Origin of the sequence: Pseudorhodoferax sp. (genome assembly GCF_047601025.1) — a bacterium.
In the GTDB taxonomy this organism is placed as follows: Bacteria; Pseudomonadota; Gammaproteobacteria; order Burkholderiales; family Burkholderiaceae_C; genus Pseudorhodoferax.
Genome location: NZ_JASGJZ010000001.1, coordinates 3,917,781 through 4,031,865, shown reverse-complemented (window position 1 = coordinate 4,031,865; position 114,085 = coordinate 3,917,781). Strand labels below are relative to the sequence as shown.

Annotated in this window: 94 protein-coding genes, 2 pseudogenes and 1 riboswitch (2 of these 97 only partly in view); of the genes and pseudogenes, 45 read left to right on the top strand and 51 right to left on the bottom strand. The window is 72.0% G+C overall.

Going from position 1 to position 114,085, the window contains the following annotated elements:
• A protein-coding gene (gene nth / locus QM782_RS18810) for an endonuclease III (RefSeq protein ID WP_415204415.1) crosses the window boundary here: on the top strand, positions 1–103 show its final stretch. Its footprint begins 536 nt before the window's first position; 103 of the gene's 639 nt are visible here — the last part of the coding sequence; its start codon lies beyond the left edge, outside the window; it ends in the stop codon at positions 101–103.
• Positions 104–111: 8 nt separating this feature from the next.
• Here the strand turns inward: nth and QM782_RS18805 are convergent, their stop codons facing one another.
• Positions 112–2,280, bottom strand: coding sequence for an EAL domain-containing protein (locus tag QM782_RS18805; protein WP_415204414.1), 2,169 nt, complete (start codon positions 2,278–2,280; stop codon positions 112–114).
• Positions 2,277–3,365 carry a nicotinate-nucleotide--dimethylbenzimidazole phosphoribosyltransferase gene (gene cobT, locus QM782_RS18800; RefSeq protein WP_415204413.1) on the bottom strand — a complete coding sequence of 363 codons (1,089 nt, stop codon included), beginning with the start codon at positions 3,363–3,365 and terminating at the stop codon, positions 2,277–2,279. The genes QM782_RS18805 and cobT overlap by 4 nt, the downstream gene beginning before the upstream one ends.
• Positions 3,366–3,519: 154 nt before the next feature.
• Between cobT and QM782_RS18795 the strand changes: the two genes are divergently transcribed.
• A complete protein-coding gene (locus QM782_RS18795; protein WP_415204412.1) occupies positions 3,520–4,713 on the top strand; it encodes a DUF3182 family protein in 1,194 nt (397 codons plus the stop codon).
• Positions 4,694–5,551: an alpha/beta hydrolase family protein gene (locus QM782_RS18790; RefSeq protein WP_415204411.1), complete on the top strand. Its 858-nt coding sequence runs from the start codon at positions 4,694–4,696 to the stop codon at positions 5,549–5,551. The genes QM782_RS18795 and QM782_RS18790 overlap by 20 nt, the downstream gene beginning before the upstream one ends.
• Before the next feature lie 16 nt (positions 5,552–5,567).
• Here the strand turns inward: QM782_RS18790 and QM782_RS18785 are convergent, their stop codons facing one another.
• Positions 5,568–8,567 (bottom strand): response regulator, encoded by a 3,000-nt coding sequence (locus QM782_RS18785; RefSeq protein WP_415204410.1) that lies wholly within the window; start codon positions 8,565–8,567, stop codon positions 5,568–5,570.
• A 48-nt stretch (positions 8,568–8,615) separates the two neighbouring features.
• Positions 8,616–10,151: a cobyric acid synthase gene (locus tag QM782_RS18780; protein WP_415204409.1), complete on the bottom strand. Its 1,536-nt coding sequence runs from the start codon at positions 10,149–10,151 to the stop codon at positions 8,616–8,618.
• Between the two features lie 59 nt (positions 10,152–10,210).
• Between QM782_RS18780 and QM782_RS18775 the strand changes: the two genes are divergently transcribed.
• Positions 10,211–12,901 carry a GNAT family N-acetyltransferase gene (locus tag QM782_RS18775; protein ID WP_415204408.1) on the top strand — a complete coding sequence of 897 codons (2,691 nt, stop codon included), beginning with the start codon at positions 10,211–10,213 and terminating at the stop codon, positions 12,899–12,901.
• Between the two features lie 150 nt (positions 12,902–13,051).
• Entirely contained in the window at positions 13,052–14,839 is a 1,788-nt protein-coding gene (locus tag QM782_RS18770) for a DUF2235 domain-containing protein (protein ID WP_415204407.1), read from the top strand.
• Positions 14,840–14,874: 35 nt separating this feature from the next.
• Here QM782_RS18770 and QM782_RS18765 read toward each other — a convergent pair whose 3' ends face one another.
• Together QM782_RS18765 and QM782_RS18760 are read right to left on the bottom strand one after the other, a co-directional pair.
• Entirely contained in the window at positions 14,875–16,596 is a 1,722-nt protein-coding gene (locus tag QM782_RS18765) for a ShlB/FhaC/HecB family hemolysin secretion/activation protein (protein WP_415204406.1), read from the bottom strand.
• Between the two features lie 55 nt (positions 16,597–16,651).
• On the bottom strand, positions 16,652–22,729 hold the full coding sequence (locus tag QM782_RS18760; protein ID WP_415204405.1) for a YDG domain-containing protein: 6,078 nt from the start codon (positions 22,727–22,729) through the stop codon (positions 16,652–16,654).
• A gap of 131 nt (positions 22,730–22,860) precedes the next feature.
• Here QM782_RS18760 and QM782_RS18755 point away from each other — a divergent pair, with 131 nt between their 5' ends.
• Positions 22,861–23,769 (top strand): ketopantoate reductase family protein, encoded by a 909-nt coding sequence (locus QM782_RS18755; RefSeq protein ID WP_415204404.1) that lies wholly within the window; start codon positions 22,861–22,863, stop codon positions 23,767–23,769.
• A gap of 58 nt (positions 23,770–23,827) precedes the next feature.
• Here the strand turns inward: QM782_RS18755 and QM782_RS18750 are convergent, their stop codons facing one another.
• The gene (locus tag QM782_RS18750; protein WP_415204403.1) at positions 23,828–24,997 is read right to left on the bottom strand and encodes a patatin-like phospholipase family protein; all 1,170 of its coding nucleotides are present in this window, start codon (positions 24,995–24,997) and stop codon (positions 23,828–23,830) included.
• 93 nt (positions 24,998–25,090) lie between these two features.
• On the opposite strand from QM782_RS18750, the gene QM782_RS18745 reads away from it, so the two are divergent.
• Positions 25,091–25,645 carry a hypothetical protein gene (locus QM782_RS18745; RefSeq protein ID WP_415204402.1) on the top strand — a complete coding sequence of 185 codons (555 nt, stop codon included), beginning with the start codon at positions 25,091–25,093 and terminating at the stop codon, positions 25,643–25,645.
• A gap of 161 nt (positions 25,646–25,806) precedes the next feature.
• Here the strand turns inward: QM782_RS18745 and QM782_RS18740 are convergent, their stop codons facing one another.
• From QM782_RS18740 to QM782_RS18705, 8 genes are all read right to left on the bottom strand, one after another.
• On the bottom strand, positions 25,807–29,145 hold the full coding sequence (locus QM782_RS18740) for an AAA family ATPase (RefSeq protein ID WP_415204401.1): 3,339 nt from the start codon (positions 29,143–29,145) through the stop codon (positions 25,807–25,809).
• Between the two features lie 109 nt (positions 29,146–29,254).
• Positions 29,255–30,166, bottom strand: a complete 912-nt coding sequence (gene cbiB / locus QM782_RS18735) for an adenosylcobinamide-phosphate synthase CbiB (RefSeq protein WP_415204400.1) — start codon at positions 30,164–30,166, stop codon at positions 29,255–29,257.
• Positions 30,167–30,632: 466 nt separating this feature from the next.
• On the bottom strand, positions 30,633–31,202 hold the full coding sequence (gene cobO, locus QM782_RS18730) for a cob(I)yrinic acid a,c-diamide adenosyltransferase (RefSeq protein WP_415204399.1): 570 nt from the start codon (positions 31,200–31,202) through the stop codon (positions 30,633–30,635).
• Between the two features lie 211 nt (positions 31,203–31,413).
• On the bottom strand, positions 31,414–32,211 hold the full coding sequence (locus QM782_RS18725; protein ID WP_415204398.1) for an ABC transporter ATP-binding protein: 798 nt from the start codon (positions 32,209–32,211) through the stop codon (positions 31,414–31,416).
• Complete coding sequence (locus tag QM782_RS18720) at positions 32,208–33,206, bottom strand: FecCD family ABC transporter permease (RefSeq protein WP_415204397.1); 999 nt, start codon at positions 33,204–33,206, stop codon at positions 32,208–32,210. Before QM782_RS18720 ends, QM782_RS18725 begins: the two co-directional genes overlap by 4 nt.
• Complete coding sequence (locus tag QM782_RS18715) at positions 33,206–34,075, bottom strand: ABC transporter substrate-binding protein (RefSeq protein ID WP_415204396.1); 870 nt, start codon at positions 34,073–34,075, stop codon at positions 33,206–33,208. Before QM782_RS18715 ends, QM782_RS18720 begins: the two co-directional genes overlap by 1 nt.
• Positions 34,072–34,632: a bifunctional adenosylcobinamide kinase/adenosylcobinamide-phosphate guanylyltransferase gene (locus QM782_RS18710; RefSeq protein WP_415204395.1), complete on the bottom strand. Its 561-nt coding sequence runs from the start codon at positions 34,630–34,632 to the stop codon at positions 34,072–34,074. The genes QM782_RS18715 and QM782_RS18710 overlap by 4 nt, the downstream gene beginning before the upstream one ends.
• Before the next feature lie 17 nt (positions 34,633–34,649).
• On the bottom strand, positions 34,650–36,467 hold the full coding sequence (locus QM782_RS18705; RefSeq protein WP_415204394.1) for a TonB-dependent receptor domain-containing protein: 1,818 nt from the start codon (positions 36,465–36,467) through the stop codon (positions 34,650–34,652).
• Between the two features lie 75 nt (positions 36,468–36,542).
• Positions 36,543–36,774: riboswitch (cobalamin riboswitch) on the bottom strand.
• Between the two features lie 26 nt (positions 36,775–36,800).
• On the opposite strand from QM782_RS18705, the gene QM782_RS18700 reads away from it, so the two are divergent.
• The 7 genes from QM782_RS18700 to QM782_RS18670 all read left to right on the top strand — a co-directional run bounded on the left by QM782_RS18700 (position 36,801) and on the right by QM782_RS18670 (position 43,768).
• Positions 36,801–37,043, top strand: a complete 243-nt coding sequence (locus QM782_RS18700; RefSeq protein WP_415204393.1) for a DUF904 domain-containing protein — start codon at positions 36,801–36,803, stop codon at positions 37,041–37,043.
• Complete coding sequence (locus QM782_RS18695; RefSeq protein WP_415204392.1) at positions 37,040–37,327, top strand: cell division protein ZapA; 288 nt, start codon at positions 37,040–37,042, stop codon at positions 37,325–37,327. The genes QM782_RS18700 and QM782_RS18695 overlap by 4 nt, the downstream gene beginning before the upstream one ends.
• Positions 37,328–37,631: 304 nt before the next feature.
• A complete protein-coding gene (locus tag QM782_RS18690; protein ID WP_415204391.1) occupies positions 37,632–38,441 on the top strand; it encodes a sulfite exporter TauE/SafE family protein in 810 nt (269 codons plus the stop codon).
• A complete protein-coding gene (locus tag QM782_RS18685; protein ID WP_415204390.1) occupies positions 38,438–39,259 on the top strand; it encodes an SAM-dependent methyltransferase in 822 nt (273 codons plus the stop codon). The genes QM782_RS18690 and QM782_RS18685 overlap by 4 nt, the downstream gene beginning before the upstream one ends.
• A 205-nt stretch (positions 39,260–39,464) precedes the next feature.
• Positions 39,465–40,439 carry a choice-of-anchor A family protein gene (locus tag QM782_RS18680; protein WP_415204389.1) on the top strand — a complete coding sequence of 325 codons (975 nt, stop codon included), beginning with the start codon at positions 39,465–39,467 and terminating at the stop codon, positions 40,437–40,439.
• Positions 40,440–40,483: 44 nt separating this feature from the next.
• Positions 40,484–41,461: a glycerophosphodiester phosphodiesterase family protein gene (locus QM782_RS18675; RefSeq protein WP_415204388.1), complete on the top strand. Its 978-nt coding sequence runs from the start codon at positions 40,484–40,486 to the stop codon at positions 41,459–41,461.
• 168 nt (positions 41,462–41,629) lie between these two features.
• Positions 41,630–43,768 carry a TonB-dependent siderophore receptor gene (locus tag QM782_RS18670; RefSeq protein ID WP_415204387.1) on the top strand — a complete coding sequence of 713 codons (2,139 nt, stop codon included), beginning with the start codon at positions 41,630–41,632 and terminating at the stop codon, positions 43,766–43,768.
• Positions 43,769–43,790: 22 nt separating this feature from the next.
• Here the strand turns inward: QM782_RS18670 and QM782_RS18665 are convergent, their stop codons facing one another.
• The 5 genes from QM782_RS18665 to QM782_RS18645 form a co-directional block, all read right to left on the bottom strand.
• The gene (locus QM782_RS18665) at positions 43,791–45,911 is read right to left on the bottom strand and encodes an alpha/beta hydrolase domain-containing protein (RefSeq protein WP_415204386.1); all 2,121 of its coding nucleotides are present in this window, start codon (positions 45,909–45,911) and stop codon (positions 43,791–43,793) included.
• Between the two features lie 25 nt (positions 45,912–45,936).
• A complete protein-coding gene (locus QM782_RS18660; RefSeq protein WP_415204385.1) occupies positions 45,937–47,553 on the bottom strand; it encodes a tannase/feruloyl esterase family alpha/beta hydrolase in 1,617 nt (538 codons plus the stop codon).
• 124 nt (positions 47,554–47,677) lie between these two features.
• Positions 47,678–48,652, bottom strand: a complete 975-nt coding sequence (locus QM782_RS18655; protein WP_415204384.1) for a Bug family tripartite tricarboxylate transporter substrate binding protein — start codon at positions 48,650–48,652, stop codon at positions 47,678–47,680.
• 29 nt (positions 48,653–48,681) lie between these two features.
• Positions 48,682–49,071 carry a hypothetical protein gene (locus QM782_RS18650; RefSeq protein ID WP_415204383.1) on the bottom strand — a complete coding sequence of 130 codons (390 nt, stop codon included), beginning with the start codon at positions 49,069–49,071 and terminating at the stop codon, positions 48,682–48,684.
• A complete protein-coding gene (locus QM782_RS18645; RefSeq protein WP_415204382.1) occupies positions 49,068–50,426 on the bottom strand; it encodes an acyclic terpene utilization AtuA family protein in 1,359 nt (452 codons plus the stop codon). The genes QM782_RS18650 and QM782_RS18645 overlap by 4 nt, the downstream gene beginning before the upstream one ends.
• An 89-nt stretch (positions 50,427–50,515) precedes the next feature.
• Between QM782_RS18645 and QM782_RS18640 the strand changes: the two genes are divergently transcribed.
• Complete coding sequence (locus QM782_RS18640; protein WP_415204381.1) at positions 50,516–51,460, top strand: LysR family transcriptional regulator; 945 nt, start codon at positions 50,516–50,518, stop codon at positions 51,458–51,460.
• Between the two features lie 134 nt (positions 51,461–51,594).
• The gene (locus QM782_RS18635) at positions 51,595–53,685 is read left to right on the top strand and encodes a TonB-dependent receptor family protein (protein WP_415204380.1); all 2,091 of its coding nucleotides are present in this window, start codon (positions 51,595–51,597) and stop codon (positions 53,683–53,685) included.
• Positions 53,686–54,380: 695 nt separating this feature from the next.
• Here the strand turns inward: QM782_RS18635 and QM782_RS18630 are convergent.
• Positions 54,381–56,384 carry a hypothetical protein gene (locus QM782_RS18630; RefSeq protein ID WP_415204379.1) on the bottom strand — a complete coding sequence of 668 codons (2,004 nt, stop codon included), beginning with the start codon at positions 56,382–56,384 and terminating at the stop codon, positions 54,381–54,383.
• Between the two features lie 623 nt (positions 56,385–57,007).
• Here QM782_RS18630 and QM782_RS18625 point away from each other — a divergent pair.
• From QM782_RS18625 to QM782_RS18615, 3 genes are all read left to right on the top strand, one after another.
• Entirely contained in the window at positions 57,008–58,288 is a 1,281-nt protein-coding gene (locus QM782_RS18625; protein ID WP_415204378.1) for a putative DNA modification/repair radical SAM protein, read from the top strand.
• Positions 58,278–59,759 carry a UdgX family uracil-DNA binding protein gene (locus tag QM782_RS18620; protein ID WP_415204377.1) on the top strand — a complete coding sequence of 494 codons (1,482 nt, stop codon included), beginning with the start codon at positions 58,278–58,280 and terminating at the stop codon, positions 59,757–59,759. Before QM782_RS18625 ends, QM782_RS18620 begins: the two co-directional genes overlap by 11 nt.
• A 282-nt stretch (positions 59,760–60,041) precedes the next feature.
• A complete protein-coding gene (locus QM782_RS18615; protein ID WP_415204376.1) occupies positions 60,042–60,533 on the top strand; it encodes a flavodoxin family protein in 492 nt (163 codons plus the stop codon).
• Between the two features lie 49 nt (positions 60,534–60,582).
• On the opposite strand, the gene QM782_RS18610 is transcribed toward QM782_RS18615, so the two are convergent.
• Positions 60,583–61,278, bottom strand: a complete 696-nt coding sequence (locus tag QM782_RS18610) for a sulfite exporter TauE/SafE family protein (protein ID WP_415204375.1) — start codon at positions 61,276–61,278, stop codon at positions 60,583–60,585.
• A gap of 7 nt (positions 61,279–61,285) precedes the next feature.
• The gene (gene hemN, locus QM782_RS18605) at positions 61,286–62,701 is read right to left on the bottom strand and encodes an oxygen-independent coproporphyrinogen III oxidase (RefSeq protein WP_415204374.1); all 1,416 of its coding nucleotides are present in this window, start codon (positions 62,699–62,701) and stop codon (positions 61,286–61,288) included.
• Between the two features lie 113 nt (positions 62,702–62,814).
• Between hemN and fnr the strand changes: the two genes are divergently transcribed.
• Positions 62,815–63,534 carry a fumarate/nitrate reduction transcriptional regulator Fnr gene (gene fnr, locus QM782_RS18600; RefSeq protein WP_415204373.1) on the top strand — a complete coding sequence of 240 codons (720 nt, stop codon included), beginning with the start codon at positions 62,815–62,817 and terminating at the stop codon, positions 63,532–63,534.
• Here the strand turns inward: fnr and QM782_RS18595 are convergent.
• The 9 genes from QM782_RS18595 to QM782_RS18555 form a co-directional block, all read right to left on the bottom strand.
• Positions 63,512–63,781, bottom strand: a complete 270-nt coding sequence (locus QM782_RS18595) for a hypothetical protein (protein ID WP_415204372.1) — start codon at positions 63,779–63,781, stop codon at positions 63,512–63,514. The two genes, fnr and QM782_RS18595, sit on opposite strands and share 23 nt — an antisense overlap.
• An 18-nt stretch (positions 63,782–63,799) precedes the next feature.
• Entirely contained in the window at positions 63,800–64,060 is a 261-nt protein-coding gene (locus QM782_RS18590; protein ID WP_415204371.1) for a nitrogen fixation protein FixH, read from the bottom strand.
• 11 nt (positions 64,061–64,071) lie between these two features.
• Complete coding sequence (ccoG, locus tag QM782_RS18585) at positions 64,072–65,493, bottom strand: cytochrome c oxidase accessory protein CcoG (protein WP_415204370.1); 1,422 nt, start codon at positions 65,491–65,493, stop codon at positions 64,072–64,074.
• Positions 65,494–65,533: 40 nt separating this feature from the next.
• Positions 65,534–66,433: a cytochrome-c oxidase, cbb3-type subunit III gene (ccoP, locus tag QM782_RS18580; RefSeq protein WP_415204369.1), complete on the bottom strand. Its 900-nt coding sequence runs from the start codon at positions 66,431–66,433 to the stop codon at positions 65,534–65,536.
• A 24-nt stretch (positions 66,434–66,457) separates the two neighbouring features.
• On the bottom strand, positions 66,458–66,595 hold the full coding sequence (locus QM782_RS18575) for a cbb3-type cytochrome oxidase subunit 3 (RefSeq protein ID WP_415204368.1): 138 nt from the start codon (positions 66,593–66,595) through the stop codon (positions 66,458–66,460).
• 15 nt (positions 66,596–66,610) lie between these two features.
• A complete protein-coding gene (ccoO, locus tag QM782_RS18570) occupies positions 66,611–67,234 on the bottom strand; it encodes a cytochrome-c oxidase, cbb3-type subunit II (protein WP_415204367.1) in 624 nt (207 codons plus the stop codon).
• Positions 67,235–67,262: 28 nt separating this feature from the next.
• Positions 67,263–68,699 carry a cytochrome-c oxidase, cbb3-type subunit I gene (gene ccoN, locus QM782_RS18565; protein WP_415204366.1) on the bottom strand — a complete coding sequence of 479 codons (1,437 nt, stop codon included), beginning with the start codon at positions 68,697–68,699 and terminating at the stop codon, positions 67,263–67,265.
• 78 nt (positions 68,700–68,777) lie between these two features.
• On the bottom strand, positions 68,778–68,939 hold the full coding sequence (gene ccoS / locus QM782_RS18560) for a cbb3-type cytochrome oxidase assembly protein CcoS (RefSeq protein ID WP_415204365.1): 162 nt from the start codon (positions 68,937–68,939) through the stop codon (positions 68,778–68,780).
• Positions 68,939–71,299, bottom strand: coding sequence for a heavy metal translocating P-type ATPase (locus QM782_RS18555; RefSeq protein ID WP_415204364.1), 2,361 nt, complete (start codon positions 71,297–71,299; stop codon positions 68,939–68,941). The genes ccoS and QM782_RS18555 overlap by 1 nt, the downstream gene beginning before the upstream one ends.
• 106 nt (positions 71,300–71,405) lie before the next feature.
• Between QM782_RS18555 and QM782_RS18550 the strand changes: the two genes are divergently transcribed.
• Positions 71,406–71,849: a universal stress protein gene (locus QM782_RS18550; RefSeq protein WP_415204363.1), complete on the top strand. Its 444-nt coding sequence runs from the start codon at positions 71,406–71,408 to the stop codon at positions 71,847–71,849.
• Between the two features lie 43 nt (positions 71,850–71,892).
• Here the strand turns inward: QM782_RS18550 and QM782_RS18545 are convergent, their stop codons facing one another.
• Genes QM782_RS18545 through QM782_RS18535 form a run of 3 tightly spaced genes read right to left on the bottom strand, consistent with a single transcriptional unit; the run spans position 71,893 to position 75,919 of the window.
• Positions 71,893–73,443, bottom strand: a complete 1,551-nt coding sequence (locus QM782_RS18545) for a malonate--CoA ligase (RefSeq protein WP_415204362.1) — start codon at positions 73,441–73,443, stop codon at positions 71,893–71,895.
• A gap of 30 nt (positions 73,444–73,473) precedes the next feature.
• The gene (locus QM782_RS18540) at positions 73,474–74,469 is read right to left on the bottom strand and encodes a Bug family tripartite tricarboxylate transporter substrate binding protein (protein WP_415204361.1); all 996 of its coding nucleotides are present in this window, start codon (positions 74,467–74,469) and stop codon (positions 73,474–73,476) included.
• 43 nt (positions 74,470–74,512) lie between these two features.
• Positions 74,513–75,919: a malonyl-CoA decarboxylase gene (locus QM782_RS18535; RefSeq protein ID WP_415204360.1), complete on the bottom strand. Its 1,407-nt coding sequence runs from the start codon at positions 75,917–75,919 to the stop codon at positions 74,513–74,515.
• Between the two features lie 167 nt (positions 75,920–76,086).
• On the opposite strand from QM782_RS18535, the gene QM782_RS18530 reads away from it, so the two are divergent.
• Positions 76,087–76,323 carry an oxidoreductase-like domain-containing protein gene (locus QM782_RS18530; protein WP_415204359.1) on the top strand — a complete coding sequence of 79 codons (237 nt, stop codon included), beginning with the start codon at positions 76,087–76,089 and terminating at the stop codon, positions 76,321–76,323.
• On the opposite strand, the gene lgt is transcribed toward QM782_RS18530, so the two are convergent.
• Positions 76,320–77,126 carry a prolipoprotein diacylglyceryl transferase gene (gene lgt / locus QM782_RS18525; protein WP_415204358.1) on the bottom strand — a complete coding sequence of 269 codons (807 nt, stop codon included), beginning with the start codon at positions 77,124–77,126 and terminating at the stop codon, positions 76,320–76,322. The two genes, QM782_RS18530 and lgt, sit on opposite strands and share 4 nt — an antisense overlap.
• Before the next feature lie 174 nt (positions 77,127–77,300).
• On the opposite strand from lgt, the gene bfr reads away from it, so the two are divergent.
• Positions 77,301–77,768, top strand: a complete 468-nt coding sequence (gene bfr, locus QM782_RS18520) for a bacterioferritin (RefSeq protein WP_415204357.1) — start codon at positions 77,301–77,303, stop codon at positions 77,766–77,768.
• A 16-nt stretch (positions 77,769–77,784) separates the two neighbouring features.
• On the opposite strand, the gene QM782_RS18515 is transcribed toward bfr, so the two are convergent.
• Positions 77,785–78,717, bottom strand: a complete 933-nt coding sequence (locus tag QM782_RS18515) for a LysR family transcriptional regulator (protein ID WP_415204356.1) — start codon at positions 78,715–78,717, stop codon at positions 77,785–77,787.
• Between the two features lie 99 nt (positions 78,718–78,816).
• On the opposite strand from QM782_RS18515, the gene ilvD reads away from it, so the two are divergent.
• The gene (ilvD, locus tag QM782_RS18510) at positions 78,817–80,526 is read left to right on the top strand and encodes a dihydroxy-acid dehydratase (RefSeq protein WP_415204355.1); all 1,710 of its coding nucleotides are present in this window, start codon (positions 78,817–78,819) and stop codon (positions 80,524–80,526) included.
• Position 80,527: 1 nt separating this feature from the next.
• Here the strand turns inward: ilvD and QM782_RS18505 are convergent, their stop codons facing one another.
• Positions 80,528–80,770, bottom strand: coding sequence for a TIGR04438 family Trp-rich protein (locus tag QM782_RS18505; protein ID WP_415204354.1), 243 nt, complete (start codon positions 80,768–80,770; stop codon positions 80,528–80,530).
• 75 nt (positions 80,771–80,845) lie between these two features.
• Here QM782_RS18505 and QM782_RS18500 point away from each other — a divergent pair, with 75 nt between their 5' ends.
• Entirely contained in the window at positions 80,846–81,169 is a 324-nt protein-coding gene (locus QM782_RS18500) for a c-type cytochrome (RefSeq protein WP_415204353.1), read from the top strand.
• Between the two features lie 87 nt (positions 81,170–81,256).
• A complete protein-coding gene (locus QM782_RS18495; protein WP_415204352.1) occupies positions 81,257–81,859 on the top strand; it encodes a TIGR00645 family protein in 603 nt (200 codons plus the stop codon).
• Between the two features lies 1 nt (position 81,860).
• On the opposite strand, the gene QM782_RS18490 is transcribed toward QM782_RS18495, so the two are convergent.
• Positions 81,861–82,589 (bottom strand): TetR/AcrR family transcriptional regulator, encoded by a 729-nt coding sequence (locus QM782_RS18490; RefSeq protein WP_415204351.1) that lies wholly within the window; start codon positions 82,587–82,589, stop codon positions 81,861–81,863.
• 160 nt (positions 82,590–82,749) lie between these two features.
• Here QM782_RS18490 and QM782_RS18485 point away from each other — a divergent pair, with 160 nt between their 5' ends.
• The 7 genes from QM782_RS18485 (at position 82,750) to proX (ending at position 91,257) form a co-directional block, all read left to right on the top strand.
• Entirely contained in the window at positions 82,750–83,589 is an 840-nt protein-coding gene (locus QM782_RS18485; protein WP_415204350.1) for a fumarylacetoacetate hydrolase family protein, read from the top strand.
• A 90-nt stretch (positions 83,590–83,679) separates the two neighbouring features.
• Positions 83,680–84,627, top strand: a complete 948-nt coding sequence (locus tag QM782_RS18480; RefSeq protein ID WP_415204349.1) for a VOC family protein — start codon at positions 83,680–83,682, stop codon at positions 84,625–84,627.
• 16 nt (positions 84,628–84,643) lie between these two features.
• The gene (locus tag QM782_RS18475; RefSeq protein WP_415204348.1) at positions 84,644–86,266 is read left to right on the top strand and encodes a bifunctional 3-(3-hydroxy-phenyl)propionate/3-hydroxycinnamic acid hydroxylase; all 1,623 of its coding nucleotides are present in this window, start codon (positions 84,644–84,646) and stop codon (positions 86,264–86,266) included.
• The gene (locus QM782_RS18470; protein ID WP_415204347.1) at positions 86,263–87,420 is read left to right on the top strand and encodes an amidohydrolase family protein; all 1,158 of its coding nucleotides are present in this window, start codon (positions 86,263–86,265) and stop codon (positions 87,418–87,420) included. Before QM782_RS18475 ends, QM782_RS18470 begins: the two co-directional genes overlap by 4 nt.
• A gap of 357 nt (positions 87,421–87,777) precedes the next feature.
• Positions 87,778–88,977, top strand: a complete 1,200-nt coding sequence (gene proV / locus QM782_RS18465) for a glycine betaine/L-proline ABC transporter ATP-binding protein ProV (protein WP_415204346.1) — start codon at positions 87,778–87,780, stop codon at positions 88,975–88,977.
• A 25-nt stretch (positions 88,978–89,002) separates the two neighbouring features.
• On the top strand, positions 89,003–90,211 hold the full coding sequence (gene proW / locus QM782_RS18460; RefSeq protein WP_415204345.1) for a glycine betaine/L-proline ABC transporter permease ProW: 1,209 nt from the start codon (positions 89,003–89,005) through the stop codon (positions 90,209–90,211).
• Positions 90,212–90,237: 26 nt separating this feature from the next.
• Positions 90,238–91,257 carry a glycine betaine/L-proline ABC transporter substrate-binding protein ProX gene (gene proX / locus QM782_RS18455; RefSeq protein WP_415204344.1) on the top strand — a complete coding sequence of 340 codons (1,020 nt, stop codon included), beginning with the start codon at positions 90,238–90,240 and terminating at the stop codon, positions 91,255–91,257.
• 12 nt (positions 91,258–91,269) lie between these two features.
• On the opposite strand, the gene QM782_RS18450 is transcribed toward proX, so the two are convergent.
• The 5 genes from QM782_RS18450 to QM782_RS18430 all read right to left on the bottom strand — a co-directional run bounded on the left by QM782_RS18450 (position 91,270) and on the right by QM782_RS18430 (position 96,785).
• On the bottom strand, positions 91,270–92,133 hold the full coding sequence (locus tag QM782_RS18450; RefSeq protein ID WP_415204343.1) for an ABC transporter ATP-binding protein: 864 nt from the start codon (positions 92,131–92,133) through the stop codon (positions 91,270–91,272).
• A 30-nt stretch (positions 92,134–92,163) separates the two neighbouring features.
• Positions 92,164–92,931, bottom strand: a complete 768-nt coding sequence (locus QM782_RS18445) for an ABC transporter permease (protein ID WP_415205683.1) — start codon at positions 92,929–92,931, stop codon at positions 92,164–92,166.
• A 251-nt stretch (positions 92,932–93,182) separates the two neighbouring features.
• Positions 93,183–94,133 (bottom strand): ABC transporter permease, encoded by a 951-nt coding sequence (locus QM782_RS18440; protein WP_415204342.1) that lies wholly within the window; start codon positions 94,131–94,133, stop codon positions 93,183–93,185.
• A 3-nt stretch (positions 94,134–94,136) separates the two neighbouring features.
• A complete protein-coding gene (locus QM782_RS18435) occupies positions 94,137–95,237 on the bottom strand; it encodes an ABC transporter substrate-binding protein (RefSeq protein ID WP_415204341.1) in 1,101 nt (366 codons plus the stop codon).
• Positions 95,238–95,264: 27 nt separating this feature from the next.
• Entirely contained in the window at positions 95,265–96,785 is a 1,521-nt protein-coding gene (locus QM782_RS18430; RefSeq protein WP_415204340.1) for an amidohydrolase family protein, read from the bottom strand.
• 213 nt (positions 96,786–96,998) lie between these two features.
• Here QM782_RS18430 and QM782_RS18425 point away from each other — a divergent pair, with 213 nt between their 5' ends.
• The gene (locus QM782_RS18425; RefSeq protein ID WP_415204339.1) at positions 96,999–97,214 is read left to right on the top strand and encodes a TOBE domain-containing protein; all 216 of its coding nucleotides are present in this window, start codon (positions 96,999–97,001) and stop codon (positions 97,212–97,214) included.
• 34 nt (positions 97,215–97,248) lie between these two features.
• Here the strand turns inward: QM782_RS18425 and QM782_RS18420 are convergent, their stop codons facing one another.
• Together QM782_RS18420 and QM782_RS18415 are read right to left on the bottom strand one after the other, a co-directional pair.
• Positions 97,249–98,199, bottom strand: coding sequence for a CysB family HTH-type transcriptional regulator (locus QM782_RS18420; protein ID WP_415204338.1), 951 nt, complete (start codon positions 98,197–98,199; stop codon positions 97,249–97,251).
• A 96-nt stretch (positions 98,200–98,295) separates the two neighbouring features.
• A complete protein-coding gene (locus QM782_RS18415; RefSeq protein ID WP_415204337.1) occupies positions 98,296–99,303 on the bottom strand; it encodes a zinc-binding alcohol dehydrogenase family protein in 1,008 nt (335 codons plus the stop codon).
• 105 nt (positions 99,304–99,408) lie between these two features.
• Here QM782_RS18415 and QM782_RS18410 point away from each other — a divergent pair, with 105 nt between their 5' ends.
• Complete coding sequence (locus tag QM782_RS18410; protein ID WP_415205682.1) at positions 99,409–100,320, top strand: LysR substrate-binding domain-containing protein; 912 nt, start codon at positions 99,409–99,411, stop codon at positions 100,318–100,320.
• Positions 100,321–100,383: 63 nt separating this feature from the next.
• On the opposite strand, the gene QM782_RS18405 is transcribed toward QM782_RS18410, so the two are convergent.
• On the bottom strand, positions 100,384–101,280 hold the full coding sequence (locus QM782_RS18405) for a LysR family transcriptional regulator (RefSeq protein ID WP_415204336.1): 897 nt from the start codon (positions 101,278–101,280) through the stop codon (positions 100,384–100,386).
• Positions 101,281–101,356: 76 nt separating this feature from the next.
• Between QM782_RS18405 and QM782_RS18400 the strand changes: the two genes are divergently transcribed.
• The gene (locus QM782_RS18400; protein WP_415204335.1) at positions 101,357–101,794 is read left to right on the top strand and encodes a PACE efflux transporter; all 438 of its coding nucleotides are present in this window, start codon (positions 101,357–101,359) and stop codon (positions 101,792–101,794) included.
• Positions 101,795–101,886: 92 nt separating this feature from the next.
• On the opposite strand, the gene QM782_RS18395 is transcribed toward QM782_RS18400, so the two are convergent.
• Entirely contained in the window at positions 101,887–102,237 is a 351-nt protein-coding gene (locus QM782_RS18395) for a hypothetical protein (protein WP_415204334.1), read from the bottom strand.
• A gap of 128 nt (positions 102,238–102,365) precedes the next feature.
• Here QM782_RS18395 and QM782_RS18390 point away from each other — a divergent pair, with 128 nt between their 5' ends.
• The 8 genes and pseudogenes from QM782_RS18390 (at position 102,366) to QM782_RS18355 (ending at position 109,206) form a co-directional block, all read left to right on the top strand.
• Complete coding sequence (locus tag QM782_RS18390) at positions 102,366–103,436, top strand: SMP-30/gluconolactonase/LRE family protein (RefSeq protein ID WP_415204333.1); 1,071 nt, start codon at positions 102,366–102,368, stop codon at positions 103,434–103,436.
• Positions 103,437–103,497: 61 nt separating this feature from the next.
• Positions 103,498–104,157 (top strand): TetR family transcriptional regulator, encoded by a 660-nt coding sequence (locus tag QM782_RS18385; RefSeq protein ID WP_415204332.1) that lies wholly within the window; start codon positions 103,498–103,500, stop codon positions 104,155–104,157.
• Positions 104,158–104,229: 72 nt separating this feature from the next.
• Positions 104,230–105,234 (top strand): Bug family tripartite tricarboxylate transporter substrate binding protein, encoded by a 1,005-nt coding sequence (locus QM782_RS18380; RefSeq protein WP_415204331.1) that lies wholly within the window; start codon positions 104,230–104,232, stop codon positions 105,232–105,234.
• Positions 105,235–105,285: 51 nt separating this feature from the next.
• Positions 105,286–106,092, top strand: coding sequence for a cyclase family protein (locus tag QM782_RS18375; RefSeq protein ID WP_415202856.1), 807 nt, complete (start codon positions 105,286–105,288; stop codon positions 106,090–106,092).
• A gap of 65 nt (positions 106,093–106,157) precedes the next feature.
• Positions 106,158–107,084 (top strand): 3-keto-5-aminohexanoate cleavage protein, encoded by a 927-nt coding sequence (locus QM782_RS18370; RefSeq protein ID WP_415204330.1) that lies wholly within the window; start codon positions 106,158–106,160, stop codon positions 107,082–107,084.
• Between the two features lie 47 nt (positions 107,085–107,131).
• Entirely contained in the window at positions 107,132–107,500 is a 369-nt protein-coding gene (locus QM782_RS18365) for a hypothetical protein (protein ID WP_415204329.1), read from the top strand.
• Positions 107,501–107,511: 11 nt separating this feature from the next.
• Entirely contained in the window at positions 107,512–108,294 is a 783-nt protein-coding gene (locus QM782_RS18360) for an SDR family oxidoreductase (protein ID WP_415204328.1), read from the top strand.
• Between the two features lie 33 nt (positions 108,295–108,327).
• A pseudogene (locus QM782_RS18355) lies at positions 108,328–109,206 on the top strand (SDR family NAD(P)-dependent oxidoreductase).
• Positions 109,207–109,573: 367 nt separating this feature from the next.
• On the opposite strand, the pseudogene QM782_RS18350 reads toward QM782_RS18355, so the two are convergent.
• From QM782_RS18350 to fumC, 3 genes and pseudogenes are all read right to left on the bottom strand, one after another.
• Positions 109,574–109,840 (bottom strand): annotated as a pseudogene (locus QM782_RS18350) (IS4 family transposase); the annotation flags it as partial.
• A 334-nt stretch (positions 109,841–110,174) separates the two neighbouring features.
• Complete coding sequence (gene gltS / locus QM782_RS18345) at positions 110,175–111,404, bottom strand: sodium/glutamate symporter (protein WP_415204327.1); 1,230 nt, start codon at positions 111,402–111,404, stop codon at positions 110,175–110,177.
• Between the two features lie 106 nt (positions 111,405–111,510).
• Positions 111,511–112,896, bottom strand: coding sequence for a class II fumarate hydratase (fumC, locus tag QM782_RS18340; RefSeq protein ID WP_415204326.1), 1,386 nt, complete (start codon positions 112,894–112,896; stop codon positions 111,511–111,513).
• 136 nt (positions 112,897–113,032) lie between these two features.
• On the opposite strand from fumC, the gene QM782_RS18335 reads away from it, so the two are divergent.
• A protein-coding gene (locus QM782_RS18335; RefSeq protein ID WP_415204325.1) for a fumarate hydratase crosses the window boundary here: on the top strand, positions 113,033–114,085 show its 5' portion. The gene runs 501 nt beyond the window's last position; 1,053 of the gene's 1,554 nt are visible here — the first part of the coding sequence; the start codon lies at positions 113,033–113,035; its stop codon lies off the right edge, out of view.

Sequence of the window (114,085 nt, the reverse complement as noted above, 5' to 3'; positions counted from 1 at the left end):
GATCCTGCACGGCCGCTACGTGTGCCTGGCCCGCAAGCCGCAGTGCTGGCGCTGCGGCGTGGCGCGCTGGTGCGACTACCAGCCCAAGACGCTGGTGCCCTAGCCGCGGCGCTACTGCCCGCCCTGGGTCAGCCAGGCCGCCAGCGACTCGGGCGTCATCGGCCGGCCGAACAGGAAGCCCTGCACGATGGCGTTGCCGCGCTCGGCCAGCAGCTGGGCCTGCAGCGCGTTCTCCACGCCCTCGGCCACCACCGTCAGCTTCAGGCTGTCGCCGATGCGCAGGATGGTGCTGGTCAGCGCGCGGGCGGTGGCGCTGTCGCCCAGGTCGCGCACGAAGCTCTGGTCGAGCTTGAGCTCGTGGATCGGCAGCCGGTGCAGGTAGCTCAGGCTGGAGTAGCCGGTGCCGAAGTCGTCCAGCGACAGGTGCACGCCCATGGCGCGCAGCGCCTGCAGCACCGCCAGCACGTCGGGCGAGGCGTCCAGCAGCACCGACTCGGTCATCTCCAGCGTCAGGTCGCCGGGCTGCAGGCCGTGCGCGTCCAGCAGCGCGGCCACCAGCGCGACCAGCCCGTCGTCCTGGAAATTGCGCGCCGAGAGGTTGACCGCCACGCGCGGCACCGGCACGCCGCCGCGGCGCCACTGCGCCATCTGGCGGCAGGCCTCGGTCAGCGCCCAGCGGCCCAGCTCGACGACCATGCCGGCCTCCTCGGCCAGCGGGATGAAGCGCGAGGGCGGGATCTCGCCGAGCTCGGGATGGGTCCAGCGCGCCAGCGCCTCCACGCCGTACAGCCGGCCCGAGCGCCGGTCGACCTGCGGCTGGTACAGCAGCCGCAGGCCGCCGTCGCGCAGCCCCAGCCGCAGCGCCGCCTCCAGCGCCACGCGCTCGCGCGTGCGCTGCTGCATCTCCTCGTTGAAGAAGCGCGCGCCGCCGCGGCCGCTGGCCTTGGCCTGCACGCGCGCCATGTCGGCATGGTGCAGCAGCGTGTCGATGTCGCCGCCGTCGTCGGGGAACATGGCCACGCCGATGCTGGCCGCCGGCTGCAGCGTCGCGCCCGGCAGCGCCACCGGCTCCGCCACGGCCGCCAGCAGCCGCTCGGCCGCGGTGGCGGCCTGCTGCATCGCGCACGCGGGCAGGATCACCGCGAACTCGTCGCCGCCCAGCCGCCCGGTCAGGTCGATGCTGCGCACGCAGCGCATCAGCCGGCCGGCGATCTCGCGCAGCAGCGCGTCGCCGGCCGGATGGCCCTGGGTCTCGTTGACCAGCCGGAAGCGGTCCAGGTCGATGCACAGCACGGCCATCGGCGTGCCGGTGCCGGCCAGTTCCGGCAGCATCTGCGCGGCCCGCTCCTTCAGCGCGAAGCGGTTGGCCAGGCCGGTCAGCATGTCGAACGAGGCCAGCCGCTCCAGCCGCTGGCGCGCGCGCTCGCGCTCCAGCGCCAGCGCGCACAGGCGCACGGCGATCTCGGCCAGCCGGCGGTGCAGGCCGCTCGGGCCGCGGTGCTCGCGGAAGTACAGCGTGAACGCGCCGACCATGCCGCCGTCGCTGGCCAGGATCGGGCAGGACCAGCAGGCCCGCAGCCCGAGCGGCAGCACCAGCCCGCGCGCGCCCTCCCAGGCGCTGTCCGAGGCGATGTCGCGCACCTCCACCGGCTTGCCGCGCCAGGCCGCGGCACCGCCGCCGGCGGCGTCCGGCCCGACCGGGTAGCCGTCCAGCAGGTCGCCCAGCGCGGCGGGCAGGCCCGGCCCGGCCAGCGGATGCAGCAGGCCGTCCTCGTCGACGTCCAGCACCGAGCACAGCAGCTCGGGCGCGATGCGCTCGACCTCCTCGCAGACCAGGTTCATCAGGTCGGCCACCGGCAGCTCGCGCGCCATCGCGTCCAGCACGCGGTGCTGCAGCACTTCGTGCACCTTGGTCAGCGTGATGTCGGCCAGCAGCAGGCACATGTGCCGCACCCGCCCGCCGGCGTCGCGCACGGCGTTGCGGGTGACGGCCGCCCACAGCGGCCGGCCGCCGCGGGTGTACAGCAGCAGCTCGGTGCGCAGGTCCGGCGGCGTGGCCGGCGCCGCCACGCCGGCGAAGGGCGGCAGCTCCGTGGCCGGGCCGGCCAGCACCTCCAGCAGGCGCTTGCCGCGCATGTCGTCGGCGGTATAGCCGAACATGCGCGTGAAGCCGGGGTTGACGTCCTGCACCCGCCGGTCGGGGCCGCACAGCACGACGGCGTTGTCGCTGGCGTCGACCACCAGCGCAGCCAGGGCCGGCAGGGAGGCGTCGAGGTTCATCGCAGGGCCGTCGTCGGGGAAGGGGCCGGGCCGCCGCGGCTCACGCCGGCGCTGTCGAAGCTGGCCATCTCGCGCAGCAGCAGCACCGCCGATTGCAGCAACGGCCAGGCCAGTGCGGCGCCCGAGCCCTCGCCCAGCCGCAGCCCCAGGTCCAGCAGCGGCCGCGCGCCCAGGTGCGCCAGCGCCAGCGCGTGGCCGCGCTCGCCCGACAGGTGCGAGAACACGCAGTAGCCGCGCACGGCCGGCGCCAGCGCGTGGGCCACCAGCACCGCCGCGGTGGTGATGAAGCCGTCCACCACCACCACGCGGCGCTCGCACGCGGCCTGCAGCACCATGCCGGCCAGCGTGGCGATCTCCAGGCCGCCGAACGCGGCCAGCGCCTGCAGCGGCGCGCACGCGCCGGCATGGCGCGCGGACACGGCCTGCAGCACCCGCAGCTTGTGCGCCAGCGCCTCGCCGGCCAGGCCGGTGCCGGCGCCGGCGCAGGCGTCCACCGGGTGGCCGGTCAGCCGCGCCGTCAGCAGCGCGGCGGCCGAGGTGTTGCCAATGCCCATCTCGCCCAGCAGCAGCGCGTTGCCAGGCAGCTCGCGCACCAGCGCCATGCCGTGCTCCAGCGCGCACACGCACTGCACGGCCGTCATCGCCGGCCCCAGCGAGGCGTCGGCCGTTCCGGCCGCGGCCTTGCGCACCAGCAGGCCGGGGCGCGGCGCGAAGTCGTGCGCCACGCCGCAGTCGACCACGGTCAGCGCGAGGCCGTGCTGGCGCGCCAGCACGCTGACGGCGGCGCCGCCGGCCAGGAAGTTCTCGACCATCTGGCGCGTGACCTCCTGCCCGAAGGCCGAGACGCCCTGGGCCGCCAGCCCATGGTCGGCCGCGCAGACCACCAGCTGCGGCGCCTGCAGCCGCGGCGCCTCGCTGCGCAGCACCACGCCCAGCTGCACGGCCAGCGCCTCGAGCCGGCCGAGCGAGCCGGGCGGCTTGGTCTTGTGGTCCAGGAGGGATTGCAGGCGCTGCGCGAGCGCGGCGTCGGCCGCCTCGGCGACGGCCGGCGGGCGCCAGGAGATGGAAGGATCGGAAGGGCTCACAGCGCGCGATTGTCGCGCCGCGGGCATGGCCACATCGGCCACCGGCCGATCGGCCCTGTAGGCCGGCGCCGACTCCGCTTTCGTCCATTGGATGATGGGCGCGCCACCGCCGCCGCGGCGACAGTGGCGCCATCTTCCACGACGAGGTGCCGCCATGACACCACTGACGCCGTTCCCCGCCCCGCCCTCCTCGGCCCCGCCGCCGCTGCTGCCCTTGCCGGACACGCCGGCGACCGCCGCCGACAACGGCACCGTGATGGCCTGGACCCAGGGCCTGCGCGGCTACGCCAGCGCTCACGAGCAGATGACGCGCATGGAAGTGGTGCGCCGGCTGGCCCGGCTCAAGGGCTACGGCGTCAGCGAGGAGTTCGCGCAGCCGCCGGCCGGCCCGACGTACCTGGTCCCCAGCGACACGCTGGTCGGCCTGGAGCGCGCCCGGGCGCTGGGCATCCGCAGCCGCGACGACTTCTTCGGCGGCCTGGTGCCCTGGCCGTTCGTCGCCACCAAGGCGATCACGCATCCGCTGGTGGCGCCCGGCGCGTGGGCCCCGCAGGGCTGGAGCGCCGACTTCAGCCGCATGCTCGGCGACGCGGTGCTGCCCGGCTTCACCGCGTTCACGCGCGCCGATGCCGCCACCGCCGCCGACCGGCTGCTCGCCGCCGGTGCGGTGCGCATCAAGCGGGTGCGCGCGACCGGCGGCAGCGGCCAGACCGTGGTGCGCGACCGCGCCGCCTGCGCGCGGTGCCTGGCCGCGCTGTCCGACGAGGAACTGGAGCACGACGGCGTGGTGCTCGAACAGAACCTGCGCCAGGTCGAGACGCTCAGCGTCGGCCAGGTGCACGTGGCCGGCCTGGTCGCCACCTACCACGGCGTGCAGCGGCTGACGCGCAACCACCACGGCGAAGAGGTCTATGGCGGCTCGGACCTGACCGTGGTGCGCGGCGACTTCCAGGCGCTGCTGGCGCTGCCGCTGGCGCGCGAGGTGCGCGTCGCCGTCGAGCAGGCGCTGCTGTACGACAGCGCCGCCGCGGCCTGCTTCCCCGGCTTCCTGGCCTCGCGCATCAACTACGACGTGGCCCAGGGCCGGATGCCCGACGGCAGCTGGCGCTCCGGCGTGCTGGAGCAGTCCTGGCGCGCCGGCGGCGCCACCGGCGCGGAGATCGCCGCGCTGGAGGCCTTGCGGGCCGACCCGCGGCGCCACGTGGTGCGCGCCAGCGGCCACGAGATCTACGGCCCCTGCGGCGAGCCGCCGCCCGGCGCCGTGGTCTATTTCCGCGGCGTGGACGACCAGGTCGGCCCGCTGACCAAGTACACCGTCCTCGCCAACGATGACCACCACCCGGCATAACAGCATCCACATCCCCGTCGGCGACCGCAGCATCGCCGGCACCCTGGTCGGCCCCAACACGCTGATGCCCGGCGTGATGCTGGTGCACGGCTGGGACGGCAGCCAGGAGCAGTACATCGCCCGCGCCCACGAGATCGCCGCGCTCGGCTGCATCTGCCTGACCTTCGACCTGCGCGGCCACGCCAGCGACCGCGCCGCGCGCGACATGGTCACGCGCGAGGACAACCTCGCCGACATGCTGGCCGCCTACGACGTGCTGGTCGGCCACCCGTCGGTGGACGGCACGGCGGTGGCGGTCGTGGGCAGCAGCTACGGCGGCTACCTGGCGGCCATCCTGTCGTCGATGCGGCCGGTGCGCTGGCTCGGCCTGCGGGCGCCGGCGTTGTACAAGGACGAGGACTGGCTGGTGCCCAAGCGCTCGCTCAGCCGCGAGGAGCTGGTGACCTACCGCAACAGCGCGGTCGCGCCCACCGCCAACCGCGCGCTGGGCGCGGCCGCGCGCTTCGCGGGCGACGTGCTGCTGGTCGAGTCCGAGTTCGACGTGATGGTGCCGCACCCGGCCATCAAGAACTACCTGGACGCCTTCCAGCACGCCCATTCGATGACCTACCGCGTGATCAAGGGCGCCGACCACAGCCTGTCGCAGAAGGCCTGGAGCCAGTCCTACACGAACCTGCTGGTCAAGTGGGTCGGCGAGATGGTCGAAGGCGCCCGCGAGGAGGCCGAGGCGGCCCGCGCCCGCGCCGCGGCGAAGAAGGAGAAGGCCGGCGCCAGGGTGCTGCACTCGGCCAGCGGCAAGGTGCTGGCCTCGGGCTCGGACACGCCGGCGATCGCCTGACCCACCGCCCCGCGCGTCAGCGCTGCGCTTCCCAGCGCGACAGCGCCGCCAGCGCGTCGTCGAAGCGGTACTCGGCCACGGCGGCCAGCACCTCTTGCAGCGCCGGCGCCGCCGGGCTGCCGGCGGCGGCGTCCTGCAGCGCCGGGCGCAGCGCCAGCGCCTCGGGGTCCGAGTCCTCCAGCAGCGCGCGCAGCTCGCGCGTGAGCTGCGCGAGCGAGGCCGGACGCCCGGCCGGCGCCGCCGGGGGCGCCGGCACCGGGGCGACGGGCGGCAGCGCCGCCAGCCCGGCCAACACCGGCGAGAGCTGGCGCGCCACCTCCGCCAGCGCCGCCATCTGCTGCGCACGCGGCCGGCCCTGGCGGCAGGCCAGTTCCAGCGCGGCCGCGGCCTCCCAGACCTCACTGGCGCCGATGGTGCCGGCCGTGCCGCGCAGCGTGTGCGCCAGCCGCGCCGCCAGGGCGGTGTCGCCGGCATCCAGCGCGGCGCCGACGTCGCGCGAAAAGCGCGCGTGGGCCGCCGCGAACTGCTCCAGCAGGCTGCGGTACAGCCGCGCGTTGTGCTGGGTGCGGCGCAGGCCGCCGGCCACGTCGATGCCCGGCAGGCCCTCGGGCAGCAGCGGCGCCGGCGCGCTGGCGAGCGCCGGCGGCGCGGGCGCCGGGCGCCGCGGGCGGATCCAGCGCGCCATGGTGCGGAACATCTCGTCCACGTCGATGGGCTTGGAGATGTGGTCGTTCATGCCGGCCGCCAGCACGCGCTCGCGGTCGCCGGCCATGGCGTTGGCGGTCATCGCCAGGATCGGCAGCGCGCGCCAGCGCGCCTCGGCGCGGATCGCGCGCGTGGCCGCGAAGCCGTCCATCACCGGCATCTGGCAGTCCATCAGCACGCCGTCGAAGCCGCCGTCGCGCGCCAGGATGGCCAGCGCCTCGGCGCCGTCGCCGGCCAGCACCACGTCCAGGCCGGCCTGGGCCAGCAGGTCCAGCGCCAGCTCCTGGTTCAGCGCGTTGTCCTCCACCAGCAGCACGCGCGCGCCGGCCAGCGCGGCCGCGGCGTCGCCGGGCGCCGGCATGGCCACGCCGCTGGCGGCGGCCTGCGGCGCCAGCACCTCGCCGATGGTCTCCAGCAGCGTCGAGGGCGTGACCGGCTTGGTCAGCACGGCCTGCAGCGCCACGCCGGCCGAGCGCGCCGACTCCATGACCTCCTCGCGCGCATAGGCCGTGACCATGATGCTGGAGCGGGCATGGTCGATGCGCTGCGCCTGCAGCTGGCGCAGCGCCTCCACGCCGCTCATGCCGGGCATCTTCCAGTCCACCAGCAGCAGCTCGTAGGGCGCGCCGCCGCGCGCGGCCTGGTCGGCGGCCAGCACCGCCGCCTCGCCGCTGACGGCGGTGTCCACCGCCAGCCCGAGCTCGCGCACCAGCGCGGCCGTGATGTCGCGCGCGATCGCGTTGTCGTCCACCACCAGCGCGCGCAGGCCTTCGAGCTGCCGCGCCAGCGGCATGCGCGGCAGCAGCGGCCCGGGCTCGGCGGCGCCCGGCTGGCGCCCGTACGGCAGCACCACCCGGAAGCACGAGCCCTGGCCCGGCCGGCTCTCCACCGACAGGCGCCCCTGCATCAGCGCCACCAGCTCGCGGCAGATCGCCAACCCCAGGCCGGTGCCGCCGTAGCGGCGCGAGGTCGAGCTGTCGGCCTGCGTGAAGGACTGGAAGATCTGCGTGCACTGCTCGGCCGTCATGCCGATGCCGGTGTCGCGCACCAGGAACTCCAGCTCGACCCGCTGCGCGTCGGACGACAGCATGCGCACGCCGACCGTGACCTCGCCGCGCTCGGTGAACTTGACCGCGTTGTTGACCAGGTTCAGCAGCACCTGGCTGAGCCGCAGCGGATCGCCGACCAGCGCCATCGGCACCTCGCTGGGCAGGTCGAACACCAGCTCCAGCCCCTTCTCGTCGGCCCGGAAGCCGACCTGGTTGGCCAGGTCGTCCAGCAGTTGGTCGAGCCGGAACGGCACCTGCTCGATGGCCAGCTTGCCGGCCTCGATCTTCGAGAAGTCCAGGATGTCGTTGACGATGCCGAGCAGGCCCAGCGCCGCGCGGTGCGCCTTCTCCACGTAGTTGCGCTGGCGCGGCGTCAGGCCGGTCTGCAGCGCCAGCCGCGACATGCCGATGATGGCGTTCATCGGCGTGCGGATCTCGTGGCTCATGTTGGCCAGGAACTGGCTCTTGGCGCGGGCCGCCTGCTCGGCCTGCTCCTTGGCGGCCAGCAGGTCGCGCATCAGCTGCGAATTGCGCTCGCTCATGCGCGCGTCCATCACCGTCAGCAGGATCGTGAAGCCCAGCACCACGAAGGCCAGCACGCTGACCGCCGCCGCCAGCCCCTGCGCCGGCACGCCCCAGGCGCTGGGCATGCTGACGCAGCCGTCGGCGAGGCGCGTCGCCGCCATGCCGGTGTAGTGCATCGCGGCCACCGTGGCGCCCAGCACCAGCGCCGCCAGCGGGCGGGTGCCCCGGGCGCCGGCATGCCGCGCATGGTGGAAGGCCAGCGCCACGCCGACCGCCGACAGCGCCACCGCCACGCCGACCGACACCAGCACCATGCGCACGTCGAAGCCGACCGGCGGCGACAGCTCGATCGCCAGCATGCCGGCATAGTGCATCGTGCCGATGCCGCCGCCCAGCACCAGCGCGCCCAGCAGCACGTGGCCGGCGCGCGGCACCCGCACGCTGCCGAGCAGCCACAGCAGCAGCGCGGCGGCCAGCGTCGAGGGGATGATGGACAAGGCCGTCCACAAGGCGTGGTAGCTCAGCGCGATCGGCAGGTGCAGCGCCAGCATGCCGACGAAGTGCATGGCCCAGATGCCGAAGCCCAGCGCCGCCGCGCCGCCGGCCAGCCAGAAGCGCCAGGCCCGGCTCCTGCGGTCGGCCAGGCGGACGGCGATGCCCAGCGCCGCGTAGGAAGCCACCACGGCGATGGCGACCGACAGCGCCACGAGCCAGGGGTTATGGGTGGAGGGAAACACTCAGCTGTTCCGTTTTTGAACCGCCGAATTTACTAAATTGTTGCAAAACTAGCACATAAGGCGCTCCAGCACGCCCGCGTCCATGTGCCGGTCGACGAAATCGGCCAGCCCGTCGAACACCTGCTCCAGCGTCGGCGCGGCGGCGCCGAACAGCGCGCGCAGCACCGCGGCGTTCTCGAACAGCCCGTGCAGGTACACGCCCAGCACGTTGCCCTGGGCCCCGCCGTGGCCGGCCTGCCAGCCCAGCACCTCCGTCCCCGCCTGCAGCGCCGGTACCGCCGGCTGGCCGGCGCGCGCCAGGCCGGGGTGCGGCGCGGTCCGGCCGTGGCGGATCTCGTAGCCCTGCACCGCCAGGCCGGACAGCGCCTGCCACGGCCCCTGCAGCGCGCCGAAGCGCGCCTGCGTGGCGCGCACCGTCTTGTCCGGCGCGAACGCGGTGACCAGCGGCAGCAGGCCCAGGCCGGGCGCGTTGGCGTCAAAGCCCGCGCCGCCCTCGACGCCGTGGGGGTCGACCAGCGCCTCGCCCAGCATCTGCAGCCCGCCGCAGACGCCCAGCACCGTGCCGCCGGCCGCGGCGTGGGCGGCCACGGCCGCGTCCAGCCCCTGGGCGCGCAGCCAGGCGAGGTCGGAGCTGGTGTGCTTGGAGCCGGGCAGCACGATCCAGTCCGCCGGCGCCAGGCCGGCCAGCTGCGCCGGAGAGCGCACCCAGACCAGGCGCAGGCCGGGCACGTTCTTCAGCGGCTGGAACTCGTCGAGGTTGCTGATGCGCGGGTAGGCGACGACCGCCACCGTGCGCCGCACCGGGCCGGCGCCGGCGGCCGCGGCGTCGTCGAAGACCCCGTCCTCCTCCGGCAGGCCGTGCTGGCGCCACATCGGCAACACGCCCACGGTGGGCACGCCGGTCATCTGCCGCAGCAGCTCGGGCCCGGGCGCCAGCAGCGCCGCGTCGCCGCGGAACCGGTTCAGCACGAAGCCGTGGATCCACGCGCGCTGCGCCGGCGGCAGCAGCGCCCAGGTGCCGTACAGGTGCGCGAAGGCGCCGCCGCGGTCGATGTCGGCGACCAGCAGGCAGCGCGCCTGCGCATGCCCGGCCACGCGCATGTTCACGATGTCGCTGTGCGCCAGGTTGATCTCGGCCGGCGAGCCGGCGCCCTCGATCACCAGCACGTCGTGCTCGGCGCGCAGCGCGTCCAGCGCCTGCGCGACCTGCGGCCACACGTGGGCGCTGCGCGCGCGCCAGGGCATGGCGGTCAGCGCCGCGTCCACCTGGCCGAGCAGCACGACCTGGCTGTGGGTGTCGCGCTCGGGCTTGAGCAGCAGCGGGTTCATGCGCACCTGCGGCACGGCGCGCGCGGCCAGGGCCTGGAAGTACTGGGCGCTGCCGATCTCGCCGCCGCCGAGCCCGGGCGCCGCCACCACGCGCGCGTTGTTGCTCATGTTCTGCGCCTTGAACGGCGCGACCTTCAGGCCCTGCCGCGCGTACCAGCGGCACAGCGCGGTGGCCAGCCAGCTCTTGCCGGCGCCGCTGGTGGTGCCCAGTACCATCACGCAGCGGGCCGGGCCCGGGGTTTGCTTGCTCTGCATCAGGCGATTCTGCCGCCCGGCACGGGCCCGACACGGGCCGCATCCACAATCGGATCTCCATGGACAAGCACTACCTGACCCCCTTGCTGACGCCGCAGTCCATCGTCGTGCTGGCCGGCGACGCGGACGCGCCCGACACCCTGACGCCGCAGGCGGGACAGTTGCAGGCGAACCTGCGCGCCCAGCACTACAACGGCCGGCTCACCTTCCTGGACACGCACACCAGCGGCACGCTGGCCGACCTGGCCCAGGCCCAGGCCGACCTGGCCGTCATCGCGCTGCCGCCGGCGGAGGCGGTGCCGGCCATGGAGCTGGCCAGCCGCATCGGCTGCCGCGCCGCGCTGGTGCTGTGCCCCGGCCTGGACGGCGCGCAGATCGCCGAACTGCAGCGCATCGCGCGGCGCGACAACATGCACCTGATGGGCCCGAACGGCCTGGGGCTGCAGCGCCCGGCGCTGGGGCTGAACGCCTCGATGCTCGGCCCGCTGGCGGCCAGCGGCCCGCTGGGGCTGGTGTCGCAGTCCGGCGCGCTGACCTCCTCGATGCTGGACTGGGCGCGCAGCAACGCGGTCGGCTTCTCCACGGTGGCCTCGATGGGGCCGCACCCGTCGGTGGACATCGCCCAGGTACTGGACTTCATGGCCAACGACCCGGCCACGCACAGCATCATCGTGTACCTGGAAGGCATCCTGTCCGCGCGCCGCTTCATGAGCGCGCTGCGCTCGGCCGCCAACGTCAAGCCGGTGGTGGTGCTCAAGGCCGGCCGGCGCCCGGCCGGCAACGAGGCGGCGCAGACGCACAGCGGCGCCATCGTCGGCTCCGACGACGTGTTCGACGCCGCGCTGCGCCGCGCCGGCGCGGTGCGCGTGCGCTCCTTCGTCGAGCTGTTCTCCGCCGCCAAGTGCCTGGCCTCGCGCTACCGGCCGGTCGGCCGGCGGCTGGCGGTGGTCACCAACGGCGGCGGGCCCGGCGTGCTGGCGGCCGACTGGATCAACGAGATCGGCCTGGAGCTGGGCCGCGTGTCGACCGAGACCGCCTCGGCGCTGGCGCCGCAGCTGCCGCCCGGCGCCTCGCTGACCGACCTGATCGACCTGTCCGAGGAGGCCACGGCCGCGCAGTACCGGGCGGCGATCGAGGGCGCCTCGCGCGACCGGCAGATCGACGGCGTGCTGGCGATCTACTCGTCCAAGCCCGGCGGCCCGGCCGACGAGGTGGCGCAGGTGCTGGCCGATGCCCGCAACAAGGTGTCCAAGCCGCTGCTGGCCTGCTGGATGGGCGACGCCTCGGTCGGCCAGGCGCGCCGGGTGCTGGACGGCGCCGCGATCCCGAGCTTCCGCACGCCCGAGGCGGCCGTCGGCGCCTTCGGCAACATCGCCTCCTTCTACCAGAACCAGCAGCTGCTGCAGCAGACGCCGCCGCCGCTGTCGGCGCTGGCCAAGCCCGACGTCGAGGGCGCGCGGCTGGTCATCGAGAGCGTGCTGGCCGAGCGCCGCAAGGTGCTGACGGAGATGGAGTCCAAGACGCTGCTGTCGGCCTTCCACATCCCGGTGACCAACACCATCCTCGCGCGCAACGCCAACGAGGCCATGATGATCGCCACGCAGCTGGGCTTCCCGGTGGCGCTGAAGATCGACTCGCCCGACATCACCCACAAGAGCGACGTGCAGGGCGTGGCGCTGAACGTGATGAGCGGCCCCAGCGTGCGCGACACCTACCAGGACATGGTCGAGCGCGTGGCCCGGCTGCAGCCCGGCGCGCGCATCAATGGCGTGACGGTGCAGAAGATGGCGCGCGCGCAGCGCGGCCGCGAGATCTGCATCGGCATGGTCACGGACGAGCCGTTCGGCCCGGTCATCATGTTCGGCGCCGGCGGCACCATGATCGAACTGATCCGCGACCGCGCGATGGAACTGCCGCCGCTGAACCAGTTCCTGGCGCGCCGGCTGATCGAGCGCTCGCGCGTGGCCGAGACGCTGGGCGAGTGGCGCGGCGCCGCCGCGGCCGACCGCGAGGCGCTGGAGCGCGTGCTGCTGCGCGTGTCCGAGATGGTCTGCGAGCTGCCGCAGCTGCGCGAGATGGACATCAACCCGCTGATCCTGGACGAGAACGGCGTGGTCGCGGTGGACGCGCGCATCGTCATCGACCACGTGCCGCAGGCCGCCGGCATGGCCGGCGGCAGCTACGGCCACCTGGCGATCCTGCCCTACCCGGCGCGCTACGAGCAGCTGCTGCCGCTGCGCGGCGGCGGTGAGTACACGATCCGCCCGATCCACCCCGGCGACGCGCAGATGCTGCAGGACTTCGTGCAGGCGCTGTCGCCCGAGAGCCGCTACTTCCGCTACGTCTCCTCGATGACGGAGCTGCCGCCGGCCATGCTGGCGCGCTTCGCGCTGATCGACTACGACCGCGAGATGGCGCTGGTGGCCGTGCTGAAGCAGCGCACTGCCGCCGCCGACGGCACCATCGTCGAGACCGAGCGCGTGATCGGCGTCTCGCGCTACGTCACCAACCCGGACCAGGCCAGCTGCGAGTTCTCGCTGGTCGTGGCCGACGACATGGCCGGCAAGGGCCTGGGCACGCGGCTGATGGAGGCCATCATGCAGGCCGCACGCGACAAGGGCCTGACCGAGATCCAGGGCCTGGTGCTGGCCTCCAACCCCAACATGCTCAAGCTGATGCGCGCGCTGGGGTTCTCGGTCAAGGCCTACCCGGACGACCCGGACTTCCGGCTGGCGACGCACGCGCTGTAGCGGTCGGCCGGGCGGCCGTGGCGCCCCGGCACCGGGGCGCCCGGGCGGGAAAGGCGTTCTGCCGGCACCGCCCCGGATCGCCGCGCACACGCCACCGTCCGCAAGAGGGGGGGATGGCACCCGCGCGCGGGCGGCGCCACACTCGGGCCCATGGACCGCAGCCCGGACACCCCGCCCCCGCGCCAGCTCGTGCTGCTGTGCGACGGCACCAACAACACCCTCAGCGGCCGGCTGGCCGACACGCACGTGGTGCTGCTCGCGGAGCTGCTGCGCCGCTTTCCCGACGGCGACGGGGAGCGGCTGATCTACTACGACCCCGGCGTCGGCAACCCCGGCGTGCTGCCCGGCACCACCTGGATCGACAGCGCCCACCGCAAGCAGCAGCGCCTGTTCGGCCTGGCCTTCGGCCGCGGGCTGTACGACAACGTGGCCGAGGGCTACCGCTTCCTGATGGCCAACTGGCGGCCAGGCGACCAGGTCTTCCTGTTCGGCTTCTCGCGCGGGGCGTTCACCGCACGCTCCATCGGCGGCATGGTCAACGCCTTCGGCATCGTCGACGGCCACCAGGACACGCTGGTCGACAGCCTGGTGGCGACCTACTTCGCGCCGCAGACCAGGCCGCGCCGGGCCGTCCAGCAGCAGGCGGCGCGGCTGTTCGGCCAGGACCGGCCGGGCGAATCGTGGCCGATGCTGCACTTCGTCGGCGTCTGGGACACCGTGGCCTCGGTCGGCGTCTGGCCGTTCGCCTTGAAGATCACCGCCTCGCCCGACCTGGCCGGCAAGCACTTCCGCCACGTGCGCCAGGCGCTGGCGCTGGACGAGCAGCGCGCCTCCTACCAGCCGCGCGCCTACGCGCAGGACGACGGCCCGTTCGCGCTGGCCGACGGCAGCGGCGGCGACGTGCGGCAGCGCTGGTTCCGCGGCGCGCACTGCGACGTGGGCGGCGGCTACCTCTACGCCGACAGCGAGCTGTCGCGCACGCCGTTCGCCTGGCTGGCGGCCGAGGCCATGGCCTGCGGCCTGCGCCTGAGCGGCCTGCAGGTGCAGCCGGGCGAGGCCGGCGAGGACGCCGTGCGGCGCGTGCTGCCGCTGCTGGACCCGCCCTGCCCGCCGCGCCGGCCGGCCCGCGTTTCCAGCCAGACCAGCGCGATGCCGCTGTGGGCGCTGGCCGGCCTGCAGGTGCGCGACACGCGGCACGCCGCCATCGACGGTCGGCCCGGCCAGCCGGTGGCGATGCAGGCGCATCCGTCGGTGGCCGCATGGCAGGCGGTGTTCCCGGCCGGCACGGCCTGGTGCGGCGGCTGGATCTGGCGGCACTGGAAGCTGCTGGTGCTGGCGCTGGTGTTCCTGGCCGTGTTCGTGCTCCAGGCCGGCGAGGCGCTGCATGTGCCACCGCAGGGCGCGGCGTGGGGCGCCAGGTTCGCCGCGGCGCAGCAGGCCAATTGGGCGCTGGCGTGCTGGCAGGGCAGCCTCGCGACCATGCAGGCATGGCGTGCCACGGCCTTGGCTTTCGACCACCCGTTTCATGCGCTGGGCTGGGACCTGCCGCTGATCGTGGCCTATGCCTGCCTGCTGTCGATGCCCGCGAGCTGGGCCTTCGCGCGCTGCGCCGGGCTGGTCCGCTTCGGCCAACGGGTGCCGGGCTGGCTGCGCTCGGCCGGCTGGGCGCTGCCGCTGATGGTCGCCGCCGACCTGGCGGAGGACGGACTGACGGCCCTGGCCTTCGCGCTGCTGCTGCACTGGCCGCAACCCGGCGCCGTGGACGGCATCCTGCACGGCGTGCCGCTGCCGGCGCTGCAGGCACTGCTGCTGGCGCTGCGGGTGCTGGTCTGGCTGGCCAGCGCCGCCAAGTGGGCCGGGCTGGCGGGCGTGGCCGGGCTGTTCGTCGCCGGCGGCCTGAAGCGGCAGGAACGGCAGTTGGCCGGCGGCCGCGGCTGACGACTGCCGCATCGGCATTCCCCGCCGGCCGACGCCTAGAACACCCAACCGCCCTGCAGCATCCAGCGCGTGCGCGCGGCGCTCTCGCTGCGCGGCTCGCCGCCTACCGTGCGGCGGGCCACCTGCAGCTTGGCGAAGCCGCCCCGGACCATCGCCACGCCCAGCGACAGGCCGACGTCGCCCAGCGTGCGCCCCTGGCCGGCGTCGCCGACGGGCCGCGCCGCGCGGGCCCAGCCGTAGTCCACGAACGGCCCGGCCGTCCAGCGCAGCGCGTCGCTGCCCATGGCGCCCAGGTCCTTGGCCAGCTCCAGGTGGACCAGCGCCGCATGGTCGCCGCTGAGTTCGCCGATCGGATAGGCCAGCACGCCGCCGCCGCCGGACACGCCCATGCGCTCGCTGCCGTCCAGGTTGCGGTTGGACAGCGTCCACTGCGCGCGCGCATTGGTGTGCAGCGTCAGCCCCGCCGCCAGCAGCGTCGCGCGCGCCACGCCCAGGTTCAGCTTGGCATAGCCGCCCTGGGTGTCGTCGCCCACCGCATCCAGCGCCTTCGCGGCCGCGTCGCGGAAGGCCAGCCGCCCGACGGTCAGCGCGGCCTCGGCCACGGTCAGCCCGTCGTGGCCGGCGATGGCGTGCTCGAGGCGCCCCTTCACGCTGGCGGTGGCGCTGTACGCCCGCTTGGGCGTGACCGTGCCGGTGCTGCCGATCTCGTCGCGCAGGCGCCGCGCCGCCAGGGTGAGGCCCGCTTCCACGCTGGCCGCGCGCGTGCGCTTGAGCGGCGTGGTCACGCCCAGTTCCAGCGCGTCGGCGGTGCCGGTGGCGTCCAGCGCCGCGTAGCGGTCGCCCAGCTCGTAGCGGGTGCGCGACAGCGCCGCCTCCAGGCGCGTGCCGTTGCTCGCCAGCAGCGCGGAATACGCCACGCGGCCGTTGGCCAGGCCGGCCTGCTCGGTCAGCAGGCCGCTGGCCGACAGGCGGTCGCCGCGGCCGGTGGGCGAGTTCCAGTCCACGTTGCCCGACAGCCGGCCCTTGCCGGTGTAGCGCGAGCCGTGGTTGTCGGCCAGCACGTAGCCGGTCACCGCCGGCGTGGCCTGGGTGCCGATGGCGAAGTCGCTGGTGCCCACGCGCTCGCCGGGCATCACGTCGGCGCGCACCACCTGCACGCCGGGCGTGTCGTTGATGATCAGCATCGCCCGCTCCAGCGTGTCCAGCGAGACGATGTCGTACTGCTTCACGTCGTCCAGCAGGCCCTGCACCACCGGGTCGTTCACGCGCGACTGGTTGTCCAGCACGAAGCGGCCGTAGTTGCCCTCCACCACGCGCAGCGTCAGCACGCCGTCGTGCAGTTCCTGCGCCGGCACGTAGGCCCGCGCGACGAAGTAGCCCTGGGCACGGTAGTAGCGCGTGAGCTTGGCGGCCACCGCCTCCAGCTCGGGCAGCGTGTAGCGCTTGCCGGCCTCGCCCTGCAACTCGCCCGCCAACTGGGCCTGCAGCGTGGCGGTGTCGATCACGCGGTTGCCGGTGATGTCGAAGCGGCTGACCTGCACGGCCGGGCCGCCGCCGGGCAGCGCCTGCATCGGCGGCGCCGGCGGGGCGTTGCCGATGGCCGGCAGGGCGGGTTCCTGCTCGGCCTGCCTGGGCGGGGCCGGCACCTGGCGCAGCGCATCGCCGATGCCCGGGGGCGTTTGTGGCGGTGTCTGCGCCTGCGCGGCCAGGCTGGCCAGCGCCAGGGCGATCGACACGGAGAGGCGGGACGTTGTCATGGAAGCCCGAAGGGTGGTGACCATTGGAATGAGTGGGTTTGACGGGGACATCGGGTCACTGCTCGGACTGGACGACGAACAGCAGCTGGTCCACGCCCGTGGGCAGGCGCACGCCGCCGTTGACGATCTCGGCCAGCGAGTTGCGGCTGACGGGCACGCGCACGTCCCGGCCCGCGCCGCTGCCGGCGATGGCCATGGCGCGCGCCTGGCCCAGCGTCACGGTGGCGGTCGGCTCGTCCTGGGTCGGTGCCAGCGCCAGCGCCAGCGGCGCGCCGGGGCTGAAGGCCGAGACTATGGCCGGCGGCACGTTCACCAGCGTCGGCGCCTTCGATGCCGGCGCACCGCTGCCCGGCGGCACCGACGCCTGCGGCGTCGCGGGCTGCGTGCGCACCGCCTGGGCCACCACCTCGCGGATGGCGTTGTCCTGCACCGCGATGCGCAGCACCGTGTTGCCCGCGTCGGCGATCGCGTAGTGCGCGTCCTGCGCCGCGAACTGCGCGCGGATCTCGTACAGCCCCGCGTCGCGGATGGCGTCCACCTGCCGGCCGTCCTTCCAGATGGTGTAGGCCAGCGCGCCGGGCGCCGTGCCAGCCACGGTGTTGGCCCAGCTTTGCAGTACCAGCTGGTCCAGCTGCGCGGTGGTCACCAGGTCCGTGCCGTCGGCCATGTACAGCTTGTCCGGCGCGGTGCTGGCCAGGGTGTAGGTCAGCGGACGGGGCACCAGGTTGCCCGTCACGCCCTGGCCGGCGCCGCCGGCCAGCTGGTAGTTGCCGGCGTCCGGCCCGCTCAGGCCCAGGCCGGTGATGGCGACGGGCTTGCCGCGGCCGGCCGTGGTGTCGGCGAAGGCGGCGGTGTAGTCCACGCCGAACCGGTCGCCGGCGACGCGGTCGTCCGTGGCCTGCACGCTGGCGCCCAGCGTGCCGTCGAACACCTTGTCGGCCACCGTGAAGTGCACCAGCAGCACGCGCGGCGTGATCGTCACGCTACCGGACGGGCCGCCGGCCAGCACGTAGTTCGGGTTGCCCAGCGCCAGCGTGCCGGCAGACAGCGCCTGCGTGCCCACGCCCTTGCCCGACAGCGCCGCGCTGCCGGTCAGGCCCGCCTGCTCGCCGGGCAGCACGCCGCTCAACTGCAGCAGCTCCGCCCCGGCCAGCGCCGTGCCGTCGTAGGCCCGGCTGGCGCCCGGCGCCGCGCTGACGCTGACCGGCCGCGCCGTGATGGTCACGCTGCCCGTGGGTGTGCTGCCCACCAGCGTGTAGTTGCCCGCGTTCGCGCCCACCAGCGTCAGGCCGGCGAGGCCGGCGATGGCCTGCGTGCCGGCGTTGGCGCCGGCCAGCGTGGCGCTGCCGCCCACGGCCACGCTGTCGCCAGGCACGAGGTTGGTGATCTGCAGCAGCGTGCTGCCGGCGTCGGTGCTGCCGTCGTAGACCTTGCTGGCGCCGGCGATGCTGGCGATGCTGACCGGCCGCGCCGTGATCGTCACGCTGCCGCCGGGCGTGCTGCCCACCAGCGTGTAGTTGCCGGCATCCACGCCCACCAGCGTCAGGCCGGTGAGGCCGGCGATGGCCTGCGTGCCGACGTTGGCGCCGGCCAGGCTGGCCTGGCCCGACAGGCCCACGCTCTCGCCGGCCACGAGGTTGGTGATCTGCAGCAGCGTGCTGCCCGCATCGGTGCTGCCGTCGTAGACCTTGCTGGCGCCGGCGATGCTGGCAATGCTGACCGGCCGCGCCGTGATCGTCACGCTGCCGCCGGGCGTGCTGCCCACCAGCGTGTAGTTGCCGGCGGCCGCGCCCGTCAGCGCCAGGCCGGTGAGGCCGGTGAGGGCCTGCGTGCCGGCGTTGGCGCCGGCCAGGCTGGCGTTGCCGGCCAGTCCCACGCTGTCGTTGCCGGCGATGTTGGTGATCTGCAGCAGCGCGCTGCCCGCATCGGTGCTGCCGTCGTAGACCTTGCTGGCGCCGGCGATGCCGGCAATGCTGACCGGCCGGGCCGTGACCGTCACGCTGCCGCTGGGGGTGGCGCCCATCAGCGTGTAGTTGCCGGCATCCACGCCCGCCAGCGCCAGGCCCGTGAGGCCCGTGATGGCCTGCGTGCCAACGTTGGCACCGGCCAGGCTGGCCTGGCCGGACAGGCTCACGCTGTCGCTGCCGACGAGGTTGCCGAGCTGCAGCAGCGTGCTGCCGGCATCGGTGTTGCCGTCGTAGACCTTGCTCGCGCCGGCCACGGCGACGACGCTGACCGGCCGGGCCGTGACCGTCACGCTGCCGCTAGGCGTGGCGCCCACCAGGGTGTAGTTGCCGGCGTGCGCGCCGGTCAGCGTCAGGCCGGTGACGCCGACCAGCGCGCGGCTGCCCACGCCGGAGGCGGCCAGGCTGCCGCTGCCCGACAGGGACAGGGTGTCGCCGAAGGCGATGTTGGTGATCTGCAGCAGCGTGCTGCCCACGTCGGTGCCGCCGTCGTAGACCTTGCTGGCGCCGGCCAGCGTGGCCAGGCTCACCGGGCGCGGCAGCACCAGGTAGCTCGACCCGTTGAGGGTGTAGTTGCCGTTGTTCAGGCTCAGCGTGCCGGCCGAGGCCAGCGTCTGCGTGCCCGCGCCGGCACCGGACAGGGTGCCGCTGCCGGTGGCGGTGACGATGTCGCCGGCCACCAGGTTCTGCACCACCAGGTCGGTGCCCGCGAAGGTGCTGCTGCCGTCGTAGGTCTTGCCGGCCTGCACCACGCGCGGGGTGATGGCGGTGCCGTCGGCGGCGAGCGTGACGCTGTAGTTGCCGGCCTTGCCGCCGTTGCTGCCGTCGGCCAGCGTGGCGCCGACCTGCGCGGTGGCGCCGGCGTTGGCGGAGGTGAAGGTGACGGTGGGGGTGAACGCCAGGGTTTCGCTGCCGACCAGGCCGCTGAGCACGCCGCCGGTGGCGCTGCCGGTGGTGGTGCCGTCGTAGGCCTTGGCGCCGACCGTGAAGCCGGTGATCGTCAGCGCCTTGGGCGTGACGGTGGCGGCCACGGGCTGGGCGGTGAGGGGCGTGAAGTCGTAGTCGCTGGGCAGGCCCGAGCCGGTGACGGCCAGGCCCGCCACGTCCACGCTGGCGGTGCGGTTGCCGGCGTCGGCGCTGTCGAGCACGCCGGTGACGCCGGTGAAGCTGAGCGTGTCGCCCGCGACGCCGCCGACCGGGCTGGCCGTGACGCTGGCGCTGGTCGTGCCGTCGTAGGCGCGCGGCGCCACGCTCAGGTTGGCCGTCACCGCCGCCTTGCTGACCTCCACCGTGCCGGACGGCACGCTGTTGCCCAGCGTGTAGTTGCTGCTGTTGAGCGTCAGGCCGCCGATGCCGGCGACCGTGCGCGTGCCGGCGTGCAGGGAGTCCAGCGTGGCCGCACCGCCCAGGCTCACGCTGTCGCCGTTGACGGTGCCGGCGAGGTTGAACAGGCTGGCCGCGGCCAGGGCACTGCCGTCGTAGGCGCGCGTGGCGCCGCTGTTCACGGCCAGCGTCAGGGCGCGAGGGTCCACGGTGAAGAAGCCGGTGGGCAGCGTCACGTCGTAGTCGGACGGGTTGATGCCGCTGGCCCAGTTCAGCGAGAAGATGTTGGGCGTGCTGGCATAGGCGTAGCTGCCGGCAGGGGTGGTCGATGACAGCGCCGCGCCCCAGTTGACCGTCAGGCAGTTCCCGCAGCCGGTGAGGCTCAGGCCCGTGAGCACGGGCACCGTGTCGCCGTAGGTCATGCCCAGTGCGCCGGACAGGGTCAGGGTGAGTGATGTGGTGGTGGGCGTCCAGGGCGCCTTGAGCACCGGGTAGCCATCGTTGAGTGTGCTCTTGTGCGCCCAGAGGCCGGTGGGGCTGAAGTCCCATCCCGCAGCGGTGAACGTGGCCGGGTTCGTCATCTGGGTGGTGGTGCGCGAGCCGCTGCCGGTATCCACGATCGGCCACATGCCGTAACGGCTGACCGCCAGCACAGTGGCCGCACCGGTGACCGAGTTGTCCCAGAAACTGTCGGTGACAGTAAGAGTTCCGAAGGACTGTAGGTCGGTATCGCCGACAAAGGCTCCTGTGCCCGGCGTCACACTGCCCACTTGGTAGCTGCGCTCAATGGTGATGTCGGCATTCGCTCTGCCAACGAATCCGCCAATGACTGTTTGGCCGGGGTTCCCCGCCAACACGTTGACGCGCGCATAGGAATCGGCCACGTTCGTTGTGAACCCGGCGGCGACCAAGCCGCCTGCTATGTTTAATCCGGACACCGTACCCTGGACCGAAGTGCGAACGATGCTGGCAGTACCATTGGACTCCACCGAGCCGACTAGCCCACCGGACTCGAGAGAGCCCGAGACGCTCAGATTGGAGACGGAGACGCCTGAAATCCGCACCGGACCCGTCGCTACCGCAACCAGGGCCGCAGCAAAGTCCATGACGCCAGTGCCGTGGACATTCACGCTGTCCAGGCTCAGGTCGCGCACCGTCAGGTTGCCCCGATAGCCACCGAAGAAGCCGGCTTTCGCGGTCGAGCCGCCCACGATGTCGATGTTGCTGATCTTGTGTCCCAGCCCCGTGAACACCGTGGGCGTGTTGCTGCCAGCCACGGATGATGGGAAGCTGATGCCGCTGGCGTCCATGTTCGCGCCCAGTGCCAGGTACGGAACCGCAGTGCTGCCCCGCAGCGCGCCCAGCAGGTCGGTGGTCGAGGTACTGCTGAGCGTGCCCAGGGTGTTCACCACGGTGTAGGTGTTGGTGGTGCCGAGCCCGCCCGCCATCGTGGAGAAGTTCGGCCCGTCCTGCAGCGACACCGGCGCCCACACGTAGTAGTCCGAGGTCTGCCCGCCGACCACGCCGTTGGACGCCGCCTGCCCGTACTCCAGGGCCAGCTTGCCGCTGGCGCCCGTGGCCGTGATGGGCTTGTTGATGTAGATGTTGCGATCGGCCACCAGCGACAGCGTCGTGTTGGCCGACCAGTTCACCGCGTCGTTGACGAAGATGTCGCCGTTGCCGCTGGTGCCGCCGTTGACGCTCTGGATCGCGACGTGGTTGCTGTTCAACTGCGTCGACAGGGTGGCGCCGCTGATGTCGCCGCCGCTGGCGGCAATGGTGTAGTCCTGCGGGTCGATCAGCCAGGTGCCGGTGCGGCCCTGCGCGGCCGCCGTGGTGATGCGCGCGCCGTCGGCGACCTTCACCTTCGCGGCGCTGGTCTCGATGAAGCCGCCATTCACACCATTCGCGCCGTCCGGCGCGCTGGCGTCCAGCGTGCCGCTGACCGTGGTCGTGCCGCGCTCCATGTCGCCCAGCAGCACGATTTTTCCCTCGTGCTCGGCGATGCTGCGGGCGCGGATCTCGCCGCTGTGGTTGACCATGCCGTCCAGCAGCCCTTCGGCGGCCTTGGCGGTCAGCAGCACCTCACCGCCATCGGCCAGGATGGCACCGCCGTTGGCCACCAGGCTGTCCAGCGCGCCCTGCTCAATGGTCACGCCGACGAGCGCGCTGCCGTTGAAGTTGAGCGTGACCTGGTTGCCCGCGGCCAGCGCGACGTGGCCCAGCTTGGCCGTGATGACGCCATCGTTGCGCACCTGCTGGCCGATCAGCGCCACGTAGCCGCCATCGGCCGCGGTGAGCGTGCCTTGGTTGACGACTTGGCCCGTGCCGCTGCCGCTGAACGTGATCTTGCCGGCCATGAAGTCGGCATCGGACAGGCCGCGCGTGGAGGCCACGAGGCCGGCGGTGTCCACCCGCGCGCCCTTGCCGAACAGCACGCCGTTGGGGTTGAGCACGAACACCTGGCCGTTGGCCTGCAGCGCGCCGTCGATCACCGAGGCCTGCGCGCCCGTCACGCGGTTGAGCACCACGGCCTGCGCGTTGGGCTGCTGGAAGCGGACGCTGGCGTCCTTGCCGATCGAGAAGCCCTGCCAGTTGATCGCCGCGCGCTGGCTGCCCTGGGTCACCGTCATCGCGCTGCCCTGCTGCGCGATGGCGGCGCTGCCGGCCGTGACCTGCCCGCCGGTGGGCAGCGCCGTCGCCGCCGGGCCGGCCGCCAGCGCCGTCGTGCCGGCCAGCACCAGGCAGGCCGCGCCAGCGGACTTGCCACGGCTGCGGGCGGTTTCGGCGACGGCGACGAAGGCGCCCAGGCGCCGGCTCCAGACTTTGCGGTAGATACGATTCATGTGAGACCCATGCAGGAAGACCCGGGAGTATTCGGGCGAACCGCGGCCCCATCTACACGCTTTGCGCAGACTTCTAGGCGCTTTGCGCAAACCCGCAAGGCCATGGGCCGGGCGGCAGCACAATGCCCGCCATGACCATCCCTCCCTTGAAGATCGCCGTCGTCGGCGCCGGCGCCGTCGGCTGCTACTACGGCGGCATGCTGGCGCGCGCCGGCCATGCCGTCACGCTGATCGGCCGCCCGCAGCACGTCGAAGTCTGGAACACCCAGGGCCTGCGCATGCAGACGCTGCAGTTCGACGAACGGGTGCCGGTCGCCGCCAGCACGGAGGTGGCGGCCGCGGCCGGCGCGGACCTCGTGCTGTTCAGCGTGAAGTCGCCCGACACCGAGGCCGCGGGCCGCGCACTGCGGCCCCACCTCGCGCCCGACGCGCTGCTGCTGACGCTGCAGAACGGCGTCGACAACGCCGACCGCCTGCGCCGCGTGCTGCCGCAGCCGGTGGCCGCTGCCGTGGTCTACGTCGCCACCGAGATGGCCGGCCCCGGCCACATGCGCCACCACGGCCGCGGCGAGCTGGTGATCGAGCCCGGGCCGCGCAGCGAGGCCGCTGCCGCGGCCCTGCGCGCGGCCGGCGTGCCGACCGAGATCTCCGACAACGTGCGCGGCGCGCTGTGGGCCAAGCTGGTGCTGAACTGCGCCTACAACGCGCTGTCGGCCATCGCGCAGATGCCGTACGGCCGGCTGGTGCAGGCGCCGGGTGTGCCCGAGGTCATGGGCGACCTGGTGGCCGAATGCCTGGCCGTGGCCACGGCCGACGGCGTGCACATCCCGGGCGACGTCCACGCCGCCGTGCGCGGCATCGCCGAGACCATGGCCGGCCAGTTTTCCTCGACCGCGCAGGACCTCGCGCGCGGCAAGCCGACCGAGATAGACCACCTGAACGGCTACGTCATGCGCCGCGGCCAGGCGCTGGGCGTCGCCACGCCGGTGAACCGGGCGATGTGGACGCTGGTCAAGCTGGCGGAGCAGCGGCAGGGCTGAACACCGCCGGGTGCCGCCGGCCCGGGGCCGGCCATCCGCCCGCGCATCAGTCGGCGCATCAGTCCGCGCGGTAGGGTCGCGCCAGCTCCGGGTCCGCCTCCAGCATCTGCTCCACCGCCGACTTGCCTTCGTCGTAGCCTTGCCGCAGGTTCTTGTGGCTCCAGTGGAAGCTCACGTCGGTGTCGCTCAGGATCGGGATCTCGACCACGCGCGGCCGCATGCGCGTCTGGTTCAGCAGGTGCTGGCGGAACAGCTTGACGTCGTTCTCGCCGACTTCCGCGGCGAACTGCATCGGCAGGTTCGACAGGGAGCCGAGCAGCCCCTTGGCCGGGTGCACCTGCCGGTTGTCGACGATGCGGCTGACCCAGACCTCGTCCAGGTCGGGATGGTCGCGCAGCAGGTTCTTGAAGTTCACCGTGTCGACCAGCGCGCCTTCGGTGTACTCGTCGCCGTCGATCTCGATGCTTTCCTCGATGAACGGCAGGGCCGAGCAGGCGCACAGCGACTTGGCGGTGATCGGCATGTACCCGTCCGCCCGGCCCTCCAGGCGCGCCGGCGCGTTGTGGAAGATCTGCATCGCGCCCGGCTTCCCGTCCTTCGGCAGCCGCCAGGCATTGTGGTAGATGTCCGGCATGCCCGCGCCGTCCAGGCGGGGCCCGGCGCCTTCGAAGATGTCGCGCAGCGCGGGGCTGTCGTCGTAGTAGATCCGCGACAGCCCCTTCATGTCGGACTGGTAGGTCAGCGAGGTCCAGAAGCGCGCCAGCGGGTTCACCGCCAGCACGTCGTTCAGCACCCAGTAGTTGAACTCGCGCAGCGTCCACCGGCCGGGGTCCAGCGCCAGCGCCTGCGTGTGCAGCAGGCCCCGCCAGATCTGCGCGGGCAGCACCAGCTTGGCCGCGTCGAGCGGCGTCGTCGCGGCGAAGCGCGACCAGGCGTCGAACATGCCCTTGCAGTCGGGCGCGAAGCCGCGGTTGACCGGGAACCACTCGTAGCCGTCGTCGTCGCGGAAGCAGTGCGTCTCGAAGTACTCGTACGTCTGCTGCGCACGGTCGGGCCCCGGCCGCGTGTTGTAGACCAGCCCGACCCAGGCGCCCACGCACGACAGCGCGAACACGTCGAACGCCACGTCGCGCTCCTGCAGCGCGGCCAGCGCGCCGATGTGCAGGCCGGCCGCCGGGCCGCCGCCCGCCAGCGCAATGGCGCGCTTCTTCTTGGTTCGATCTGCCATGGATGCATCCTGCAAGTTGGGGAAACGACGCGACCGGGAGCACGGGCCCGGCCCCGGCGCGCATGTATTGTGTCGGCCGTGCCAGGAGGTGTCATGAGCCATATTGATGAATGGAACCGGCCGGTCTTCCGGCTCCGGCGGACGCAGCCGCCGACCGATCCACCGCTGACCGCCAAACGGCCGGACCCGGCGCCGGAGCCCCCGCTGGCCCAGCGGATCGCCGCGGGCCTGGCCGGCCTGCGGCCGGCGCCGGCCATCGTGCACTTCTACCTCGGCGAAGGGCTGCGCTGGATCCGGATCGGCTACGCGGAGGACGTGCTGCTCGGCCCGGCGACGGCCGTGCAGGCGGGGCAGGCCATCGCGCAGTGCATCGCGCCCGGCGAGCCGCCGCTGTACTTCCATGCCCTGCGCCCGCGCGACCTGCTGTTCTTCGTCGAGGGCGGCGACCCCGACGGCGAGGGCCTGCCGGCCTCGGCCTACGGCGCGCCGTTCGACACAGTCCGCGACGCCTGGTCCGCCGCGACGCCGCCGGCGCAGGCCGAGGCACGCCCGGCGACGGCCCGCAGGAAGGCGGCGGCGCGTCCGGGCTCGGAAGGTGTGAATGAATCGATCGCACCCACGACGGGGGGCGGCGGGCCGCAGGCGTAGGCGCAGGCCGCCGCCCTGGCGGGTGCCAGGGCAAGGACTGCAACGCCCGCATGCGGCCTGGCGCATCCCGGCCCACAGGGCGAGGCCCTGGGAACACACGTGATGCGAGAACAGGTGGCCATCGGGCCGCGCGTGGGTGTGAGCGGTTCGTTCACACCTTCTCAGGCGAGCCCCGACGCGCCTGACCGGCCCGGGGCCAGCACGGCGGCCGCGCCGTACTCGCAGCGCTCCAGCACGAAGCCGTGGCGCCGCGCACGCTGCAGCGCGTCCGCCGCCTGCCGCTGCGCGGCACGGCCGTGGCCGGCCTGCTGCAGCGCATGCGCCCAGACCAACGTCGAGAACGCCAGCTCGGCCTGCGCATCGCCGCGCGCATGCAGCTGCGCGGCACGGTCGAAGAAGGCCTGGCCCTGCGCCGGGTCCTGCCCCTGCGCCACGCTGGCGACCGCCTTGACGCGCCAGGCCATGGCCTCGGCGAAATGGCCGCCGACCGACCCGGCCAGCGCAATGGCCCGCTCGGCCGCGGCGCCGGCCTCGGCGTAGCGGCGCCTGCAGCACAGGATCTCCGCCTCGATGGCCGGCACGTAGTCGAGCAGCGACCAATGGCCTTGCGCGACGCGCTGCAGCAGTTCGCCGGCCTGCTGCAGCGCATGCTCGGCCTCGTCCAGCCGCCCGGCGCGGCACAGGCACAGCGCCAGGAACACCAGCGCGTGCCAGCCGAGGTAGGGCACGGCATGGTCGCGGCTGATGTCCACGCAGCGCCGCGCATCGGCCACGGCCTCGTCCAGCCGGCGCAGGGCCATCAGCGCGTGGCTGCGCCAGACCCTGGCGCCGCCCTCGTAGATCGGCGACTGCAGCTGCAGGGCTTCCTGCACCGAGCGGTCGCCGAAACGCAGCGCCGCTTCGCCCTGCCCGGTCTCGCAGGCGGCATAGCCGATCCAGCCCAGCCCGGCGATGTAGTCGATCAGGCTGCCGGCGCTCTTGTACGCGCCGACGTTGTCCGCATGCAGGAAGTCCAGCGACGCGCCGAACAGGCCCTGGCAGCACAGCGCCATGGCCAGTGCCGAACCGGGCTTGCGCTCGATCCGCGGCGAACCGGCGGCGCGGCCGAGCCGGCGGATCTCGGCGAACACCGTGCCGGCCTGCGCGTACTGGCTCGAATAGAGCAGCGCGCGCCCCTCCTGGAACAGGATGGTGGACAGCCGCTCGGCGTCGCAGTGCACGCCCTCGCTCTGCGACAGGGAGCGCGCCAGCTGGCCGAGCTCCACCAGCCGCTGCGGCAGGAACGCGAAGCGGCCCACGTCCATCAGGCCGAGGATCGCGTCGATGCGCCGGCTGGCGTTGCGCGGCGACGGCGGCAGCGCGGCCAGCAGCTGCTCGGCCTTGCCGAAGTACGCCAGCGCCTCGCGGATCGCCACCATGCGGGTGGAGGCGCAGCCGGCCGCATGGAGGTAGTCCACCTGCTTGTCGGTCAGCTGCGCCTCCTGGCAGTGGTGCGCCATCAGGCCCGGCTCGCGGCCGGCGGTCTCCGGGTGCCAGGTTTCGATGGCCTGCACGATGCGCGCGTGCAGCGCCTGGCGGTCGTGCCGCAGCTGGCTGTCGTAGGCTGCCTGCTGCACCAGCGCGTGCTTGAACACGTAGCTGGCGTGCGGCGGGGCGCCCTGCTCGAACAGCAGCTGCGCATCGACCAGGCGGCCCAGCGCGCGGCGCACTTCATCCTCCGGCAGGCCGCAGACGTGCACCAGCAGCGGCAGGCCGAAGCTGCGGCCGATCGCGCTGGCGATGCGCGCGACGGCCTTGGCCTCCTCGCCCAGCCGGTCCAGCCGCGCGGCCAGGCTGTCGTGCAGCGTCGCCGGGATCGCCAGGGCCGGCAGCGCGCCGTCCAGCACCAGCTCGCCCTCGGCCTCGCGCAGCGCGCCGGATTCGAGGATCGTGGCGGTCAGCTCCTCCACGAACAGCGGCACGCCGTCGGTCTTCTCGACGATCAGCCGCAGCACCTCGGGCGGCAGGCGCCGGCCGCGGCACACCTGCCGGACCAGGCCGATCGCGTGCTCCGGCTGCAGCGGCTCGAGCCGGATGCCGGTCTGCGACACGCCCTCGGGCCAGTCCTGCGGCCGGTGCGGCCGCGCGCTGACGATGAGCAGCAGCGGCCGATCGGCCATGCGCCGCAGCAGCGCGCGCACGAAGTCCTCGGTGACGCCGTCCAGCCAGTGCGCGTCCTCCAGCAGCAGCAGCACCGGGCCGGTGGCGCTGCGCCGCTCGACATGGCGCAGCAGCAGCTCGCGCGTCAGCGCGCCCCGGCGGTCCTGCGGCAGCTCGGCCGGCAGCGCGTAGCGGCCATGGGCCGGCGTGCCGACCAGCTCGGCCACCAGCCCCACCTCCAGGTCCGTGGCCTCGTCGCCGAGCCAGCGCGCCAGCGCCGCCAGGCTGCCCTCGGCATGGCCGTCGCTGACGCCGGCGGCGCGGCGGATCCAGTCGATGATCGGATACAGCGGCGCGCTCGCCTGCGTCGGCGCGCACTGCAGCAGCACGTGGTGGCCCGGCGTCTGCACGGCGGCGGCATGCAGCAGCCGCGACTTGCCGATGCCGGCCTCGCCCACCACCGTCACGACGTGGCACTGCCCGGCACGCACGCGCGCGGCGGCGCGGGCGATGGCGTCGAGCTCGGCGGCGCGGCCGAGGCATTCGTGGATCACCCCGCGCCGGGCCGAGAAGCGCTCCCGGGCGGGGCCCTCGCCCAGCACCTTCCACACGTGGATCTGCCGGGCCACGCCGCGCAGCTGGTGCAGGCCCAGGTCCTCGTAGCCGAACACGCCCCCGGCCAGGCGCCTGGTGTCGTCCGCCACCAGGATGCTGCCGGGCTCGGCCAGCGCGTGGATGCGCGCGGCGACGTTGGGCGTGAGGCCGGTGGCCGAATGGCGCTCGGCGAAGCTGCCGCCGACGATGTCGCCGATGGCCGACACGCCGCTGGCCAGGCCGATCCGGACCTTGGCGTGCGCGCGGCCCGGCGCCGGCGGCCTGGCCAGCGCCTGGCGGATGGCCAGCGCGGCGCGGATGCCGCATTCGGCCGCGTCCTCGCGCGCGACGGGGTAGCCGAAATAGGCGAGCACGCCGTCGCCGACGATGCGCGCGACGAAGCCGCCCGCGGCCTCGATGGTGCGGCTGCAGACCGCGTAGTAGTCGTGCAGCGCCTCGTACAGGTCGTCCAGGTCCAGCTGCGACGACAGCGCCGTGGAGCCGACCAGGTCCACGAACATCACGGTGACGTGGCGGCGCTCGGCGCGCACCGGGCCGGCCGCCCCGCCCGCCAGCGTGTGCATGCCGTTCAGCGCGGCCAGCAGGATGCGGCGGTGCCCCAGCGACAGGCCCAGCTCCCGCAGGTCGGCATCGGACAGGCTGCGCAGCACGTCCCAGGAGATGTCGTTGCTGGCAAAGGCCTGCAGGTACATGCCCAGGCCCAGCTGCTGAAGCCACTGCGCCAGTACCTCATCCTGTCGGGCCACGGCCGGATCTCCCGGACCCGAGGTGCCCACGGCCTCGGGCCAGCGTCGTTGGGTGGTTGGGGGCGTCGCAATGTACTACGGTGTCGCGGTGCGCGGCCGCCCCTGCTGCTCAGCCGCCCCCCGCCGGCAGCAGCGCCACGCCGCCCAGCGCGCCGGCGGCGGCCACTGCCCAGCCGGCCAGCCGGGCCGCCCGCGCCGTGTCGGCCGGCTGCGGCGCCCGCCCCTGCGCGTGCAGCGCGTAGACGCCCGGCTTGCGCAGCCGCACGCCCAGGCGCAGCGCCATGGCCGCCATCGGCCAGCCGCCGTTGGGCGACGGCGTGCGGCCGGCCTCGCCGGGCAGCCGCGCCCAGGCGCGCGGCGGGCACAGCAGCAGCGCCGTGATGCGCGCCGGCAGCCAGCCGAGCACGTCGTCGGCGCGGGCGGCCCATTTGCCGGCCCATTCCCAGTCGCGCCCGCCGCGCAGGCCGCGGTAGCCCCACATCGCGTCGGCCGTGTTGGCGAAGCGGTACACGGCCGCGCCGGGCAGGCCCAGCAGCACGAACCACAGCAGCGGCGCGACCACGGAGTCGTTCAGGTTCTCGGCCAGCGATTCGATGGCGCTCTCGCGCACCAGGCTCTCGTCCAGCGTGGCCACGTCGCGGCTGACCAGCCGGGCCAGTTGCGCGCGGCCGTCGTCCAGCGAGCGGGCCAGCGCCTGCTCGACGGCCAGCACCTCGCCGCGCAGCATGCGCCAGGCCAGCAGCGGCTTGAGCGCCAGGCCCAGCGCCGCCGCGGCGGCCCAGGCCGGCAGCCAGCGCAGCAGCGCCCACTGCAGCGCGGCGGCCAGCAGGCCGGCCGCCAGCGCGCCGGCGCACCAGGCCAGCGCGCCGGCCGCGAAGGCCGCGGCCGGCGCCTGCGGCAGGCGCCGGCCGGCCCAGCCGAGCCAGCGGCCCATGGCGACGACCGGGTGCAGCGCCGCCGGCGGCTCGCCCCACAGGCGGTCCACCAGCAGCGCGACCCACAGGGCAGCGGCGGCCGTCAACCCGGAACCCGGTTCTCCACGGCGCTGGCGCGCGACCCACGGCGCATGGGACCGGGCCGCCAGCAGCGGCCCGAACGTCCGCGGAGCAGGCCATGCCAGCGGACGCCGCGGGCCGGCCTCGCCGGACCGCAGGCGTGCCCTGCAGGCCGCAGCAGTTCCCGAGGAGCCGCCTCGTCGGGCCGTCCAGGCCGGCGCGGGCAGGCGTGGAGCCGCGGCCCTCCGCCCCCGCGAGGGGGTTGGCGCGGCGCCCAGTGCGGAAACGGGGGCGCGCTCATTTCAGTTTTCCATGGCGCCGGCGCGCCACCCGCAAGGCATGAAACCGGCTTGCAGGCAAAGGTTCACAAGGCCGCGGAGCAGGCCATGCAAGTGCACCCGCGGAACTGGCTCTGCCAGGCCGCCGGGTGCGCCCCTTGAGGGGGATGGGACTTCTACACGCAGTGAGAAGTCCAAACGGGGTGGTTTCATTTCAATCCTCGATGCCGCGCTGGGCCGGCACGCCGGCCTGGAACGCGTGCTTGACGAGCCGCATCTCGGTCACGGTGTCGGCCAGTTCGACGATCTCGGCCGGGCAGCGCCGGCCGGTCAGCACCACGTGCACCTCGCGCGGGCGCTGGCGCAGCGTGTCCAGCACCTCGTCCAGCGGCAGCCAGCCGTAGACCAGCGGGTAGGTGATCTCGTCGAGCACGACCATGAACCAGGCGCCGGACAGGATGGCTTCGCGCGCGCGGGCCCAGCCGTCGCGCGCGAGCTGGGCGGAACGCTCCAGGTCCTGGCTCTTCCACGAGAAGCCGTCGCCCAGCCCCTCGATCGGGATGCCGATCTGCTCGAACATGCGGTGCTCGCCGAAGCGCGCGGTCGGCACCTTCATGAACTGGTAGACCTTGACCGGCTTGCCGCGGCCGTGCGCGCGCAGCGCCAGGCCGAACGCGGCCGTGCTCTTGCCCTTGCCGTCGCCGGTGTGGACGATGACCAGGCCGCGGCGCTCGCCGGCGGGCTTGTCGTAGGGCTTCGCGGTGGGCGGGGTTTCGATCTGCATGTGGTTCCTTCCGAAGAAAAATCGTCTCAGCTCTCCACGGCGCTGGCGCGCCACCCGCAGCGCATGCAACCAGGCCGCAAGCAGCGGCTCGAACGGCCGCGGAGCAGGCCATGCCAGCGGACGCCGCGGACGGGCTTTGCCCGGCCGCAGGCGTCGCCCCCTTTGAGGGGGTTGGCGGAGCGCGCAGCGCGCAGACTGGGGGTGGTCCATCTCACCGGGCCACGGCGATCCACTGGCCGGCGACGGCGTGCACGGCGATGCGCCGGTCGAACACGGCTTCCAGCGCGTGGTGCGTGGCGGCGTCGCCGCTGGCGCCGTGGTGCACGATGCGGCCGCGCGCGACGATGACCAGCGCATCGGCGCGCAGCGCGGCCGGCAGCTCGTGCAGCACGCTGACCACCGTGCGGCCCTCGGCGGCCAGCGCGCGGGCCATGGCCAGCCAGTCGGCCTGGTGCGGCGGGTCCAGGTTGGCCAGCGGCTCGTCCATCAGCACGATGGGCGCCTGCACCGCCAGCGCGCGCGCCAGCAGCACGCGCTGGCGCTCGCCGCCGGACAGGCTGCCGAGCGGCCGGTCGCGCCAGGCCCAGGCATGGGTGGCGCGCAGCGCCCGCTCCACGGCGGCCTGGTCGGCGGCGGCGGGCGGCGCCAGCCAGGCGCGGTGCGGCAGCCGGCCGAGCATGGCGACGTCGTGGACCGACAGGTCGTCGGCCGTGGCCTCGTTCTGGCCCAGCCAGGCGATGGCACGCGCGCGCGCGCGGGCGCCGACGTGCGCCAGCGGCCGGCCCTGCAGCAGCAGTTCGCCGCGGCTGGGCGGCAACAGGCCGGCCAGGGCCTTGAGCAGCGTGGACTTGCCGGCGCCGTTGGGGCCGACGACGGCGGTCCAGCTGCCGGCGGCGAGCCGCAGGTCCACGCCATGCAGCACCTCGGCGCCGCCTTGCGCGGCGTGCAGCCCGCGCGCCTCGAGCACCGCGCCCGCGCCCGCGCCGCCTGCCGGGGCGCCCGGCCTCATGCGGCGCCTCCGGCCCGGGTCCGCTGGCGCATCAGCCACAGCAGGTAGGTGCCGCCCAGCACCGCCGTCAGCACGCCGACCGGCAGCTCCTGCGGCGCGATCAGCCAGCGCGCCAGAATGTCGGCGCCCAGCAGCAGCGCGCCGCCCAGGCCGGCCGCCAGCAGCACCAGCCGCCCGTGCGTGACCTTGACCAGCGAGCGCGCCAGGTGCGGCGCCGCCAGGCCCACGAAGGCCACCAGGCCGGTCTGCGCCACGGCCGCGCCGGTGGCCAGGCCGAGCGCGGCGACCAGCGCGGTGCGCATGGCCGCCAGCGGGATGCCCAGGCTGGCCGCGGTCGCCTCGCCCAGCGCCAGCGCATCCAGCGCCGGCGACAGGCCGAACGCCACCGCCGCGCAGACCGCCAGCGGCAGCGCCATCAGCACGCAGCCCGACCAGCCCACCGTGCCCGTGCTGCCCAGCATGAAGGCCTGCAGCGCCTGCATGATCTCCGGCGACAGCAGCATCAGCAGCGAGGTGAACGCGCTCAGCACCACGCCCACGACCACGCCGGCCAGCAGCAGCCGCAGCGTGTGCTGCACGCCCTGGGCCAGCACCAGCGTCAGCAGCACGCCGCCGACGGCGCCGGCGAAGGCCGCGCCGGCCAGCCCGGTGCGCGCCAGCCACGACATCGCGAACGGCGAGCCGCCCAGCGCCGCCATGCTGGCCGCCACGCCCAGCAGCGCGCCCGAGCCGCTGCCCAGCAGGTAGGGGTCGGCCAGCGGGTTGCGGAACAGCCCCTGGGCGACGGCACCGGCCAGCCCCAGCAGCGCGCCGGCCAGCCAGGTGCCGAGCGTGCGCGGCAGACGGATGTCGCGCACGATCTGCCAGAGCATGGGGTCGCCCTGCAGCCGCCACGGCCATTCGAAGCCGGTGCTGCCCACGCTGGCGCCCAGCAGCACCAGCGCGGCCGACAGCAGCGCCAGCGCCAGGCCCAGCCAGGCGGCACGCCGGTGCATCACGGCGCCCGGGCCTTCAGGCAGTCGGCCATCACGCGCGCGGCCTGGTCCATGCGCGGGCCGGGCCGCACCACGATCTCGGCGTCGTCCACCGAGAACAGGCACACGCGCCGCTCGCGCACCGCGCGCATGGCCTGCCATCCCGGGTAGTCGAGCTCGGCCTGCATGGTCCGGTTGGCCAGCATGATGACGTCCGGATCGGCGCGCACCACGTACTCCGGGTTCAGCTTGGGAAACGGCCCCAGGCTGGCCGGCACCACGTTGGCCGCGCCCAGCCGCGCCAGCGTCTCGCCGATGAACGAGGAGGCGCTGGCGGCGTACGGCCCGCGGCTGACCTCGATGTACACGCGCGCGCGCCGCGCCCGCTCGGGCAGCGCGGCGGCGGCCTCCTCCAGCCCCTGCGCGATGCGCTGCCAGACCCGCGCGGCCTCGTGCGCCGGCAGGCCCAGCAGTTCACCGACCGTGCCGAGCACGCGGCGCACGTCGGCATGGTTCTTGGGCTCCAGCACCACCACCTTCAGGCCCAGCGCGCGCAGCCGCTGGCCGATCTGGCCGGTGTGCGAGGCCAGCACCACGTCGGGCCGCGCGCGCACGATGGCCTCGACGTTCGGGTCGATGCCGCCGCCCAGCTGGGGCAGGCGGCGCACCTCGGGCGGCCAGTTGGAAAAGCGGTCCACGCCGACCAGGCGCGCGCAAGCGCCGAGCGCGCAGACGGTCTCGGTCAGCGAGGGCAGCAGCGAGACCACGCGCGCGGGCGGCTGCTCGAAGCGCAGTCGCGCGCCGGTCTCGTCGGCGATCTCGTAGGGCGCGGCCTGCGCCAGCGCGCTGCAGCAGCAGGCCAGCGCGAGCAGCCGGCGCAGCCACCTCATGCGGCGGCGCCCTTCAGCGCCAGCGGCAGGCCGGCGGCCATCAGCGTCACGCGGGCGCAGCAGGCGGCCAGGCGCTGGTTCAGGCCGCCGAGCGCATCGACGAAGGCGCGCACCTCGCGCCCGAGCGGGATCACGCCCAGGCCGACCTCGTTGCCGACCAGCACCAGCGGGCCGGAGGCCGCGCGCACGGCCTGCTCCAGCGCCTGCAGCGCGGCCTCGGCCTGCGCCGGCGTGGCGGCCGGGCCCTGCGCGGGCATCAGCAGCCCGGTCAGCCACAGCGTCAGGCAGTCCACCACCACCAGCGTGTGCGCATCGCCATGGGCCTCGATGGCCTCGGCCAGGCGCAGCGGCTCCTCCACCGTCCGCAGGCCCGGCACGCGGGCGGCGCGCTCGGCCTGGTGGCGCGCGATGCGCGCGCGCATCTCCGCGTCGTGCGGCTGGGCGGTGGCGACCAGCACCGCGCGGCGGCCCGCGCCGCCGGCCAGCCAGTCGCGCGCCAGCAGCTCGGCGCGGCGCGACTTGCCGCTCTTCTGCCCGCCCAGGATCAGCTCGGCCATGGCGCGGCATTCTCCATTCAGCGCGGCTGCCAGCGCAGCGTCACGAACACGCCGCGGCCGGGCTGGTTGTAGCCCCGGGCGGTCTCGTAGTCGCGGTCGAACAGGTTGTTGACCTTGCCGCGCACCGACCAGTCCTTGGCGAAGGCGTAGTCGGCATACAGGTCCAGCGTGGCGTAGCCGCCCAGGCGCTGCGTGTTGGCCGCATCGTCGAAGCGGTGGCTGGCCGCCAGCAGCGTGCCGCCGAAGGTCCAGGCGCCGGCCGCGTAGTCCGCGCCCAGCGTGGCCTGGCGCTTGGCGCGGCGCTGCAGCACGCGGTCCGAGACCTCGTTGCGCGGGTCCAGCAGGTCCAGGCTGGCGCGCAACGTCAGCGGGCCGGCGCTGCCGGCGTAGCCCAGCGTCCAGCCCTCGATGCGCGAGCGCGGCACGTTGGTCGGGTTGGTGCCGCTGGTGATGTAGCCGCGGATCTTGTTGTCGAAGCGCACCAGCTTGACCTCGTGGCCGCCGGCACTCCAGGTCACGCCCAGGTCGGTGTTGCGGCCGCGCTCGGGTTCCAGCAGCGGGTTGCCGAAGCCGGGGTAGTACAGCTGGTTGAACGACGGCGCCACGAAGCTGGTGCCGCGCGAGGCATGCACGCGCCAGGCCGGCGTGATCTGGTAGCCGTAGCCAGCGAACCAGGTGTTGGCGCTGCCGAACTGCGAGTTGTCGTCGTGCCGGCCGTTGACCTGCCAGCTGTGCGCGCCGGCCGAGCCGTTCAGGCCGGCGAAGAGGCCGGTGATGCTGCGGTCCTTCACGGTGTAGTCGGTCGAGCCGGCGACCTTCTGCTCGCGCCGCTCCACGCCGGCCAGCACCACGCCGACCGGCGTGTCCACGTTGTTCTGCCAGGTCCACTGGTTCTGCGTGGTCTTGAAGTCGGACGGCAGCCAGGACGCCTCGACCGCATTGGAGGTGTCGGCGCTGTGGCCGAAGCGCAGCTCGGTCTGCCAGGCCGGCAGCACGCGGCCGGTGAGGCCGGCGCCCAGCACCACGCTGCGCACCGTGGTGCGCGCATCGCGGCCCGGGCCGTCGTCCAGGTGGGTCAGGCCGTCGGAATACAGGAAGTTCGCGTCGGCACGCCAGCCGCCGTCGAGCTGCAGGCCCAGCGAGCCGTTGACCGAGTCCTGGCGGTACGGGTCGCGGTCCGGGTTGTAGTTGCCGAAGGCGACGCGCTCGTTGGTCGCCGAGAAGCTGTCCTCGCGCTGCTGGCGCAGGCCCAGCGCGTAGGTCAGCGCGCCCTGGCCGCCGCCCACGCCGGCCGACAGCTCGCGGTGCTTCTCGCTGCCCAGCGTGGCCGAGGCGTAGGGATGGAAGCCGGCGCGGCCCTTCTTCGTGAAGATCTGCACCACGCCGCCCACGCCCTCGCTGCCGTACAGCGAGGAGGCCGGGCCCTTGAGCACCTCGATGCGCTCGATCGCATCCAGCGGCACCGCGTCCCAGACCGGCGTGCCGGCGGTGGCCGAGCCGTAGCGCACGCCGTCGATCAACAGGATGGTGTGGCGCGCTTCGGTACCGCGGATGAACACGCTGGAGGTCTTGCCGGCGCCGCCGTTGGCGGCCATCTGCAGGCCGGCCTCGCGCGCCAGCAGCTCGGGCAGCGTGCGCGCGGTCGAATGCTCGATCTGCGCGCCGTCGATCACGACCACGTCGCTGACCAGCGCGTCGGCGCGCGTGGCGCCGCGGGTGGCGGTGACGACGATCTCGTCCAGCGTGGCCGGGGACGGTTGGGCCAGGGCGGGCCAGGCCGCGGTCAGTGCCAGCGTGAGGGCGCTCAGGCGCGCGCGGTGCATGCGGTGCTTCATGTGAGGAGGAACACAAACCAGGTGCCCCCGCCAGCTTCCCCGCCGGCGTATGGGCGTCACGGCCGCGCACGGACGTGCGGCAGCCACCTCGTTGGCCGGTATCCGGGCTGGCGGCGCACGCTCCACCGCCTTCCCGCGCGCGGTACGCGCAGTGGCACGAGGATGAAGTGGAAGTCCCTGGACTTCGGCCGCTTACCGTTGCGGGGGCAGCGCAGGTTAGGCCCGCGCGCGGCGGCGCGCCCCCCTGCTTCCCGTTGAACTGCGGCGCGTGAACCGCGCCGCGAGCACCAACGGCGCGGATTCTATGTGCGCGAACCTACAATGCGCCCCGCCATGGACCAAGCCACCCAGATCCAGCAGATCGCCGAGCGCACCGAACGCCTGCTGCTGCGCCACCGCGAACTGCAGCGCACCAACGCACTGCTGGCCGAGCAGGTGGAGCAGCTCGAGGGCGAGCGCGATTCGCTGCGTTCGCGGCTCGCGGCGGCGCGCGCGCGCATCGACGCGCTGCTCGAACGCCTGCCCGACTCCATCAGCGTGGCCCCGGCCCCCGCCTACCGGAAGGACCCGCCGTGAGCCAGCTCGAAGTCAAGATCCTCGGCCACAGCTACCGGCTCAGCTGCCCGCCCGGCGGCGAGGAGCGCATGCTGCAGGCGGTGCAGCGCGTCGACAGCGCCATGTGCGCGATCCGCGATGCCGGCAAGATCCGGGCACGCGACCGCATCGCCGTGCTGGCCGCGCTGAACATCGCGTTCGACCAGGCCGAGGCGCCCGCCCCGGCCCAGCCGCCGAGCGACCAGCTCGCCGCCATCCTGGCCCGCCTCGACGACGCGCTCGGCGGCGACGGCCAACTGCTCTAGCGGCCCGCGCCGCGCAGCGCAAGTGCCGGCGCAGCAACACCACGATGCGTGCGTTTATCGCGCTTCCGGGCCACAGCATTCGTCCTAGAATGGCCCCGTCTGCGGTGTTCGCCGGGCTTTATATGTCCTTGAACCAATGCTCATACGAGCCTGGGCCTGGAACATTTCCTGGGGAGCGTGAACGTCTCGCGTCAGATGATCCCAACTCCAGGCTGACCTAGCCCACCTGGACCCCCGGTTCAGGCTGCGGCCCGGTGGCACCTGCAGACACCTTTCTCGCTTCCGTCCCTCCCCTTCTCCCCCGATGTCGCTGCTGCTGCTGATCGAGCTGGCCCTGCTGGGGCTGGGCTCCGGCTTCCTGGCCGGGCTGCTGGGCATCGGCGGCGGCATGCTGATGGTGCCGTTCCTGACCTTCTTCTTGTCGCGGCAGGGCGTGGACGCGGACCTGGCCGTGAAGATGGCGATCGCCACCTCCATGGCGACCATCATGTTCACCTCCGTCTCCAGCGTGCGCGCGCACCACCGGCGCGGCGCGGTGCGCTGGGACCTGGTGCGGACGCTGGCCCCCGGCATCGTGCTGGGCAGCCTGTGCGCCAGCCTGGGCGTGTTCGCGCTGCTCAAGGGCGCGTACCTGGCGATCTTCTTCGGCCTGTTCGTCGGCTTCTCGGCCACGCAGATGTTTCTGGACAAGAAGCCCAAGCCCACGCGCCAGATGCCGGGCACGGCCGGGCGCGTCGCGGCCGGCGGTGGCATCGGCTTCCTCTCGGGGCTGGTGGGCGCCGGCGGCGGCTTCATCAGCGTGCCGTTCATGACCTGGTGCAACGTGCCGATCCACAACGCCGTGGCCACCAGCGCGGCGCTGGGCTTTCCGATCGCGCTGGCCAACGTCGTCGGCTACGTGCTGGCCGGCCAGGGCCTGGCGGACCGGCCAGCCGCCTCGCTCGGCTACGTCTGGCTGCCGGCGCTGGCCGTGATCGCCTGCGCCAGCGTGCTGACCGCGCCGCTGGGCGCGCGGGCCGCGCACGCGCTGCCGGTCGGGTCGCTGAAGAAGGTGTTCGCCAGCGTGCTGTACCTGCTGGCCGCCTACATGCTCTACAAGGGCATCACCGCATGAAGCGCCTGCTGGCCGCCGCCGCGCTGTGCGCCGCCGCCGTCGCGGCCCGGGCGCTGGAGGAGGTGCCCTTCATCACCTCGCCCGACAACGTCACGCTGGAGATGCTGCGCATCGCCCACGTCGGCAAGGACGATCACCTGATCGACCTCGGCTCGGGCGACGGCCGCATCGTGATCCTGGCCGCGCAGCGCTTCGGCGCCAGCGGCCTGGGCGTGGAGATCGTGCCCGACCTGGTGCGCCAGAGCGAACGCAACGCCCGCGACGCCGGCGTGGCCGACCGCGTGGCGTTCCGCCAGCAGGACATCTTCGAGACCGACCTGTCGGGCGCCACCGTCGTCACGATGTACCTGCTGCCGGACGTGAACCTGGCGCTGCGCCCGCGGCTGCTGGCGCTGCGGCCCGGCACGCGCATCGTCTCGCACGACTGGGACCTGGGCGACTGGAAGCCCGACCGCACCACCGTGGTCGAGGTGCCGGACAAGCAGGTCGGCCTGCAGAAGTCGAGCCGCGTCCACCTGTGGACCGTGCCGGCGCAGGTGCACGGCCTGTGGTGCGGCAGCGGCGTGCTGCGCGGCACGCGGTTCGCCGTCGAACAGCACTACCAGACCTTCCGCGCGACGATGACGCGCGGCGAGCGCGTGCGCGCGTACGAGGGCACGATCCAGGGCGACACGCTGCATTCCCTGCCCGGCGCGCGCACGCAGATGCAGCTGCGCCTGCGCGACGGCCGGCTGGAGCTGGTGCAGGCCGACGGCCCGCTGGCCTTGCTCAAGGGCGCGACGCTGCAGGCCGCCACCGGCGGCCGCTGCCCGGACTGACCCTCTCGCCCTGTTGTTGCGCCGGCACCGCGGCGCCTGTGCCGGATTGCACGGCCACCGAAGGCGCTCGACGGCCCCGCGTGAACTAGTCGGCGTCTTGGCCCGCGGGCTTGCGTCGCCCCTGATTCGCACACAAAAGCGAACGGAGAATTCGCTTCATCCGCTCAATTCCATTACTTGTCGAGCGGCACCCAGAAAGCCAGCCATGCCCATCACGCCCAAGTCCCTGCTGTTCGCCGCTGCTGCACTGTGCGCCAGCGGCTTCGCCAACGCCGCCGCCGTCAGCCTCGGCGGCGCGGCCGACTACAACCTGGTCAGCTTCAGCGACTTCGCCTCGCGCCACAACTCGGTCGGCGGCGGCGTGGCCGTGGCCGGCAACCTGACGGCCAGCGGCCTGGACCTGAACGGCAACCGCAGCGCCGCCGGCATCGTCGTCGGCGGCAACCTCAGCTACACCAACGGCACGCTCAACGGCGACACCTACGTCGGCGGCAATCGCAGCACGCAGGGCATCGGCTTCAACGGCCAGTGGACCAGCGGCGACGTGCCGCTGGACTTCAACAGCCTGTCCCGCCAGATGCAGGACCTGTCGACCGCGCTGGCCGGCCTGTCGGCCACGGGCTCCGGCGCCATCCAATGGGGCGGCCTGTACCTGACCGGCAGCAACAGCGCGGTCGAGGTGTTCAACCTGAGCGCGGCCCAGCTGTCCAGCCCCGGCTGGTCGAACCTGTCGCAGCTGCAATCCGGCAGCACCATCATCATCAACGTCAGCGGCACCAGCGTGAACCTGCACGACGGCATGCTCCGCGACCTGTCGCCCTACAACGTGCTGCTGAACTTCTACGAGGCCGAGACGCTGGACCTGCGCAACATCGGGCTGGACGCCAGCATCCTGGCGCCGGAAGCGGTGGTGACCGGCAGCAGCGGCAGCATCGGCGGCAACGTGGTCGTCGGCGGCTGGGACGCCACGATCACGCTGAGCGGCAACCGCTACTTCAGCGTCGCGGACGTCGCCGGCTACCTGCCGCCGGCCGCGGTGCTCCCCGCTCCCGGCCCGGCCGACAGGCAGGCCGACCCGGGCGCCGAAGTCCCGGAACCCCACCAGCTCGCGCTGATCGTGCTGGGGCTGGCGATGGTCGCCGTGGCCACGCGCCGCCGCCAGCAGCGCGCCCGCCGCTGACCCGCCCGGCCCGCGCCGCCACCATGCTGCGGCCGGGCCGACCGATGCCCTCTCCCCTGCTCCCCCGCGCGATCCGCGCCGCCGCCACGGCGGTGCTCGCGGCCGGCGCCGCCTGGCCCGCCGCGGCCGCGCCGGCGGCGGCGATAGCGACAACGACAGCGCCGCCGGCCCCGATCGTGATCGCGCACCGCGGCGCCTCGGGCTACCTGCCCGAGCACACGCTGGCGGCCTACGAACTGGCCGTGCACATGGGCGCCGACTACATCGAGCCCGACCTGCGCCTGACGCGCGACGGCCACCTCGTCGCCCTGCACGACGCCACGCTGGAACGCACCACCGACGCCGCCGAGCGCTTCGCGCCGCGCCACGGCGGCTGGCGCGTGGCCGATTTCTCGCTGCAGGAGATCCGCTCGCTGGCGGTGCGCCCGCAGGGCATGGCGCGGCTGCAGGTGCCGGGCTTCGCGCCCACGTCGCCGCATCCGCTGCGCGTGCCGACCTTCGAGGAGATCATCCTGCTCGCGCGGCGGCTCGAAGCCGGCCGCGGGCGCCCGGTCGGCCTGTACCCCGAGCTCAAGGACGGCGGCCCGCGCATCGTGCGGCGCGTGCTGGAGACACTGGCCGAACACGGCTACCGCGCCGCCGATCCGGTGTTCCTCCAGTCCTTCCACGCCGGGACCCTCCAGGACCTGCGCCGCCGGCAGCAGGCGATGGGGCCCGGCTACCGGCTGGTGCTGCTGGGCGGCTCGGCCAACCAGCTGCTGGCCACGGGGCTCGACCACATCGCCGGCTTCGCCGACGCCGTGGGCGTGAACGTCCACGGCGAGGGCATGTCGCGCAGCTTCATCGCCCTGGCCCACCAGGCCGGCCTGGCGGTGCACGGCTATACCTTCGCCGAACCCCGGGCCGCCGCCGCGGTGCCCGAACTGCGCAAGTACTTCAACTGGGGCATGGACGGGGCCTTCGCGAACTACCCCGACCTGGCGCTGCGTGCGCGGGCCGCGGGCCCGCGGGGCCCTCGCTAGAATCCCGCCCCGATCGCGCCGGCAAGAGCGCGGCGATCCTCCAGGCGGGCCGCCACGGCGCCCCCGCCCATCCTCCCCCTCGATGAAAACGCACGGCCGCGCAGCAAGGCGCGCCGTCGCCGGCCCGTCCGCCGGCATACCGACCATGCCATCGAGGGAGAGAATTCCATGCACCGTTCCGTTCTGGCGCGCGCGCTCTGCGCCGCGCTGGCCGCCCTGTCCACCACGGCCCAGGCCCAGGCGCCGGCTTCCGCGCTGCCCGAGGTCCGCGTCTCGGCCACCGGCGACGACAGCACCGAGGGCACCGGCGCCTACGCCACCGAGGGCGCCACCAGCGTCGGCAGCCGGCTGTCGCTGACGCCGCGCGAGACGCCGCAGTCCGTCAGCGTGGTCACGCGCCAGCGCATGGACGACTTCAACCTGCAGTCGGTCGAGGACATCGCCGGCGCGACCACCGGCATCTACCTCAGCAAGAGCTCGACCGAGCGCGCCGGCTTCCGCTCGCGTGGCTTCTCGATCGGCAACTACGTGATCGACGGCACGCCGCTGATGCTGAACGTCTACGGCAACGACACCATGGGCCAGAACACGCTGGCCATGTACGACCGCGTGGAGGTCCTGCGCGGCGCCACCGGCCTGCTGACCGGCACGGGCGACCCGTCGGGCGTGCTGAATCTGGTGCGCAAGCGGCCCACGGCCGAGCGCCACGTGGCGCTGGAAGGCACGCTCGGCCGCTGGAACAACAAGCGCCTGGAGCTGGACGCCGGCGGCCCGCTGAACGCGGCCGGCACGCTGCGCGGCCGCACCGTGCTGGCCTGGCAGGACACCGACACCTTCGCGCAGAACTACGAGCACCGGCGCAAGCTGGCCTACGGCATCCTGGAGGCCGACCTCGGCCCCGGCACCAGGCTCACGCTGGGCGGCTCGTACAACGACGAAGCCAACCCGGGATCGAGCTGGTACGGCATTCCGTATGCCGTCAACGGCAGCGCGCTGGACATCCCGCGCTCGTTCACCACGGTGCCCGACTGGGCCTACTGGGACAAGAAGGGCGTGCAGGCCTTCGCCGAGCTGGAGCACCGCCTGCGCAACGGCTGGAAGGCCAGGCTCTCCTACCTGCACTTCGACGCCGAGCTGGACTCGTTCGTCAACCAGTACACCCGCATCGGCACCACGGACAACTTCCGCATGGCGGCCAACAAGTTCTTCTACGAACACCTGAACGACGTGGTAGACGCCAGCGTGTCCGGCCCGTTCCAGCTGTTCGGCCGCCGGCACGAGCTGGTGGCCGGCGCCGGCTGGGCGCGCCGCACCGAGCAGAACGACGGCTACAGCGCCCCGGCCTTCAGCGCGGTCTTCAACCCCATCACCTGGAACCCGAACGACACGCCGCGCCCGGCCGACAGCCTGTTCGGCTACTACTGGGGCCAGGACATCACGATCAAGCGCTCCAACGTCTACGCCGCCACGCGGCTGAGCCTGGCCGACGGCCTGACCGCCATCGTCGGCGGCCGGCTGGACTGGTACGACTACACCAACCGGAACATGATGACCAACGGCGTGCAGACCTACGGCGTGGACCACCAGGCCACGCCCTACGCCGGCCTGGTGTACGACCTGAACGCGCAGCACTCCGTCTACGCCAGCGTCACGCGCGTGTTCAACCCGCAGAGCGCGCTGGACCGCAACGGCACGCTGCTGCCGCCGGAGACCGGCACCAACCTGGAGGCCGGCATCAAGGGCGAGTACCTGGGCGGCCGGCTGAACGCCAGCGCCGCGGTGTTCGAGATCCGCAAGAAGAACATCGCGCGCAGCCTGGACGCCGCCGAGTGCAACGGCCAGCTGTCCTGCTCCGAGGCGGCCGGCGAGATCCGCGCGCGCGGCTTCGAGCTGGAAGTGGTCGGCGCCCTCACGCCCGCCTGGAACCTGCAGGCCGGATACAGCTACACCGGCGCCGAGTACACGCGCAGCGCCAGCGCGGCCACGCCGGTGGGCTCGCCCTACAACGCCAACGTGCCGCGCCGGCTGCTGCGCCTGGCCAGCACCTACCGCCTGGACGGCGCGCTGCAGGGCTGGCGCGTGGGCGCCAGCGTGCAGTCGCAGAGCGCGATCGACCGCGTCTCCAGCGGCGTGGCGCAGCACCACGGCGGCGTCACCATCGTCGGCCTGATGGCCGGCTGGCAGGCCACGCCGCAGCTGGACCTGCGCCTGTCCGTCAGCAACCTGTTCGACAAGTACTACTACCAGTCCTTCGGCGGCTTCGGCGAGCCGAGGAACTGGCAGCTGTCGGCGCGCTACACCTTCTAGCCGCACCGGCCGCCGGGCGCCTTCACGGCAGGACGTTCGCCTGCGCCGCCTGCTGGATGCGCAGCTGCGCGTCGCGCTGCAGCAGGAAGCGCTCGGCCACCAGCCGGTCCGCGGCCGCGGTGACCGCCGCCACGTAGCCGGCCTGCGTGCCGTACAGCGACTCCAGCGAGGGCCGCGTGTCGCCGGCGGCGATGCGGGCGGCTTCGGTCGCGTGGAACGGGATGAAGCTGCCGGTCAGGTTCGACAGGTCCACGATGCCGGGCGTGGCCACGTAGTTGAACTCGATGCTGGTGCCCAGCGGCGCGCGCGCCTCCACGCCGTGGATGCCGGCCCGGGCGAGGCCGGTCGAGGGATCGACCTGCGGCACCAGGATCGCGTAGTCGCGGCCCGTGTAGAACGGCGGCAGCTGCGTGGCGATGCCGGACTCGTCCTGCGGGACGTACTGCGGGCCGAAGTCCAGCAGCGCAAAGCCGTTGTAGCGCGCCAGGTAGTCGAAGGCCGGGATCGCGGTCTGCACGCCGCCGACCGGCCAGGTCAGGCCCCGCATCGCCGGGAACACCAGCTGCGCAGGCCGCACCAGGGTGCCGTCCGCGACCCGGGGCACCTGGCTGGCCGGCGGCTCGGTGCCGCGCACCACCCAGTCCTCCAGCGCGATGAACAGCGCGCGGAAGGTGTCGTTGAAGTGCACCACGGTGCCGGCCGGATACACGTTGCGCGCCGGCGCGTAGGCGATGCTGGCCGTGCCGCCGGCGCCGCCGTGCTGGGTGCTGGCGTAGTAGTAGATGCGCGCGTTGTCGGGCTGCGCGAGGTCGCGCAGCCCGTAGGCGTCCGTCAGCACGGGCGAGCCCTGCAGCTGCCAGAACTCGGTGCCCGACAGGCCGAGGAAGAACTTCGGGCAGGTGCCGGTCGCGGCGCAGCGCTTCATCACGCCGCCCTGGCGGCCGCTCACGTCGTCCACGTAGTCGGCCGCCAGGCCGCGCGGCGCGGTCTGGCCGAAGGCCGTGTGGTCGGTGCGCAGCCCGCCCCCGCCGCCGGGCACGGCGAAGCGGGTGTTGATGTTGGTCTGGCGCGCCGCCACGTGGGCGTAGATGCCGTCGAACACCTTGCCGCCGTCCAGCGCCTGGTTGAAGCCCAGGTGCAGGAAGGTCTTCATCGCGTTGCCGGACTGCGAGGTGCCCTGCCCGATCGCGTGCGTGATGCGCCCGGCCAGCGGATTGGCGCTGCCGGCGCTGTCGGCCGCCGCCTTGCGGAAGAAGCTGACCGTGTCGCGCAGCGCGGCCAGGCCGACGCCCATGACCTTGGGGTCCTTGGCCACGTAGACCAGCTCGTACAGGTACCGCGGATCGAAGCCACCCTTCAGGCACACCTTGCCGCCGTCGGCCGTGCCCGGGAACGGGGCGGCCGCGCCGCAGTCAGCGAACTTCCAGTCGCTGGCCGGGATCAGCTCGCGCGCGTCGGTCTCGTTGACGCGGCGCGTCAGCGAATAGCCGGGCAGCGTGTTGTCCAGGCTGGCGGGCGCGTACGGGATCATGGTGCCGTTGAACACGCCGCCGGGCAGCGCCATGGCGGGCGTGGCCGCACCCGGTACCAGCTCGGTGCGGTACGGGCCGGTGATGCTGCTGCCGTCGGCGTTGCGGGCCACGGGCACCGTGACGGTCAGCCGCGCGGGCGTGCTCTTGGGCACGTCGCCCTGCCAGGCCGAGTACAGCAGCACGTAGCCGCGCTCCAGGTAGACGGCGTCGCTGGGCGTGGCCGCGGGGTCGACCATCGTCAGGATGTTGCCGCGGTTGGGCGCGTCGTAGCGCAGCACGCCGCTGGCCTTGGACATGTCCTTGGGCTTGAGCAGCACGAAGTCGGCGCTGTACTCGACCATGCCGCGCGCATTGACCGGCGCCAGCGCCAGGTCCTGGATGACGGCGTTCTTCGGGTCCTTGGGATCGACCTCGCCGGCCAGGGTGCCGGTCAGCTTCTCGTAGGCGCCGACCTCGCCGTACCGGCCGGGGAAGTCCTCGGTGGCGGTGACGGTCAGCCGCAGCTGCGGCGTGCCCGAAGGCGCGGGCACGGGCGCATCGTCGCCGCTTCCGCCGCAGGCGGCGAGCATGGCGGCTGCCAGCACGGCAGCCCAGGTAGTGTGCTTGTCCATGGTCTTCTGTCTCCTGGAAGTGCCGTCACTGGCACGAAAAGCTGGCTGCGTCGTCCGTGCTGCCGCTGCCCTTGTAGACGGCCTTCTTCGGGTACGCGCACAGCGGCCGCGTACGCTCCACGGTGCCGCCCGCCACGCGCGCGGCCACGATGCTGTCGGGTGCGGCGCCCTGCTCCACCCAGCGGTCCAGCGCCATCAGCAGGTCGTTCGCGGCGCTCGCGTTCGGCGCCTGGCCGCCGCTGTTGCCGAAAGTGGTGGCGCCGGCGCCGCCGCTGCAGTGGCCCATGCCGGGCACCAGGAACAGGCGGAAGAAGGCGTCCGCGGCCGCCTGCCCGCCCTGGGCCGCGCGCAAGCGCTCGTAGTAGGCGATGGTGTCCACCGGGTTGACGACGGCGTCCTGCCAGCCCTGGAACACGATGGCCTTGCCGCCGGCCGCCTTGAAGGCCGCGAGGTCGGTGCTGGTCTGGTCGACGAGGGGCGAGACCTTCGCGTCGGCATAGGCCAGGTCGCGGTCGTAGTCGAAGGTCCACCAGTTCCACTGCGGGTTCTGGAACACCCACAGCCGCCAATAGTCGGCGCGCACCGGCTCGGCGCCGCCCCAGTAGCCGCCCCAGCCGGCCTCGCTGCCCGGCAGGTAGCCGGGGTAGATCTGCGCGCCGGTGCGCAGGTTCTTCGGCCCGGCGTAGATCTTGCGCGCCACCGCGACCTGCTCGGCGGTCAGGCAGTCGGCGGCCTCGGCGCCGGCGCACTGCAGGCTGGCCACGTCGAACTTGTTCGCGGTGCAGGCGCGCGGGTCTTCCATCACGCCGTCGCGCACGCCGTCCAGCTCGTCGCAGGCGGCGACGGCGCGCTGCGTGATCAGGCCGGCCTTGGCCGCGCTCAGGATCACCGGGCCATCGGTGCCCGGGGCACGGTTGGACTGGAAGCGGTAGAGGAACTCCACGTTCAGACGCGTGCGGTTGTTGCCCGGCGCGCCGGCGATCACCCCGTCGAAGTCCTGCGGGTAGCGCTGCATCTCGGCGTAGCCCTGGTGGCCGCCGGTGGAGCAGCCGTAGTAGTAGGCCCGGCGCGGCGCCTGCGCCGTGCGGCCCTCGACCAGCGCGCGCGCCGGCTGGGCGATGGCATGGATGGAGCGCGTGCCCCAGTCGCGGATCTTCTCGGGATGGTCCACGCCCCAGAACATCTCGTTGGGGTCGCTCGACTGGTGGCCGGTGTCGCCGCCGACCACCGCGTAGCCCTGCCGCATCGCGTAGGCCATGTCGCCGAAGCTCAGCGCCGGGCTGTAGCCACCGTTGCCGGTCACCACCATCTTGCCGTTCCAGGCCGTGCCCTCGGGCACCCAGACCTCGAAGTTGACCAGCGAATCGTCGCTGGGCATGGCCCGGCCCGTGATGCGGCAGAACGCCGGCAGGCCGGCAATCGCGCTGCTGGCGCCGGCCGGCGTGTAGCTGCCCGCCGGCACCGCCTGGGCGCCGGTGACGCTGGCGCCGCTGGGCACCACGGCGGCCAGCGCCGCGGCGTCGCAGGCCTTGGGCTGGACAGCGGCGACGGGTTCGTCGCCGTCCGAGCCGCCGCACGCGGCCAGCACGGCCGCCGCCAGCGCGCTCGCCAGCAGGACGGGGGGGAATGGGGTCTTGCGCATGTCGGTCTCCTCGTGTGGTGGTGTCTCGTGCCGCCCGCAGGGGCGTGCGCCTTCCCGCGCGCCCTGGCTCGCCAGGGCGGCGCTGCTGGCGCCATCGGGCGGTGCGCCGTGCGGCGCTACGCGTTCACTCCGGCTCGATGCCCGCGGCCTTGATCACGCGGCCCCACTTGGCCGTCTCGGCGGCCTGGAACTTCGCGAGCTCCTCGGGGCTGGTGGTCCAGGGCACCGAGCCGCTGCCCTCGAAGAAGCGCCTGGCCGCTTCGCTCCTGGTGCCGGCGGCCAGCAGCGCGTTCAGCTTCGCGACCACGGCCGGCGGCGTGCCGGCCGGCGCGTAGGCGGCGAACCAGTAGCCCATGTCGTAGCCCTTCACGCCGGCCTCGGCGATCGTCGGCACGTCGGGCAGCAGCGGGTTGCGCTCGGCCGTGGACACGCCCAGCGCCTTGAGCTTTCCGCCCTTGATCTGCGGCACGCCGGTGGAGGTGTCGGTGATCATGAAGTCGATCTGCCCGCCCATCAGGTCGGTGATCGCGTTCGGGTTGCTCTTGTAGGGCACGTGCAGGATGTCGGTGCCCGACAGCTGCTTGAACATCTCGCCGGCGGTGCGGCTGGACGAGCTGCCGCTGCCGAAGCTGAGCTTGCCGGGCGACTTCTTCGCGGCGGCCACGAGGTCCATCACGTTCTTGTACGGCGCGTCCGGCCGCACCACCAGCACCTGGCCGCCCTTGCCCAGGCCGGTGATCGGCGCGAAGTCCTTGACCGGGTCGTAGCTGAGCTTCTTGTACAGGTGCTCGTTGGCCGCGTGCGTGGTGTTGGTGGTGATCAGCACGGTGTAGCCGTCGGCCGGCGCGCGCGCCACCTGGCTGGAGGCGATCTGGCCGCTGGCGCCGCCCTTGTTGTCCACCACCACGGGCTGCTTGGTCTGGTCGGTGACGGACTGGCCCAGCGCCCGGGCGATCTGGTCGGTGGCGCTGCCGGCCGCGAACGGCACGACGAAGGTGATGGGCTTGCTCGGGAAATCCTCGGCGGCCGCGAGCGCCGGCAGGGCCAGCGCCAGGCCGGCGGCCAGCAGCGCGCGGCGGGAAGGCAGGGGGAACGTCATCGGTGTTGTCTCCAGGAGTAGTGGGGGGGTCAGGAAATCTCGGCGTCGCCCAGCGGCGGGCCGGCCAGGCACGCCACCAGCGCGCGCGGGACGCGGATCGGCAGCTCCAGCAGCCGGAACGACAGCGCCTTGCCGTGGCTGTCCAGGTTCAGCGCGTCGTTCACGCCGCCGTCCAGCACCTCGTCGAGCACGAAGTTCATCGCCTGCAGCCGCGGCAGCAGGTAGCGCACCACGCGCGCGGGCCGGCGGTGCGCGAACTGCGCGGCGACGGCCGTTTCGGTGACCTGCTCGACCAGCAGCGGCCACAGGACCGCATGCCAGGCGATCACGCTGATGTTGGAGCGGTTGCCCTTGTCGCCGGTGCGGCCGTGGGCGGCGCGGTACAGCGGGACGATGATGGTGTCGTTGCCGTGGCTCATGCGGCCTCCCCGACGAAGCGGAACGATGCCGGCGCCTGCTCGCGCGGCACCGTGCACGAGACCGTGCCCAGCCGCTGGCGCACCGCGGTACGCACGCCGCCGCCGCCGGCCGGGCCGCAGCAGTACAGCGCGGTGACTTCGCGCACCAGCCGCTCGGCGCCGGCCCGGTCGCGCTGGTTCAGCGCCACGCGCAGGCGCACGTCCTCGGCGCCGCCGTCGGGCAGGCCGGCCAGCCAGCGGCCGGCGTCGTCGGCGAACACGCTGGCCACGCCGATCAGGTCGGCGCGCAGCGGCCCGAGCCCGGCCAGCCGCTCGCGCAGCACCTCGGCCGCCAGCCGGGCGCGGGCCTCGGCGCGGGCGCCGGCGTAGGAGATCTCGCCCTCGGCCAGCCAGCCGGTGGCGTGGCAGACGTTGACCTTCAGCGTGGCCGGGCGCGGGTGGCCGCGCACGCCGGCCAGGCGCACGCGGTCGCGGCCGAGCTCCTGCACCTCGGCCTCGCCGATGTCGGCCACCACGTCGGGCGTCAGGTAGGCGGCCGGGTCGTGCACCTCGTACAGCAGCTGTTCCTTGACGGTGTGCTGGTCGATGCGCCCGCCGGTGCCGGGCGGCTTGGTGATGGTGCAGTGGCCGTCGGCGTCGATCTCGGCGATCGGGTAGCCCAGGCTGGCCATGCCGGGCACGTCCTTGTAGCCGGGGTCGGCGTAGTAGCCGCCGGTGACCTGGGTGCCGCATTCGAGCAGGTGGCCGGCCATGGTGGCGCGGGCCAGGCGGGTCCAGTCGTCGCGCGCCCAGCCGAAGTGCGCCAGCGCCGGCCCGACGGCCAGCGAGGGGTCGGCCACGCGGCCGCAGACCACGATCTGCGCGCCGGCCAGCAGCGCGTCGGCGATCGCCTCGGCACCCTGGTAGGCATTGGCCGAGACCAGGTCCAGGCCATCCAGCGCCGGGCCGAGCGCGGCCCGCAGCAGCGGGCGGTGCGCCGGGCCGGACAGGTCGTCGCCCTCCACCACCGCGATGCGCGGCGCCGGCAGCCCGAGCTCGCGCGCCAGCGCGTGGATGCGCCGCGCCGCGCCGGCGGGATTGGCCGCGCCGAAGTTGCTGACGATGCGCACGCCGTGCGCCAGGCAGTCGGCCAGCACCGGGCGCAGCAGGTCGACCAGCAAGGGCTCGTAGCCGGCCGCGGGATCGCCGCGGCGCGCCAGCTGGGCCAGCGCCAGCGTGCGTTCGGCCAGCGTCTCGAAGATCAGGAAGGCCGGGCCGCCGGAGGCGGCCAGCGCCTGCACCACCGGGCCGGCCGCATCCACGCGGTCGCCCGAGAAGCCGGCCGCGCAGCCGATGCGCAGAAGGGTGTCGCTCACAGGTCTCCTTGCGTTGTTTCCGGCGCAATGTAGAGTCCGCCACCTGATCTGTGAATTCGAAAATACGGATCAACTCATCTGCATCCCGAATGAATCAAGCCGCCCGCCCGAACGTCTCCGTGCGCCAGCTGCAGGCCTTCGTCGCGCTGGCCGAGCAGCGCAGCTTCACGCGCGCGGCGGCGCTGTGCCACCTGTCGCAGCCGGCCTTCAGCGCGCTGATCGGGCAGCTGGAAGCCACGCTGGGCCTGCGCCTGTTCGACCGCAGCACGCGCCACGTGGCGCCGACGGCCGAGGGGCAGGCGTTCGAGGCCGCGGCGCGGCGCGTGCTGGCCGAGTTCGACGCCGCCGTGGCCGGCGTGTCGGACCAGCTCGCACGCCGGCGCGGCCGGGTGTCGATCGCGCTGCTGCCCTCGCTGGCCGCCGGCTGGCTGCCCGGCGTGCTGCGCGCGTACCGCGCCGCCTACCCGGGCGTGGAGATCGAGGTGGCCGACGTGCTGTCCGAGCCCTGCGTGGAGCGGGTGCGCAACGGCCAGGCCGACTTCGCGCTGGCCGCCATCCGCGCCGACACGCAGGAGCTGCGCGCCGAGCCGTTCTGCAGCGACGGCTTCCACCTGGTCTGCCCCGAGGGCCATCCGCTGGCGCAGCTGGCCGAGGTGCGCCCGCGCGACGTGGCGGCCTACCCGTTCGTGCACATGGCGCGCAACTCCAGCGTGCGCCAGTACCTGGACGCGGCGCTGCACCCGCTGCAGATGCAGACGCTGATGGAGGTGGACCAGCTCGCCACCGCCATGGGCATGGTGCGCGCCGGCCTGGGCGTGAGCCTGATGCCGGCGCTGACGCTGTTCCACTTCGCGCAGCCCGGCCTGGTCACGCGGCCGCTCGGCTGGGCCGGGCTGCGGCGGCACATCTACCTGGTGCGCCGGCGCGAGCGCAGCCTGTCGCTGGCGGCGCAGAGCCTGTACGAGCAGGTCATGGCGCAGCCGCCCCAGGTGCCGGCGGCGGCACCGGAGCGGCGCCGCCGGCCGGCGGGCTGAAGGCGGCCAACAACCGCCCGGCCAGCCGCGCGGCGCAGCACAGGCGCGGCGCAGTCGAGCACGGGCGGGACGCTACGATGCGGCCTTTCAAATGAGACTGCTTCTTATTTGGCAGTCGCACACGGGAGGAATTCATGCACGTCCGTTCTTCAACGCCCCCCTGCCCCGCGGCCCCGGGCCGCTGCGCGGCCGCCGTCGCGCTGGCGCTGGCCAGCCTGCCGCCGGCCCTGCACGCCCAGGAGGCCGCCACGCTCGACTCCATCCAGGTCACCGGCAGCTGGCTCGGCACCGGGCTGCAGAACAGCGTCAAGACCTTCGCCGGCGCGCGCACGGTGGTCGACCGGGAGGAGATCGCCGAGACCGGCGCCACCAGCATCGGCGACGTGCTGCGCCGCATCCCCGGGGTGCAGGCCAGCGACAACTCCGGCACGGCCGGCAGCGCGATCTCGCTGAACGTCGGCGTGCGCGGCCTGACCGGGCGCTACAGCCCGCGCTCCACCATCCTGCTGGACGGCGTGCCGCTGGCGGTCGCGCCCTACGGCCAGCCGCAGCTGTCGTTCGCGCCGGTCAGCCTGGCGAACATCGAGTCGGTCGACGTGGTGCGCGGCGGCGGCGCGGTGCGCTACGGCCCGCAGAACGTCGGCGGCATCATCAACTTCACCACGCGCGCCGTGCCGTCCCGGCCCGGCCTCACGGGCGACGCCACGCTGCGGCTGAACCACTACGGCGAAGGCGGCAACACCGCGCTGTACAGCGCCTTCATCGGCAGCCAGCTCGACAACGGCCTGGGCCTGGCGTTGCTGTACTCGGGCATGTCCGGCCGCGGCTGGCGCGCGGGCAGCGACGAGCGCGTGAACGACCTGGCGCTGAAATGGCGCCACGAGCTGACGCCCACGTCCGAGCTGTACGGCAAGGTCTCGTACTACGACGTGCGCTCGGACACGCCGGGCGGCCTGACGGTGGCCCAGTACCAGGCCAATCCGTTCCAGAACACGCGGCCCGGCGACTACTGGACCGGCGAGCGCAAGGGCATCGACGTCGGCTACGTGAATACGCTGTCCGACGACCAGGAATTCGAGATCCGCGCCTACTACAACGACAGCACGCGCGCCAGCGCGCTGATCAACGCCGCGCGCACGCAGATCGCCCACCAGCCGCGCGACTACGGCGTGCTGGGCATCGAGCCGCGCTACACGCAGCGCCTGCGCCTGGGCGCCACGGCCCACGACGTGACCGTCGGCTACCGCTACCTGCGCGAGCGCGGCAACGACCGCGTCTACAACGTCGCCGTGGCGAGCGGCGCGGCCGGCGCCACCACGCGCAACGACAACGCCACCGACGCGCACGCCGTCTACGTCGACGACCGCATCGCGATCGGCGCCTGGCGCATCACGCCGGGGCTGCGCTTCGAGCACATCGCGTCCGAGCGCGACACCCCGGCCACCGGCGACTCCTTCGACGTGAAGAACAACAAGGGCCTGCCCTCGCTGCAGGTGGCCTACCTGCTGAACCCGGCGCTGACGCTGTTCGCCAACTACAGCACCTCGTACGGGCCGGTGCAGAACCTGCAGCTGAACTCGCAGAGCGCGACCAACCCGCTGGCGCCCGAGGTGGCCAAGACCATGGAAGCCGGCGCGCGTTGGACGCAGGGCGCGACCAGCGCCGAGCTGACCGTGTTCAAGATGAAGTTCGACAACCAGATCCTGCAGGTGCCGGACGTCACGCCCACGCTGTTCCGCAACATCGGCGCGACCCACCACGAGGGCATCGAGAGCGCCGTCGACTACGCCTTCGACAACGGCAGCGCGCTGGCCGGGCTGGCGGTCTACGCCAACCTGACCTACACGCGGGCGATCCAGAAGTCCGGCGCCGACGCCGGGCGCGACGTGCCGTTCTACTCGCGCCTCACCGACACGCTGGGCGCGCGCTACCAGCTGGGCGCCTGGCGCGTCAACCTGGCGACGACGCACCAGAGCAAGCAGTATTCCGACACGGCCAACACCGAGGCCGAGGCCGCCAACGCCGGCGTGGGCCGCATCCCGGGCTTCCGCCTGTGGAACCTGCAGGCCAGCTGGAAGGTGCCGGCCACCCGGGGCACGGAAGTGGCGCTGGGCGTCAACAACCTGTTCGACAAGCGCTACTACACGCGCAACGTGGACGGCAACGCCGGCCGCATGGTCGGTGCGCCGCGCATGGTGTATATGCAGGGGCGCTATGTGTTTTGAGGGGGTGGCGGCTGGGGCAGGAGGCCCGCTGCTGGAAAGCGCTGGCATTGGCTGGGACTGGCGCTTTCCGGCCTGCTGAAAGGCGCTGTCCAACATCAGCCATGCTGTACACGCATGGCGGTGATGAGCTTCGATCTCGAATGAGTAGTGCAGTTTGGTTGGCGACTTCTATGCGCCCAAGGCTGCCCTTCGCTCCTGGCATTTGAACAGCCGCTTTGCGGCAAGACCGCGTGAAACTTACGTTTGCCCAGAAATGTTACTGGGGAACGCCTTAAACCAGTGAGAAAATGTAGTCTATCAAGATAGATTTCTCATTCTTCGCAAAATTTTCCAGAAAAATTTTTGCAGAAGACAAATTATCCAATACTGACCAAGATTATAGGCGGACTACTGCAATCTGCGCCTGATTCGATTACCTTGGCGTGCATCCGGAGACGCCGCTGGCATCAGTAATTTCTGGCTGTGGGTACGGTGGGTTCATTGGCAACGTAGACGCAAGCGCTGTGCACGCTTGGGCATTCGGCACGCACTGCGCCACAGTGGTGCTTGGACCAGTTTTAATACTGCAGCACTGTTGCCCCGCCTTTTGACAAGCATTTTTCTCGTATTGCCAGCATCCGGCTAAGGTTATGGCAAATAGGCCCAAGATCGCGGCAGTAAAAAATCTCAAGATCCTCTTCATATCCAGGACGTCCTCAGATTACCGGAATTGGTCGTTGAATTCCAAGCTCCATGTATTTTCTCCAGGAAGAAACGGATGGGCGCTTATCAGTCGGCAGCATCGAGTAAATAAGCCAGAGCGCTTTATACGAGTTCGCGTCAGGGCTTCCGCAATTCACTGTCTTGAATAGATCGCGCTCGGGATCATCAATCTTTTGCGCGCACACATACAATCCAAGTCGAGAGGCCTGCTCGGCGGCGGATTGTGCCAGCTCCCAGCTATCAGCTTTATCTATCAGAGCAGAAAATGATGCTTCGAACTTGGCCAGTGCCGCTTGATCGAGTTCATACTGAGCTCGAATTCGATATCCGACTACAGGTATTCCTGAAGGCCTTATAGACCCTTGCATGCCCTTCGTCCATTGGTCGTGGAACTTGTCTGAATCCGGAAGTGCTTTCGACTCAGCTTCGGTGAGGGCGGCCCTTACCGCTCCCGTGTTTTCCGTGCGTAAGTAAAGCTTCGCACGCGTGTACGTTGCGTGTAAGGCCGACAATAGCGTTAGCCTGGAATTGAGATCGACAGAAAACTCGGGAGACAAACTTGATGAAATTAGTCCGTCCCACGCAGAAATCACTTCGTTAGCATATTTGTCTCTAAGAGCTTGTTTTGCAGCCTTCGCATTCGGATCGGCCTTCCGGAGATCAAAATTCGCTTGAAGCATCTGCATATATGCTGGAATTGCAACTGCATAAGTCTGTGAGACTTTTTCTCCGAACCTTATTTGGGCTGCGAGTCGACTGCCCTCGAAAGAGTTCGGGAACGATCTAACAGATGAGCTCCCGTCGACCAGAATTTTTCTTAGTTGCAGAAGCTCTTTTGGCTTGTAGTTCGCAGCGTAGTCATCATCCGACTCCCGTGCACTTTTCTGAAGAAGCCATTTGAGCTCAAAGTCTTGGACCGGGTTGGAAAGATAGCTGCGGAGATAATGAAGTGCTAGCGGGAGTAAGGGGCTCCTTGCAGTTTCTGCAAGCTTCAACTCTCTCTCAATAATAGTGGCGCAAATGTTGGCCACTTGATATCTCGTTACATCATCTTGCCGGACCTGCCATGCAATCATGGCCAAAGTAATCTCCAAACTTGAATCCGGCTGAACTAGAACCTTCTTGGGTGGCGACTGGTCATATTGAGTCGTGGTGAGCAGTGACTCCAGCATGAACTGAGTTCTTGTCAGTCCATCTACTGTTCGGTACGTGGTTGGATTGTAAAAAACATCGCGCAGCAAATCCGCCCTATCTCTTTGGCGCAGATACGACGAATTCTCCGGATCAACAGCAACCAGCTTTTCGGAAATATATGCGGCCTTTTGAAACGAAAGCATCTCCATGTGCTTTGCATAGTTTTCCTCTAGCTCCTCTTTTATATCTGGAATTTTGTACTTGAGCTGTGGAATTAAACTGGGAACAACTACAACTACCAAAATAGCAACAACGCTGGTTGCTATGCGCCAACGTGCTGCAACCCATGCAGTTCTTGGATTAAATCCATTTCGTCCTATTGCTTGCGCTATCCAGACAATAAGAAGGGCAACGACGCCAAACAACACAAAGCCACGTAATATGACATTCAGATCATCGGTTTTTTTGCTTCCAACGATATCTAGTGCGGCGATTTGTCGAGAAAGCCCCTCTAGTCCAATATCAATATTTGATTTTAATACTTGATCAAGTTGTTCAATGCTGTCTTGGCTGACTTCTGTGAGCTTTGCTAGGTTTTCTTCTAAAGATTTATCGAGCTTAATTTGTCCTTGATCCAATTTGGCTGATGCGTAGTCAACAATATTCTTTCCCCGCTGTTCGAATGCCTCCATCGTGGGTCCGAACGCCATCTCATTGGCGCCTTTTATTACATCGCCCAGCGGGGCGATGCCGAGCGGACCGCGGCCGCAACCAACTACGCACCAATTCTTGCCGAACATGTTGTTTCCGATGAACGCGCTGGCCGAGAATGCCATGAAACTCAAGCAGGCAATGATCATCACTCGGTACAGTTGGTTCGCTCGCACAGGCGCACACTCCTTCCGTACCGAACACCCTATCCAGCTGTTCAGCAGGTAATGTTGAAACAATACTTAAGTTCATGCGCTTTTTACAGTGATTCAAGCTTCTTTGCAAGTGCTATCGACGCTAAATTTAGCAAAAGAAATGCCTTGGACGCTGCGATCAGAGTTTTCTCGATGGCCGCGCTCAACCAACGCAGGAACATCATTCAGTTACATACAGAGGCAGTGTTAGTTGCCAGGTCCTGCATGACATAGCAGGCCAAAGCACTGGCGCGGGCGTTCGGCCTATGTGGCCCGCAAATGCCTTAGCGACCGCGACCAGGCTTGACCCGACTTTCGGCACCGCGGGAGCAACGACAGCAACTGGCCGACAACGGTCCCAGAAGCCTTAGGCTATTGCAGCGCTTGTGACCCGCTCCCCAATCGCCCCTGACCACGGCATCCGCCGACGCTAAGTGACGCTCGACATGCGCGCCACTCCTGGGGGCCTCCCCGCTGCATACCGAGCATGCCAGGCGACGCCAAGCCGGGTGCCGTTGTCGCCTGCGCCTGCCCATCCCTTCACCTGACAACTGTTTTTGCATCCAGTATCATGCCCGCCCATGGACCTGGACCGCAAGCTCGCCATCCTCGCCGATGCCGCCAAGTACGACGCCTCCTGCGCGTCCAGCGGCTCGGTGCGGCGCGATTCGGTGGGCGGGCGCGGCATCGGCTCCACCGAGGGCATGGGCATCTGCCACAGCTACGCGCCGGACGGCCGCTGCATCTCGCTGCTGAAGATCCTGCTGACCAACTGGTGTCTGTACGACTGCCTGTACTGCGTGAACCGCGTCAGCAGCAACGTGCCGCGCGCCCGCTTCACGACCGCGGAGGTGGTGCAGCTGACGCTGGACTTCTACCGCCGCAACTGCATCGAGGGCCTGTTCCTCAGCTCGGGCATCGTCAGGAGCCCGGACCACACGATGGAGCTGGTCGTCGAGGTGGCGCGCAGCCTGCGCGAGGACCACGACTTCCGCGGCTACATCCACCTGAAGACCATCCCCGAGGCGAGCGCCGACCTGCTGGCGCGCGCCGGCCGCTATGCGGACCGGCTCAGCATCAACGTGGAGCTGCCGAGCGGCGAGAGCCTGGCGGCGCTGGCGCCCGAGAAGGACGGCCAGGCCATCCGCCGCGGCATGGCCCGGCTGCGCGTGCTGATCGACGACGCCCGCGGCGAGCGCGCGGCCCGGCGGCCGACCGCCCTGCCCGCCGCGCCGGCCCGGCGCGCCGAAGCGCCGGCCTTCGCGCCGGCGGGCCAGAGCACGCAGATGATCGTCGGCGCCGACGGCGCGAGCGACCGCAGCATCCTGGCCGCCAGCGCGCAGCTGTACGGCGCCTACCGGCTGCGGCGCGTGTACTACTCGGCGTTCAGCCCGATCCCCGACGCGCCGCGCGCGCTGCCGCCGGCCGCGCCGCCGCTGGTGCGCGAGCACCGGCTGTACCAGGCCGACTGGCTGCTGCGCTTCTACGGCTTCGCGCCCGGGGAGATCGTCGCCGGCGCGGACGGCATGCTGGCGCTGGACATGGACCCCAAGCTGGCCTGGGCGCTGGCGCACCGCGAGCGCTTTCCGGTGGACCTGAACCGCGCGCCGCGCGAGCTGCTGCTGCGCGTGCCGGGGCTGGGCGTGAAGTCCGTGGACCGGCTGCTGCTGGCGCGCCGCCAGCGCCAGCTGCGCGTGGACGACCTCGGCCGCCTGGGCGTGCCGCTGCGCAAGCTGCTGCCCTTCGTCAGCGTGCCGGGCGCGCGCGGCGGGCGCGGGCTGGACAGCGCCCACCTGGCGGCGCACCTGGGCGCGCAGCGGCGGCCGGTGCCGCGGCAGGCCTCGTTGTTCGATGCCGGCTGAGGTGGAGGCCGTCCAGCTCGCAGCCGACGACGACCTGGCCGGCTTCCGCGCCGCGGTGCGCGACCTGGTGGCGCGCCGGGTGCCGCCGGAGGCCGTGCACTGGCAGTGCGCGCAGCAGGCCGGCGGCCTGTTCGACGCCGCGACGCCCGCCTCGCCGCAGGCGCCCCAGACCGTGCCGCAGGCGCTCCCGGCCCCGCCGCTGCGCCTGCCGGCCGCCGTGGTGGACCTGCTGCAGCACGCCGCGCTGCACCGCGACGCCGGCCGCTTCGCGCTGCTGTACCGCCTGGTCTGGCGCCTGCTGGCCGAGCCCGGCCTGCGCGGCGACCCGCTGGACGCCGACCGCCTGCAGGCCGAGGGCATGGCCCGCGCGGTGCGCCGCGACATGCACAAGACCAAGGCCTTCGTGCGCTTCCGCCCGCTGCCGGACGGGTCGCACGCCGCCTGGTTCGAGCCCGCGCACCACACGCTGCGCGCCACGGCGCCGTTCTTCGTGCGGCGCTTCGCGCAGATGCGCTGGGCCATCCTGACGCCCGAGCGCAGCGTGGCCTGGGACGGCCAAGCCCTGCGCTGCGGCCCCGGCGCGAACCGCGCGGACGCGCCCGGCCCCGACGCCGGCGAACGGCTGTGGCTGACCTACTACGCCCACATCTTCAACCCGGCGCGGCCCAAGCCGGCCATGATGCGCAAGGAGATGCCGCGCCGCTACTGGCCCAACCTGCCGGAAAGCGCGCTGATCGCGCCGCTGCTGCACGCAGCCGCCGAACGCAGCGGCCGCATGCTGGAGGCCGGCGGCGCCGACCCGCAGCGCCGCCGGCCGGCCGCCTCGATCGCGCTGCAACTGGACCGCCGCCCCGCGCCGGCCGCCGCCGGCACGCTGGAAGCCCTGCGCCTGGCCACCGAAGCCTGCCGCGCCTGCCCGATCGGCCGGCACGCGACCCAGGCGGTGCATGGCGAAGGCCGGCCCGGCGCCGCGCTGATGCTGGTCGGCGAACAGCCCGGCGACCAGGAAGACCTGCAGGGCCGCCCCTTCGTCGGCCCGGCCGGCCAGGTGCTGCAGCGCGCGCTCGACGCGCTCGGCTGGCCACGCGACGCGCTGTACCTGACCAACGCCGTGCGCCACTTCAAGCACGAGCTGCGCGGCAAGCGCCGGCTGCACAAGACGCCGGGGCAGCTGGAGGCCACCGCCTGCAGCCAGTGGCTGGAGCAGGAGATCGCGCTGGTGCGGCCGCGCGCGGCCATCGCACTCGGCGCCACGGCGGCGCGCGCGCTGCTGGGGCGGCCGGTCGCCGTCACCGCGGTGCGCGGCCAGTGGCTGCGGCGCGCCGACGGCCTGCCGGTGCTGGTCACGCTGCACCCGGCCGCGCTGCTGCGCCTGGACGCGCCCGACCCCGGCGCCCTGTTCGCCGGCTGGCTGGACGACCTGGGCCGGGCGGCCGGCGTCGCCTGGACGGACGGCGGCGATGGCCCCTAACATGCCCGGGATGAAACACTCCCAGTCTGCGCGCTGCGCGTTGCGCCCGTCCCTTCCGGGGGGCGGATCGCCACGGCTCCGAGCCTGCCTGCGCAGGCTCGGACGGCCCGGCGCGGCTGCCCCGCAGGAGCAGCTGCGGCCTGCACGGCGCGCCGGCGGGTCCGGCAACGCCGGCCCGCGGCGTCCGCTGGCATGGCCTGCCGCTCCGCGGCCTGCCGAACCGCTGCCTGCGGTCCGGTTCCAGGCCCCGCGGGTGGCGCGCCAGCGCCATGGAGAACGGGGATGAAGACGCTGCTGATCGTCCACCACAGTATGACCGGCGGCACCACGCAACTGGCCGAGGCGGCCGCGCGCGGCGCCCGGCAGGAAGAGGGGGTCGACGTCCGCCTGCTGCGCGCGCCCGAGGCCGGCCCGGACGACGTGCTGGCCGCGGACGGCTACCTGTTCGCCACGCCCGAGAACCTGGCCGCCATCGCCGGCGTGATGAAGGACTTTTTCGACCGCTGCTACTACCCGGTGCTGGACCGCATCCAGGGCCGGCCCTACGCGACGCTGGTCTGCGCCGGCAGCGACGGCAGCAACGCCGCGCGGCAGATCGCGCGCATCGCGACCGGCTGGCGCCTCAAGGCCGCGGCCGAGCCGCTGATCGTCTGCACCCATGCGCAGACGCCGGAGCAGATCCTGGCGCCCAAGCACATCGCCGCGCCGGACCTGGCGCAGGCCGAGGAACTGGGCGCGGCGCTGGCCGCCGGGCTGGCGCTGGGGATCTTCTAGCGACCGGCCCGTCGCCGGCCGCGCTGGTCCGGCGACGGGCGGCGGGCCGCTACCGCGGCAGGCACCAGGGCGCCTGGTCGTGCACCAGGCCCATCCACAGGGCCCAGCCCGAGCTGGCCAGCAGCGCCAGGCCGGCCAGGCGCGTGCCCCAGGCCGACAGGCCCTGGGCCGCGCCGCCGCCGGCCCCTGCCCCGCCGGCCAGCGCCGGCAGCCGCAGCAGCAGCCAGGGCGCGGCCCACAGCGACACGGCCGAGCCGAGCGCGAACGCGGCCATGGCCGTGGCGCCCTGCGCTGGATGGCCGGTCAGCGCGGCCGTCATCAGGGCCGCCTGCAGCAGCCCGCAGGGCATCAGCGCCCAGGCCATGCCGATGGCGAACAGGCCGCCGCGCGCCGGCAGCCGGGCGCGGGCGCGCTGCCACAGGCGGCGGCCGAACCGTTCCAGCCAGGCCGGCTGGCGCGCCTGCAGCAGCAGCACCAGGCCCAGCGCGGCGGCCGCCAGGTGCATGAAGGTCCAGGCCGGCCGCAGCGCCGCGCTGGCGCCGCCCAGCCAGCCCAGCCCCTGCAGCGACCAGGCCGCCAGCGCGCCCAGCGCGGCATAGCCGCACAGCCGCCCGGCCTGGAACAGCGCCACGGCGCCGCGGCCCGAGCGGCCCACGCCGGCGCAGGCCGCGCCGCACATCACGGCGCAGTGCGGCCCGCCGGCCAGGCCCATCAGCAGCGCGGTGGTGGCCAGTTCGGCAGCCATGGGGCGTTCAGAGAATCCTGGAGAAACGGGCGCGCGCCTGGTCGGCCTGCAGGTAGCGGTCGAACACCATGGCGACGGCGCGCACCAGGTACCAGCCGGTGTCGGTCACGCGCAGGCCCTGGGCGTCGATCTCGATCAGGCCGTCGTCCTCCAGCGCGCGCAGCTGTTCCAGCTCGGCCGCGAAGTAGCGGCGGAAGTCGATCAGCCAGGCCAGGTCGATCGACTCGAACGCCAGCTCGCCCTGGCACATCAGCGCCATGATCACGGCGCGGCGCAGCAGGTCGTCGCGGCCCAGCGCCAGGCCGCGCACCACCGGCAGCCGGCCCTGGTCGATCAGGTCGCAGTACTGTTCCATGGTCTTGGCGTTCTGCGCGTAGGTGGCGCCGACCTTGCCGATGGCCGACACGCCCAGCGCCACCAGGTCGCAGTCCGGCTGCGTGCTGTAGCCCTGGAAGTTGCGGTGCAGCCGGCCCTGGCGCTTGGCCACGGCCAGCGGATCGTCGGGCAGCGCGAAGTGGTCCATGCCGACGTAGACGTAGCCGGCCTGCTGGAAGCGCGCCAGCGCCGCGCCCAGCATGGCCAGCCGGGCCGGGCCGTCGGGCAGCTGCTCGGCATGGATGCGCCGCTGCGGCTTGAAGCGCTCGGGCAGGTGCGCGTAGCCGTACAGCGCGATGCGCTCGGGCCGCAGCGCGACCACCTGCTCCAGCGTGCGCGCGAAGGAGGCCGGCGTCTGCTGCGGCAGGCCGTAGATCAGGTCCACGTTCATGGACTCGAAGCCGGCCCCGCGCGCGGCGCGCACCAGCGCCTCGACCTGCTCGAACGGCTGCACCCGGTGCACGGCCTTCTGCACGGCCGGGTCGAAGTCCTGCACGCCGAAGGACAGGCGGTTGAAGCCGAGCGCGGCCAGCCGCTCCAGCCGCGCGGCGTCGACGGTGCGCGGATCGACCTCGATCGCGCACTCGGCGCCGGGCGCCAGCGCGAACCGGCGGCGCAGCGCGTCCATCAGGCGCGCCAGTTCCGCGTCGTCCAGGAAGGTCGGGCTGCCGCCGCCCAGGTGCAGCTGCGATACTGGCTGGCCCGCGCCCAGCGCAGCGACGACGAGCTCGATCTCGCGCTCCAGATAGTCCAGGTAGGGCCCGGCCTTCTCGTGGCGCCGGGTGATGATCTTGTTGCAGGCGCAGTAGTAGCACAGCGATTCGCAGAACGGAACGTGTACGTACAGCGACAGCGGCAGGGCCTGCCCCGCCCCGCCGTTGCACCGCTGCTGCAAGGCCTGCGCCAGGTCCTGCGGGCCGAAGGCCTCGACGAAGCGGTCGGCCGTCGGATAGGAGGTGTAGCGCGGCCCGGGCCGGTCGAAGCGCCGCAGCACGTCCTCGGGAACCTGGCAGGCTGGAACGGCAAGGGAAGCCATCGTCGTCGTCATGGGAAATCCTCAGGCTGCCACTGTGCCGCGGTAGAACAATCCCGTGCTTGACCATGATCAAGCGCCGTCACAATCGGTTTTGAGACAATTTGCGCTAGGTCAGAAAGGACGCCATGAACCCACTCGCCGTCAAAGTCGCCTGTTCCAACTGCAATCTGCGCGAACTGTGCATGCCGATGCAGCTGGACCAGCAGGAGCTCGCGCGCATCGACGAGGTCGTCGCCACGCGCCGCTCCATCAAGCGCGGCGGGACGCTGTTCCACAACGGCGAGAAGTTCAGCTCGCTCTACGCGATCCGCACCGGCTTCTTCAAGACCACGGTGGCCACGGCCGACGGGCGCGAACAGGTCACCGGCTTCCAGATGGCCGGCGAGATCATCGGCCTGGACGGCATCGTCAACGACCGGCACAGCTGCGACGCCGTGGCGCTGGAGGATGCCGAGGTCTGCGTGATGCCGTTCGACCGGCTGGAAGAGCTCTCGCGCGAGGTCAACGCGCTGCAGCACCACGTGCACAAGATCATGAGCCGCGAGATCGTGCGCGAGCACGGCGTGATGCTGCTGCTGGGCAGCATGCGCGCCGAGGAGCGCGTGGCGGCCTTCCTGCTGAACCTGGTCAAGCGCCTGCACGCGCGCGGCTTCTCGCGCAGCGAGCTGATCCTGCGCATGACGCGCGAGGAGATCGGCAGCTACCTGGGCCTGAAGCTGGAGACCGTGAGCCGCACCTTCTCCAAGTTCGTCGACGAGGGCATCGTCGAGGTCAAGCAGCGGCACCTGCGCATCCGCGATGCCGATGCGCTGCAGCGCATCGTCAATCCACAGGTCTGCCATTGAGCCGCGCCGCGCCGCGGTTGAGCTCCGCCGGCGTCAGCGCCAGCAGCGCCGTCATCGCGCAGGCGCCCATGCACACCAGCCAGAAGCCGAAGAAGGTGGCGGTGTAGACGGCCATCGGCGACCATTCCAGCGCGCGGCCCAACCAGTGCAGGTCGTGCGGGTCGATCAGCGCGAACACCAGCATCTCCAGCACGCCCGCGGCCAGGAAGGCCGGCCAGGCGATCCACATCAGGCGTTGTCCCCACATGGCGGCGGCCCCTGCCCTTCAGCGCGCGGCCGGCACGCCGCCGGTGGCCGCGTGGTTGCGGCCCTGCATGGCCGGCTGGTGGTCGAACGACTGCTCGGCGGCCTGCGCCGCGGCGGGGTCCTGGACCACCGGGTCGGCGCCCTGGAACGCGATCACGGCCGTCACGATGCCGGCCACCACGACCGCCGCCGGCCCGGCGATGACCATCCAGACCATGCCGTGGCGCCACCACGGGCGGGCGGCGACGGGGGCCTGCAGTGCTTGCTGCGGAACTTGCATCCGAATCTCCTTCATCGCGGTACCAGGAATACCGACTTCTCGCGCACGGCACCGTCGCCCGACAGCATGCGCAGTTCGAACCGGATCGGGTGCGAGCCGCTGGCCGCGCCGCCGTGGGGCAGCTGCAGCCGCACCGCGACCCAGCGCGAGGCCGTGGCATCGACCTCGATCTCCGGCTCGGACACGACGGACAGCCCCGGCAGGCCGGTGGCGCCGATCGCGAAGCGCTGCGGCGCCTCGGTCGCGTTCATGATCTGCAGGCGGTAGACGTTCTCGATCGCGCCGCCGGCCACGATGCGGGCCATGGCGCCGCGGTCGCGCACCACGTCGACCTTGAACGGCGTACGCAGGGCCAGGCTGGTCAGCAGCGCGATCGAGATCGCCAGCAGCACCGCCGCGTAGACCAGCACGCGCGGGCGCAGCACGCGGCGCCAGATCTGCGCGCGGCTCCAGCCCTGCTCCTGGCCCCGCTGCGTGGTGAACTTGATCAGCCCGCGCGCATAGCCCATCTTGTCCATCACGCCGTCGCACACGTCGGCGCAGGCGCCGCAGCCGATGCACTCGTACTGCAGGCCCTTGCGGATGTCGATGCCGGTCGGGCAGACCTGCACGCACAGCGTGCAGTCGATGCACGAGCCCAGGCCGCGCGCGGCCGGGTCGGCGTTGCGCGGCCGGCTGCCGCGCGGCTCGCCGCGCGCCTCGTCGTAGCTGACGACCAGCGTGTCGCGGTCGAACATCGCGCTCTGGAAGCGCGCGTACGGGCACATGTACTTGCAGACCTGCTCGCGCAGGAAGCCGGCGTTGCCGTAGGTGGCGAAGCCGTAGAACAGCACCCAGAAGGTCTCCCACGGCCCGAGCCGCGTGGTGATGAAGGACATCGCCAGCTCGCGGATCGGCGTGAAGTAGCCGACGAAGGTGAAGCCGGTCCACAGCGCGAACATGATCCAGACGATGTGCTTGAACCACTTCTTGACCAGCTTTTCCATCGACATGCCGCCGGCGTCCAGCTTCATGCGCGCGCCGCGGTCGCCCTCGATCTTGCGCTCGATCCACAGGAAGATCTCGGTGTAGACGGTCTGCGGGCAGCTGAAGCCGCACCACAGCCGCCCGGCCACGGCCGTGAACAGGAACAGCGACAGCGCCGAGATCACCAGCAGCCCCGACAGGTAGATGAAGTCCTGCGGATACAGCACCAGGCCGAAGATGTAGAAGCGCCGCGCCTCCAGGTCGAACAGCACGGCCTGGCGGCCGCCCCACTGCAGCCAGGCCAGGCCGTAGAACAGCAGCTGGGTCGCCCAGACCAGGGCCCAGCGCCAGTTCTGGAAGTAGCCGGTGACGGTGCGTGGATAGACCGTCTTGTGCGCCTCGAACAGCGAGACCAGCTCGGCCTCGCCTTCGGGCTTGATCGGGACGATCTTGCGCGGGGTGTTCATCGTGGCTGGCCGCCGGTCTGCGCCGGACGGCTCGTGTGGATCACTGGTGGCTCAGGCCCCAGACGTAGGACGCCAGCACGCGGATCTGCTCCGGCGTGAACTTGCCTTCCTGCGCCGGCATCTGGTTGGTCTTGCCGTTGTTGATCATGGCGACGATGGCGTCCTCGCCCCAGCCGTGCAGCCAGACGTCGTCGGTCAGGTTGGGCGCGCCCAGCAGCGGGTTGCCCTTGCCGTCGCTGCCGTGGCAGGCCGCGCAGACCATGAACTTGGACTTGCCGAGCGCCGCGCGCACCGAGTCGTGCGGGCTGCCCGACAGGCTCAGCACGTAGTGCGCGACGTTGCGCACGTCGTCCGGCGAGCCGACGGCGGCGGCCTGCGGCGGCATCACGCCCATGCGGCCCTTGGTGACGGTCTCGATGATCTTGTCGGGCTCGCCGCCGTACAGCCAGTCGCCGTCGGCCAGGTTCGGGAAGCCCTTGCTGCCGCGCGCGTCCGAGCCGTGGCACTGCGCGCAGTTGTTCATGAACAGCCGCTCGCCGATGGCCATGGCCTGCGCGTCCTTGGCGATCTCGGGCACGGGCATGTCGGCGTACTTGGCGTAGATCGGCGCGGTGGCTTCCTGGTGCTTCTTGACCTCGGCGTCGTGCTCGCCGACGGAGGTCCAGTTCAGCGAGCCGGGCGCGGTGCCCAGGCCGGGGTACATCCACAGGTAGGCCAGGCCGAACACGACGGTGATGACGAACAGCCACACCCACCAGCGCGGCAGCGGGTTGTTCATCTCGCGCAGGTCGCCGTCCCAGATGTGGCCCGTGGTGTTGTCGCCGCTCGGCGAGACCTTGGCCTTGCCGGCCGCCCACAGCAGGAGGGCGCAGCCGATGATGCCCACCAAGGTCACGGCCGTGATCGCAATCGACCAGAAGCCGCTCGTGAAGTCGCTCATGATGTTCTCTCGTTCGCGTGGGGTTCAGTCCTGCTCGAACGGCAGGCGGGCGGCTTCGTCGAAAGCCTGGCGGTTGCGGCGCGACCAGGCCCAGGCCCAGATGCCGATGAAGGCGGCGAGCGACAGCACGGTCGCCACCGAGCGCAGGGTGTTGATGTCCATGGCGTCCTCCCTCCTCTACTTCACGGCCAGGCCGAGCGATTGCAGATAGGCGATGGTGGCGTCCATCTCGGTCTTGCCCTTCACGTCCTCGGCGGCCTTGGCGATCTCCTCGTCGGTGTAGGGCACGCCGACGCGGCGCAGCGCGCGCATGTTGGCCTGCAGCTGGGCGCCGTCGATGCCGTTCTTCTCCAGCCAGGGATAGGCCGGCATGTTGGATTCCGGCACCACGTCGCGCGGGTTGACCAGGTGCACGCGGTGCCATTCGTCGTTGTACTTGCCGCCCACGCGGTGCAGGTCCGGACCGGTGCGCTTGCTGCCCCACTGGAACGGGTGGTCGTAGACGAACTCGCCGGCCAGCGAGTAGTGGCCGTAGCGCAGCGTCTCGGCCTGCAGCGGGCGGATCATCTGCGAGTGGCAGTTGTAGCAGCCCTCGCGCAGGTAGATGTCGCGCCCGGCCAGCTGCAGCGCGGTGTAGGGCTTGACGCCCTCGATCGCCACCGTGGTGGAGCGCTGGAAGAACAGCGGCACGATCTCGACCAGGCCGCCGACGACCAGCACCAGCAGGATCAGCACGATCATCAGGAAGTTGCTGGTCTCGATCTTCTCGTGGGTCGAGGGCTTTTCAATGTTCTGCGACATGGCAGTGGGTTCCTCTTCTTCTTGGGACTCAGTGGGCGGAGGCCGGCTGCGGAATCACCACCGTGGCCGGGCGCGCCGAGGCCATGGTCATGAACATGTTCCAGGCCATCACCACCATGCCGAACAGGTACAGCAGGCCGCCCAGCAGGCGCACCGCGTAGAACGGGAAGGTGGCCTTGACGGATTCGGCGAAGGTGTAGGTCAGCGTGCCGTCGGGGTTGACCGAGCGCCACATCAGGCCCTGCATCACGCCGGCGATCCACATCGCGGCGATGTACAGCACGATGCCGATGGTGGCGGTCCAGAAGTGCAGCTCGATGGCCTTGACGCTGTGCATCTGCTTGCGGCCGAACAGGCGCGGGATCAGGTAGTACAGCGAGCCCATGGAGATCAGGCCGACCCAGCCGAGCGCGCCGGAGTGCACGTGGCCCACGGTCCAGTCGGTGTAGTGGGACAGGGCGTTGACGGTCTTGATCGACATCATCGGGCCCTCGAAGGTGCTCATGCCGTAGAACGACAGCGAGACGATCAGGAAGCGCAGGATCGGGTCGTCGCGCAGCTTGTGCCAGGCGCCCGACAGGGTCATGATGCCGTTGATCATGCCGCCCCAGCTGGGCGCCAGCAGGATCAGCGAGAACACCATGCCGACCGACTGCGTCCAGTCCGGCAGCGCGGTGTAGTGCAGGTGGTGCGGGCCGGCCCACATGTAGGTGAAGATCAGCGCCCAGAAGTGCACGATGGACAGCCGGTAGCTGTAGACCGGGCGCTCGGCCTGCTTGGGAATGAAGTAGTACATCATCCCGAGGAAGCCGGCCGTGAGGAAGAAGCCCACGGCGTTGTGGCCGTACCACCACTGCACCATGGCGTCCTGCACGCCGGCGTAGGCCGAGTAGCTCTTCCAGAAGCTGGCCGGCACGGCCGCGCTGTTGACGATGTGCAGCAGCGCCACGGCGATGATGAAGGCGCCGTAGAACCAGTTGGCCACGTAGATGTGGCGCACCTTGCGGGTGCCCACGGTGCCGAAGAACACCACCGCGAACGCCACCCAGACCAGCGCGATCAGGATGTCGATCGGCCACTCCAGCTCGGCATATTCCTTGCCGGAGGTGTAGCCCAGCGGCAGCGTGATCGCCGCGGCCACGATGACCAGCTGCCAGCCCCAGAACGTGAAGGCCGGCAACCAGCCGCCGAACAGCCGCGTCTGGCAGGTGCGCTGCACCACGTAGTAGGCCGTGGCGAACAGCGCGCAGCCGCCGAAGGCGAAGATCACCGCGTTCGTGTGCAGCGGCCGCAGCCGGCCGTAGCTGAGCCACGGGATGCCCAGGTTCAACTCCGGCCAGGTCAGCTGGGCGGCGATGATCACGCCCACCAGCATCCCCACCACCCCCCACACCACGGCCATGACGGAAAACTGACGCACTACGGCGTCGTTGTAGACCGCGGCCTGGCCACTCGACTGTTTCATCGTCGCCTCTCTTCTGAACGCACTTACAGAACTGCCCGGCAGTGTCGGACGGCGCCGACAAAGCCGCTTTGACGCATGTCAATCGCCGGCGACCGGCCGATCCTCCGCGGCGCGCAGGATGCGCTCGCCTTCGGCCTCGATGTCCTCGAACTGGCCGCGGTCGATGGCCCACCACAGTCCGCCCAGGATGAAGAACACCAGCACCACGGACAGCGGGATCAGCAGGAACAGGATGTCCATCAGGAATGCTCCGGCAAGGGGCGCGGCAGCCGCACCGGCGCCGTGCCGGCCGGCGGCACGGGCAGCGCGGCGGACAGGCGCAGCGCGTTCAGCACCACCAGCAGCGAGCTGGCGGCCATGCCCAGGCCGGCCAGCCAGGCCGGCATCCAGCCGGCGATCGCCAGCGGCACGCTGACGGCGTTGTACAGCGCGGCCCAGGCCAGGTTCTGGCGGACCACCGCCATGGTCCGGCGCGCCAGCGCCAGCGTGTCGGCCACGACCATCAGCGCGCCGCCGGGCGCCACGAAGTCGGCCTGCGCCTGCGCCAGCGGCACGGCATGGCCGAACGCGAACGACACGTCGGCGCCGGCCAGCACCGGCCCGTCGTTCAGGCCGTCGCCGACCATGGCGCTGTGCCGGCCCTGGCGCTGCAGCTCGCGCAGCGCCTGCAGCTTGTGCTGCGGCGAGCAGCCGCCGCGCGCCCCGGCGATGGACAGCTGCGCGGCCACGCGCGCGACGGCGGCGCCGGCATCGCCGGACAGCAACTGCACGGCCAGCCCCATGTCCCGCAGCCGGCCCACGGTGGCGGCGGCGTCGGCGCGCAGGTCCTCGTGCAGCACGAAGGAGGCGACCACGCCCCGCTCGTCGGCCAGCCAGACCGTCATGTCCTGCTGGGCCGGCGCGTCCACGCCGCAGTGCGCGGCCGAGCCCAGCCGCAGCACGCCGGGCCAGGGCCAGCCGTTGCGCGTGAGCCGGCCGGACAGGCCGCGGCCGGCCTCCTCGGCCAGGTCGCAGGCCTGCCACTGCTCCTCGCTCGGCCCCTGGGCACCGGCCGCCGCCAGCGCGCGCGAGGCCGGGTGCAGCGAATGGCGCGCCAGCGCCGCGGCCATGGCCAGCGCCTGGCTCTGGTGCACGCCGGCGCGGGTGTGCACCGCGCCCAGCGCCAGCGCGTCGCGCGTCAGCGTGCCGGTCTTGTCGAAGACCACGGTGTCGACCCCGGCCAGCGCCTCCAGCGCCTGCAGCCGGCGCACCAGCACGCCGCGGCGCGCCAGCGCCCCGGCCGCGGCCAGCATCGCCGCCGGCGTCGCCAGCGACAGCGCGCACGGGCAGGTGACCACCAGCACCGCCACCGCCACCATCAGCGCGTGGCCGGGATCGTGGCGCCACCAGAACAGGCAGGCGCCCACGGCCGCCAGCAGCACCGCCAGCAGGAACGGCCGGGCGATGCGGTCGGCCAGCAGCGCCAGGCGCGGGCGCGAGCGCGCGGCCTCGTCCATCAGCGCGGCGATCTCGGCGAAGCGCGTGTCGGTACCGGCGGCCGTGACCTGCACGCGCACGGCCGCCGCCAGGTTGTAGCTGCCGGCCAGCACCGGCGCGCCGGGCCCGCGCGCGACCGGGCTCGACTCGCCGGACAGCAGCGCCTCGTCCACCAGCGTCTGGCCGTCCAGGATGCGAGCATCGGCCACGAAGGCCTCGCCCGGGCGCACGTGCAGCACGTCACCCACCGCCACGCGGTGCGCGGCCACCTGCTCGCGCGTGCCGTCGGCGCGCTCGCGCTCCACGCCGTCGGGCAGGCGCTGCAGCAGCATGTCCAGCGCGCCGCCGGTGCGGTCGCGCAGCCGCGTCTCCAGCCAGCGGCTGCTGAGCAGGAAGAACACGAACATGGTCAGCGAGTCGAAGTACACCTCGGCGCCGAAGATGCCGTCGGGCTCGAAGGTGCCCCAGGTGCTGACCAGGAAGGTGATCAGGATGCCCAGCGTGACCGGCGTGTCCATGCCGACGCGCCGCCGCCGCAGGTCGCGCAGCGCGGCGCGGAAGAACGGCCCGCACGAGAACAGCATGACCGGCAGGCTCAGCACCCAGGAGGCCCAGCGCAGCAGCGCCTGGGCGTCGGCCGAGATCTCGCCCGGCGCGGCGGTGTACGCGGGATAGGCGTACATCATCACCTGCATCATGCACAGCCCGGCGACCAGCCAGCGCCACAGCATCCGGCGCGCGTCGCGCCGGCGCTCGGCACGCACCGCCAAGTCGGCCAGCGGCACGCCGCGGTAGCCGGCCGCGCGCACGGCGTCCAGCCACTGCGAGGGTCGCGCCTGGCCGGCGCGCCAGACCACGCGCGCGCGCCGGCTGGCCGCGCCGACCTCGGCCGACAGCACGCCGGGCACGGCACGCAGCGCCTCCTCCACCGTCAGCGCGCAGGCGGCGCAGGTCATGCCCTCCACCGCCAGGCTGGACTCCCAGACACCCTCGCCCTGTTGCGCGGCCGGGCGGCTGAACGCGGCCCATTCCCCGGGATCGTCGATCCACGCCAGGCCGCCGGGTCCGGGCGCGCCGTCCGCGCGCGCAGCAGAGGCGCCTGCCGCAGGAAGACTTGCTTGCATGGCCGCCAGCGTACGCAGGGGCGGCCGTCCGTGCCTTGACGTGGATCAATGCAAAACCCGCCGGCAGAACTATTCTGGAATCGTTCACAACACGGGAGCACACCACATGTACCAGCACATCCTCGTCGCCACCGACGGTTCCGAACTCTCTCAGAAGGCCGTGAGCAGCGCACTGGCGCTGGCCGCCAAGCTGGGCGCTTCCATCACCGCCGTGAAGGTGGTGCCGCCCTATCCGCAGAGCTACTTCGACGGCGCGATGGCGCTGGACATGCAGGAAGTGGCGCGCACCGAAGAAACCTGGACCGCCGCCGCCATGAAGGAACTGCACGCCGTGCAGGCCACGGGGCAGGCGCAGGGGGTCACCGTCCACCCGGTGGTGGTCCGCTCGGACCAGGTGTCCGAGGCGCTGATCTCGGCCGCGCAGAAGCACAACTGCGACCTGATCGTGATGGCCTCGCACGGCCGCCGCGGCATGACCCGCCTGCTGCTGGGCAGCGAGACGCAGCACGTGCTGACGCACTCGCACATCCCGGTGCTGGTGCTGCGCTGACGGCGCGCCGGGCCGGCCACCGCCCTCGCGGCGCCGCCGGCCCTCAGGCGAACAGCGCCTTGTACTGTTCGCGCAGCAGGTTCTTCTGCACCTTGCCCATGGTGTTGCGCGGCAGCGCTTCGACCACGAAGGCGCGCTTGGGGATCTTGAAGTTGGCCAGCTGCTGCTTGAGCCGGGCCAGCAGCGCCTCGCCGTCCAGCGCGGCGCCGGGCCTGGCGATCAGCACGGCCACGCCGACCTCGCCGAAGTCCGGGTGCGGCACGCCGACCACGGCGCTCTCGGCCACGCCCGGCATCTCGTTCAGGAAGCCCTCGATCTCGGCCGGGTAGACGTTGTAGCCGCCGCTGATGATCAGGTCCTTGCTGCGGCCGACGATGGTCACGTAGCCGTCGGCGTCGATGCGGCCGACGTCGCCGGTCTTGAAGAAACCGTCTGCGGTGAATTCCTCGGCCGTCTTCTCGGGCATGCGCCAGTAGCCCTGGAACACGTTGGGGCCCTTGACCTGGATGCCGCCGACCTCGCCCGCCGGCACCGGCTGGCCGGCGTCGTCCACCACGCGCAGCGCCACGCCCGGCAGCGGAAAGCCGACCGTGCCGCCGCGGCGTTCGCCGTCCTCGGCGCGGTAGGGGTTGGAGGTCAGCATCGCGGTCTCGCTCATGCCGTAGCGCTCCAGGATGGTGTGGCCGGTGCGCTGCTGCCAGTCGCGGAAGGTCTCGATCAGCAGCGGCGCCGAGCCCGAGATGAACAGCCGCATGTTGCGCACGGCCTCGCGCGTCAGCGCGGGCTCGGCCAGCATGCGCACGTACAGCGTGGGCACGCCCATGAACACCGTGGCCTCGGGCAGGCGGGCGATCGCGGCCCGGGGGTCGAACTTGGCCATCCACAGCATCTTGCTGCCGTTCAGCAGCGCGCCGTGCAGCGCGATGAACAGGCCGTGCACGTGGAAGATCGGCAGCGCGTGCAGCAGCACGTCGCCCGGCCTCCAGCCCCAGTAGTCCTTCAGCACCCGGGCGTTGGACAAGAGGTTGCGGTGGCTCAGCATCGCGCCCTTGCTGCGGCCGGTGGTGCCGCTGGTGTAGAGGATGGCGGCCAGGTCGTCGCCGCCGCGCGCCACGGGTTCGTGCCGGTCGCTGCAGTGCGACGCGCGCTCCAGCAGCGTGCCCGAGCGGTCCTCGCCCAGCGTGAACACGTGGCGCGTGCCGGCCTGGAACGCGATCTGGCTGACCCAGCCGAAGCTGGCCGGGCTGCAGACCACCACGGCCGGCTCGGCATTGCCGATGAAGTAGGCGATCTCGGCGCTCTGGTAGGCCGTGTTCAGCGGCAGGAACACGTGGCCGGCGCGCAGCGTGGCCAGGTACAGCATCACGGCCTCGACCGACTTCTCGACCTGCACCGCGATGCGCGAGGCCGGCGGCAGCTCCAGCGCCGCGAACAGGTTGGCGATCATGGCGCTGGCGCGCTCCAGGTCGCGCCAGCTGTAGCGCAGCGGCGCGCCGCCGGGCTCGGTGGCGTCGATGGCGACCTGGTCGAGGTCGGCCGGGAAGGCCGCGCGCAGCGCGGCGAACAGGTTCTGGGTGTCGGTGGTGTAGCTCATCTCGGAAGCACTCGCGGGTTCAACCTGGGTTCAATCGATCTTCGCGCCCGCGGTCTTGACGACGCCGGCCCAGCGCCGGATCTCGCTGCCGACGAAGCTGCCGAACTCGGCCGGCGTCAGCGCGCCGAACTCGGCGCCGTTGCTGGCCCAGACCGCCCGGATCTCGTCGGCCGCCTCGGCACGGCGGAACTCCTCCACGATGCGCGCCTGCACCGGCGCCGGCGTGCCACGCGGCGCCCACAGACCGTACCAGGTGGTCACGGTGTAGTCGGGCAGCCCCGCCTCGGCGGCGCAGGGCACGTCGGGCAGCGACGGGTTGCGCCTGCCGCCGGAAACCAGCAGCGGCTTGATGCGTCCGGCCTTGATGTGCGCGGCCGAGGAGCCCAGGCCGTCGAACATCAGGTCCACGTTGCCGGCGATCAGGTCGGCCAGCGCCGGGCCGGCGCCACGGTACGGGATGTGGGTGATGAAGGTGCCGGTCTGCTGCTTGAACAGTTCGCCGGCCAGGTGGTGCGAGGTGCCGGCGCCGGCCGAGGCGTAGTTGAAGCGGGCCGGGTTGCGCCGCACCAGCTCCAGGAAGCTGCCGATGTCGCCCGCCGGCACCCGCCTGGGGTTCACGACCACGACCTGCGGCACGTTGGCCAGCAGCAGCAGTGGCACGAAGTCCTTTTCCAGGTCGTAGTCCAGCCGGGGATACACCGACGGCGCGATCGCATGGTGCACCGCGCCCATGAACAGCGTGTAGCCGTCGGGCGGCGCCTTGGCCGCGGCGCTGGCGCCCACCGTGCCGCCGGCGCCGCCCTTGTTGTCGATCACCAGCGTCCGGCCGGTGAGCTTGGCGAACTGCGCCGACAGCGGGCGCGCGAAGGCGTCGGTGCCGCCGCCGGCCGGGAACGGCACGATCAGCGTGACGGGCTTGGCCGGCCAGGCGGCGTCGGCCCGGGCGCCGCGCGCGGCCAGGCCGGCCGGCAGGGCGGCGGCGGCCGCGAACCGCAGCGCCCCGCGGCGGGTGATCGGAGTGTCCATGCGTCTCGTCTCCTTCTTACCTGCTTGCTGGAATGGCGGCCGCTCACAGCAGCAGCCGCTCGACCTCCGACGACAGCGGAATGCGGCCCGCCAGCGTCATGGCCCGGTGCTTGTCGAGCCGGCGCAGATCGTACAGATAGTTGACCATCAGCCCGCAGGACTGCTTCAGGCCCTTGGGCGAGGGGTCGCCGGCCCAGTTCAGCCGCTCCACGCGCGCGCCGTTGCCCAGATGGAAGCGCGCCACCGGGTCCAGCGGCCGGCCGTCGTCCAGCTCGCGGCCCAGGTACTGCGCGGCGCTGCGCAGCAGGAACTGGCGCACGGGCGACTTCTCGTCCAGCGCCAGCGCGCGCTCGGCCGCCGCCGGCACGGACTCGCCGCCGAGCGCGCGGTCCAGCTCGGCGCGCAGCCGTTCGGGCAGGCGCGCGCGCATGGCGTCGGCGTTCTTCGCCAGCCAGCCCCGAAAGCCCGGGATCGGCGACAGCGTGGCGAACTGCCGCAGCTGGGGAAACTCCTCGCGCAGCGTCTCGACCACGCGCTTGATCAGCGAATCGCCGAAGCTCACGCCGCGCAGGCCCGCCTGGGTGTTGCTGATCGAGTAGAAGATCGCCGTCGTGGCCTTGGCGATGTCGTCCACGGCGGCCTGCTCGTCCAGCAGCGGCGCGATGCCGGCGGCCAGGTGGTCGATCAGCGCGACCTCGACGAAGATCAGCGGCTCGTCCGGCAGCCCCGGGTGGAAGAAGCCGTAGCAGCGCCGGTCGCTGTCGAGCCGGTTCTTCACGTCGGCCCAGCTGCGGATGTCGTGCACCGCCTCGTACTGGATCAGCTTCTCGATCAGCGAGGCCGGCGAATCCCAGCTGATGCGGCGCAGCTCCAGGAAGGGCACGTCGAACCAGGTCGAGAACAGCGCCTGCAGCTCGGCGTCCAGCGGCAGCAGCCAGCGCTCGCCCTTGAGCTGCGGCAGCAGCTCGGCGCGCAGGTCGACCAGGAAGCGCAGCCCCCCGCGGTCGACCGCGAAGCGCTGCAGCACCCGCGTGCGCGGCGAGACGAAGGCGCTGCGCAGCCGGATCTCGGCGGCGCCCTGCTCGGGCGTACCCAGCGCCGCGTCGTAATGCGCGCGCGCGGCGCGCACCTCCTCGGCGTCGGGCGCGAAGCGGTCCACCAGCAGCAGCCACAGGTCGCGCCGCTCCGCGGCACCGGCGCCGGCGTACCAGGCCATGACCTGGCGCGCACGGCGGCCGGCCTCGACCTCGCTGACGTGCGGATCGGCCACGCCCTGCAGCTGGGCCAGCAGCCGGCGCAGCGCGCTGGGCGTCAGCGCCTCGGGCTCGCGGCGCAGCGTCGCGCGCAGCCGCTCGGCCAGCGGCCGCGGCGCATCCGGCGCGGCCGGGGCCGGCCGCGCTGCCGGCTTCAGCAGCGCCAGGCTGCGGGCGAACCAATCGGCGGCATTCATGGAACGGACCTTCTGCGGATCGGGATCGGGTGGACGGGCCGGGGCGCCAGGCGCCCGAGCGGCGATTGTGGTCCAGCCCGGGTGCCGCGCCATGCCCCGCCGGCAGCGCCCGGCGCCGGCCCGGCGCACCAGCCGCCACAATGCCGGCCTGCCCTGCGACGCCCGCGATGACCGACCCAGCCCTCCCCGCCCCGACCGACGCCGCCACGGCCCGCCTGGCCGTCGCCACGCTCGCCGCGCGGCTGCAGGCACGCGGCATCGCCGGCCTGCGCGCCCCGCCGCCGGAACCCACGACCTGCTGCGGCCGCGGCTGCAACGGCTGCGTGTGGGAAGGCTACCTGGCCGCGGTCGGCTGGTGGTGCGAGGACGCGCAGACGCTGCTGGCCCAGCCCGCCGCCGGCTAGCGGCGTTCGCGCCGCCCGCACCAGATCCACATCGCCACGCCGGCCAGGATCATCGGCAGGCACAGCCACTGGCCCATGCTCATGCCCAGCGACAGCAGGCCCAGGAAGGCATCGGGCTCGCGGAAGAACTCGGCGACGAAGCGCAGCACGCCGTAGCCCACCAGGAAGGCCGCCGCCACCTGCCCCTCGGCGCGGCGCCGGCGCGCGTACAGCCACAGCAGCACGAACAGCAGCAGCCCCTCCAGCAGGAACTGGTAGACCTGCGAGGGGTGGCGCGGCAGCATCGAGCCGCTCTGCGGAAACACCATGCCCCAGGGCAGGTCCGGGCTCGCGAAGCGGCCCCACAGCTCGCCATTGATGAAGTTGCCCACGCGCCCGGCCGCCAGGCCGGTCGGCACGCAAGGCGCCACGAAGTCAGCCACCTGCAGCCACGGCCGCCGGCGCGAGTGCGCGAACCACAGCATCGAGGCGATCACGCCCAGCATGCCGCCGTGGAAGCTCATGCCGCCCTGCCAGACGTGGAAGATCTCCAGCGGATGCGTCAGGTAGTAGCCCGGCTTGTAGAACAAGCAGTAGCCCAGCCGCCCGCCGACCACGACGCCCAGCACGCCGAGGAACAAGATGTCCTCCACGTCCTTGCGCGTCCACGGCGGCTGGGCCGAGGCGAACGGCTGGTGCCGCAGCCGCAGCGTGCCCAGCAGCATGAACAGCGCGAACGCGACGAGGTAGGTGATGCCGTACCAGTGGATGGCCACGGGCCCGATCTGCAGCGCGACCGGGTCGATCTGGGGATACATGAGCATCGGGGGATTGTGCCGAGGTCGGCGCCCCGCCCGCGGCGCCGCACGCGGGTGTCCGCGCGAACACGAGCGATCCGCATGTGCATGCAGAGCGCCGTCCCGGGGGCATGTGCAGACATCGCGTGCCGAACGCGCGACACTTGCGCGTTTCCAGCACAGAACAACAGGGAGTTCCCCATGCAAGGCCATCCCCAGGTCATCGATTGCCTCAAGGATCTGCTGCGGGGCGAACTGGCCGCGCGCGACCAGTACTTCGCCCATTCGCGCAACTACCAGGACCAGGGCTTCCAGCGCCTGTACACGCGCCTGGACCACGAGATGCAGGAAGAGACCCAGCACGCCGACGCGCTGATGCAGCGCATCCTGATGCTGGGCGGCGCGCCCGACATAAAGCCCAAGGACTTCACCCCGGCCGCCACCGTGCCCGAGATGCTGCGCAAGGACCTGGCCACCGAGTACGAGGTGCGCGCCGCGCTGAAGGAAGGCGCCGCGCTGTGCGAGCGCCTGCAGGACTACGTCAGCCGCGACATCCTGGTCGCGCAGCTGCACGACACCGAGGAAGACCACGCCTACTGGCTGGAGAAGCAGCTCGGCCTGATCGACAAGATCGGCCTGCCGAACTACCTGCAGTCGCAGTTGGGCTGACGGAGCCGCAGCCGGCTCAGCCCGCGGTCCGCTCCCGGACGAAGGCCACGAAGCGTGCCAGCGCCGGCGACGGCGCCCCTTCGGGCCAGACCAGGCTGGTCTCGCACGCCGGCAGTTCCGCGCGCCGGCGCCCGGCCACTGCGAGCTGCGCCGCCTCGCGGTAGACCACCCCCTCGCGCCGGAAGCGCGTCACGCTGGCCGGCACCCAGGCCAGGCCGATGCCGCCCCAGACCAGGTTGACGATGGTCTGCATCTGGATCGCCTCCTGCGCCACCTGCGGCACCGCGCCGTGCGCGCGGTACAGCGCCAGCACGGCGTCGTGCAGCGAAGGCAGGATGCGCCGCGGGAACAGCACCAGCGGTTCGGCCAGCACGGCGGCCAGCGGCGGCCGCGCGGCCCGGGCCAGCGCATGGCCGGCCGGCAGCGCCAGCACCAACGGCTCCCGGCCCACGGCCAGCCGCGCCAGCCCGGCCGGCGCCTGGCCGGGCGAATGCAGCATCAGCCCGGCGTCGATCGCGCCGCGCGCGAAGGCGTCGAGCTGCACGTCGCCGGTCGCCTCCACCAGTTCCAGCGCCACGCCGGGGCATTGCGCGTGGAAATCCCGCACCCAGGCCGGCAACTGCTCGAAGCCCGCCGTGGACACGAAGGCCAGCCGCACGCGGCCGACCTCGCCGGCCGCCGCCGCGCGCGCCAGCGCCGGCAGCGCCGCGGCCCGCGCCAGCAGGTCGCGCACCTGCGGCGCCAGCGCCTCGCCGGCGGCCGTCAGCGCCACGCGGCGGCGGGTGCGCTCGAACAGCGCGGCGCCCAGGCCGCGCTCCAGCCGGGCGATCGCCTGGGTCAGCGGCGGCTGCGTCATGTGCAGGCGCCGGGCCGCGCGGCCGAAGTGCAGCTCCTCGGCCAGCACCGCGAACTGGCGCCAGACACGCAGGTCGGGCGGGGCTTCTTTCATACGCGGAGGATATCAATCGCCACGACCGAAGCGATTGGAACCAATCAGGCTTCGTTGCCATACTGGCCGCTCATCCCCACCCAAGAGAGAGACGAAGCGATGGAAACGAAACCGGTCCAGATCGACCGCCCGAATCGGCGTTCGGCCAACATCACCGAGGGCAAGTCGCGCGCGCCCAACCGCTCCATGTTCTACGCCATGGGCTACGAGGAGGAAGACTTCCGCAAGCCCATGGTCGGCGTGGCCAACGGCCACAGCACCATCACGCCCTGCAACAGCGGCCTGCAGAAGCTGGCCGACGCGGCCATCGCCGGCATCGAGGAGGCCGGCGGCAACGCCCAGGTGTTCGGCACGCCCACCGTGGCCGACGGCATGGCCATGGGCACCGAGGGCATGAAGTACTCCCTCGTCAGCCGCGAGGTCATCAGCGACTGCATCGAGACCTGCGTGCAGGGCCAGTGGATGGACGGCGTGCTGGTGGTCGGCGGCTGCGACAAGAACATGCCCGGCGGCATGATGGGCATGCTGCGCGCCAACGTGCCGGCCATCTACGTCTACGGCGGCACCATCCTGCCCGGCCGCTACCAGGGCCGGGACCTGAACATCGTCAGCGTGTTCGAGGCGGTCGGCGAGAACGCCGCCGGCAAGCTCAGCGACCACGACCTGAAGGAGATCGAGCGCCGCGCCATCCCCGGCACCGGCTCGTGCGGCGGCATGTACACGGCCAACACCATGTCCAGCGCGTTCGAGGCGCTGGGCATGAGCCTGCCCTACTCGTCCACCATGGCCAACCCGCACGACGAGAAGCAGAACTCGGCCCGGGAGTCGGCCAAGGTGCTGATCGAGGCGATCCGCAGGAACCTCAGGCCGCGCGACATCGTCACGCGCGAGGCCATCGAGAACGCGGTGGCCGTGATCATGGCCACCGGCGGCTCGACCAACGCGGTGCTGCACTTCCTGGCGATCGCGCATGCGGCCGGCGTGCAGTGGTCGATCGACGACTTCGAGCGCGTGCGCCGCAAGGTGCCGGTGATCTGCGACCTCAAGCCCAGCGGCAAGTACCTGGCCGTGGACCTGCACCGGGCCGGCGGCATCCCGCAGGTCATGAAGATCCTGCTGAACGCCGGCCTGCTGCACGGCGGCTGCATGACCATCACCGGCAAGACCATCGCCGAGACGCTGGCCGGCGTGCCCGACCAGCCGCGCGCCGACCAGGACGTGATCCGCCCGATCGACCGGCCGCTGTACGCGCAGGGCCACCTGGCGATCCTGAAGGGCAACCTGTCGCCCGAGGGCGCGGTGGCCAAGATCACCGGGCTGAAGAACCCCGTGATCACCGGCCCGGCCCGCGTGTTCGACGACGAGCAGTCCGCGCTCCAGGCCATCCTGGACGGCCGGATCCAGGCCGGCGACGTGATGGTGCTGCGCTACCTGGGCCCCAAGGGCGGTCCCGGCATGCCCGAGATGCTGGCCCCCACCGGCGCGCTGATCGGCGCCGGCCTGGGCGAGTCGGTGGGCCTCGTCACCGACGGCCGCTTCTCCGGCGGCACCTGGGGCATGGTGGTCGGCCACGTGGCGCCGGAGGCCGCGGCCGGCGGCACCATCGCCTTCGTGCACGAGGGCGACTCGGTCACCATCGACGCGCACCAGCTGAAGCTGGAGCTCAACGTGCCCGAGGACGAACTGGCCCGGCGCCGCGCCGGCTGGACGCCGCCGGCCCCGCGCTACGTGCGCGGCGTGCAGGCCAAGTTCGCGTTCAACGCGTCCAGCGCCAGCAAGGGCGCGGTGCTGGACGACTACGCCGCCTGACTCAGCGCGGCCGGCCCGGGCGCTGGCCCAATGCCGCACGCGTGCGCGCGACGCGCGCCTGCCTGCGCGCCTGGTCGCGCTCGGCGGCCTTGCGGCGGGTGTAGCCGCTGCGGTCGGCCCAGGTCCACCACAGCGCGGCCAGGGCGAACGGCGCCAGCACCGTCCACCAGTTCCAGCCGGCGACGGGGCCGACCCCGCCCCACTTGAGCAGCAGCAGCACGATTCCGAGTCCGAGCAGGTACATGGTGGCGGCGTCCTTCCGTGCGGGCCGGGCCTCCGCAGACCCGCTCCCTACAATGCCGCGGAACACTGTAGCGCAATGCCCCGACCCCGCTCCCCGCGATACCTGCTGCCGGCCGCCGCGCTGGCCGTCGCCTGCATGGGCCTGCCGGCGCAGGCCGACCAGGCGCTGGCCGCCGCCAGCAACTGCATGGGCTGCCACCGCATCGACAAGCGCCTGGTGGGCCCGCCGTTCAAGGACATCGCCGCCCGCTACCGGGGCGACCAGACCGCCGTGGACCGGCTGGCCGCCAAGATCCGCCAGGGCGGCACCGGCGTCTGGGGCGTGCAGCACATGCCGGCCAATCCGCAGGTCAGCGAGGCCGACGCCAGGAAGCTGGCGGCCTGGGTGCTGTCGCTGTAGCGGGCGGGCCCGCCCGCCGCCGGGCATTCGTCTTGCATGGCCGGCGCGCTCCTACAATCGCGCGCCTTTTCGCCCTCCGACCCGTCCATGTCCGACCCGACCCTGCCCAAAGCCTCGCCGCTGCGCCCGCTGCCCAAGCTGATCTTCGCCAGCCGCTGGCTGCAGCTGCCGCTGTACCTGGGCCTGATCGTCGCGCAGGCGGTCTACGTGGTGCACTTCCTGGTCGAACTGACACACCTGGTCGAGGCCGCGTTCGGCAACCAGCATGCGCTGCAGGCGCTGATCAACGGCATCGGCTACAAGACCGACGCGCCGATCACCGTGCTGAACGAGACGGTGATCATGCTGGTGGTGCTGGCGCTGATCGACGTGGTGATGATCTCCAATCTGCTGATCATGGTCATCGTCGGCGGCTACGAAACCTTCGTCAGCCGCATGCACCTGGAAGGCCACGAGGACCAGCCCGAGTGGCTGAGCCACGTCAACGCCTCGGTGCTGAAGGTCAAGCTGGCCATGTCCATCATCGGCATCAGCTCCATCCACCTGCTCAAGACCTTCATCAACGCCGACAACTACAGCGACAAGGTGCTGATCGCGCAGACCACGATCCACGTCGTGTTCCTGCTGTCGGCCATGGCCATCGCCTTCACCGACCGGCTGATGGCGCCGGTGGCCGAAGAACACCACTGATTCATTCTTCCGCCGCGCCGCGCGGCGCGGCCGGGCGCCGCGTGCCGGCCTGCAGGCCGGAGAAGATCGGCCCCTGCACGGCGCCCGGGATCTCCAGCGGCATGCTGGCGATGCGCCCGGCCTCGGCCGCCGGCAGGCCGAGGCCGGCCAGCACGCAGCGCACCAGCTGCTCGGCATGGTGGGCGCGCGTCGGCTCCGTCAGCATGGTCTCGATGCCGTAGAAGATCGCGCCCAGCACGAGGTCGCGCGCCACCCGCACGTCGTCCACCGCCAGGCGCCGGCCGGCCATGGCCTGCTCCAGGTCCCGCATCAGGTAGACGTCGATCAGCTGCCCGCGCGTGGCGATGCGCGTGCCCGCCTGCGTGATGAAGCGGCCCCACAGCGGATAGCGCAGCGCCATCTGCATGTACAGCCGCGTGCCGGTGGCGAAGCGCTCGACCGGATCGTCCAGGTGCAGCACCAGCGGATCGACGATCTGCAGCACCTCGTCGCTCATCGCCGTGGCCAGCGCGAACAGCAGCTCCCCGGTGGTCCGGAAGTGGTTGTAGAAGGTGCCGCGCGCCACCCCCGCCGCGGCGATGAAGTCGTCGATCACGGCCGCGTCGATGCCCTTGTCGGCGACGACCGCCAGCGCGCTCTGCAGCAGCCGCAGCCGCGTCTTCTCGCGCCGCAACGCCCCGACCCGGACCCGGTGGTCCTGCGCCTTCTCTTCGCTCTCGACTGGTGCCATGGGGCGCGAGCGTACACGAGCACCCGGGAGCGCCGCCGCCAGCGCGCAAGCTAGGGAAAGCACCTATCAAATAGCCCCCGAATCCGATTTGACGATTTCGTCATTTCGAATAGATTTCGTTCTGGACGAGTTGTCCAAAACGAACTGAGGAAGACCCAACATGAAGCTGCTACGCCACGGCCCCATCGGGGCAGAAAAGCCCGGCGCGCTGGACGCCGACGGCCAGCCGCGCGACCTGTCGCTGCTGGTGCCGGACTTCACGCCGGACTGGATGGCGCCCGACAAGCTGCGCGCGCTGGCCGCGATCGACCTGCGCCGCATGCCGCTGGTGCCGGCCGGCACCCGGCTGGGCGTGCCGGTGGCGGGCGTGCGGCAGTTCGTCGCCATCGGCCTGAACTACCGCAAGCACGCGGCCGAGTCCGGCCTGGAAGTGCCCAAGGAACCGGTGGTCTTCACCAAGGCGCTGACCTCGCTGGCCGGGCCGGACGACGACGTGGTGCTGCCCGAGGGCTCGGTCGCCGGCGACTGGGAGATCGAGCTGGGCGTGGTCATCGGCACCACGGCGCGCCGGGTGCCGGTGGCCCAGGCCCTGTCGCACGTGGCCGGCTACTGCCTGGCCAACGACGTGTCCGAGCGCGACTGGCAGATCAAGCGCAACGGCCAGTGGGGCAAGGGCAAGAGCTTCGACGGCTTCGGCCCGGTCGGCCCCTGGCTGGTGACGGCCGACGAGCTGCCGGACCCGCAGGCCATCCCGCTGGAGTTGTCGGTCAACGGCACCGTGCGCCAGCGCAGCAGCACGGCCGACATGATCTTCCCGGTGGCCGAGATCGTGTCCTACCTGAGCCAGTTCATGACCCTGCTGCCCGGCGACCTGGTGATCACCGGCACGCCCGAGGGCGTGGGCCTGGGCATCAAGCCGGCCCCGGTGTTCCTGCAGCGCGGCGACGTGATGCAGCTGAGCGCCGGCCCGCTCGGCACGCAGCGCCAGCGCGTCGTCTGACGCCGCCCTTCCCCCGACCACCACCACCGGAGACAACACCGTGCGCCGCACGGTGCGGGCGAGCCTTCGCCCGCGCACCAGGAGATCGCCATGACAGCCGCCACACCCCCGCGCCCCGACCAGCCCGCCGTGCACTCGGTCGACGAGTTCGTCTTCAGCGTGCCCGACCTCGCCGAGGCGCGCCGCTTCTACACCCACTTCGGCCTGGACGTGCGCGAGGAAGCCGGCGCCCTGGCGCTGTACACGCACGGCCACCCGCACCGCTGGGCGCGCATCCTCGCCGGGCCGTCCAAGCGGCTGCTGTGGCTCAGCCTGGGCATCCACGCCGAGGATGCGCCGCGCTTCGCGCAGCGCGCCGCGGCGCTGGGGGTGCCGGCCGCGGCGCCGCCGCCCGGTGCCGACGGCGACGGCCTGTGGCTGCGGGGCGCCGACGGGCTGCCGGTGCAGCTGCGCGTGGCCGGCAAGTGCTCGCCCTCGCAGCCGGCCCCGCGCGAGTGGCCGCCGGCGCCGGGCCATGGCGGCCGCGCGCCCAGCCGCAGCCAGGCCCCGGCCACGCGCCCGCTGTACCTCTCGCACATCCTGCTGTTCAGCGCCGACGTGGATGCGGCCCGCGCGTTCTACGAAGGCGTGCTGGGCCTGCAGCTGTCCGACCGCTCCGGCTCGGACATCGCCTTCCTGCACAGCCCGCACGGCAGCGACCACCACCTGATCGCGCTGGCCCGCTCCGGCGGCCCGGGGCTGCACCACAGCAGCTGGTGCGTGCCCTCGCTCGACGCCGTGGGCATCGGCGCGCAGCAGATGGCGCAGGCCGGCTACACCCGGGGCTGGGGCCTGGGCCGCCATGTGCTGGGGTCCAACTACTTCCGCTACGTGCGCGACCCCTGGGGCAGCTACGCCGAGTACTCCTACGACATCGACTACGTCGCCGCCGGCCAGGCCTGGCCGGCGGCCGACCACCCGCCCGAGGACGCGCTCTACGTCTGGGGCCCGGAGCTGCCGCCCGACTTCATCGCCAACCACGAACTGAACGCCCACTGACCCCGGAGACACCACCATGCAGCAGGACATCCCCTTCTACGACGTCGTCCAGATCGGCTACGGCCCGGTCAGCGAGATCATGGCCCTGGCCCTGGGGCGCCAGGGACGGCGCGTCGCCGTGTTCGAGCGCTGGCGCGAACGCTACCCGCTGCCGCGCGCGGTCTGCATCGACCACGAGCTGTACCGCGTGCTGGCGGCGCTGGGCATGGCCGGCGAACTGCCGGCCGTCAGCCACGCCGGGTCGGCCTACCGCTGGTTCAACGCCGAATGGAAGGAGCTGCTGTCGATCGACTGGGCGGCCGAATCCATCTCCGGCGGCCCCGAGGTCAACTTCGTGCACCAGCCCACGCTGGAGCAGATGTTCGACGACCAGGTCCGGGCCTGCCCCGGCGTGGAGCTGCACCTGGGCTGGGAGGCGGTCGCGGTCAGCCAGACCGCCGACTACGCCGAGCTGCGCCTGCGCTCGGTGGATGGCGGCGCCGAGCGCACCGTGCGCGCGCGCTACCTGATCGGCGCCGACGGCGCCAACAGCCTGGTGCGCCGGACCATCGGCTCCGCCCAGCAGGACCGCGGCTTCGAGGCCGACTGGCTGGTCATCGACGTGCTGCCGCACGAGGGCGTGGCGCTGGACATCCCGGCCGCCGCGCAGTGGTGCAACCCGGCGCGGCCGACCACCATCGTGCCGGCCGGCGTCAAGGACGGCCGCTATTTCCGCCGCTGGGAATTCATGCGCCTGCCGCACGAGACGCGCGAGGAGCTGGAGCACGAGGCCGTGGCCTGGCAACTGCTCGAACCCTGGGTACGGCCCGACCAGGCGACCATCGTGCGCCACAAGGTCTACACCTTCCGCTCGCTGCTGGCCGAGCGCTGGCGCGACGGCCGGCTGCTGATCGCCGGCGACGCCGCGCACGTGATGCCGCCCTTCATGGGCCAGGGCATGTGCGCCGGCCTGCGCGACGACTGGAACCTGGCCTGGAAGCTGGCCCTGGTGCTGGACGGCCGGGCCGACGACCGGCTGCTGGACAGCTACCAGCGCGAGCGCCTGCCGCACGTGAGCGACGTGATCGACCTGTCCATGTACCTGGGCCGGATCATCTGCATGCCCGACGCCGCCCGCGCCGCCGAGCGCGACGCGGCCTTCTTCGGCGGCCGGGCCGCGCCGCCGCCGGCCTTCCCGCGGCTGACCGACGGCATCCTGCGGCGCGGCGCCGACGGCGCGGTGCAGGCGCCGGCCGGATGGCTCAGCCCGCACGGCACGGTGCGCGCGGGGGCACGCCAGGGCCGGTTCGACGAGGTCGTCGGCCTGGGCTTCGTGCTGGTGTCGCGCACCGCGGCCGCCGAGGCCGCGCTGGGCGCGCCGCAGCGCGCGGTGCTCGACGCGCTGGGCGCCCGGCGCGTGGTGGTCACGCCGGCCGGCGCGCCGGCGGGCGACGGCACGGTGCAGGACCTGGACGGCAAGTTCCTCCCGTTCATGCAGCAGCTGGGCATCGACACCATGCTGGTGCGGCCCGACTTCTACCTGTACGGCGCGGTGGCGCACGGCGCCCAGGCCGGCCAGTTGGTCGACGACCTGGCGGTCGACCTGCGGCGCCACGGCGTGCAGCTGCCGGCCCCGGCCGCGCTGCGGGAGGCGGCATGAAGCCGGCCGTGGACGGGGCCGGCCCGGCCCGGCCCTCGCGCCGCACCGTCTTCGGCCACCTGGCCGCGGCGCTGGCCGCCGGCCTGGCCGGCACCGCGCACGCGGAAGAGGCCGCGGCCGGCGCCGGCGCGGCGCCCGCCACCTGCGCCTGCGGCCTGGTCGACGCCCATTCGCACTACCTGCCGCCGCAGTACGCGCGCGCCCTCGACGAGGCCGGGCTGGTCACGCTGGACGGCGGCTTCCCAGTGCCGGCCTGGTCGGAGGAGCAGGCGCTGCAGCACATGGACCGCCACGGCATCGAGGTGTCGATGCTGTCCGTGTCGTCCCCCACCGTCGGCTTCGTGCGCGACGCGCTGGCGCGCCGGCGCCTGGCGCGCAGCGTCAACACCTTCGCCGCGGAGCTGGTGCGCCGCAAGCCGGACCGCTTCGGCGCGTTCGCCACGCTGCCGCTGCCCGACGTGCCCGCCGCGCTGGAGGAGATCGCGCACGCGCTGGACGTGCTGCAGCTGGACGGCGTCGTGATGGAGACCAACGTGCACGGCATCTACCTGGGCGACGCGCGGCTCGACCCGCTGTTCGCCGAGCTGGACCGGCGCCGCGCGACGCTGTTCCTGCACCCGACCTCGCCGCCCTGCCTGGAGTCCGTCGGCCTGGGACGGCCGGCGCCGATCCTGGAGTTCCCGATGGACACCGCGCGCACCATCGCCGACCTGCTGTTCGCCGGCACGCTGACGCGCTACCCGCGCATCCGCGTCATCGTGCCGCACGCCGGCGGCGCGCTGTCGGCGCTGGCCGAGCGGATCGCGGCGTTCTCCACGCTGCCCTTCCTGCCGCAGCGCCCCGCCGGCGGCGCACAGGAGGTGCGCAGCGTGCTGCGCGCGCTGTACTACGACCTCGCGGGCTCCGCCAGCGACGACGCCATCGTGCGCCTGCGGCAGCTGACGACGCTGGACCACGTGCTGTTCGGCAGCGACTTCCCGTTCACGCCGGCCAGCGCCGTCGCGGCCAACGTGCAGGGCGTGCGCACGCTGCGCGGGCTCAGCCGCGCGGAGCACGAGGGCATCGCCCGCGGCAACGCGCTGCGCCTGTTCACCCGCCTGGCGGAACGGGCCGGCACCACGCCGACGGCCGCCCCGCCGGCCCGCGGAGGTTGACCTCGTCATATCCAAAAGTTAGAATGCCGGGCTTCTTGACAGCCAACAAGATATGTTGACTGCCTCGGCGCTACTCGCGGATCGATTCAGCATCCCGTCGCGGCGCCAGGCGCCCCCGCCGGGCCCTGCCCGGCAACCGGCTGGTTTTTCCAGCCACCTGCCGCCGCACCGCATCGCCCTGCTCAGCCCCCTCGGCCAGGCCCGCTGAGCAGCCGCCTTGCGTGACAGGCGCTGGTTGCGTCGCTGCCCGTCGTCTTCAGCGCCTGCCATGCGGCTGCGGATCGCGGCCGTCTGCGCACGACATCCATCCAGACGGCCATTGCCCCAAGCCCGCCCACCAGGAGGAGGCCCGCCGCAATGGCAAAAGACATCCAGATCGACCACGTGTTCAAGGTCTTCGGCGACGACCCGCAGGCCGCGATGGCCCTCGTGCGCCAGGGCCGCAGCAAGCAGGAGATCCTGGCCGAGACCGGCCAGTCCATCGGCGTGTTCGATGCGCACTTCGAGATCAAGGCCGGCGAGATCTTCGTGATCATGGGCCTGTCGGGCTCGGGCAAGTCCACGCTGGTGCGCCTGCTGAACCGGCTGATCGAGCCCAGCGCCGGCCGCGTCGTGATCGACGGGCAGGACATCTTCCGGCACTCCGACCGCCAGCTGCGCGCGCTGCGGCGCAAGGACATCAGCATGGTGTTCCAGTCGTTCGCGCTGATGCCGCACATGACGGTGCGCGACAACACCGCCTTCGGCCTGGAGCTGGCGGGCGTGGACAAGGCCGCGCGGCTGGCGCAGGCCGACGCGGCGCTGGCCCAGGTCGGCCTGGCCGGCTGGGGCGACAGCTACCCGGACGAGCTCTCCGGCGGCATGCAGCAGCGCGTCGGCCTGGCGCGGGCGCTGGCCTCGGACCCGTCCATCCTGCTGATGGACGAGGCCTTCTCGGCGCTGGACCCGATCATCCGCACCGACATGCAGAGCGAGCTGCTGCGGCTGCAGCAGGTCAAGCGCCGCACCATCGTGTTCATCTCGCACGACCTGGACGAGGCCATGCGCATCGGCGACCGCATCGCCATCATGAAGGACGGCCAGGTGGTGCAGGTCGGCACGCCCGAGGAGATCCTGCGTGCGCCGGCCAACGACTACGTGCGCAACTTCGTGCGCGGCGTCGACGCCGCCAAGGTGTTCAAGGCCGCCGACATCGCCCGGCGCAGCCAGGTGGTGGTGGCCGAGTCGCCCACCCGCGGCGCGCGCGCGGCGCTGTCGATGCTGGAAGGCCAGGACCGCGAGTTCGCCTACGTGGTCGATCCGCAGCAGCGCTTCCTGGGCATGGTCTCGGGCGACTCGCTGCGCACCGCGCTGAAGGGCCACGATGGGCCGCTGGGCCTGCAGCACGCCTTCCTGCCCGGCGTGCAGACGGTGGCCGCGATCCACCCGGTGAACGAGCTGTTCGGCCAGGTCGCGCAATCGCCCTGGCCGCTGCCGGTGGTGGACGGCCAGGGCCGCTACCTGGGCGCCATCAGCAAGACCACGCTGCTGCGCTTCATGGACAAGGGCAGCGATTGAGCCACGACGAGAGGAGAACCATCCGATGAACGAGTACCCGGACACCACCCCCGCCGCCGCCGAGACCGATCCCTGGGCCGCCGTCGAGAGCGCCCCCGAGGCGCCGCCGCAGGCCCCGGCCGCCGACGCCGCGGACACCCTGGCCGCGCCCGCCGCCGCCGCGGACGACGCCTGGTCCGGCAGCACCGACGCCGGCAGCGGCGACTGGCTGGCCGGCAGCGCCGGCGCGGCGCCCGACGCCGCCGCCACGCCCGACGGCTTCTCGCTGTCGCAGCTGTGGGACGGCAGCCTGCCGGTGCAGGACTGGATCAACGGCGGCCTGGCCTGGGCGGTGGAGCATTTCCGCCCGTTCTTCCAGGCCGTGCGCGGCCCGATCGACGCCACGCTCTCGGGCGTGGAGTCCGGGCTGCTGTCCGTGCCGATGCCGGCCATGGTGGCGCTGCTGGCGCTGATCGCCTGGCAGTGCGCGGGCCGCGCCGTGGCCGTCGGCGCCGTGGTCTCGCTGCTGCTGGTGGGCATGCTGGGCATCTGGCCCGAGGCCATGGTCACCCTGTCCCTGGTGCTGACCTCGCTGGCCTTCTGCCTGGCCATCGGCCTGCCGCTGGGCATCCTGCTGGCGGCCAGCGACCGCGCCAACCGCATCACCCGCCCGCTGCTGGACGCGATGCAGACCACGCCGGCCTTCGTCTACCTGGTCCCGGTGGTCATGCTGTTCGGCATCGGCAACGTGCCGGGCGTGATCGTGACCATCGTGTTCGCGCTGCCGCCGCTGGTGCGGCTGACCACGCTGGGCATCCGCCAGGTGCGGCCCGACCTGATCGAAGCCGCGCGCGCCTACGGCGCCTCGCCCTGGCAGCTGCTGGCCAAGGTGCAGCTGCCGCTGGCCCTGCCGTCCATCATGGCCGGCGTCAACCAGGCGCTGATGCTGTCGCTGTCCATGGTGGTGATCGCCTCGATGATCGCCGTCGGCGGCCTGGGCCAGATGGTGCTGCGCGGCATCGGCCGGCTGGACATGGGCCTGGCCACCGTGGGCGGCCTGGGCATCGTGCTGCTGGCGATCCTGCTGGATCGCATCACCCAGGCCATGGGCCAGCCGCGCCGCGGCGCGCGCCACTGGTGGCAGACCGGCCCGGCCGGCCTGGTCTGGCGCGCGCTGCAGCCCAAGGCGCCGCCGGCCCCCGCGGCCGGCGACACGACCTCGGCCGAGACCGTGCTGGCCGCACGCATCCACTGAACCCAGACCCCAGAAAGGAGCCTCGCATGACCTTCCCGTCCGTTCTTCCCCGCTGGCGCGGCCTGATCGCCGCCGGCCTGCTGGCCGCCGGCGCCGCCGCCACGGCCACCGCGCAGGACCTGCCCGGCAAGGGCGTCACCGTGCAGCCGCTGCAGAGCTCGATCGCCGAGGAGACCTTCCAGACGCTGCTGGTCTCGCGCGCGCTCGCCCGGCTGGGCTACACCGTGCAGCCGATCCGCGAGGTCGAGTACCCCACGGCCCACGTCGCGATCGCCAACGGCGACGCCACCTTCATGGCCGACCACTGGGACCCGCTGCACGCGGACTTCTACAAGAACGCCGGCGGCGACGCCAAGCTCTCGCGCACCGGCGCCTACTCGCCCGGCGCGGCCCAGGGCTACCTGATCGACAAGAAGACCGCCGACGCGCACAAGATCACCAACATCGCGCAGCTGGCCGACCCGGCGATCGCCAAGCTGTTCGACACCGACGGCGACGGCAAGGCCGACATGACCGGCTGCAACCCCGGCTGGGGCTGCGAGGCCGTGATCGAGCACCAGCTCGACGCCTACAAGCTGCGCGCCCACGTGCACCACGTGCAGGGCAGCTACGCCGCGCTGATGGCCGACACCATCGCGCGCTTCAAGCAGGGCCGGCCCATCCTCTACTACACCTGGACGCCGTACTGGGTCAGCGGCGTGCTGCGCCCGGGCCGCGAGGTGACCTGGCTGCAGGTACCGTTCTCCTCGCTGCCCGGCGAGCAGGCCAAACTGGACACCAAGCTGCCGAACGGCCAGAACTACGGCTTCGTCATGAACACGCAGCGCATCGTGGCCAACAAGGACTTCGTCGCCAGGAACCCGGCCGCCGCCAAGCTGTTCGAGGTCATGCAGCTGCCGGTGGCCGACATCAACGCGCAGAACCTGCGCATGCGCGACGGCGAGAACAAGCCGGCCGACGTCGAGCGCCACACCGACGCCTGGATCAAGGCGCACCAGAAGACCTTCGACGGCTGGATCGACCAGGCGCTCAAGGCCGCGCACTGAAGCCCGCGCGGCTCACCAGGCCAGCCGCAGGCCGGCGAACGGCCGCGCCGCAGGCGCCGGCGGGCGATCGGCCGCGGCGGGGTCCTGGAAGTCGCGCAGCACGTCGTCGCGCAGCGCGATGAAGCGCGCGTCGCTGCGGTGGCGCGGGCGCGGCAGGTCCACGTCCACGATGCGGCGGATGCGGCCCGGGTGCGGCTGCATCACCACCACCTGGTCGCCCAGGAACACCGCCTCGTCCACGTCGTGCGTGACCAGCAGCATGGTGATGCGCTCGGCCTGCCAGATGCGCTGCAGCTCGTGCTGCAGCCGCGCGCGCGTGAGCGCGTCCAGCGCGCCGAAGGGCTCGTCCAGCAGCAGCACGCGCGGCCGGTTGACCAGGCCGCGCGCGATCGCCACGCGCTGCGCCATGCCGCCGGAGATCTGGTGCGGCCAGGACTTCTCGAAGCCCTGCAGCCCGACCAGCGCCACGTGCTCGGCCACGCGGGCGCGCTTGTCGGCCGGCGACAGCGGCGCGTTGCGCAGCCCGACCGCGATGTTCTGCTCCACCGTGAGCCAGGGGAACAGCCGGTGGTCCTGGAACACGATGCCGCGCTCGGGCCCGGTGCCGGCGATCGGCCGGCCGTCCAGCGTGATGCGGCCTTCGTACTGCGCCTCCAGGCCCAGCACCAGCCGCAGCAGCGTGGACTTGCCGCAGCCGCTGGCACCCACGATGCTGACGAAGCGCCCGGCCGGCACGTCCAGGTCGATGTCCTGCAGCACCTGCAGCGTGCCGCCCTCGGCCTGGGCGCTGGCGTAGCGCTTGCCCAGCCGGTGGATGCGCAGCGCGCTGTGCGTGGCCGGCTGCGCGGCCGTTGGAAAGGTGGCGGTGTCGCCCATGTCTGGTTGCTCCCTCGTCGTGGTTCAGGTTCAGGCCGCGCGGCCCAGCCAGCGGCCCAGGCGCCGCTCCAGCGCGCGTGCCGAGGCGTTCATGGCCCAGCCGACCAGGCCGATCACCACCATGCCGAACAGCACCAGGTCCATGCGGAAGTGCTCGCTGCCCTCGATCAGCGTGTTGCCGATGCCGCGCCCGGCGACCAGCAGGTATTCGGCGCCGATGGTCGCCAGCCAGGAATAGATCAGCGCCAGGTACACCCCGGTGAAGATGGCCGGCAGCGCGGCCGGCAGCACCACCTCGGCGACGGTCTGCCAGCGCGTGTAGCCGCAGACGCGCGCCACCTCCAGCAGCGCCGGCGGCGTGCCGCGGATGCCGTCGCAGGTGTTCACCACCACCGGCACCAGCGCGGCCAGCGACAGGAACACCACCTTGGCCACGTCGCCCAGCCCGAACCACACCGAGATCAGCGGGATCCAGGCGAACAGCGAGATCTGCTTGAAGGTGTGGAAGCTCGGCCCCACCAGCCGGCCGAACCAGGGCGACAGCCCCAGCAGCGCGCCCAGCACCAGACCGCCCAGCGTGCCGATCAGAAAGCCGGCGGCCTCGCGCGCCAGGCTGGCCGCCAGCGCGCGCCACAGCGTGCCGGCGCTGATCTGCTCCCAGGCCGTGGCCAGCACCGTGCCGGGCGGCACCAGCAGCACGGAGTCGACCCACCCATGGCGGGCCGACAGCCACCACAGCGCGACGGCCGCCAGCGGCAGCACCGCGCCGCGCCAGCGGCCGGCCGACCGCGGGCGCAGCGGCGCCGGGCCGGCGCGCCCGGCGCCGTCGGCCGCGTTCACGGGAGGACCGTCGCCGCTACGGGCTGCGGTGCGAACCTCTTCGGGCGGCCGGGCGGGGCGCACCGGTGCACCCTCGGGCCTGCGGCCCGGTCCCTCCGGGAGGGAATGAGCCCCTTCGGGCGGCCGGGCGGGGTGCACTGATGCACCCTCGGGCCTGCGGCCCGGTCCCTCCGCGAGGGAATGAGCCCCTTCGGGCGGCCGGGCGGGGCTCATGCCGCACCTCCCCCCAGCGCCGCGCGCCGGCTGGCGTGGCTGCGGCCGGCGCGGGCCTCGGCCCGGTCCAGCACGCGGTCGATCGCATAGCCGATGGCGCCGACCACGATCACCGCCGCCATCACCTGGTCCAGCTGGAACAGCTGGCGCCCGTAGACGATCAGGTAGCCCAGGCCTTCGCTGGACGCGACCAGCTCGACCACCACCAGCGACAGCCAGGCCTTGGTGAAGCCCAGGCGCAGGCCGGTGAACAGCGTCGGCACGGCGTGCGGCAGCACGATCTCCAGCACCTGCTGGCGCCGCGTGAAGCCCATCACGCGGCCGACCTCCAGCAGCGCCTGCGGCGTCTGGCGGAAGCCCTGCAGCGTGTTCAGCGCCACCGGCACCAGCGCGGCCTTGGCGATCAGGATGTACTTGAGCGGCTCGCCGATGCCGACCAGCAGCAGCACGAACGGCAGCCAGCCCAGCACCGGGATCTGCACCAGCGCGTTGAAGCTCGGCAGCAGGTAGGCCTCGGCCCGGCGCGACAGGCCCATGGCCGTGCCCAGCAGCAGGCCCAGCGACGCGCCGGCGGCGAAGCCCACGAGCACGCGCCGCAGGCTGGCCGAGACGTGCAGCCACAGCTCGCCGTTCGTCGCCAAGTCGCGCAGCGTCTCCCCCACGAACTGGGGCGGCGGCAACACCTGCGGCGCGATCCAGCCCTGCGCGGCGCCGACGAACCACAGCGCCAGCAGCGCCGCCGGCAGCAGCCAGGGCGCCAGCAGGCAGGCCAGGCGCCGGGCGTGGCGGCCGGGCGCGACACCCGCGGCCCCCGCGGCGGCCGGTCGCGCCGAGGACTGTGCCTGTGCCTGGGCACGGGTGCGCCAGCGCGTGGCGGGACCGGCTGGCAGCGGTGCGGCCAGGCGGCCCCCCGCCGGCAACGCGGCCAGGGATTGCTCCGTCCGCATGGCTCAGCGCTGCGCCACCGCGGCGCCGCCGGCGACCGCGCGGCCCTTGGCGTCGTAGGCGCTCCAGTAGCCTTGCAGGCCCTGCTTCTTCAGCGCGGCGTCCAGGTACCGGGGCTCGAACCAGTCGTCCACGCTCACGGGGCGGCGGATCAGCCTGAGCTTGAGCGCATCGTCGACCACGGCCTGGTAGCGCGCGCGCAGGAACTCGTCGAGCAGCGGCGAGTTGCGCTCGGCCAACGGCTGGCCCTCGAACTCGGCCCGGAACGACGCCACCGGCGTGCCGCTCCGGGCCCACAGCGCGAACAGCGCCTCGCGGTTCTTCTCGTCGGAGGCCCAGCGCGCCGCGCGCACGAACACGTCGACCACGCGCTGCGTCTCGGCCGGGTGGGCGCGCTCGAACTCGCCGCGCACCAGCAGCGCCGCCTGGCGCGTGAAGGCCGGGTCCTGCCCCTGGGTGGAATAGACGACGCGGGCCAGCCCCTGGTCGCGCACCTTGAACCATTCCGAGCCGCCGAAGGCCGCGTCCACGCCGCCCGAGACCAGCGCCGCCTGCGCGCTGCCGGTGTCCAGGTTCACGCCCTTGAGGTCGCGCTCGGCCAGGCCGTGGGCGGCCAGCACGTTGATCGCGACCAGGTGGCCGTTGGTGCCGCGGAAGATCGAGACCTTGCGGCCCTTGAGGTCCTGGATCGAGCGGATGTCCGATGTCGGCGGCACCACCACGTACAGGTTGTTGCGCGTGCCGCTGGCCAGCAGCAGCCGGGTGTCCAGCCCGTTGGCGCGGCCGACCAGCGAGGGCAGGTCGCCCTGGTAGGCGAAGTCGATCTGTTTGTTCGACAGCGCCTCGTTGACGGCCGGGCCCGCGCCCTTGAAGAAGAACCACTCGACGCGGGTGCCGGAGTTCCTGAACTCCTCCTCCAGCCACTGCTGGCTGCGCGCCACGCCGCCGGGCGAGCCGCCCCAGGTGACGGGATCGCCGCCGCCGGCCGTGGCCACGCCGATGCGGATGGCGTCGGGCGCCGCCTGCACGGCGGCCGCGGCAGCCAGGCCGATGACGGCCGCCAGCGCGGCGCCCCAGCGCCGCAGGTTGGAAAGCGGGAAATGCATGCCGGTACTCCTTGGTGGCGCGACGGATCAGGCGGCGGCGCCCGGCAGGCCCAGCCTGCGGCCGACCTCGGTGCCGTCGAAGAAGCGCGGATTGGCCTCGGTGTAGAAGCGCAGCGGATTGCCGAACACGAAGGCGCGGAAGTCCTGCGCCGAGATCACGCCCTGCTCCACCAGGTCCCAGGTCTCGGCCAGCGGCTCGGTGAACTCGGGCACGTCCCAGTGGCCCACGTCGGACGACCAGATCGCGTTGATCTTCACGCCGCCCGGGTGCACGCGGTGGTTGAACGCCGCGGCCACCGTGCGGTCGTCGGCCTCGGAGCCGAAGAAGAACGGGTCGACCCAGCGCGCGCGGATGTCGTCGGCCTTCTCGATGCCGGCCAGCGCGAAGTCGTCGATCTCGTCCGCGCGCGGCTCGCGGCTGTGCGGCAGTGCCGAGATGCCGAGGCTGTCGCGCACCAGCGTGCGCTTGTCCACGGCGCGGCCCTGCAGCAGTTCGGCGCCGTGGCGGTCGAACAGCGCGGCCAGCAGTTCCACGTCGACCTCGGCCGGGTCGTAGTTGCGCACCGCCTCGCGGTTGCGCTTCTCCCAGCGGTCGACCAGGTGGGTGTAGACGTGCGAGCCCCAGTCCGCCCCGCCCTCCAGCAGCCCCACGCGCAGCCCCGGGAAGCGCCGCGTGACGCCGCCGAAGAACAGCGCCTTGGCGAAGGCCTGCGACCCGTCGGCGAAGTGGCCGACGTGGTTGAACATGTAGTTGCTGATCGAATGCCGGCCGGTCCAGCCCTGGCTGCCGTAGTGCGTTGTCACCGGCACGCCCAGCTCCACCACCCTGGCCCAGAACGGGTCGTAGTCGTGCGGGCTGTCGATGCCGTAGAAGTCGATGTAGGCCGCGTGCTTGGCCACCTCGGGGTGCTGCGCCTTCGGGTACTGCGCGGCGATCGCCGGGATCGGCCGGCGCACGCCGCCGGGGATGTTGATGACCTTCAGGCCCAGCGTGTGGACGGCGAACTCCAGTTCCTCGATCGCTTCCTGCGGCGTGTGCATCGGGATGCCGGCCACCGGCGTGAGGCGGTCCGCGTACTTGCGGTACTGGTCGGCATGGAAGTGGTTCAGCGCGCGGTGCAGCGGCTGGCGGTACTCGGTGCCGGCCGCGGCCGGCGACAGCACGTCGTTGGGGAACAGCACCGAGTAGTCCGAGCCCTGCTCGGCCAGGCGCTCGTACAGCAGCGCCGGGATGGTGTAGGTCGCCAGGTCGTAGGTGTTGCGCGTGACGCGGGCCCACCACGGCGCGCGCAGCGTGCGGTGGTGGGCCCGCTCGGCCGGCGTCTGCGCGTACCAGTCGCGGCCGTCGCCGTCGCGCGTGACGAAGCGCCCGCCGAGCGCGCGGCGCAGCGCGTCGACGAGCTGGGGGCCGCCGTACTGGGCGATGTAGTCCTCCAGCACCGGCGCGTAGTCGTTGACGTGCACGTCGGTGTCGATCACGGGGTGGTCCAGCCGGGCCTTCAACGCGGCCGAGCGGGAGGCTTTCAGGGGATGGATGCGGGTGTTCATGCGAGGGCTCCTTGTCGCGGCAGGGGTGCCGGGAGACGCATGGTCCGCGGCGCGCGGCGGCCGGACAACGAAGCGTTCCGCATGTCGATGCACGCGCGGCGGATAAGCGCCGCGCCCGCGGTTTTCCGCGCAAGGGTCTGCGGTTTTCTTCGTTCACGCCGCGCGCGGCGGCCCGGACACTGCCCTCCTCTTCTTCGACGGCAGGAGGCCGGCATGACCATTCAAGCCATCAACGTGCGCAACCAGTTCCGCGGCACGGTGAAGGAAATCATCCGCGGCGACGTGGTGTCCGAGGTGGACGTTGAGACGCCCTGGGGCATCGTGACCTCGGTGATCACCACGCGCTCGGTGGACGAGCTGGCGCTCGCGCCCGGCTCGGACGTGGTCGCGCTCGTCAAGTCGACGGAGGTGTCGATCGCGAAGCTGTGACGGCACCGCCCCGCGCAACGCGCGGGACCGTCCGTCAGATGTCGTAGTCCGCCGTCGCCACGTCCGGCCCCGCGGCCATGGCCTGCTCGACCACGCGGCGCTTGAGCGTGGGCGCGAACGACTCGATCAGCGTGTACACGTAGCCGCGCAGGTAGGTGCCGCGGCGCAGCGCCAGCTTCGTGAGGTTGATGCCGAACAGCGCGCCGGCGTCGATCGCGCGCAGCTGCGTGTCGCGCTCGGCCTCGAACGCGATCGAGGCGACGATGCCCACGCCCATGCCCAGCTCCACGTAGGTCTTGATCACGTCGGCGTCCATCGCGCTGAGCACGATGCGCGGCACGATGCGCTGGCGCGCGAAGGCCTCGTCGATGTGGCTGCGGCCGGTGAAGCCGGCGCCGTAGGTGATCAGCGGATGCCGCGCCAGCCGCTCCAGCGTCAGCGGCCCGTCCAGCAGCGGATGCCGCGGCGGCACGACGACCGCATGCGTCCAGCGGTAGCACGGCAGCGCCACCAGCTCGGGGTACTGCGCCAGCGCCTCGGTGGCGATGCCGACGTCGGCCTGGCCGGACAGCAGCATCTGCGCGACCTGCTGCGGCGAGCCCTGGTGCAGGTGCAGCCGGACGTTGGGGAACTGCAGCCGGAACTCCTGCACCGCGCCGGGCAGCGCATAGCGCGCCTGCGAGTGCGTGGCCGCGATCGACAGCGCGCCGCTCTGCTGCGCCACGAACTCCTGCCCGGCCGTGCGCAGGTTGTGGCTGCCCTGCAGGATGGATTCGATGATCGGCAGCACGTGCGCGCCGGGCTCGGTCAGCCCGGTCAGGCGCTTGCCGGCGCGCACGAACAGCTCGATGCCGAGCTCCTCCTCCAGTTCGCGGATCTGCCGGCTCACGCCGGGTTGCGAGGTGTGCAGCGCATGGGCGACCTCGGTCAGGTTGAAGCCGCAGCGCACGGCCTCGCGCACGGAGCGCAGTTGCTGGAAATTCATCCGGCGGCATTGTTCTGGCGCCGGGCATGGAAGCCAACGAATGAATCGTTGGTTGCTTATCGCGGAAATGTCTCAGGAGCGGCGCCTCGGCCACACTCAGAAACCCGCCAGCACCACCTTGCCGCGCGCGTGCTGGGTCTCCACCAGCGCATGGGCGCGGCGCAGGTTGGCGGCGTCGATCGTGCCGAGATGCGTACCCAGCGTGGTGCGCAGCGTGCCGGCGTCGACCAGCGCGGCGACCCGGTCCAGCAGCGCGTGCTGGCGCGCCATGTCGGTCGTCTGGTGCTGCGAGCGGGTGAACATGAACTCCCAGTGCAGCGACAGGCTCTTGTTCTTCAGCGCCCGCACGTCCAGCGCCGCGGGATCGTCGATCAGCGCCAGCCGGCCCTGCGGGCGCAGCGCCTCGACCAGCTGCGCATAGTGGTGCTCGGTGTGCGTGAGGCTGGCCACCAGGTCGACCTGCGGCACGCCCGTGCCCGCCAGCCCGGCGGCCAGCGGCTGGCCGTGGTCCACGACGTGGTGCGCGCCCAGGCCGCGGACCCAGTCGGCCGTCTCGGGCCGCGACGCGGTGCCGATCACCGTGAGCTGCGTCAGCCGGCGCGCCAGCTGCGTCAGCATCGAGCCCACGCCGCCGGCCGCGCCCACGATCAGCAGGCTCTGCCCGGCGCCGCCGCCCTCGGGCACGCCCAGGCGGTCGAACAGCAGTTCCCAGGCCGTGATCGCGGTCAGCGGCAGCGCGGCGGCCTGCGCGGCATCCAGGCTGCGCGGCTTGCGGCCGACGATGCGCTCGTCCACCAACTGGTACTCGGCATTGCTGCCGTGGCGGTCGATGGCGCCGGCATAGAACACCTCGTCGCCGGGGCGGAACAGCGTCACCGCCGCGCCCACGGCCTGCACCGTGCCCACGGCGTCCCAGCCCAGCACGCGCGGCGCGGCGGCGGACGCGCTGGCACGCACCTTGGTGTCCACCGGGTTGACCGACACCGCCTGCACGCGCACCAGCAGGTCACGCGGGCCGGGCCGGGGCACGGGCAGGTCGATCTCGACGAGGGACTGCGGATCGTCGATCGGCAGGCCGGGGTGGACACAGGCAATGGCTTTCATGGGGTCTTCCCGTCACGAGTGGTTGGCGATGGCCGCCATCGTCGCGCCGCGCCACTGCGCGATAAACCCGCAGAATCGGACATCACTTTCATTCTTTGCGTGAAGATCATGCGCCTGGAAGACCTGCAGCTGTTCGTGCGCACCGCCCTGCTCGGCAGCTTCTCCGAGGCCGCCCGCGAGGCCGACATGCTGCCCGGGCAGGTCAGCGCGGCCATCGTGCGCATCGAGCGCGGGCTGGGCGTGCGCCTGTTCGCGCGCTCCACGCGCAGCCTGCGCCTGACCGGCGAGGGCGAGCGCTACCTGCCCTTCGCGCAGGAGGCGCTGGCGCGGCTGGCCGAGGGCCGCGAGCAGTTGGACGGCGCGCCGGACGAGCCCGGCGGACCGCTGCTGGTGGCCGCCCCCTCGGACCTGGGCCGCAACGTCCTCCTGCCCTGGCTGGCCGAGTTCCGCCGCCGGCACCCGCGCGTGGCGCTGCGGCTGGCCCTGGGCGACCGCGTGAGCGACGTGTTCCGCGAACCGGTGGACGCCGCCATCCGCTACGCGCCGGTCCAGGACGCCAGCTTCGTCGCGCTGCCGCTGGCGCCGGCCAACCGCCGGGTGCTGGTGGCCGCGCCGCAGTACCTGCAGGCGCGCGGCCGCCCCGAGCGGCTGGACGACCTGGCACGGCACGACACGCTGGTCTACCTGCTCAGCAGCCGCGTGCACGACCGCTGGACCTTCGACGACCCCGCGAGCGGCCAGCGCCGCACGGTGCGCGTGCGCGGCGCCATCCACTGCGACGACGGCGACGCCGTGCGCCGGCTGGCCCTGGCCGGCGAAGGCATCGCCTACAAGTCCTGGCTGGACGTGGCGCGCGACGTGCGGGCGAAGCGGCTGGAGGTGCTGCTGCCGCAGTACGCGGGCGAGCCGGCACCGCTGCACCTGGTGTGCCCGCACCGGCAGCAGTACCGCAGCGCGGTGCGGCTGCTGCACGCGGCGCTGCGGGAGCGGCTGGCGGCGGCCGACACGGGCGCCTAGGTCCGTGGCGGCGCGGCGCCCGATGCGCTGCAGGCAGGCGGCGGCGCCCGCAGCCAGGGCGGCCTACCCCGCCCGCATCGCCGCCATCCCCTCCACCAGCCGCCGCGCCCCCAGCCCCAGCGGCCGCTCGCGCGACCAGACCACGTCCACGCACAGCAGCATGTGGTTGTCCAGGCTGCGCAGCGGCAGCTCGGCCAGGCGGCCGGCGTCCAGCCGCCACTGCACCAGGCTGCGCGGCAGCCAGCCCCAGCCCAGCCCGGCTTCGAGCAGGCTGCAGGCGGCCTCGGGGCTGTCGGTGTGCCAGACGTGGCGGCCGAACACCACGCGCGCGTCGGCCACGCCGGCGTCGCGGCCGGCGATCACGACCTGGCGCGTGCGCACCAGGTGGGCCTCGCCCAGGCCGCCGGCCTGGCCGGCCTGGCGCAGCAGCGCGTGCCCGGGGGCGACCACGGCCACCAGCGTCTCCTCGCCGACCTGCTGGAAGGCCTCGCGCCCGTCCAGCCGCGGGCGCTCGAACACCAGCGCCAGCTGGGCGCGGCCGGTGTGCAGCATGGCCAGCGCATCGGCCTGCGGCGCCGCCAGCACTTCCACGTCGAGCAGCGGATGCTCGGCCGCCAGCGCGGCCAGCGGCACGGTCCAGCGCGCCGACAGCAGCTCGGGCGCGATAACCAGCGTGAGCCGCTCCTCCAGCCCCTGGGTCAGCGCCAGCGCGTGGGCGTCGAGCTCGCGCAGCTGCAGCGCGAGCTGGCGCGCCTGCGGCTCCAGCGCCCGCGCGGCGGGCAGGGGCCGCGGCTCGCGGCCGGCGCGCTCGAACAGCGGCAGGCCGAGCTCGGCCTCCAGGTGGGCGACGGCCATGCTGACGGCCGAGGGCACCCGGCCCAGCGCCCGCGCGGCGGCCGAGAAGGAGCCGTGGTCCAGCACGGCCAGGAACAGCAGCACGTTGTCGGAAGTGAAGGCCATGGATGCCAATCTATCAGCGGATCTGACATGAGCTGACTTTTTCTTTCAGATTCCCTCGCATACAGTGGCGGCCATCATGCAGGGCATTCAACGCAAAGTCGTCTACGTCGGCCTCTACGAAGGCATCGCCATCCTCGTCACCAGCATCGGGCTGGGGGCACTGTCGGGCGCCGGCGCCGGCAAGTCCACGGCGCTGGCCGTGGCCTCGTCGGTCATCGCGGTGCTGTGGAACCTGGCGTTCAACACGCTGTTCGAGGCCTGGGAGGCGCGCCAGGCGGTGCGCGGTCGCTCGGTGGCGCGGCGCATCGCGCACGCCATCGGCTTCGAGGGCGGGCTGGCCGCGATCCTGGTGCCGCTGTTCGCCTGGTGGCTGGACGTGGGGCTGTGGCAGGCCTTCCTGTTCGACGCTGCGCTGCTGCTGTTCTTTCTGGTCTACACCTTCGCCTTCAACTGGTGCTTCGACCGGGTGTTCGGCCTGCCGGCCTCGGCGGCCGGCGGCGCGCAGCCGGCGTAACCCCAATACTGCGACAGGCGCGACTTCGCGCGCCATCGTGCGCGTACGCCTGTACGCCGCGCCGACGGGAGCGCTCCGCAGCGTCCTGGCGATCACGGCATCGATGCGCGCACATCGATCGTCCTCGGCGCACCCGAGCGAGGCGCATCGAGCAAGCCCTCGAGCCGAGGTTGCACGAAGCGACCACGCCGCTTGCCAACCATCTGCGGCGTGACGCGCCGTCGCTCGGCCACCACCTTGTTGCCCAGGCCATCGGCACCAGCCAGCACGATGCGCACCCGCCGAACGAGCGCCTGCGACGTCTTGCGACGCAGCGTCAGCGCCACGAGATCCTTGCGCTCCATCTCGGTCAACGCCCAAGGCACCTTGGGTCGCCCGCTCATTGCTGCCTCGTCGGGCACGCCACGGTATACGGCCGATCCCGGTGTGCAGCAGTAGCTCATCAGATTCCAGACTCACGACACCAGAGGATGCAGAGGTCATGAGCCGGAATCCTTGATCCGCATCCGCGGTTCACACGTCATGGTTTGTACGAATGTTCAAAAATTAATACGATCATTCAAATACGAGCATGACCCAACTCGCTCAGCCCTCGTCCCGTACACGCGTTCCCAACCCGCTGGACGGGTTCACCGTCGACCGAAGCCAGCTCCGCACCATCGGCCACGACCTGCAGCGCCCCGAATGCATCCTGGCCGAGCCCGACGGCACGCTGTGGTCGGCTGACGCGCGCGGCGGCGTGATGCGCATTGCCGTGGACGGCACGCAGCGCTTCATCGGCCAGCGTGCCGACTCGCGCTTCGAGAGCGCCACGGCCACCAGCAGCGCTGACATGGAGAGCAAGTTCACCACCGGCACGCTGCCCAACGGTCTGGCCTTCGCCGCCAATGGCGACATCCTGATTTCGAACTTCGGCACGGACCGACTGGAAGTGATGACCCGCGACGGCGACTCGCGCGTGCTGTACGACCGGATCGACGGCATGCCGATCGGCAAGGTCAATTTCGTGCTGCGGGACAGCAAGGATCGCATCTGGCTCACCATCTCCACGCGCGTGAACCCGTGGACCCAGGCCTCGCTCCACCCGGTGGCCGACGGCTATGTCGCCATCGTCGACCAGCACGGGCTGCGCGTGGTGGCCGACGGTTTCTACTTCACCAACGAGATCCGCTTCGATGCCGCCGAGGAGTGGCTCTACATCGTCGAGACCACCGGCCCGCACATCACGCGCATGCGCGTGGACGAGCGCGCGGACGGCGCGCGGCTGACCGACCGCGAAGTCTTCGGACCCAGCCATCTGGGCGGCAGTCCGGACGGCATCGCCTTCGACAGCCACGGCAACCTGTGGTGCACGCTGATCATGGTGGACCAGCTCATCGCGCTCACCCCCGAGGGCGACAAGCGCCTGCTGCTCGACGACGGCGACCCGGAAGCCTCCCGGGCACTGCTCGAACGCACGGCAGCCGGCACGGCCACCATGGACGACATGATGCGTGCAGCGGGCCCGATCGCCCCGTGGATGGCCAGCATCACCTTCGGCGGCCCGGATCTGCGCACGGTCTACCTCGGCAGCCTGCGCGGCACGACGATCCCGTATTTCCGTTCCCCTGTCGCCGGTCTGCCCATGGTTCACTGGCGATAGAGCCCCCATGAAGCCTGACACCGCCCCCCCTGTCCGCAAGCGGCCACCGATGCCGCCCCGCGTGGACCGGCGCGCCGCCATCCTGCTGGCGGCCGAAAAACTGTTCGCCCAGTACGGCTACCACGCCGTGTCGATCCGGCAGATCGCGGAAGAGGCCAAGGTCCCGGTGGCGCTGGTGAGCTACTACTTTGGCGCCAAGCACGAGCTGTTTCATGCCATCTTCGAGCACTGGAGCCCCACCATCGACGAGCGCCTGGTGCGCCTTCGGGCCGTGCCCATCGACCCAGCCGACCCGCGCACGCTGCCGCGCATCATCGAAGCCTTCATCGAGCCCGTGCTCGAACTGCGCGCCAGTCCGGAAGGCGAATACTACGCACTGCTGGTGGCGCGCGAGCTCTACAACGCCACCGAGGAGGCCTACCAGGTCCAGCGCGACTTCTTCGATCCGATGGCGCACGCCTTCATCGACGCGCTGCACGCGGCGCTGCCGCACACCACGCGCGGCCAGGCGGCCAAGGGCTATCAGCTCGCCATGGGCGTGCTGCTCACGCACCTGAGCGACGCGCGCATCGAGCGCCTCTCGCGCAACGAGATGCGGTGCGCCGACCCGGCTGCCGCGCCGATGCTCGTGAGCTTCATCGCCGCCGGCCTGCGTGCGGCGCTGCCTCGCCCCGGGACGCCAGCCGAAGACACCACAGCGTCCACGCGAGCCAGAGCCTGAAGACCCATGCCTGAACGGGCGCCGGCCATCCGACACCCACGACCCCATCCACATGCCCCCGAGGAGACAACCATGGCCCCGATCCACAACCACCGTGCCGCAGCCAGCCGCCCCGCCCTGCTCCAGCGGGCCGCGCTGGCAGCCCTTGCCGCGGCCGCCCTCGCGCCACTGGCCGCCCCCGCCCAGGGCGCGTACCCCAGCAAGCCCATCCGCGTCGTCGTGACTTTCGGCGCCGGTACCTCGCCCGACGTCACCATGCGCCTGCTCAGCGAGCCGATGTCCAAGGCCCTCGGCCAACCAGTGGTGGTCGACAACAAGCCTGGCGCCAGCACCATCATCGGTGCGCAGGCCGTGGCATCGGCCCCCGGCGACGGCTACACGCTGCTCTACACGGTCAACAACACGACCTCGATCAACCCCTACGTGTACAAGTCCTTGCCCTACAAGCCAGAAGAGTTCGTGCCGGTCATCCGGGTGCTGTCGGTGCCCTACGTGGTGGTCACGTCCGCGCAGTCGCCCTACAAGACGTTGGGCGACCTGCTGGCGGCGGCCAAGGCCAATCCAGGCAAGCTCAACTACGGCAGCTACGGCATCGGGCAGGGCACGCACGTGGCCATGGCCCGTCTACTGAACGCGGCCGATGCCAACATGGTGCATGTGCCCTACAAGGACAACGCGGTCCCCGATCTCGTGGCCGGCCTGATCACCACGGTCCTGGAGCCCTCGACCACGGCGATTCCCCACATCCAAGGCGGCAAGATCCGAGCCCTGGCCGTCACGGGCCCCACGCGGGTTGAGGCGCTGCCGGACGTTCCGGCAGTCAGCGAGACCTACAAGGGTTTCGTAGGCGACTCCTGGCACGGGCTGCTGGCGCCCAAGGGCACGCCTGCAGCTGTAGTCAACAAGATCAACGAAACGGCCCAGAGGATCATCGCCACCCCCGAATTCCAGAAGCGGCTCAAGGACCTGGGGCTGGTGCCTGCCGGTGGCACGCCAGCAGATTTCCAGCAGTTCCTCAAAGAGGATACCCAGGCCTGGGCCAAGGTGGTCCGCGACAACGACATCAAGGTCGATTGACCCTCGCAGGGCCGCCGACCAGACCTTTCCCGTCCCCACGGAGTCCCCGCCATGCCCCGCAAATTCGTCGATCTGTCGATCTACCTTGAAAACGACGTGATCTCGGACCCGCCGCCCTTCGCGCCCAAGATCCAGTACTTCACCCACGAGACCACGGTCGAGCAGATCGCGCCGTTCTTCCCCGGCCTGAAGAAGGAAGACCTGCCCGACGGCGAAGGCTGGGCCGTGGAGCAGATCAACCTGTCCACCCACAACGGCACGCACCTGGACGCGCCCTTTCACTTCCACAGCACCATGGACAAGGCGCTGGGCGAGAAAAAGCGCGCCTGGACCATCGACGAGGTGCCGCTGGAGTGGTGCTTCCAGCCCGGCGTGAAGCTGGACTTCCGCCACTTCGCCGACGGCTACGTGGTGACCGCCGCCGACGTGCAGGCCGAGCTCGCGCGCATCGGCCACACGCTGCAGCCGCTGGAGATCGTGGTGGTCAACACGCGCGCCGGCAGCCGCTACGGCCACGACGATTTCGTCTCCACCGGCTGCGGCATGGGCTACGGGGCCACCATGTACCTGCTCGAGCGCGGCGTGCGCCTGACCGGCACCGACGCCTGGAGCTGGGACGCCCCGTTCGTGCACACCGCCGAGAAGTACGCCGCCACGCACGACGCCGGCCTGATCTGGGAGGGCCACAAGGCCGGGCGCGACATCGGCTACTGCCACCTGGAGAAGCTGCACAACCTGGAGGCGCTGCCGCCCGACGGCTTCTTCATCAGCTGCTTTCCGCACAAGATCCGCAACGCCTCGGCCGGCTGGACGCGCGCCGTGGCCATCTTCGACGACGCCTTGATGGCCGCGCGCTGAGCGCGGGCGCCTCGGCCGCGCCTGCTTCGTCCCCCCGTCATCCCCCTCTTCAGGACTATCCATCCATGAGCAAGACCATCATCAGCTGCGCCATCACCGGCTCCGTGCACACGCCCACGATGTCGCCGTACCTGCCCTGCACCCCCGAGGAGATCGCCGAGCAGAGCATCGCCGCGGCCAAGGCGGGCGCCGCCATCATCCACCTGCACGCGCGCAACCCGGTGGACGGCAGCCCCTCGCCCGCGGCCGAGGTGTACATGCAGTTCCTGCCGCGCATCGCCGAGCAGACCGACGCGGTGCTCAACATCACCACCGGCGGCAGCGTGGCCATGACGCTGGACCAGCGGCTCGAAGGCGCCCTGCGGGCCTCCTCGGAGATGGCCTCGCTGAACATGGGCTCGATCAACTTCGCCATGTTCCGCATGGCCGACAAGCCGCGCCAGTGGAAGCACGACTGGGAGGTGCCGTACCTGAAGTCCACCGAGGACGGCATCTTTCGCAACACCTTCCGCGACATCCGCTACATCCTGGAGACGCTGGGCCAGACGCACGGCACCAAGTTCGAGTTCGAGTGCTACGACATCGGCCACCTGTACAACCTGGCCTACTTCGTGGAGATCGGCCTGGTCAAGCCGCCGTTCCTGATCCAGTCGGTGTTCGGCGTGATGGGCGGCATCGGCGCCGACCCGGAGAACGTGCTGCTGATGAAGCAGACGGCCGACCGGCTGTTCGGCAAGGACTACGTCTGGTCGCTGTTCGCCGCCGGCCGCCAGCAGATGCCCTTCGTGACCATGGGCGCGGTGATGGGCGCCAACGTGCGCGTGGGCCTGGAGGACAACCTGTACATGGGCCGCGGCCAACTCGCCACCTCCAACGCCGAGCAGGTGGCCAAGATCGGCCGCATCCTGACCGAGCTGGGCCTGGACATCGCCACCCCGGACGAGGCGCGACAGATCCTGCAGCTCAAGGGCCGTCAGAACGTGGCGTTCTGAACCACCGTCACGCCTCGCCCATCCACCGCAACAGGATTTCTTCGACCATGCGCGAAGCCTTCATCGCCTCGACCGCCCGCACGCCGATCGGGCGCGCCTTCGAGGGCGCCTTCAACAACGTCGAATCCCCCTCGCCGATGGGCCACGCAGTGCAGCGCGCCGGCGTGGCGCCGGGCGAGATCGAGGATGCCGTGATCGGCCGCGTGCTGGCCGCCGGCACCTCGGGCAGCGACACCGGCCGCCTGGCGGTGCTGGCCGCGGGGCTGCCGGTCGAAGTCTCGGCGCAGCCCCTGGACCGCCAGTGCTCCCCGGGGTGGATGGCGATCGCGACCGCGGCCAAGCAGGTGATCGTGGACGGCATGGACGTCACCGTCGGCGGCGGCATGGGCGCCGCCGGACTGTCCGAAGTCGCCTGAGGGGGCCGCTCATGAGCACACTGAAGCAACTGTTCGACCTGTCGGGCAAGACGGCCCTGATCACCGGCGGCTCGCGCGGCCTGGGGTTGCAGATCGCCGAGGCGCTGGGCGACGCCGGCGCGCGGCTCATGCTGTCGGCGCGCAAGGCCGACGAGCTCAAGGAGGCGCAAGCGCACCTGAAATCGCTGGGCATCGAGGCCGACTGGGTGGCCGCCGACGGCGCCCGCGACGACGACATCCGGCGCCTGGCCGACGAGGCGCTGGCCCGGCTGGGCCACGTGGACATCCTCGTCAACAACGCCGGTGCGACCTGGGGCTGCCCCGCCGAGGACTACCCCGTCGAGGCCTGGGACAAGGTGATGGACCTGAACGTGCGCGGCCTGTTCCTGCTGACGCAGCAGATCGGCAAGCGCTCGATGATCCCGCGCCGCCACGGCCGCATCGTCAACATCGCCTCCATCGCCGGGCTGGCCGGCAACCCGGTCGAACTGCCCGAGACCATCGCCTACAACACCAGCAAGGGTGCGGTGGTCAACCTCACGCGCACGCTGGCCGGCGAGTGGGGCAAGTACGGCATCACCGTCAATGCGCTGGCACCGGGCCATTTCCCGTCGAAGATGACGCGCGGCACGCTGGAACAGGTCGGGGTCGGCAACCTGACGGCCTGGGTGCCGCTGCAGCGCCTGGGCGACGACGACGACCTCAAGGGCGCCGCGGTGCTGTTCGCGTCGGCGGCCGGCAAGCACATCACGGGGCAGATCCTGGCGGTCGACGGCGGCGTGAGCGCCGTCTAGCCACTCATTCCGATACCAGAAAGGCCTTCAATCATGCAGCTGGATTCCGAAGGACGCGTGGCCATCGTCACCGGCGCCGGCGGCGGCCTGGGACGGCAGTACGCGCTGGCACTGGCGGCCCGCGGCGCCCGGATGGTGGTGAACGACCTCGGCGCGGCGCAAAAGGTCGTCGACGAGATCGTCGCGGCGGGCGGCCAGGCGATGGCCAGCGACGCCTCGGTGGCCGACTTCGACGCCGTGCAGCAGATGGTGGCCCGGACCGTGGAGCGCTGGGGCCGCGTCGACGTGCTGGTCAACAACGCCGGTATCCTGCGCGACAAGTCGTCCGCGAAGATGTCGCTGGACGACTTCCGGCTCGTGATCGAAGTGCACCTGATGGGCTCGGTGCATTGCACCAAGGCCGTCTGGCCGGTCATGCAGCAGTAAGCCTATGGCCGCATCCTGATGACCACCTCGTCGTCGGGCCTGTACGGCGACTTCGGCCAGGCCAACTACTCGGCGACGAAGATGGCGCTGGTAGGCCTGATGCAGACGCTGTCGATCGAGGGCCTGAGGCACAACATCCACGTCAATTCGATCGCGCCCACCGCCTTCACGGCGATGACCGAAGGCTTGTTCCAGGACGACCTGGCGGCGCTGGCGACGCCGCAGGCCGTGGTGCCGGCGATGCTGGTGCTGACGCACGAGAGCGCCCCCACGCGCACCATCCTCTGCGCCGGCGCCGGCACCTTCGAGGCCGCGCACGTCACGATGACCGACGGCGTCCACGTCGGCATCGGTGCCGACGTTCCGGAGCGCCTGGCCGCCCTGCTGCCGCAGGTGACGGACCGCGCGCGCTCCGTCGTTCCCGAGAACTGCAACGTGCAGGGCAACAACGAGGTCGAAAAGGCCAGGGCTGCGATGACGGGGTGACAGGGACACGACGCACCGGGACCCGGGCGCCCGTCCATCCCGTCCGTCAGCCCTCGCCCTGGCTGCGCGTCACCACGAGCCGCGTGGCCCACGCGCGCTCGTGGTCCCGGCGGATGGCGCCTGCCATGAGGGCCGGGAACGCATCCGGCGTGCACGCGAAACTCGACACGCCCAGCAACACCTCGGGAGACCCACCATGGCCCAAGGGAAGTCGCGCTCGTCACGGGCTCGACCAGCGGCATTGGCCTGGCCGTGGGTCAGGCAACTGGCCCAGGCGGGCGCGGGCATCGTTCTTGACGGCTTGGGCGGTGCCGCCGAGATCGAGGAACCGCGCGCCTCGCTGGCCGAGAAATACGGCGTGCCCGTGCGCTACGGCGGCACCGTCCGGCGGCAGCTTGGTCGGCGGCAGCGTGGCGGCCATGGCCTGCCCACTGGGGGCATAGGACGCCACCCTCGGCGGCCGTCACCCCATGTGTGCCGCATTCCACCAGCCCTAGCACGCGCAGCTGCGGGAAGGCGCTCCGACCGCACGAGGCGCCGGGATTGCCGAAGTGCTCGGCATGGGCCAGTTCGTCGGCCACGTCCATGGAACTGTCGTCCGGCGCCATGACGCGCAGCCCCGGTACCACGCCCCGGCGCTGATCAGGTGGGCCACGTCAGCCTTCGCCGGCAGCGCCTTGCGCGTTCTCGCCATCGTCCGGATCCATCGTGGTGTCGACAGACCCGGTTTCTGTTGAGATCTTTCTATCCGAACAATATCGGACGTAACCATGGAAAAGCCCGCGGGTGCGGGCTTTTCGGTGCCCGGATGCGCTCCGGACCGGCGGAAGATGCCTGCTCTTCGGCAGCCCACACTCCCTAGTGGACAGGGGGCTTGCGCCCGGACGGCGCGATCATAGGCCGAAGTCCCTTTTACGCAACCTCGGGTTCTCCTGCGTTTTGTGGAGGAATTCCGCACGCGCCGCCGTTCAGCGCGCCAGCCAGCCGATCACCAGCGCATTGGCCAGGTCGATGAAGAAGCCACAGACCAGCGGCACGACGATGAAGGCGCGCGGCGCGGCGCCGAACTCGCGCGTCACCGCCGTCATGTTGGCCACCGCCGTGGCGGTGGAGCCCAGCGCGATGCCGCCGAAGCCGGCGCTGACGACCACGGCCTCGTAGTCGCGCCCCATGGCGCGGAACACCACCAGCACCGTGAACAGCACGGCCAGCGCCACCTGCACCGCCATGGCCGCGACGATGAAGCCGAGGATCGGCTGCAGCGCCCACAGCTGCAGCCCCATCAGCGCCATGGTGATGAACATGCCCAGGCAGATGTCGGACACCAGCGCCACGCCGGGCTGCATGCGGTACCAGTCCCACAGCGCGCGGCCCTGCGGCGCCACCAGGCCGCCGGCGCCGCGCAGCGCGATGCCGGCCATTAGGCAGCCGACGAAGGCCGGCAGGTTCAGCCCGCTGCGCGCGATCAGCGCCGTGATGCCGCTGCCCAGCATCAGCGCGAGGTTGAGCCACAGCAGCGCCAGCAGCATGCCGTGGTAGTCGAGCCGGGCGTGGGACTGGTCCTGGTAGCGCACGCCGACTTCGAGCTCGGCCTGGCCCGAGGGGCGCACGCGGTGGCGGCGCATCAGGTACAGCGCGATCGGGCCGCCGATCACGCAGGCGGCCACCATGCCGAGCATGTTGGCCGCCAGGCCCAGCTCGCCGGCGGCGGCCAGCCCCAGGCGCTCGGTGAAATGCGGCGTCCAGGCCAGCGTGGTGCCCACGCCGCCGGTCAGCGAGATCGAGCCGACCATCAGCCCGGCCTGTCGCGGCATGCCGAACAGCCCGGCCACGGCCATCCCGGCGAAGTTCTGCAGCAGCATGAAGACGGTGGCCAGCGCCATCAGCACCACCAGCGCGCGCCCGCCCTGCCCCAGCGTGCGCACGTCGGTGGCCAAGCCGATGGCCGCGAAGAAGTACAGCAGCAGCATGTCGCGCGCGCCCAGCTCGAACTGCACCTGCACGCGCGCCGCGTAGTACAGCGCACAGGCCACGGCCGCGCAGCACAGGCCGCCGACCACGGCGTCCGGGATGCTGTAGCGGCGCAGCCAGGCCACGCGCTGCGTCAGCCCCTTGCCCGCGAACAGCAGCAGGATCGCCAGCGTGAAGGTGGCGAAGGCGTCGATGGGAAGGACGTGGCGCAGCGTGTCGGCAGCCATGGGCGCGCGGGCAAAGCGGGCGAGTATCGCTGCGTCCGCCGCCCGGGCCACGCCGGAACGCCCTGCGCCACCCGGCGATGGGCGGCAGGACCGGCGCCCGGCGGCCTCAGCGCCCGACCATGTCCTCGGCCACCACCCACTGGTCGAACTGCTCGGCCGTCAGGTGGCCCGAGGCGATCGCCGCCTCGCGCAGGCTGCTGCCCTCCTTGTGCGCCTTCTTGGCGATGAAGGCGGCCTTGTCGTAGCCGATGTGCGGGTTCAGCGCGGTGACCAGCATCAGCGAATTGCCGACCAGCTCGGCGATGCGCGCGCGGTTGGGCTCGATGCCGACCGCGCAGTGGTCGTTGAAGCTGCGCATGCCGTCGGCCAGCAGCCGCACGCTCTGCAGGAAGTTGTGCGCGACCACCGGGCGGAACACGTTCAGCTCGAAGTTGCCGGACGCGCCGCCGATGTTGACGGCCACGTCGTTGCCGAACACCTGGGCCGCCAGCATGGTCACGGCCTCGCTCTGCGTGGGGTTGACCTTGCCGGGCATGATGGACGAGCCGGGCTCGTTCTCCGGGATCGTCAGCTCGCCGATGCCGCTGCGCGGGCCGCTGGCGAGCCAGCGCACGTCGTTGGCGATCTTGTTCATGCTGGCCGCCAGCGTCTTCAGCGCGCCGTGGGCGTGCACCAGCGCGTCCTGCGAGGCCAGCGACTCGAACTTGTTCGGCGAGGTCACGAACGGCAGGCCGGTGAGCGCGGCCAGCTCCTTGGCCACGCCCTCGGCATAGCCCTTGGGCGCGTTCAGGCCGGTGCCCACGGCCGTGCCGCCCAGCGCCAGCTCGCACAGGTGCGGCAGCGCGGCCTCCACGTGCTTGCGGCCATGCCCCAACTGCGCGGCCCAGCCGGAGATCTCCTGCCCCAGCGTCAGCGGCGTGGCGTCCTGCAGGTGCGTGCGGCCGATCTTGACGATGCCGTCGAAGTCCCTGGCCTTGCGCTCCAGCGTGCCCTTCAGCAGGTCGATGGCCGGCAGCAGCCGGTGGGTCAGCGCATCGACGGCGGCCACGTGCGAGGCCGTGGGGAACACGTCGTTGGACGACTGGCTCTTGTTCACGTCGTCGTTCGGATGGACCAGCCGGCCCTCGCCGCGCTCGCCGCCCAGGAGCTCGCTGGCGCGGTTGGCGATGACCTCGTTCAGGTTCATGTTGGTCTGCGTGCCCGAGCCGGTCTGCCAGACCACCAGCGGGAACTCGTCGGCGTGCTTGCCATCGATGACCTCCTGCGCGGCGGCGACGATGGCGTCCTTCTTCTTCGCGTCGAGCAGGCCCAGCGCGTGGTTCACAGTGGCCGAGGCGCGCTTGACCTGGGCCAGCGCCTTGATGATCTCCCGGGGCTGGCGCTCGCCGGAGATGTCGAAGTTCTGCAGCGAGCGCTGCGTCTGGGCGCCCCAGAGCTTGTCGGCCGGGACTTCGATCGGGCCGAAGGTGTCGCGTTCGATACGGGTGGACATGGTGGGCAATCTCTCCAAACAAGAACAGTTCTCATCTTACCCCGCGCGCTCCGGCGCACGCGATTTCTCCATGATGGGCCGGCACCGTGGCACGGATAATCGGCGCCGCTTTCCACAACGATTCCCCCACGACGCCATGACCACCAGCATCCGCCAGGCGGACCTGATCGAATCGATCGCGGCCGCGCTGCAATACATCAGCTACTACCACCCCGCCGACTACATCGCCCACCTCGCGCGCGCCTACGCGCGCGAGCAGAGCCCCGCGGCCAAGGACGCGATGGCGCAGATCCTGACCAACAGCAAGATGAGCGCCACGGGCCACCGCCCGATCTGCCAGGACACCGGCATCGTCAACGTGTTCCTGAAGATCGGCATGGACGTGCGCTGGGAGGGCTTCACCGGCGGCCTCGAGGACGCAATCAACGAAGGCGTGCGCCGCGGCTACAACCACCCGGACAACACGCTGCGCGCCTCGGTCGTCGCCGATCCGCAGTTCGCCCGCAAGAACACCAAGGACAACACCCCCGCCGTCATCAGCGTGCAGATCGTGCCCGGCGACAAGGTGGACGTGACCGTGGCCGCCAAGGGCGGCGGCAGCGAGAACAAGTCCAAGATGATCATGATGAACCCCAGCGACAACCTGGTGGACTGGGTGCTCAAGACCGTGCCCACCATGGGCGCCGGCTGGTGCCCGCCCGGCATGCTGGGCATCGGCATCGGCGGCACGGCCGAGAAGGCCGTCCTGCTGGCCAAGGAAAGCCTGATGGAAGACCTGGACATGTACGAGCTGCAGGCCAAGGCCGCGCGCGGCGAAAAGCTCGACCAGGTCGAGGAGCTGCGCCTGGAGCTGTACGAGAAGGTCAACGCCCTGGGCATCGGCGCGCAGGGCCTGGGAGGCCTAGCCACCGTGCTGGACATCAAGATCAAGATGTACCCCACGCACGCCGCCAGCAAGCCCGTCGCCATGATCCCCAACTGCGCGGCCACGCGCCACGCGCACTTCGTGCTGGACGGCAGCGGCCCCGTGTACCTGGAGGCGCCCAGCCTCGACCTGTGGCCCAAGATCGACTGGGAGCCGGACTACAACAAGTCCAAGCGCGTGGACCTGAACACATTGACCCACGAAGAAGTGGCGAGCTGGAAGCCCGGCGACACCCTGCTGCTCAACGGCAAGATGCTCACCGGC

Coding starts and splice junctions, on each gene's coding strand:
- QM782_RS18805 (WP_415204414.1), bottom strand. CDS start 2,280: ATGAACCTCGACGCCTCCCTGCCGGCCCTGGCTGCGCTGGTGGTCGAC.
- QM782_RS18795 (WP_415204412.1), top strand. CDS start 3,520: ATGACACCACTGACGCCGTTCCCCGCCCCGCCCTCCTCGGCCCCGCCG.
- QM782_RS18790 (WP_415204411.1), top strand. CDS start 4,694: ATGACCACCACCCGGCATAACAGCATCCACATCCCCGTCGGCGACCGC.
- QM782_RS18780 (WP_415204409.1), bottom strand. CDS start 10,151: ATGCAGAGCAAGCAAACCCCGGGCCCGGCCCGCTGCGTGATGGTACTG.
- QM782_RS18775 (WP_415204408.1), top strand. CDS start 10,211: ATGGACAAGCACTACCTGACCCCCTTGCTGACGCCGCAGTCCATCGTC.
- QM782_RS18770 (WP_415204407.1), top strand. CDS start 13,052: ATGGACCGCAGCCCGGACACCCCGCCCCCGCGCCAGCTCGTGCTGCTG.
- QM782_RS18765 (WP_415204406.1), bottom strand. CDS start 16,596: ATGACAACGTCCCGCCTCTCCGTGTCGATCGCCCTGGCGCTGGCCAGC.
- QM782_RS18760 (WP_415204405.1), bottom strand. CDS start 22,729: ATGAATCGTATCTACCGCAAAGTCTGGAGCCGGCGCCTGGGCGCCTTC.
- QM782_RS18755 (WP_415204404.1), top strand. CDS start 22,861: ATGACCATCCCTCCCTTGAAGATCGCCGTCGTCGGCGCCGGCGCCGTC.
- QM782_RS18750 (WP_415204403.1), bottom strand. CDS start 24,997: ATGGCAGATCGAACCAAGAAGAAGCGCGCCATTGCGCTGGCGGGCGGC.
- QM782_RS18745 (WP_415204402.1), top strand. CDS start 25,091: ATGAGCCATATTGATGAATGGAACCGGCCGGTCTTCCGGCTCCGGCGG.
- cobO (WP_415204399.1), bottom strand. CDS start 31,202: ATGCAGATCGAAACCCCGCCCACCGCGAAGCCCTACGACAAGCCCGCC.
- QM782_RS18725 (WP_415204398.1), bottom strand. CDS start 32,211: ATGAGGCCGGGCGCCCCGGCAGGCGGCGCGGGCGCGGGCGCGGTGCTC.
- QM782_RS18720 (WP_415204397.1), bottom strand. CDS start 33,206: ATGCACCGGCGTGCCGCCTGGCTGGGCCTGGCGCTGGCGCTGCTGTCG.
- QM782_RS18715 (WP_415204396.1), bottom strand. CDS start 34,075: ATGAGGTGGCTGCGCCGGCTGCTCGCGCTGGCCTGCTGCTGCAGCGCG.
- QM782_RS18710 (WP_415204395.1), bottom strand. CDS start 34,632: ATGGCCGAGCTGATCCTGGGCGGGCAGAAGAGCGGCAAGTCGCGCCGC.
- QM782_RS18705 (WP_415204394.1), bottom strand. CDS start 36,467: ATGAAGCACCGCATGCACCGCGCGCGCCTGAGCGCCCTCACGCTGGCA.
- QM782_RS18700 (WP_415204393.1), top strand. CDS start 36,801: ATGGACCAAGCCACCCAGATCCAGCAGATCGCCGAGCGCACCGAACGC.
- QM782_RS18690 (WP_415204391.1), top strand. CDS start 37,632: ATGTCGCTGCTGCTGCTGATCGAGCTGGCCCTGCTGGGGCTGGGCTCC.
- QM782_RS18685 (WP_415204390.1), top strand. CDS start 38,438: ATGAAGCGCCTGCTGGCCGCCGCCGCGCTGTGCGCCGCCGCCGTCGCG.
- QM782_RS18680 (WP_415204389.1), top strand. CDS start 39,465: ATGCCCATCACGCCCAAGTCCCTGCTGTTCGCCGCTGCTGCACTGTGC.
- QM782_RS18675 (WP_415204388.1), top strand. CDS start 40,484: ATGCCCTCTCCCCTGCTCCCCCGCGCGATCCGCGCCGCCGCCACGGCG.
- QM782_RS18670 (WP_415204387.1), top strand. CDS start 41,630: ATGCACCGTTCCGTTCTGGCGCGCGCGCTCTGCGCCGCGCTGGCCGCC.
- QM782_RS18665 (WP_415204386.1), bottom strand. CDS start 45,911: ATGGACAAGCACACTACCTGGGCTGCCGTGCTGGCAGCCGCCATGCTC.
- QM782_RS18660 (WP_415204385.1), bottom strand. CDS start 47,553: ATGCGCAAGACCCCATTCCCCCCCGTCCTGCTGGCGAGCGCGCTGGCG.
- QM782_RS18655 (WP_415204384.1), bottom strand. CDS start 48,652: ATGACGTTCCCCCTGCCTTCCCGCCGCGCGCTGCTGGCCGCCGGCCTG.
- QM782_RS18650 (WP_415204383.1), bottom strand. CDS start 49,071: ATGAGCCACGGCAACGACACCATCATCGTCCCGCTGTACCGCGCCGCC.
- QM782_RS18640 (WP_415204381.1), top strand. CDS start 50,516: ATGAATCAAGCCGCCCGCCCGAACGTCTCCGTGCGCCAGCTGCAGGCC.
- QM782_RS18635 (WP_415204380.1), top strand. CDS start 51,595: ATGCACGTCCGTTCTTCAACGCCCCCCTGCCCCGCGGCCCCGGGCCGC.
- QM782_RS18625 (WP_415204378.1), top strand. CDS start 57,008: ATGGACCTGGACCGCAAGCTCGCCATCCTCGCCGATGCCGCCAAGTAC.
- QM782_RS18620 (WP_415204377.1), top strand. CDS start 58,278: ATGCCGGCTGAGGTGGAGGCCGTCCAGCTCGCAGCCGACGACGACCTG.
- QM782_RS18615 (WP_415204376.1), top strand. CDS start 60,042: ATGAAGACGCTGCTGATCGTCCACCACAGTATGACCGGCGGCACCACG.
- QM782_RS18610 (WP_415204375.1), bottom strand. CDS start 61,278: ATGGCTGCCGAACTGGCCACCACCGCGCTGCTGATGGGCCTGGCCGGC.
- hemN (WP_415204374.1), bottom strand. CDS start 62,701: ATGACGACGACGATGGCTTCCCTTGCCGTTCCAGCCTGCCAGGTTCCC.
- fnr (WP_415204373.1), top strand. CDS start 62,815: ATGAACCCACTCGCCGTCAAAGTCGCCTGTTCCAACTGCAATCTGCGC.
- QM782_RS18595 (WP_415204372.1), bottom strand. CDS start 63,781: ATGTGGGGACAACGCCTGATGTGGATCGCCTGGCCGGCCTTCCTGGCC.
- QM782_RS18590 (WP_415204371.1), bottom strand. CDS start 64,060: ATGCAAGTTCCGCAGCAAGCACTGCAGGCCCCCGTCGCCGCCCGCCCG.
- ccoG (WP_415204370.1), bottom strand. CDS start 65,493: ATGAACACCCCGCGCAAGATCGTCCCGATCAAGCCCGAAGGCGAGGCC.
- ccoP (WP_415204369.1), bottom strand. CDS start 66,433: ATGAGCGACTTCACGAGCGGCTTCTGGTCGATTGCGATCACGGCCGTG.
- QM782_RS18575 (WP_415204368.1), bottom strand. CDS start 66,595: ATGGACATCAACACCCTGCGCTCGGTGGCGACCGTGCTGTCGCTCGCC.
- ccoO (WP_415204367.1), bottom strand. CDS start 67,234: ATGTCGCAGAACATTGAAAAGCCCTCGACCCACGAGAAGATCGAGACC.
- ccoN (WP_415204366.1), bottom strand. CDS start 68,699: ATGAAACAGTCGAGTGGCCAGGCCGCGGTCTACAACGACGCCGTAGTG.
- ccoS (WP_415204365.1), bottom strand. CDS start 68,939: ATGGACATCCTGTTCCTGCTGATCCCGCTGTCCGTGGTGCTGGTGTTC.
- QM782_RS18555 (WP_415204364.1), bottom strand. CDS start 71,299: ATGCAAGCAAGTCTTCCTGCGGCAGGCGCCTCTGCTGCGCGCGCGGAC.
- QM782_RS18550 (WP_415204363.1), top strand. CDS start 71,406: ATGTACCAGCACATCCTCGTCGCCACCGACGGTTCCGAACTCTCTCAG.
- QM782_RS18545 (WP_415204362.1), bottom strand. CDS start 73,443: ATGAGCTACACCACCGACACCCAGAACCTGTTCGCCGCGCTGCGCGCG.
- QM782_RS18540 (WP_415204361.1), bottom strand. CDS start 74,469: ATGGACACTCCGATCACCCGCCGCGGGGCGCTGCGGTTCGCGGCCGCC.
- QM782_RS18535 (WP_415204360.1), bottom strand. CDS start 75,919: ATGAATGCCGCCGATTGGTTCGCCCGCAGCCTGGCGCTGCTGAAGCCG.
- QM782_RS18530 (WP_415204359.1), top strand. CDS start 76,087: ATGACCGACCCAGCCCTCCCCGCCCCGACCGACGCCGCCACGGCCCGC.
- lgt (WP_415204358.1), bottom strand. CDS start 77,126: ATGCTCATGTATCCCCAGATCGACCCGGTCGCGCTGCAGATCGGGCCC.
- bfr (WP_415204357.1), top strand. CDS start 77,301: ATGCAAGGCCATCCCCAGGTCATCGATTGCCTCAAGGATCTGCTGCGG.
- QM782_RS18515 (WP_415204356.1), bottom strand. CDS start 78,717: ATGAAAGAAGCCCCGCCCGACCTGCGTGTCTGGCGCCAGTTCGCGGTG.
- ilvD (WP_415204355.1), top strand. CDS start 78,817: ATGGAAACGAAACCGGTCCAGATCGACCGCCCGAATCGGCGTTCGGCC.
- QM782_RS18505 (WP_415204354.1), bottom strand. CDS start 80,770: ATGTACCTGCTCGGACTCGGAATCGTGCTGCTGCTGCTCAAGTGGGGC.
- QM782_RS18500 (WP_415204353.1), top strand. CDS start 80,846: ATGCCCCGACCCCGCTCCCCGCGATACCTGCTGCCGGCCGCCGCGCTG.
- QM782_RS18495 (WP_415204352.1), top strand. CDS start 81,257: ATGTCCGACCCGACCCTGCCCAAAGCCTCGCCGCTGCGCCCGCTGCCC.
- QM782_RS18490 (WP_415204351.1), bottom strand. CDS start 82,589: ATGGCACCAGTCGAGAGCGAAGAGAAGGCGCAGGACCACCGGGTCCGG.
- QM782_RS18485 (WP_415204350.1), top strand. CDS start 82,750: ATGAAGCTGCTACGCCACGGCCCCATCGGGGCAGAAAAGCCCGGCGCG.
- QM782_RS18480 (WP_415204349.1), top strand. CDS start 83,680: ATGACAGCCGCCACACCCCCGCGCCCCGACCAGCCCGCCGTGCACTCG.
- QM782_RS18475 (WP_415204348.1), top strand. CDS start 84,644: ATGCAGCAGGACATCCCCTTCTACGACGTCGTCCAGATCGGCTACGGC.
- QM782_RS18470 (WP_415204347.1), top strand. CDS start 86,263: ATGAAGCCGGCCGTGGACGGGGCCGGCCCGGCCCGGCCCTCGCGCCGC.
- proV (WP_415204346.1), top strand. CDS start 87,778: ATGGCAAAAGACATCCAGATCGACCACGTGTTCAAGGTCTTCGGCGAC.
- proW (WP_415204345.1), top strand. CDS start 89,003: ATGAACGAGTACCCGGACACCACCCCCGCCGCCGCCGAGACCGATCCC.
- proX (WP_415204344.1), top strand. CDS start 90,238: ATGACCTTCCCGTCCGTTCTTCCCCGCTGGCGCGGCCTGATCGCCGCC.
- QM782_RS18450 (WP_415204343.1), bottom strand. CDS start 92,133: ATGGGCGACACCGCCACCTTTCCAACGGCCGCGCAGCCGGCCACGCAC.
- QM782_RS18440 (WP_415204342.1), bottom strand. CDS start 94,133: ATGCGGACGGAGCAATCCCTGGCCGCGTTGCCGGCGGGGGGCCGCCTG.
- QM782_RS18435 (WP_415204341.1), bottom strand. CDS start 95,237: ATGCATTTCCCGCTTTCCAACCTGCGGCGCTGGGGCGCCGCGCTGGCG.
- QM782_RS18430 (WP_415204340.1), bottom strand. CDS start 96,785: ATGAACACCCGCATCCATCCCCTGAAAGCCTCCCGCTCGGCCGCGTTG.
- QM782_RS18425 (WP_415204339.1), top strand. CDS start 96,999: ATGACCATTCAAGCCATCAACGTGCGCAACCAGTTCCGCGGCACGGTG.
- QM782_RS18420 (WP_415204338.1), bottom strand. CDS start 98,199: ATGAATTTCCAGCAACTGCGCTCCGTGCGCGAGGCCGTGCGCTGCGGC.
- QM782_RS18415 (WP_415204337.1), bottom strand. CDS start 99,303: ATGAAAGCCATTGCCTGTGTCCACCCCGGCCTGCCGATCGACGATCCG.
- QM782_RS18405 (WP_415204336.1), bottom strand. CDS start 101,280: ATGGCCTTCACTTCCGACAACGTGCTGCTGTTCCTGGCCGTGCTGGAC.
- QM782_RS18400 (WP_415204335.1), top strand. CDS start 101,357: ATGCAGGGCATTCAACGCAAAGTCGTCTACGTCGGCCTCTACGAAGGC.
- QM782_RS18395 (WP_415204334.1), bottom strand. CDS start 102,237: ATGAGCTACTGCTGCACACCGGGATCGGCCGTATACCGTGGCGTGCCC.
- QM782_RS18390 (WP_415204333.1), top strand. CDS start 102,366: ATGACCCAACTCGCTCAGCCCTCGTCCCGTACACGCGTTCCCAACCCG.
- QM782_RS18380 (WP_415204331.1), top strand. CDS start 104,230: ATGGCCCCGATCCACAACCACCGTGCCGCAGCCAGCCGCCCCGCCCTG.
- QM782_RS18375 (WP_415202856.1), top strand. CDS start 105,286: ATGCCCCGCAAATTCGTCGATCTGTCGATCTACCTTGAAAACGACGTG.
- QM782_RS18370 (WP_415204330.1), top strand. CDS start 106,158: ATGAGCAAGACCATCATCAGCTGCGCCATCACCGGCTCCGTGCACACG.
- QM782_RS18365 (WP_415204329.1), top strand. CDS start 107,132: ATGCGCGAAGCCTTCATCGCCTCGACCGCCCGCACGCCGATCGGGCGC.
- QM782_RS18360 (WP_415204328.1), top strand. CDS start 107,512: ATGAGCACACTGAAGCAACTGTTCGACCTGTCGGGCAAGACGGCCCTG.
- gltS (WP_415204327.1), bottom strand. CDS start 111,404: ATGGCTGCCGACACGCTGCGCCACGTCCTTCCCATCGACGCCTTCGCC.
- fumC (WP_415204326.1), bottom strand. CDS start 112,896: ATGTCCACCCGTATCGAACGCGACACCTTCGGCCCGATCGAAGTCCCG.